This is a genomic window from Nonomuraea cavernae (genome assembly GCF_014646355.1).
GTDB lineage: Bacteria > Actinomycetota > Actinomycetes > Streptosporangiales > Streptosporangiaceae > Nonomuraea > Nonomuraea cavernae.
The window spans coordinates 1-115343 of sequence record NZ_BMNH01000022.1; the positions used below are offsets into that span (position 1 = coordinate 1).

The 115343-nt window shown below is 70.4% G+C and carries 92 protein-coding genes (1 of these 92 running past the window's edge); 46 read left to right on the plus strand and 46 right to left on the minus strand.

What is annotated here, in order from left to right; translation table 11 throughout:
* Positions 1-89: 89 nt before the first annotated feature.
* A complete protein-coding gene (locus tag IEY82_RS27855) occupies positions 90-1805 on the minus strand; it encodes a DUF6531 domain-containing protein (protein ID WP_189127206.1) in 1716 nt (571 codons plus the stop codon).
* A gap of 1166 nt (positions 1806-2971) precedes the next feature.
* Here IEY82_RS27855 and IEY82_RS27860 point away from each other — a divergent pair.
* Entirely contained in the window at positions 2972-3265 is a 294-nt protein-coding gene (locus IEY82_RS27860; RefSeq protein WP_189127207.1) for a transposase, read from the plus strand.
* Positions 3266-3273: 8 nt separating this feature from the next.
* On the plus strand, positions 3274-4137 hold the full coding sequence (locus IEY82_RS27865; protein WP_229697715.1) for an IS3 family transposase: 864 nt from the start codon (positions 3274-3276) through the stop codon (positions 4135-4137).
* An 84-nt stretch (positions 4138-4221) separates the two neighbouring features.
* On the opposite strand, the gene IEY82_RS27870 is transcribed toward IEY82_RS27865, so the two are convergent.
* Positions 4222-4908, minus strand: coding sequence for an NADPH-dependent F420 reductase (locus tag IEY82_RS27870; protein ID WP_225263923.1), 687 nt, complete (start codon positions 4906-4908; stop codon positions 4222-4224).
* Between the two features lie 56 nt (positions 4909-4964).
* On the opposite strand from IEY82_RS27870, the gene IEY82_RS39450 reads away from it, so the two are divergent.
* Together IEY82_RS39450 and IEY82_RS39455 are read left to right on the plus strand one after the other, a co-directional pair.
* The gene (locus IEY82_RS39450) at positions 4965-5153 is read left to right on the plus strand and encodes a hypothetical protein (RefSeq protein ID WP_225263925.1); all 189 of its coding nucleotides are present in this window, start codon (positions 4965-4967) and stop codon (positions 5151-5153) included.
* The gene (locus tag IEY82_RS39455) at positions 5150-5380 is read left to right on the plus strand and encodes a winged helix-turn-helix transcriptional regulator (RefSeq protein WP_229697710.1); all 231 of its coding nucleotides are present in this window, start codon (positions 5150-5152) and stop codon (positions 5378-5380) included. Before IEY82_RS39450 ends, IEY82_RS39455 begins: the two co-directional genes overlap by 4 nt.
* Before the next feature lie 480 nt (positions 5381-5860).
* Here the strand turns inward: IEY82_RS39455 and IEY82_RS27880 are convergent, their stop codons facing one another.
* On the minus strand, positions 5861-7927 hold the full coding sequence (locus tag IEY82_RS27880) for a DNA gyrase/topoisomerase IV subunit B (RefSeq protein WP_189127208.1): 2067 nt from the start codon (positions 7925-7927) through the stop codon (positions 5861-5863).
* A gap of 247 nt (positions 7928-8174) precedes the next feature.
* Here IEY82_RS27880 and IEY82_RS27885 point away from each other — a divergent pair, with 247 nt between their 5' ends.
* Positions 8175-8399, plus strand: a complete 225-nt coding sequence (locus IEY82_RS27885; protein ID WP_189127209.1) for a DUF7455 domain-containing protein — start codon at positions 8175-8177, stop codon at positions 8397-8399.
* A gap of 88 nt (positions 8400-8487) precedes the next feature.
* Here the strand turns inward: IEY82_RS27885 and IEY82_RS27890 are convergent, their stop codons facing one another.
* Positions 8488-9216 carry a GNAT family N-acetyltransferase gene (locus IEY82_RS27890; protein ID WP_189127210.1) on the minus strand — a complete coding sequence of 243 codons (729 nt, stop codon included), beginning with the start codon at positions 9214-9216 and terminating at the stop codon, positions 8488-8490.
* Between the two features lie 116 nt (positions 9217-9332).
* Between IEY82_RS27890 and IEY82_RS27895 the strand changes: the two genes are divergently transcribed.
* Positions 9333-10070: a YaaA family protein gene (locus tag IEY82_RS27895; protein ID WP_189127211.1), complete on the plus strand. Its 738-nt coding sequence runs from the start codon at positions 9333-9335 to the stop codon at positions 10068-10070.
* 57 nt (positions 10071-10127) lie between these two features.
* Here the strand turns inward: IEY82_RS27895 and IEY82_RS27900 are convergent, their stop codons facing one another.
* The 3 genes from IEY82_RS27900 to IEY82_RS27910 form a co-directional block, all read right to left on the minus strand.
* Positions 10128-11750, minus strand: coding sequence for an RNA polymerase sigma factor (locus IEY82_RS27900; protein ID WP_189127212.1), 1623 nt, complete (start codon positions 11748-11750; stop codon positions 10128-10130).
* 241 nt (positions 11751-11991) lie between these two features.
* On the minus strand, positions 11992-14085 hold the full coding sequence (locus IEY82_RS27905; RefSeq protein ID WP_189127213.1) for a SpoIIE family protein phosphatase: 2094 nt from the start codon (positions 14083-14085) through the stop codon (positions 11992-11994).
* 194 nt (positions 14086-14279) lie between these two features.
* A complete protein-coding gene (locus IEY82_RS27910; protein WP_189127214.1) occupies positions 14280-14849 on the minus strand; it encodes an HhH-GPD-type base excision DNA repair protein in 570 nt (189 codons plus the stop codon).
* 153 nt (positions 14850-15002) lie between these two features.
* Here IEY82_RS27910 and IEY82_RS27915 point away from each other — a divergent pair, with 153 nt between their 5' ends.
* From IEY82_RS27915 to IEY82_RS27940, 6 genes are all read left to right on the plus strand, one after another.
* Entirely contained in the window at positions 15003-15227 is a 225-nt protein-coding gene (locus tag IEY82_RS27915) for a hypothetical protein (protein WP_189127215.1), read from the plus strand.
* A 123-nt stretch (positions 15228-15350) separates the two neighbouring features.
* Positions 15351-16850, plus strand: a complete 1500-nt coding sequence (locus IEY82_RS27920; protein WP_189127299.1) for a hypothetical protein — start codon at positions 15351-15353, stop codon at positions 16848-16850.
* Between the two features lie 40 nt (positions 16851-16890).
* A complete protein-coding gene (locus IEY82_RS27925; protein WP_189127216.1) occupies positions 16891-17661 on the plus strand; it encodes a thioesterase family protein in 771 nt (256 codons plus the stop codon).
* Positions 17662-17682: 21 nt separating this feature from the next.
* Positions 17683-18438, plus strand: coding sequence for a LamB/YcsF family protein (locus IEY82_RS27930; RefSeq protein WP_189127217.1), 756 nt, complete (start codon positions 17683-17685; stop codon positions 18436-18438).
* 28 nt (positions 18439-18466) lie between these two features.
* Positions 18467-19090, plus strand: a complete 624-nt coding sequence (locus tag IEY82_RS27935; protein ID WP_189127218.1) for a 5-oxoprolinase subunit B family protein — start codon at positions 18467-18469, stop codon at positions 19088-19090.
* A complete protein-coding gene (locus tag IEY82_RS27940; protein ID WP_189127219.1) occupies positions 19087-19944 on the plus strand; it encodes a 5-oxoprolinase subunit C family protein in 858 nt (285 codons plus the stop codon). Before IEY82_RS27935 ends, IEY82_RS27940 begins: the two co-directional genes overlap by 4 nt.
* On the opposite strand, the gene IEY82_RS27945 is transcribed toward IEY82_RS27940, so the two are convergent.
* The 9 genes from IEY82_RS27945 to IEY82_RS27985 form a co-directional block, all read right to left on the minus strand.
* Complete coding sequence (locus IEY82_RS27945; protein ID WP_189127220.1) at positions 19922-20752, minus strand: PhzF family phenazine biosynthesis protein; 831 nt, start codon at positions 20750-20752, stop codon at positions 19922-19924. The genes IEY82_RS27940 and IEY82_RS27945 overlap by 23 nt on opposite strands.
* 59 nt (positions 20753-20811) lie before the next feature.
* Complete coding sequence (locus IEY82_RS27950) at positions 20812-21921, minus strand: winged helix DNA-binding domain-containing protein (RefSeq protein WP_225263928.1); 1110 nt, start codon at positions 21919-21921, stop codon at positions 20812-20814.
* A 51-nt stretch (positions 21922-21972) separates the two neighbouring features.
* The gene (locus IEY82_RS27955) at positions 21973-23673 is read right to left on the minus strand and encodes an ABC transporter family substrate-binding protein (protein WP_189127221.1); all 1701 of its coding nucleotides are present in this window, start codon (positions 23671-23673) and stop codon (positions 21973-21975) included.
* 17 nt (positions 23674-23690) lie between these two features.
* Positions 23691-25697 carry a dipeptide ABC transporter ATP-binding protein gene (locus IEY82_RS27960; RefSeq protein WP_189127222.1) on the minus strand — a complete coding sequence of 669 codons (2007 nt, stop codon included), beginning with the start codon at positions 25695-25697 and terminating at the stop codon, positions 23691-23693.
* Positions 25694-26602 carry an ABC transporter permease gene (locus tag IEY82_RS27965; protein ID WP_189127223.1) on the minus strand — a complete coding sequence of 303 codons (909 nt, stop codon included), beginning with the start codon at positions 26600-26602 and terminating at the stop codon, positions 25694-25696. Before IEY82_RS27965 ends, IEY82_RS27960 begins: the two co-directional genes overlap by 4 nt.
* The gene (locus tag IEY82_RS27970; protein ID WP_189127224.1) at positions 26599-27585 is read right to left on the minus strand and encodes an ABC transporter permease; all 987 of its coding nucleotides are present in this window, start codon (positions 27583-27585) and stop codon (positions 26599-26601) included. Before IEY82_RS27970 ends, IEY82_RS27965 begins: the two co-directional genes overlap by 4 nt.
* A 75-nt stretch (positions 27586-27660) precedes the next feature.
* Positions 27661-30009: an AAA family ATPase gene (locus IEY82_RS27975; RefSeq protein ID WP_189127225.1), complete on the minus strand. Its 2349-nt coding sequence runs from the start codon at positions 30007-30009 to the stop codon at positions 27661-27663.
* A gap of 64 nt (positions 30010-30073) precedes the next feature.
* Positions 30074-30967, minus strand: a complete 894-nt coding sequence (locus tag IEY82_RS27980) for a haloalkane dehalogenase (protein WP_189127226.1) — start codon at positions 30965-30967, stop codon at positions 30074-30076.
* A gap of 15 nt (positions 30968-30982) precedes the next feature.
* Complete coding sequence (locus IEY82_RS27985; protein WP_189127227.1) at positions 30983-32743, minus strand: tetratricopeptide repeat protein; 1761 nt, start codon at positions 32741-32743, stop codon at positions 30983-30985.
* Between the two features lie 258 nt (positions 32744-33001).
* On the opposite strand from IEY82_RS27985, the gene IEY82_RS27990 reads away from it, so the two are divergent.
* Together IEY82_RS27990 and IEY82_RS27995 are read left to right on the plus strand one after the other, a co-directional pair.
* The gene (locus tag IEY82_RS27990; RefSeq protein WP_189127228.1) at positions 33002-34531 is read left to right on the plus strand and encodes an MFS transporter; all 1530 of its coding nucleotides are present in this window, start codon (positions 33002-33004) and stop codon (positions 34529-34531) included.
* Positions 34532-34566: 35 nt separating this feature from the next.
* Entirely contained in the window at positions 34567-35355 is a 789-nt protein-coding gene (locus IEY82_RS27995; RefSeq protein WP_189127229.1) for a DoxX family protein, read from the plus strand.
* Positions 35356-35618: 263 nt separating this feature from the next.
* Here IEY82_RS27995 and IEY82_RS28000 read toward each other — a convergent pair whose 3' ends face one another.
* The 3 genes from IEY82_RS28000 to IEY82_RS28010 form a co-directional block, all read right to left on the minus strand.
* Positions 35619-36395 carry a methyltransferase domain-containing protein gene (locus IEY82_RS28000; RefSeq protein WP_189127230.1) on the minus strand — a complete coding sequence of 259 codons (777 nt, stop codon included), beginning with the start codon at positions 36393-36395 and terminating at the stop codon, positions 35619-35621.
* Between the two features lie 156 nt (positions 36396-36551).
* On the minus strand, positions 36552-37073 hold the full coding sequence (locus IEY82_RS28005) for an FAD-dependent oxidoreductase (protein ID WP_189127231.1): 522 nt from the start codon (positions 37071-37073) through the stop codon (positions 36552-36554).
* A gap of 88 nt (positions 37074-37161) precedes the next feature.
* Positions 37162-37413, minus strand: a complete 252-nt coding sequence (locus IEY82_RS28010; protein WP_189127232.1) for a metallothionein — start codon at positions 37411-37413, stop codon at positions 37162-37164.
* Between the two features lie 260 nt (positions 37414-37673).
* On the opposite strand from IEY82_RS28010, the gene IEY82_RS28015 reads away from it, so the two are divergent.
* Together IEY82_RS28015 and IEY82_RS28020 are read left to right on the plus strand one after the other, a co-directional pair.
* A complete protein-coding gene (locus IEY82_RS28015; RefSeq protein WP_189127233.1) occupies positions 37674-38117 on the plus strand; it encodes a carboxymuconolactone decarboxylase family protein in 444 nt (147 codons plus the stop codon).
* Between the two features lie 422 nt (positions 38118-38539).
* Entirely contained in the window at positions 38540-38710 is a 171-nt protein-coding gene (locus tag IEY82_RS28020) for a hypothetical protein (protein ID WP_189127307.1), read from the plus strand.
* Positions 38711-38740: 30 nt separating this feature from the next.
* Here IEY82_RS28020 and IEY82_RS28025 read toward each other — a convergent pair whose 3' ends face one another.
* Positions 38741-39361 (minus strand): pyridoxamine 5'-phosphate oxidase family protein, encoded by a 621-nt coding sequence (locus IEY82_RS28025; RefSeq protein ID WP_189127234.1) that lies wholly within the window; start codon positions 39359-39361, stop codon positions 38741-38743.
* A 57-nt stretch (positions 39362-39418) separates the two neighbouring features.
* Positions 39419-40516 (minus strand): PrsW family intramembrane metalloprotease, encoded by a 1098-nt coding sequence (locus IEY82_RS28030; RefSeq protein WP_189127235.1) that lies wholly within the window; start codon positions 40514-40516, stop codon positions 39419-39421.
* A 133-nt stretch (positions 40517-40649) separates the two neighbouring features.
* On the opposite strand from IEY82_RS28030, the gene IEY82_RS28035 reads away from it, so the two are divergent.
* From IEY82_RS28035 to IEY82_RS28065, 7 genes are all read left to right on the plus strand, one after another.
* Positions 40650-41048: an ester cyclase gene (locus tag IEY82_RS28035; RefSeq protein WP_189127236.1), complete on the plus strand. Its 399-nt coding sequence runs from the start codon at positions 40650-40652 to the stop codon at positions 41046-41048.
* Positions 41049-41088: 40 nt separating this feature from the next.
* Positions 41089-41565 (plus strand): TIGR03618 family F420-dependent PPOX class oxidoreductase, encoded by a 477-nt coding sequence (locus IEY82_RS28040; RefSeq protein WP_225263930.1) that lies wholly within the window; start codon positions 41089-41091, stop codon positions 41563-41565.
* A 168-nt stretch (positions 41566-41733) separates the two neighbouring features.
* A complete protein-coding gene (locus IEY82_RS28045) occupies positions 41734-42411 on the plus strand; it encodes a hypothetical protein (RefSeq protein ID WP_189127237.1) in 678 nt (225 codons plus the stop codon).
* Between the two features lie 393 nt (positions 42412-42804).
* A complete protein-coding gene (locus IEY82_RS28050) occupies positions 42805-43572 on the plus strand; it encodes an ABC transporter ATP-binding protein (protein WP_189127238.1) in 768 nt (255 codons plus the stop codon).
* The gene (locus IEY82_RS28055) at positions 43557-45365 is read left to right on the plus strand and encodes a hypothetical protein (protein ID WP_189127239.1); all 1809 of its coding nucleotides are present in this window, start codon (positions 43557-43559) and stop codon (positions 45363-45365) included. Before IEY82_RS28050 ends, IEY82_RS28055 begins: the two co-directional genes overlap by 16 nt.
* Positions 45362-46570 (plus strand): sensor histidine kinase, encoded by a 1209-nt coding sequence (locus tag IEY82_RS28060; RefSeq protein WP_189127240.1) that lies wholly within the window; start codon positions 45362-45364, stop codon positions 46568-46570. The genes IEY82_RS28055 and IEY82_RS28060 overlap by 4 nt, the downstream gene beginning before the upstream one ends.
* Positions 46567-47187 carry a response regulator gene (locus IEY82_RS28065; protein ID WP_189127241.1) on the plus strand — a complete coding sequence of 207 codons (621 nt, stop codon included), beginning with the start codon at positions 46567-46569 and terminating at the stop codon, positions 47185-47187. Before IEY82_RS28060 ends, IEY82_RS28065 begins: the two co-directional genes overlap by 4 nt.
* Before the next feature lie 117 nt (positions 47188-47304).
* Here the strand turns inward: IEY82_RS28065 and IEY82_RS28070 are convergent, their stop codons facing one another.
* From IEY82_RS28070 to IEY82_RS28080, 3 genes are all read right to left on the minus strand, one after another.
* Positions 47305-51333, minus strand: a complete 4029-nt coding sequence (locus IEY82_RS28070; RefSeq protein WP_372459753.1) for a vitamin B12-dependent ribonucleotide reductase — start codon at positions 51331-51333, stop codon at positions 47305-47307.
* A gap of 59 nt (positions 51334-51392) precedes the next feature.
* Complete coding sequence (gene nrdR / locus IEY82_RS28075) at positions 51393-51848, minus strand: transcriptional regulator NrdR (protein ID WP_189127243.1); 456 nt, start codon at positions 51846-51848, stop codon at positions 51393-51395.
* 353 nt (positions 51849-52201) lie between these two features.
* Positions 52202-52519, minus strand: coding sequence for a LysM peptidoglycan-binding domain-containing protein (locus IEY82_RS28080; protein WP_189127244.1), 318 nt, complete (start codon positions 52517-52519; stop codon positions 52202-52204).
* 2206 nt (positions 52520-54725) lie between these two features.
* Between IEY82_RS28080 and lexA the strand changes: the two genes are divergently transcribed.
* Positions 54726-55433, plus strand: a complete 708-nt coding sequence (gene lexA, locus IEY82_RS28085; protein ID WP_225263931.1) for a transcriptional repressor LexA — start codon at positions 54726-54728, stop codon at positions 55431-55433.
* A 180-nt stretch (positions 55434-55613) separates the two neighbouring features.
* Positions 55614-56723, plus strand: a complete 1110-nt coding sequence (locus IEY82_RS28090) for a MalY/PatB family protein (protein WP_189127245.1) — start codon at positions 55614-55616, stop codon at positions 56721-56723.
* Positions 56724-56754: 31 nt separating this feature from the next.
* Here the strand turns inward: IEY82_RS28090 and IEY82_RS28095 are convergent, their stop codons facing one another.
* Positions 56755-59919: a S41 family peptidase gene (locus IEY82_RS28095; protein ID WP_189127246.1), complete on the minus strand. Its 3165-nt coding sequence runs from the start codon at positions 59917-59919 to the stop codon at positions 56755-56757.
* 169 nt (positions 59920-60088) lie between these two features.
* Between IEY82_RS28095 and IEY82_RS28100 the strand changes: the two genes are divergently transcribed.
* Both IEY82_RS28100 and IEY82_RS28105 read left to right on the plus strand, forming a co-directional pair.
* Entirely contained in the window at positions 60089-60535 is a 447-nt protein-coding gene (locus IEY82_RS28100) for a hypothetical protein (protein WP_189127247.1), read from the plus strand.
* 35 nt (positions 60536-60570) lie between these two features.
* Positions 60571-61536: a TIGR03557 family F420-dependent LLM class oxidoreductase gene (locus tag IEY82_RS28105; RefSeq protein ID WP_189127248.1), complete on the plus strand. Its 966-nt coding sequence runs from the start codon at positions 60571-60573 to the stop codon at positions 61534-61536.
* Between the two features lie 4 nt (positions 61537-61540).
* On the opposite strand, the gene leuS is transcribed toward IEY82_RS28105, so the two are convergent.
* A complete protein-coding gene (gene leuS / locus IEY82_RS28110; protein ID WP_189127249.1) occupies positions 61541-63991 on the minus strand; it encodes a leucine--tRNA ligase in 2451 nt (816 codons plus the stop codon).
* A gap of 577 nt (positions 63992-64568) precedes the next feature.
* Here leuS and IEY82_RS28115 point away from each other — a divergent pair.
* Positions 64569-66119 carry a hypothetical protein gene (locus IEY82_RS28115; protein ID WP_189127250.1) on the plus strand — a complete coding sequence of 517 codons (1551 nt, stop codon included), beginning with the start codon at positions 64569-64571 and terminating at the stop codon, positions 66117-66119.
* Between the two features lie 48 nt (positions 66120-66167).
* On the opposite strand, the gene IEY82_RS28120 is transcribed toward IEY82_RS28115, so the two are convergent.
* On the minus strand, positions 66168-67358 hold the full coding sequence (locus tag IEY82_RS28120) for a cytochrome P450 (RefSeq protein ID WP_372459754.1): 1191 nt from the start codon (positions 67356-67358) through the stop codon (positions 66168-66170).
* Positions 67359-67634: 276 nt separating this feature from the next.
* Here IEY82_RS28120 and IEY82_RS28125 point away from each other — a divergent pair, with 276 nt between their 5' ends.
* A complete protein-coding gene (locus tag IEY82_RS28125; protein WP_225263932.1) occupies positions 67635-68768 on the plus strand; it encodes an RNA methyltransferase in 1134 nt (377 codons plus the stop codon).
* Between the two features lie 3 nt (positions 68769-68771).
* On the opposite strand, the gene IEY82_RS28130 is transcribed toward IEY82_RS28125, so the two are convergent.
* The 3 genes from IEY82_RS28130 to IEY82_RS28140 are packed head-to-tail and all read right to left on the minus strand — an operon-like array spanning position 68772 to position 72472.
* Entirely contained in the window at positions 68772-69614 is an 843-nt protein-coding gene (locus tag IEY82_RS28130; protein WP_189127252.1) for an alpha/beta fold hydrolase, read from the minus strand.
* A 22-nt stretch (positions 69615-69636) separates the two neighbouring features.
* On the minus strand, positions 69637-70890 hold the full coding sequence (locus IEY82_RS28135; protein ID WP_189127253.1) for a cytochrome P450: 1254 nt from the start codon (positions 70888-70890) through the stop codon (positions 69637-69639).
* A 28-nt stretch (positions 70891-70918) separates the two neighbouring features.
* Complete coding sequence (locus IEY82_RS28140; RefSeq protein WP_189127254.1) at positions 70919-72472, minus strand: GMC family oxidoreductase; 1554 nt, start codon at positions 72470-72472, stop codon at positions 70919-70921.
* A 138-nt stretch (positions 72473-72610) separates the two neighbouring features.
* Between IEY82_RS28140 and IEY82_RS28145 the strand changes: the two genes are divergently transcribed.
* Positions 72611-74146, plus strand: coding sequence for a long-chain-fatty-acid--CoA ligase (locus IEY82_RS28145; protein WP_189127255.1), 1536 nt, complete (start codon positions 72611-72613; stop codon positions 74144-74146).
* A 46-nt stretch (positions 74147-74192) separates the two neighbouring features.
* On the opposite strand, the gene IEY82_RS28150 is transcribed toward IEY82_RS28145, so the two are convergent.
* The 4 genes from IEY82_RS28150 to IEY82_RS39460 form a co-directional block, all read right to left on the minus strand.
* A complete protein-coding gene (locus tag IEY82_RS28150; RefSeq protein WP_189127256.1) occupies positions 74193-75452 on the minus strand; it encodes an SAM-dependent methyltransferase in 1260 nt (419 codons plus the stop codon).
* Positions 75453-75455: 3 nt separating this feature from the next.
* On the minus strand, positions 75456-76805 hold the full coding sequence (locus IEY82_RS28155) for an FAD-binding oxidoreductase (RefSeq protein ID WP_189127257.1): 1350 nt from the start codon (positions 76803-76805) through the stop codon (positions 75456-75458).
* Between the two features lie 130 nt (positions 76806-76935).
* A complete protein-coding gene (locus IEY82_RS28160; protein ID WP_189127258.1) occupies positions 76936-77919 on the minus strand; it encodes an NAD(P)-dependent oxidoreductase in 984 nt (327 codons plus the stop codon).
* Positions 77916-79460: a serine/threonine-protein kinase gene (locus tag IEY82_RS39460; protein WP_225263934.1), complete on the minus strand. Its 1545-nt coding sequence runs from the start codon at positions 79458-79460 to the stop codon at positions 77916-77918. The genes IEY82_RS28160 and IEY82_RS39460 overlap by 4 nt, the downstream gene beginning before the upstream one ends.
* 146 nt (positions 79461-79606) lie before the next feature.
* Here IEY82_RS39460 and IEY82_RS28170 point away from each other — a divergent pair, with 146 nt between their 5' ends.
* Positions 79607-80728, plus strand: a complete 1122-nt coding sequence (locus IEY82_RS28170) for a CaiB/BaiF CoA transferase family protein (protein WP_189127259.1) — start codon at positions 79607-79609, stop codon at positions 80726-80728.
* Between the two features lies 1 nt (position 80729).
* Positions 80730-81902, plus strand: coding sequence for a cytochrome P450 (locus tag IEY82_RS28175; protein ID WP_189127260.1), 1173 nt, complete (start codon positions 80730-80732; stop codon positions 81900-81902).
* Between the two features lie 348 nt (positions 81903-82250).
* Here the strand turns inward: IEY82_RS28175 and IEY82_RS28180 are convergent, their stop codons facing one another.
* Entirely contained in the window at positions 82251-82703 is a 453-nt protein-coding gene (locus IEY82_RS28180) for a GyrI-like domain-containing protein (protein ID WP_189127261.1), read from the minus strand.
* Between the two features lie 97 nt (positions 82704-82800).
* Between IEY82_RS28180 and IEY82_RS28185 the strand changes: the two genes are divergently transcribed.
* The 4 genes from IEY82_RS28185 to IEY82_RS28200 all read left to right on the plus strand — a co-directional run bounded on the left by IEY82_RS28185 (position 82801) and on the right by IEY82_RS28200 (position 87350).
* The gene (locus IEY82_RS28185) at positions 82801-84240 is read left to right on the plus strand and encodes a GuaB1 family IMP dehydrogenase-related protein (protein WP_189127262.1); all 1440 of its coding nucleotides are present in this window, start codon (positions 82801-82803) and stop codon (positions 84238-84240) included.
* Positions 84241-84393: 153 nt separating this feature from the next.
* Complete coding sequence (locus IEY82_RS28190) at positions 84394-84768, plus strand: FKBP-type peptidyl-prolyl cis-trans isomerase (RefSeq protein WP_189127263.1); 375 nt, start codon at positions 84394-84396, stop codon at positions 84766-84768.
* An 87-nt stretch (positions 84769-84855) separates the two neighbouring features.
* Positions 84856-86382 carry an ATP-dependent DNA ligase gene (locus IEY82_RS28195; protein WP_189127264.1) on the plus strand — a complete coding sequence of 509 codons (1527 nt, stop codon included), beginning with the start codon at positions 84856-84858 and terminating at the stop codon, positions 86380-86382.
* 221 nt (positions 86383-86603) lie between these two features.
* Positions 86604-87350, plus strand: a complete 747-nt coding sequence (locus IEY82_RS28200) for a septal ring lytic transglycosylase RlpA family protein (RefSeq protein ID WP_189127265.1) — start codon at positions 86604-86606, stop codon at positions 87348-87350.
* A 176-nt stretch (positions 87351-87526) separates the two neighbouring features.
* Here IEY82_RS28200 and IEY82_RS28205 read toward each other — a convergent pair whose 3' ends face one another.
* Complete coding sequence (locus IEY82_RS28205) at positions 87527-88123, minus strand: DUF1707 and DUF4870 domain-containing protein (protein ID WP_189127266.1); 597 nt, start codon at positions 88121-88123, stop codon at positions 87527-87529.
* 134 nt (positions 88124-88257) lie between these two features.
* Between IEY82_RS28205 and IEY82_RS28210 the strand changes: the two genes are divergently transcribed.
* Positions 88258-88602, plus strand: coding sequence for a hypothetical protein (locus IEY82_RS28210; protein WP_189127267.1), 345 nt, complete (start codon positions 88258-88260; stop codon positions 88600-88602).
* Here IEY82_RS28210 and IEY82_RS28215 read toward each other — a convergent pair.
* From IEY82_RS28215 to IEY82_RS28250, 8 genes are all read right to left on the minus strand, one after another.
* Positions 88563-89690: a DUF4192 domain-containing protein gene (locus tag IEY82_RS28215; protein WP_189127268.1), complete on the minus strand. Its 1128-nt coding sequence runs from the start codon at positions 89688-89690 to the stop codon at positions 88563-88565. The genes IEY82_RS28210 and IEY82_RS28215 overlap by 40 nt on opposite strands.
* Positions 89691-90016: 326 nt before the next feature.
* Positions 90017-90772 carry an EI24 domain-containing protein gene (locus IEY82_RS28220; protein ID WP_189127269.1) on the minus strand — a complete coding sequence of 252 codons (756 nt, stop codon included), beginning with the start codon at positions 90770-90772 and terminating at the stop codon, positions 90017-90019.
* A 10-nt stretch (positions 90773-90782) separates the two neighbouring features.
* On the minus strand, positions 90783-91364 hold the full coding sequence (locus IEY82_RS28225; protein WP_189127270.1) for a Maf family protein: 582 nt from the start codon (positions 91362-91364) through the stop codon (positions 90783-90785).
* 16 nt (positions 91365-91380) lie between these two features.
* On the minus strand, positions 91381-91932 hold the full coding sequence (locus IEY82_RS28230; protein WP_189127271.1) for a DUF937 domain-containing protein: 552 nt from the start codon (positions 91930-91932) through the stop codon (positions 91381-91383).
* An 83-nt stretch (positions 91933-92015) separates the two neighbouring features.
* Positions 92016-93938, minus strand: coding sequence for an ATP-dependent zinc metalloprotease FtsH (gene ftsH / locus IEY82_RS28235; protein WP_308425877.1), 1923 nt, complete (start codon positions 93936-93938; stop codon positions 92016-92018).
* Between the two features lie 36 nt (positions 93939-93974).
* Positions 93975-94775 (minus strand): hypothetical protein, encoded by an 801-nt coding sequence (locus IEY82_RS28240; RefSeq protein ID WP_189127272.1) that lies wholly within the window; start codon positions 94773-94775, stop codon positions 93975-93977.
* A gap of 271 nt (positions 94776-95046) precedes the next feature.
* Positions 95047-95808, minus strand: coding sequence for a peptidyl-tRNA hydrolase (locus IEY82_RS28245; RefSeq protein WP_225263937.1), 762 nt, complete (start codon positions 95806-95808; stop codon positions 95047-95049).
* On the minus strand, positions 95805-97067 hold the full coding sequence (locus tag IEY82_RS28250) for an MFS transporter (protein WP_189127273.1): 1263 nt from the start codon (positions 97065-97067) through the stop codon (positions 95805-95807). Before IEY82_RS28250 ends, IEY82_RS28245 begins: the two co-directional genes overlap by 4 nt.
* Before the next feature lie 72 nt (positions 97068-97139).
* Between IEY82_RS28250 and IEY82_RS28255 the strand changes: the two genes are divergently transcribed.
* Positions 97140-98096 carry a GlxA family transcriptional regulator gene (locus IEY82_RS28255; RefSeq protein ID WP_189127274.1) on the plus strand — a complete coding sequence of 319 codons (957 nt, stop codon included), beginning with the start codon at positions 97140-97142 and terminating at the stop codon, positions 98094-98096.
* Positions 98097-98100: 4 nt separating this feature from the next.
* Here the strand turns inward: IEY82_RS28255 and IEY82_RS28260 are convergent, their stop codons facing one another.
* The gene (locus IEY82_RS28260; protein WP_225263939.1) at positions 98101-98343 is read right to left on the minus strand and encodes a class II aldolase/adducin family protein; all 243 of its coding nucleotides are present in this window, start codon (positions 98341-98343) and stop codon (positions 98101-98103) included.
* A gap of 222 nt (positions 98344-98565) precedes the next feature.
* Between IEY82_RS28260 and IEY82_RS28265 the strand changes: the two genes are divergently transcribed.
* The 8 genes from IEY82_RS28265 (at position 98566) to IEY82_RS28300 (ending at position 115087) form a co-directional block, all read left to right on the plus strand.
* A complete protein-coding gene (locus IEY82_RS28265; RefSeq protein WP_189127275.1) occupies positions 98566-99456 on the plus strand; it encodes an SseB family protein in 891 nt (296 codons plus the stop codon).
* Positions 99453-99842, plus strand: a complete 390-nt coding sequence (locus IEY82_RS28270) for a UCP033725 family protein (RefSeq protein WP_189127276.1) — start codon at positions 99453-99455, stop codon at positions 99840-99842. The genes IEY82_RS28265 and IEY82_RS28270 overlap by 4 nt, the downstream gene beginning before the upstream one ends.
* A 66-nt stretch (positions 99843-99908) precedes the next feature.
* Positions 99909-100337: a YbaB/EbfC family nucleoid-associated protein gene (locus IEY82_RS28275; protein ID WP_189127277.1), complete on the plus strand. Its 429-nt coding sequence runs from the start codon at positions 99909-99911 to the stop codon at positions 100335-100337.
* Positions 100338-100346: 9 nt separating this feature from the next.
* Positions 100347-100682: a hypothetical protein gene (locus IEY82_RS28280; protein ID WP_189127278.1), complete on the plus strand. Its 336-nt coding sequence runs from the start codon at positions 100347-100349 to the stop codon at positions 100680-100682.
* A 65-nt stretch (positions 100683-100747) separates the two neighbouring features.
* The gene (locus tag IEY82_RS28285; RefSeq protein WP_189127279.1) at positions 100748-111886 is read left to right on the plus strand and encodes a WXG100-like domain-containing protein; all 11139 of its coding nucleotides are present in this window, start codon (positions 100748-100750) and stop codon (positions 111884-111886) included.
* A gap of 38 nt (positions 111887-111924) precedes the next feature.
* The gene (locus IEY82_RS28290; RefSeq protein ID WP_189127280.1) at positions 111925-112449 is read left to right on the plus strand and encodes a hypothetical protein; all 525 of its coding nucleotides are present in this window, start codon (positions 111925-111927) and stop codon (positions 112447-112449) included.
* Positions 112442-112969, plus strand: coding sequence for a hypothetical protein (locus IEY82_RS28295; protein WP_189127281.1), 528 nt, complete (start codon positions 112442-112444; stop codon positions 112967-112969). Before IEY82_RS28290 ends, IEY82_RS28295 begins: the two co-directional genes overlap by 8 nt.
* A 132-nt stretch (positions 112970-113101) precedes the next feature.
* Positions 113102-115087, plus strand: coding sequence for an elongation factor G (locus IEY82_RS28300; RefSeq protein WP_189127282.1), 1986 nt, complete (start codon positions 113102-113104; stop codon positions 115085-115087).
* A gap of 12 nt (positions 115088-115099) precedes the next feature.
* Here the strand turns inward: IEY82_RS28300 and IEY82_RS28305 are convergent, their stop codons facing one another.
* On the minus strand, positions 115100-115343 hold the 3' end of the coding sequence (locus IEY82_RS28305) for a hypothetical protein (protein WP_189127283.1). Its footprint extends 365 nt past the window's final position; the window shows 244 of its 609 coding nt (coding positions 366-609); its start codon lies beyond the right edge, outside the window; the stop codon is at positions 115100-115102.

Sequence of the window (115343 nt, forward strand, 5' to 3'; positions counted from 1 at the left end):
CCGCATGATCTTTGGTTGTCTTCACAAACTCCGAATGATCTCGCGGTGGCCGTCGCCATGTGACGCTTACGCCTCAAGATCGCGAAGTGTCACTGGAGTACTAGTTGACCTCGCAGGCGACCGTCAGTTCCGATGTAGAGGACCGGTTGTGTCGCGCCGTGCGCGTATCCGTACTGCGCAGCAGAAAAGATCATGCCTCGTTGGGTGGTCTTGAACCAGCCTTCGATCGACACCCGATCCCGCAGCCGGGCCAGGATGTAGGACGGCAGCATCACGTTCGACTGGGTGAAGCCAGCCGCTGTGTCCGTGCTGCCTTCCAAAGCGCCGGGCTGCCCGACGGTGACGGCGTTGTACTGCCCGCTGCGACCATCGCTGCCTTCGTTGGCCGGCGCCTCGTACTGCCCTTCGCCGAACCGGAAGTACCCCACCGGCTCCGAATCCAGCACGATACTGCGATACCGTGACCCGTCCGCGTAGGTGTGGTTCGTGCAATTGGGCGCGGCCACCGGAGCGCACACCGAAGTGAGATTGTCGCCCGTGTAGGTGTAGGTCCACGTCGCACTCTGACCGTTGACCGGGTCGGTGGACACCGACGCCACCCGAGAATCTGCCCAGGTGAAGTGCAGCGACCGGCCACCCACCGCGGTGACCGTGGTCAGCTTGCCGTCACCTCCATAGGTGAGAGTCTGGCTGCGGCCACGCCGGTCAGAAATCTTGGTCAGACGCCCTTGAGCGTTGAAGAAGTACGAAGTCGACGCCTTGTCCATCAACTGCCAGCCCGCTGCCACCTGCCCGTTGCATGAGATGCCCGGGGTACAGGGAGCCGGCTCAAACAACTGCTTCAGGGTCGCGTGCATGCCGGGCGGAGGCTGGAAGGTGAAGTCGCCTGTCGAGGCCCCTTTCATCGCGAACCGTGCCTGGCTCCCGCTTGGGGAGGTCAGCAGCACCGACCGCGGCACCAGCGGATAGCCGACGATCGTCGAGTCGTGCAGGTCTTCCGCGACGATCCGCATGTCCCACTGAGTCGACCATCCCGCGCCGAAGATGCCGTTCGTGCGCGCGTCCAAGCTGTTGTAGGTACGCACCACCGACAGCGGTGGCCCTGCCGCCGGGATCCGCGCGTCGACGAAACTGGTGGTGTAGTTACCCGCCACCGGCGAGAACTCCTGCCCCTCACCGCCCCGCTCACCCAGATGCGCACTGGTCAACGGCTGCCGCGCCCCCGTCGTCACCAGTTGCTTGTCGCTCTGATCCAACTCGGCGCTCTCCACATCGACGACGCGAACCCACCACTCGTACTGCTTGCCCCACTGAAGTGAGCCAGCCGGTACGCGCCAGGTCTGCTCTCCCACCTGCGCACCGGAGGTGAAACACTCCGGCGTCGGTGCCGGAAGGGGAGGAATGGTGGGCACCTCATCTTCGTCTTCCTCTAACTTCTCGCAGATCTTGAAGGTGAACTTCAAGTCGGCCGACGACCCGCCACCCAAACGAGTCGCTTCAGTGGTCAGCAGCGGCGTCACGGTCCCGATCAGCATGCCGTGCTCGGGATACACATCATCAATGATCGGAAACGTAGTGCTCGACATCGTCAGCCGGTCAATTTGCTCGGCTCGTTCAACACCCGCCGGAAGCTTTGATGTCGTCGTCGTCGCCGGTACGGAGGAACGCGATTCCAGGGCAAGAGCTTCCGGTGCTCGCTCAGCCTGCCCGGTATCGACCGTGTCACCCACCGCGCTCGTGAGCGACGTGTCCACCAGGCTCGGCAGGCGCCCCGCCGTACCCGCCATCTGCTTGGGTGTGACCACCTCTCGCTGGTCGACAGTCCCGCCCCCGACCATGGGCACTTGCGCTTCCGCCGGAAGCACAGAGAGTACAAGGAGGCCCGGCATTAACGCGGAGAATACGATCGCCACCGATTTCGGCGAACGAGCCCACGACAAGGACCGGCGCATACTCCGTCACACTCCGAACCACGTAGGGCGCCTGCTGACGCCAGACGAAGCTCCACCCGTCCCGAGACAAGGTTGCTGGCTTGTGCAGCTCGGAGCATGTTGCCAAACGGACGAAGCGTAACTTTTGCCCAAAAAGGCAACAAGATCCAATTTAGTTAGATAAAGATCACGGACGGTCACTTGCCGCATGATTCGCTTGCGGGCTGATTGCGGTCAGGCGCCCCTGGACGCGACAGGAGCTTCGCCATCGTTGGTTCATCAAGCGGATTGGATCGTCACCACATCTTCGATCCGTAAGACTTCGGCCTCATGGTCGCGGTAGCGAGTGGGCAGCACAGAGGGGCGGCGGGTGATCCAGGCGCACTTGAGAGGTGCGGAGCACGTGGAGCTCGTTCACCTCTGGCAGGTCTTGGCCGACCGCGATGTCGGAGACGACCACGGCGACGACGGGGATGCGTCGTCGCCGATGCTGATTGGGCTCACGCGGGCCACGGCGGCGGCCAGGACGGTCATGACTGGCTGCCGTGTCTGGGCACCAGCACATACACGCCCGAGCGGCAGGCCACCAGATATCCGGCCGCACACCACGCCTCGCCAGGCGTGGAAGTCATCGCCGACCAGTGGCGCCAGGACGCGCATCAGTCGCGGTTCCCTGACGGGGCGGGTCGTGCGCAGCGTGGTGGGTCAGCCGGATCAGCGTGGACAGTACAAAAGTGATCAGTGTGTAGATCGCCTATCCCACCGCCACCACCAGCATGAAGAGCGTTTCGCAACTGCTCGGAGCGGAGATTTAGGGCAACGGCCGTCAGCACTCCGCCCTGCCAGCCCCACAGCCAAACGGCGGACCGAACACGATCACTGCCGGCGCCGCGGCCGTGATCAGCACGAGCGCGCGCGGCGAGGATCTCGGCGACAGTGCTCCAGGTAGTGCTTCGCAGCCGCTTGATGCGCTGAGCTTCCCCCTGTTCTCCGGACACTTGACCTGAGGTCACCCTTGATCATCAGGAAGGATGTCCTTCATGCCCTCGCCTCACCCGCCAGAGTTCCGGCGCCGCGCGGTCGAGCTCGCGCGCCAAGGTGACAAACCACTCGCCCAGCTCGCCAAAGATCTGGGCGTCAGCCGGTCGTGCCTGCAGAACTGGATCAGCCAGGCCGCCGCCGACGACAATCGCGATGCCGGCGACCGGCTGACCAGCGCCGAAAAGAAGGAACTCACCGAACTGCGCCGCCGCAACAAGCAGCTGGAGATGGAAAACGACATTCTCAAGCGCGCGGCCGCCTATTTCGCCAGAGAGAGCGTCCTCCCAAAGTAATCTACTCGCTGGTCCGTGAACTCGCCGACGACTCCATCCCGGTCGCGGTGGCCTGCCGAGTACTCAAGGTATCGACCTCGGGATATTACGACTGGCTCGGCCGGCCCGAGCCGCCACGAGAACTTCGCAACAAAGAGCTCATCAAAATGATCCAGCACATTCATGCCGACTCGCGCGGCAGTTACGGCTCACCGCGTATCCATGCCGAACTGACGCTCGGGCTGGGCGAGAAGGTCAACCGCAAGCGCGTCGAGCGGCTCATGCGAGCGGCCGGCCTGCAGGGCGTCTACCGGCGCAGGGGCCGCCGTAACCTGGTCAACCAGGCCACCGAGGAGGACCTGGTGCAGCGCCGGTTCGACGTCAAGAAGTCCGACCGGCTGTGGCTGACCGACATCACCGAGCATCCCACCGGCGAGGGGAAGGTGTATTGCGCCGCGGTGATGGACGCCTATTCACGGCGCATCATCGGCTGGTCCATCGACGCCCGCCAGAATACCGATCTCGTGGTCAATGCGTTAGCGATGGCCGTGGCCCGCCGTAAGCCGGATGACCGGTCGACGATATTGCATTCCGATCATGGTACGCAATATACGTCATGGGCTTTCGGGAAGCGGCTGCGTGACGCCGGCCTGCTCGGCTCCATGGGAACCGTAGGCGATTGTTACGACAACGCGATGATGGAGTCGTTCTGGGGAACGATGCAACTCGAACTCCTCGACACCATAACCTGGGAAACTCGCGAAGAACTCGCCAACGCCATATTCGAATGGATTGAATGCTGGTACAATCCATACAGACGCCACTCCAGCATCGGAATGCACAGCCCCGTCACGTACGAGAGCCTCCACCGGCCCTCAGACACCGCCGAGTGACCTCACCTCAGGTGTCCGTGCTGCAGGGGGAACCTCACCGCATATCTGTAGCACAAGCCTCAAGCCCGTAGCGGAGGCCTCAAGTCAAGCAGCCGCTGATGAGAGGCGTGGGATGGCGGAGTTGGGGTCGGTGCCGGCGAAGGCCAGCCCGATGGTGAAACCCGCGACCTCCTCAAGTTGGCGGACACGATCCAGTGATCCCAGCACGGCCGGGGCCGCGCCGAGATCACGGACCAGCTCGCCGACGACGTGCAAGGCGCGCGGATCGTCACCGCACATCGCCACCGTGACAGGGGGTTTGCCACTGGCGCGAGACCGCGTCCAGTGATCGGAGGGGAACATGTGAAAGGCCTTCACGACGTGGGCTCCCGGACACAGCCGGGCGATCCGCTGCGCCATCGCCTCGCCTGGGCCGGTGAGCAGCACGCCCACGCCGTGCTCGACGGCGTTCGTCGGGTCGATCAACGCCGTTCCCGCCAGCGAGCCGTCGGCCGCGCCCGCGCTGCGCAGCATGTCCTCGGCGCCCTGCCAGGAGACCGCGAGCAGCACCGCGAGCAGCACGGCATCGCGATCTGCCACAGCCTGGCGCGGCGTGACAGCGCGCGCCCTGGGGCCGAGCCGATCAGCGAGCTCCTGCGCCCTGGCCGAGGTTCGCCCGGCGACCGCCAGCTCATGTCCGGCGAGCGCCCAGCCCTCGCCCAGCGCCGCCGCCAGCGTACCCGTGCCCAGAATCCCGATGCGCATCCGCATCCCCTCTCCAGTGATGATCATCTGGTGGCTACGGTAGAGAAGCCGTTGCGCACCGATCGGTGCGCGACAGGGAGGCGATGATGGTCGGCGAGAGGAGCGATCAGGACATGGATCGAGACAAGTTCGTGGCGGATTGCCGGGTGCGTTCGGCCACCGATCTGTTCGCCCACACGTGGGATCCTGTGGTCCTGCTGGCTCTTGCCCCTGGGCCGCGCCGGCGGCGCGAGCTGCGCGCCGCCATCGGCGGCGTCAGGACAAGGTGTTGACGGAGGCGTTGCATCGCCTGCTCGCCAACGGCCTGATCGACCGCCGCGCACATGCCGAAGCCCCGCCGCGTGTCGAATATGCCCTGACCGGCTTGGGGCAGAGCTTGGTCGACGGCCCGATGAACGCGCTCGGACGCTGGGCGGATGAGCACGGGGACGAGCTTCTCGACGCTCAGGAGCGGTCTGCGCGGAGCATCATCGACGCGCGTGTGATCACGACGGCGTAGCCCCTGGCCCAGCTTCACCAACAGTGACGCCGGAAAGGTACGCCGTCGCCTTCCCGGCAGACCATGTGGACTACCTTCCGGTCCGTCGATCGGGCTGACGTCGATTCGGTCGGAGAGCGAAGCAACCCGCTTGAGATGGGCGAAGGTCCCATCCGGGTGCGGTGGGCCTCGTCGAGGAAACGGTCGCGCATGCTCGGGACGCAATCGAGCGCGGGCACGTCTTCAGGATGCCGGCGAAAGTGCTCCGGCTTGAGCCGTTCGTGGCCGAGGCCCGCGACGTGCACGGCTGCTCCGCCCGGACCAGCCTGTGCACGGGAACCTTCTCGACGACGAGGCTGGCGTGCCGCAGAATCGCCACCTCAACCAGTGAGTACGGTCCAGGTTCCGTCCGCGCGCTTCGAGGAAGCGGTGTGCGACGTCGGCCCGGTGCGGGCGAACTCATTCTCGCCTTGGTAGGTGCCGGTCAGACCGAGATCGTGGTCAGGCGTCGATGTGGTCGCGGTCGACCTCTGCGGCGCTCTTGACGATGAACTCGCGGCGGGGCGCCACCTCACTGCCCATGAGGAGGCTGAAGATGCTCTCGGCCCCCTCGGCGTCCTCGATGCGGACGCGGCGCAGGATGCGGTGGCGAGGGTCCATGGTCGTCTCAGCCAGTTGGTCGGCGTCCATCTCGCCCAAACCCTTGTAGCGCTGCACGGGATCCTTCCAGCGCTTGCCGCGGCGCTCCAGGTCGCGCAGCACCTTGTGCAACTCCGCGTCGGAGTAGCAGTAGATGTATTTCTCCTTGCCCCGGCCCGGATTGGTGAGCTCGATCCGGTGCAGGGGCGGCACGGCCGCGAACACGCGGCCCGCCTCGACCATGGGACGCATGTAGCGGTGGAACAGCGTGAGCAGCAGGCAGCGGATGTGGGCGCCGTCGACATCGGCGTCGGCCATCAGGATGATCTTGCCATAGCGGGCCGCGTCGAGGTCGAAGGAACGGCCCGAGCCGGCGCCGACCACCTGGATGATCGCGGCGCACTCGGCGTTCTTGAGCATGTCGCTCACGGACGCCTTCTGGACATTGAGGATCTTGCCCCGGATGGGCAGCAGTGCCTGGAACTCCGAATCGCGGGCCAGCTTGGCCGTGCCCAGCGCCGAGTCGCCCTCGACGATGAACAGCTCACTGCGGTCGACGTCGTCACTGCGGCAGTCGACCAGCTTGGCGGGCAGGGCGGAGTTTTCGAGCGCGCTCTTGCGGCGCTGGTTGTCGCGGTGCTCGCGGGCCGCGATGCGCGCCTTGGCGGCGGCGACGATCTTCTCCAGTGCGGCCCGGAGCGGCTGCTTGAAACCGCGCGGCGGGTTGGCGAACAGCTCCTTGAGCTCGCGCGAGACGACGTGGGACACGATGCGGGTGGCCGCGGAGGTGCCGAGCACCTCCTTGGTCTGGCCCTCGAACTGCGGCTCCGGCACCCGGACGGTGACGACCCCGGTGAGGCCCTCAAGGATGTCCTCCTTGGTGACCGGGTCGTCGCCGTTCTTGAGCAGCCGGGTCTCGCGCAGTTGCTCGTTGATCGTACGGACGAGGCCGCGCTCGAAGCCGGTGAGGTGGGTGCCGCCCTTGGGGGTGGCGATCACGTTGACGAACGAGCGGACGGTCGACTCGTAGCCCTTGCCCCAGCGCACGGCCACGTCGACGGTGAGCTCGCGCTGCACCTCGGTCGGCGTCATGTGGCCCTGGTCGTCGAGGACCGGCACGGTCTCGTGGAAGTGGCCGACGCCCTGGAGGCGGAGCACGTCGCAGACGGCCTCGTCGCGCGCCAGGAACTCGGTGAACTCGGAGATGCCGCCGTCGAAGCGGAACTCCTCCTCGATGCGCTCCTCGTGCCTGCTGTCGATCACCACGAGGGTGAGGCCGGGCACCAGGAAGGCGGTCTGGCGGAGCCTGACGTGGATCTCGTCGAGCGACACCTCGGCGTCGGGCAGGAAGATCTGCTTGTCGGCCCAGAAACGGACCCGGGTGCCGGTGACCCTCTTCGGCAGCTTGCCGCCGTCGCGCAGGCCGGACTTCTTCTTGAACTTGGCGGTCGGCCCCTCGCCGTCGAACACGCCGGGCACGCCGCGCCGGAAGCTGATCTCGTGGACCCGCCCGTCACGGTCGACCTCGACGTCGAGGCGCGAGGACAGGGCGTTGACCACGGAGGCGCCCACGCCGTGGAGGCCGCCGGACGCACCGTAGGAGCCGCCGCCGAACTTGCCGCCCGCGTGCAGCTTGGTGTAGACGAGCTCGACGCCGGCCAGGCCGCTCTTGGGCTCGACGTCCACCGGAATGCCCCGGCCGTCGTCGCGGACCTCGATGGAGCCATCGGCGTGCAGCTCGACCTCGATGCGGCCGCAGTGGCCCGCGAGCGCCTCGTCGACGCCGTTGTCCACGATCTCCCAGAGGCAGTGCATCAACCCGCGACTGTCGGTGGACCCGATGTACATGCCCGGGCGCTTGCGGACCGCTTCGAGGCCCTCCAGCACCGACAGGTGACGAGCCGTGTAACCCGCCTCCACTAGCGTCACTCCGGCTCCTCTGGTCTAGGCATCGAACACCAGTGCGTAGCCTACCGTTCTTCCCCTACGCACGCGTACAAGCTTGCCACGTCGTGATGTTTGCCGTTACCAAGCGACTGATCATCATTACTTTCGGACACATTCTGCTCTCGGCGTATTGGTGCGGCGGTTGGGAACGTCCACGTCCGGTTAGATGTTGTCTCAAGTGACTGACGCCAGATCCTCGCTCCGGCGAGGGTGACCCGAAAGGCGATACGTGACTGGAGCTCTCGCCCCCGTTAAGCCGCTGACGGCCCTCGACCGATGCGACCGTTGCGGCGCCCAGGCATACATTCGTGCGACCCTGCCCGTGGGCGGGGAGCTGCTGTTCTGCGCCCACCACGGGCGTCAGCACATCGCGGCGCTGCGCGACAAGGGCGCCGACATCCTGGACGAGTCGGCTCGGCTCAGCGAACCTTCGATAATTGCCCCTAACGACTAGCGCTGATCTGCGCGGGTCGTGATGAGATAACCACATATTGCGTGAAGAAGGACGGCGATTCCGACATATCGGAGGTCGCCGTTCTGCTTCAGCGCACCCGGGAGTCATCGCCACCTCGCACCCGGTAGTGATAGCCACCCCGCACACCGAAGCCCTCGCCCCGATACAGAGCCTGGGCGGCCCTGTTGGCCTCCGTGACGACCAGGTAGGCCGAGGTCGCGCCGCCGCGCCCCATCAGGGCGCGCAGCACGCCGCGAGCCAGCCCCCGGCGACGCGCCCGCGGCAGCGTGGCCATGCAGTAGATCCCGAGCGTGTCGCCCTGCGGCACGCCTCGCCCGACGGCGACCGGCACGCCGTCCTCCTCGATCGCCGCATACCAGGCGGGCGTTCCTGCGCAGATGCGCTCCGCCGTGTCCATGCCCTCCCCGAAACGGCCGTCCACGGCCCACCACGTCTCCAGCCACCCCGGCCAGGGGGCGTCCTCGATCCGCACCTCGGGAGAGGCCTGAGAAGGGGCCGGCCCTGCGGTGCCCACCATGACCACGGTCGGGTCGACCAGCGCGTACCCCCTCGCGGCGAGCTCGGCGTCGAGCCCGGCGGTGGCGCCCTGCCCCATCGAGAAGACGCAGGGCAGTCCTCGTTCGGCGTAGTAGCTCTCGGCGGCGGCGATCGCGGCACCGAGGTCGGCGGGCACGCCCAGCGGCAGCACCGAGTTGGCTCGCTTGGTCACGCCCCCCGCGTGACGCAGGATCCAGCCGTCATGCACGTGCTGCTCCCAGGCAGGCCAGGCCTGGTGGACGAGAAGGTCGACGTTCATCTCGGGCAGCCTAGCCTCCGCCATGGGCCGCCCTGCCCCGTCCTCGCGCCGCCCCGCACTCGGCGGCCAGAGGGCGGCGACATAGGCGCTGGGCTGGGGCAATAGGCTGTGGGCTCGTGCTGATTCTGTTGCCGCCGTCCGAAGGCAAGGCGCTCGAAGGGAACGGGCCGCCGGTGGGCGAGCTGTCCTTTCCCACGCTCGACAAGCCTCGCAGACGGGTGCTCACCGCCTTGATCAAGGCGTCGAAACGGCGCGACGCCCTCGACGTGCTGGGCCTGACGCCCGGCCTGGCGGGCGAGCTGGTCAGAAACCAGGCGCTCAGGACGGCCGCCACCCTGCCGGCCGCCGACCTCTACACCGGCGTCCTCTACGACAACCTGAGCCTCGGCACGCTCGACGACGACGCCCGGCGGCGGGCCGAGGAGTCGGTGCTCATCTTCTCGGGCCTGTGGGGTGTGCTGAAGATCACGGACCAGGTGCCGCCCTACCGACTGTCGATGGGGGTCAACCTGCCGCCCCTGGGCGGCCTGGCGACGTTCTGGCGCCCTCTGCTGTCCAAGCAGCTCGACCGGGTGCCCGGTCTGGTCGTCGACCTGCGCTCGGCGACCTACACGGGCGCGTGGCAGCCGGGAGACCGCTCGGTGGCCGTGCGCGTCTTCAGGGACGGCAAGGTCGTCAGCCACATGGCCAAGGCGACACGGGGCGAGATCGCCCGCGCCCTTCTCGAAAGCGGGGCCGATCCCGCGACCCCGGCCGAGCTCGCCAAGATCGTTGACGCACTGGGCCACAGCTGCCGTCTCACCGAGCCGGCCCGGGCCGCCCGGCCCTGGACTCTGGACGTGGACACCGCCTGACGCACGCCGGGCCCCGCACCGAGAAACGGCGCGGGGCCCGGGGAGGCGCGAAGAACCTCAGTCGAGGTAGTCGCGGAGCACCTGGGACCGTGACGGGTGACGCAGCTTGGACATCGTCTTCGACTCGATCTGCCGGATGCGCTCACGCGTCACCCCGTAGACCTTGCCGATCTCGTCCAGGGTCTTCGGCTGCCCGTCGGTGAGGCCGAACCGCATCGACACGACGCCCGCCTCGCGCTCCGACAACGTGTCGAGAACGGAGTGCAGCTGCTCCTGCAGCAGCGTGAAGCTGACGGCGTCGGCCGGCACGATGGCCTCGGAGTCCTCGATGAGGTCACCGAACTCGCTGTCGCCCTCCTCACCCAGCGGGGTGTGCAGGGAGATCGGCTCGCGACCGTATTTCTGGACCTCGACCACCTTCTCGGGGGTCATGTCCAGCTCGCGGGCCAGCTCTTCCGGCGTCGGCTCGCGGCCGAGGTCCTGCAGCATCTGCCGCTGCACCCGGGCCAGCTTGTTGATCACTTCGACCATGTGGACCGGGATGCGGATGGTGCGCGCCTGGTCGGCCATGGCCCGGGTGATCGCCTGCCGGATCCACCACGTGGCGTAGGTGGAGAACTTGTAGCCCTTGGTGTAGTCGAACTTCTCGACCGCGCGGATCAGACCGAGGTTGCCCTCCTGGATCAGGTCCAGGAACAGCATGCCGCGACCGGTGTAGCGCTTGGCAAGGGAGACCACGAGACGGAGGTTGGCCTCCAGCAGGTGGTTCTTCGCCCGGCGACCGTCTTCGGCGATCCATTCGAGCTCGGCACGGACGTCGACCGGCAGGCTGTCGGTCTCGCCGCCGCCCAGCTGCTCCTCGGCGAACAGGCCGGCCTCGATGCGCTTGGCCAGCTCGACCTCCTGCTCGGCGTTGAGCAGGGGAACCTTGCCGATCTGCTTGAGGTAGTCCTTGACCGGGTCGGCGGTGGCGCCGGCGGCGGCGACCTGCGCGACCGGGGCGTCATCGTCGTCGTCGGACAGGATGAGGACTTCGTCCTCGCTCTTCTCGGTGGCGGCGGCCGCGGCGGCTGCCGCCTTGGGCTCGTCGTCGGTCTCGTCGTCGGTCTCGGCCTCGGCGACGATCTCGTCCTCCTCGACGACCACGATGTCCTCGAGGTCCTCCAGCTCCACGTCGGCGTCGAGCTCGATGTCCTCGTCGTCGGCCGCCTCGGGATCCTTCGGCTTGGTCTCGGCAGGCCCAGCACTGTCCGGCTTGGCCTTCTTGGCGGGCGGTGCCGCCTTCTTGGCCGCCGGGGCGGCCTTCTTGGCGGGAGCCGGCTTCTTGGGCGCGGGCTCGGCTTCGGCGGTGACGACCGCGGTCACGGTCTCAGGTTGCTGCTCTTTGGCGGCCGCTGCGGCCTTGGTCTTGACGGGGGCAGCGGTGCGGCGCTTTGCTGGACCACGAGACTTCTTCGGCGCTGCCGAATCCGCGGCGGTCACCACCACGGTCACGCCCTCTTTGCTGAGGTTCCGCAAGAACGCGGCGGCGTGCGACATGGGGATGTCCGCCTCCTCGAAGGCCTGGCGGACATCCTCAGACTCGAGGAAACCCTGCGAGCGCCCACGCTCGAGCAGTCGCTGAATGACGGGCTCGTTCAGCTCTTGTGGCTTCGAGCGAGTCGAACTTGCAGGCGACACGAACACCTCTCGAACGAACGCGTGGCGACAATGGACCCAGATGCCCGCTGGGGGGCTGTTGCCTCTCTGGAGATCGGTGAGGCCGTGCGAACCGCTACGGACCTGCCCTGCATTCTGGCACGACCATGCACTTCATACGGCCACCTCCCGGCGGTTGTCCTCCACCCTAGGCTGACCCGGACAGTAGTGCGTACGTAAGCGCGCCACCGATACCCGAAAGCAACCCTTATGACTGTTTCATTCAGTCACTCTTCGTGGCGGGCGGCACGTGGATGGCCAGGGCGGTAACGTCATCATCCTGTTCATATCCCGACAACATCCGATCAACCAGAAAGTCCAGCAACATATGTGGACTGCTGACGACCTCTGGTGGCGCTTCGGTCACAACACTGCAAATTTCCGCGAGTCCCGCGTCCAAGCCACGCTTCCGGTTCTCCACGAGCCCGTCGGAGTAGAGCACGGCGGTGTGTCCCGGAGGCACCACGAACCGGAACTGACGGCGGCTGGTCGGCCAGCCGAGCGGGGTGCCCGGCTGCGCCTCGCAGAGCATGGCCGTGCCCTGTGGCGAGACCAGGACGGGCGGCGGATGACCGGCGAGCGCGAGGGTGCCCTCACCCGTGACGGGCTCGACCACCATGTACGCCAGGGTCGTGACCTGCTCTTCTTCCTCGGTGGCGTCGAAGACCCGGTCGAGACCGGTCAGCACCGCGGCGGGCGGCGGGTTGGTCAGCGCCAGCGCGCGCATGGCGTTGCGGATGCGGCCCATCCCGGCCGCGGCCTTGACGCCCTTGCCCATGACGTCGCCCACGACCGCGGCGACCCTGCCGTCCTGCAGCACGAAGGCGTCGTACCAGTCGCCGCCCACCTGGACGTGACGGCTGCCGGAGCGGAAGCGCTGGGCCAGCTCGAGGCCCTTGACCACCGGCAGGCGATCGGGCAGCAGGCTGCGCTGGAGCGTCTCGGCGGTGCGGTGCTCACGCTCGAACAGCGTGGCCCGCTCCACCGCCAGCGCGCACTGCCCGGCCAGCGCCTCCAGGAAGACGCCGTCCTCCTGAGAGATCTTCTGCGGCCGGGTGAACGAGAAGCGCAGCGCTCCCAGCGCCCGGCCCGCCGCGAGCAGCGGCAGGCCGACCCAGGCCCGCTCATCGGTGTGGGTGAGGTAGTTGGCCAGCACCTGCTCGTCGCCGCCGGCGTCGAGCAGCTGGGACCGGAGGCTGTCGGGCGACTCGGCGAACACCGGCCGGCGGCTGTTGACGGCCATGGTCATCACGCTGGAGTGGGAGAGCGGAATCTCCTCGCCCGACGTGCCCGACGCCTCGGGCACGCCCTCGCCGTTGATCAGCTTGAGTGCCGCGCGGTCGGGGTCGAGGAGCGCGACAGCCGAACGGTCGGCCGCCAGGGCGGTGCGGCCCACGTCGATGATGACCTGCACCACCTGCTCGACCGTCAGCGCCTCGGCCAGTATGGCGGTGGCGCCCTGCAGCCGCGCCGTGCGCAGCGCGGCGGCGCCGAGCTGGTCGGTCAGCCTGCCGCGCATCTCCTCGGCCTCACGCTGCGGCGTCACGTCGGTGTTGGCGCCCACCCACTCGACCACCCGGCCATGCCGGATGATCGGGACGGCGCGTACCTCGAAGTGGCGGTAGCCGCTGGCGCGGGTGCGCACCCGGTAGTTCCACTCGAACATGGTGCGGCCGCGCAGCGCCTCCTTCCAGGCCTCCTCGGTCTGCTGGCGCTCCTCCGGGTGGACCACGTCCAGCCAGCCGTGCGCGAGGTACTCCTCGAGCCCCTGGCCGGTGATGGCGCGCCACTGCGGCGCGTCCTCGACCACGGCGCCGGTGGGCGAGGTGATCCAGACGAGCTGCGACTGCGCCTCCACCAGCGAGCGGTAGCGCTCCTCGCTGCGGCGCAGGTCTTCCTCGGTCTGCCTGCTCTCGGTCACGTCGAGCCCGACCAGCGCGATGGCCCGCAGCTCGCCCGCCTCGTCGTGGACCGGGGAGAACGACAGCGACCAGTGCCGGGTGTCGCCCTCGGCGGAGCGGACCCGGACGCGGCCCTCGGTGACGGGCGCGTCACTCTCGATGACGCCCTGCACGGCGTGGGTGATGAGCTGGCTGAGATCGGCCGCCAGGGACTCGATCGGCACCCGGCCCACGAGCCGCTCGGCCGGCACGCCGACCACGTCGGTGAACACGTCGTTGACCCGCTGCACGCGGCCATCGACGTCGAAGAAGGCGAAGGCGAACTCAGCCTCCGACAACATGCCCTTGAACAGGGCGGAGTCTGAGACGTCCACATCCGACTCCCGTGGACGGGGAACGGAGGTCTCGGCGCTCATGGTCGGCACCTCCGTCGCGTGCCAGGGTCTCCCACGCGGCACATCTCCATAACTGTGTATCGGCGTAGCGCAGCTCCGGGCGACCGGATCCTGCAGTACATCATCGGCGATGGGCAGGCGCGGACGGAAGCCCCGGCCGCCATACGGTCAACGCATCCTGTCAAAATCGCTCCACGTTGCGCAGCAAGATCAGGCTACTTGGCCCGCGCCGCTCGCTTCGACTCCTGCTTGGCGGCACGTACGCGACCCAGCGTCTCGGCGTCGACCACGTCGGCCACCGACCGCAGAGAACCCTCCTCGCCGTAGGGTCCGGCCGCCTCGCGCCATCCTGACGGCTGGAAGCCCAATTGCTTGCCGAGCAATGCCAAAAATATCTGGGCCTTCTGCTTGCCGTAGCCCGGAAGATCCAGCAGGCGCTTCAGCGCGTCTTTGCCGTCTGCGGCCTCCGTCCAGACGCGCTCGGCCTTGCCGTCGTAGTGCTCCACGAGGTAGGCGGCCAGCTGCTGGATCCGGGCCGCCATCGCCTTGGGATAGCGGTGAACGGCCGGTTTGGCGGCCAGCAGGGCGGTGAACGCCTCGGGGTCGAAGGAGGCGATCTCCTCCGCCGTGAGGTCGTGTCCGAGCCGCTCGGAGATGGTGTGGGGCCCCGTGAACGCCCATTCCATCGGGATCTGCTGGTCGAGCAGCATGCCGACGAGGAGGGCGAACGGACTGCGGCCGAGCAGGTCGTCGGCCTCGGCCCGCTGGGCGAGCTGGATGCGCATGGGAACAGCTTCGCACGAAAGGGCCTGCCGAGAAGCGAACACAACCGTTGTGGAGCCTTGACACCGGCCCGAGAAAAGATGGAATGAGAGCGCAAGTCGCCCTGCGTCCATTCCTGGGGGTTTGCCCCGGGCCTCCAGAGGAATCTCACATCTATGCTCGCTCTGGCCACACGCTTTCTCAGGGAGCCGGTCAGTCACAGGCTGGCTGAAGAGTTCCTGACCGTGCCCGTGGACACGATCGACCGCTGCGTCGCCGACGTGTGCGCGTGCGCGCAGCACCTTGGCATCACGGCGACACCGGAGATCGTGGAACGCATCGCGCGAGAGCACCTGCTCGCGATCGTCAACTCCGCACCGCCGCCCCGAACTCCCCGATAACATCGGGGTCACCAGGCCGCGTTCTACGCACCGTTTACGCCTGGAATGCGAGAGAGTGAGGGCGTGCGCCGACACCGACGAGATCCCCGGGAGAGCACCCCGCCAGACGACGTGTTCAAGGAGATGGTGCAGGCGGCTCGCGAGTTGCTCGCGGTGCGCAGCCCCCTGGACGCCGAGTTGATGGTCTCCGACATGGTCGGTGCGTGGTGGGGCCGGCGGGTCAGAGGTGGCGACGTGGAGCAGGTCCTCGGTGAGGGCCTGGTCGACTACGCGGCCAAGGCGGGCAGCCCGGCGTCGCTGACCCTGCTCATCTGCCTGGCCTATCTCGGCACGGCCCGCCAGGGCGCCAAGGCGGAGGGCGCGGCGCTCGCGCTCATGGAGTCCGGCGTGGCCAGGCCCGGCTGGGCCGACCGGGTCGGCGCGGTCAAGCCCACCGGCTGTTACGTCTCCCGCGACGCCTACGGCGACCAGGACACGGTGATCTGCACGTTCGCCTACCGGTGGGGCGAGGAGTCGCCCGCCGGGGCCGGCCACGAGCCCCACGCGCTGGTCATGGTCGTCGACCACAACATGTCCGGCATGGCGCGTGACGCCTGGGTCTCCTCCCAGGTCGACATGCTGATCGAGAAGGCGCGGGCCGAGGCGGCCGGCAACGCGATGCTGCTGTTCGAGGAGATCGAGCCGCAGCAGGCCAGGGCGCTGCTGGAGTCGGCCATGAAGGCCACCCGGGAGCCCAAGACGCCTCCCCCGGTCAGCGAGAGCTACAGCGCCTACCACGCGTTCGCCCGAGCCCGGCTCAAGGCGCTGCCGCCGGGGCGCAAGCGTCCGGCGCCGCTGCACATCGAGGCCCCCTACAGCCGCGAGCGGCGGGCGATGCTGGCCGCCGAGTTCCTCGCGTCCGACGCGGCCGAGCACCTGTCCGACCCGTCGGCCGCCTCGCGCTGCGCCGACCACATCATCGACTACGGCTGCGAGCAGGACTTCAGCCGGCCGCTGCGGGTCAGCCCCACCAAGTGCGAGACGTTCCTGCTCGACTGGCTGCCGCGCAAGGTGATGCTGAGCGTCGCCGAGCAGGAGGCCATGCCGCACGTGCTGGCCGCCTGGGTGCGCTTCGCGGCGCTGCGCACCGGGCTGCCCGAGCGGGGGCTGAAGGCCACGCTCGACGCGGTGTGGGAGGCGATCGGCAAGTTCCCCGAGGCCTACCGCGACCCGACGTCGTTCGGGCTCGACCGGCAACTGCTGGAGCGGCTGCTGCCCGACGGCGACCTGTCGGCGCTGGCCAGGCGGGTCTTCGCGTTCCCGTTCCTGCAGGGTGTGCACAACGGCGTCGACCTCGACCGGCTCAACCCGGCCGACGACGCCGACCGGCGGACCCTGCTGGAGATCGACCATGTCGGCACCGTCGACGAGGAGCATCTGGCCTGGCACGAGGAGATCGCCGGCCGGTTGTGGGTGGGTGATCCGCCGCAGCTGTGGGAGGCGGCGCAGCGTCTGCTCGACCTCGGCCACGATCGTCATGACGTGTTGCACGTGCTGATCGAGATCGCCGAGCGCATCGGCGGCGACCCGGAGGAGCTCGCCGCGGCCCTCGACGACATCGCCGACATCCCCGACGAGATCTAGGCGCGGCTCCGCTTTCCGTCCCGCCGTAGAATTTCGTTCTATGTCGATGTACACCCGGCTGGCGACCGGCCGCTACCTCGCCTCGGAGCACACCCAGGGGCCGTGGGATCCCGCCACGCAGCACATGGGCCCCGTCACCGCCCTGATCATCCACGAGCTCACCCAGACCGCCCCGAGGGCGGGCCTGGAGCTGTCGCGCCTGGTCGTGGACGTCTTCGGCCCGGTGCCGGTGGGCGAGCTGGAGTTGCGCACCGACGTGATCCGCGACGGCAAACGCGTGCAGTGCCTGACCGCGAGCGTCTGGTCCGGCGACCGCGAGCACTGCCGCGCCACCGCCTGGCGCATCCGGGAGTCCGGCACGCCCGCGACGCCGGTGGCCGCCCCGCCCGCGCCCGTCCCGCCGCGCTCCGAGGCCGACCGGAGCTCGTGGCTGGGCTCGGGATTCGGCTACGGCAGGGCGCTGGACTGGCGGTTCGTCACCGGCGGGCCGATGGTCACCGGACCCGCCACGGTCTGGGGCCGCGTCCTGGTGCCGCTGGTCGAGGGTGAGGAGATCTCCCCGCTGGAGCGGCTGGCGCTGTTCGCCGACAGCGGCAACGGCATCAGCCATGCGCTCGACTTCCAGACCCACCTGTTCGTGAACGTCGACCTGACGATCTCCCTCTTCCGCGCCCCCGCCGGGGAGTGGATCTGCATGGACGCCACCACCGTCATCGGTCCGGCGGGCCGCGGCCTGACCCGCTCCACGCTGTACGACGAGAGCGGCGAGGTCGGCACGGCGACTCAGACACTCTTCGTCGCGCCGAGGTGACCGTGCCGTCATGATGGATCCATGGTGATCGACCTCAACGCCGACCTGGGTGAAGGCTTCGGCATCTGGGAGCTCGGCGACGACCTCGCGCTGCTCGACATCGTCACAAGCGCCAACGTGGCCTGCGGCTTCCACGCCGGCGACCCGGTGACGATCAGGCGCACGTGCGCGGCGGCCGTCGACCGGGGCGTGTCGATCGGGGCCCAGGTGTCCTACCGCGACCTGGCCCACTTCGGGCGCAGGGAGATGGACCTGGAGCCGGAGGAGCTCTGCGCCGAGGTGCTCTACCAACTGGCCGCCGTCGACGGCATCGCCCGGGCGATGGGCGGCCGGGTCTCGTACGTCAAGCCGCACGGCGCGCTCTACAACCGGGTCTGCCGCGACGAGGGGCAGGCGGCGGCGCTCGTCGACGCGGTGGTCGACTACGACCCGTCCCTGCCGGTGCTCACGCTGCCCGGCTCGGCCGTGCACAGCGCGGCGGCGGCCGAGGGCGTGCCCACGATCGCCGAGGCGTTCGCCGACCGCGCCTACACCTCCGCCGGAGCCCTGGTGTCACGCCGGGAGCCGGGGGCGCTCGTCCACGATCCGGCCGCGGTGTCGGCCCGCGCGGTGCGGATGGCCGTGGAGGGCTCGGTGACCTCGATCGAGGGCACCCCGGTGCCGGTCTCGGCCCGCTCCATCTGCGTCCACGGCGACACGCCCGGCGCCGTACGGCTGGCGCAGGCCGTACGAGACGGGTTGCTCGAGGCGGGTGTGGTTCTGCAGGCGTTCGCGTGACCGTCGCGCCGGGACGCGGGGTGGCGGTGTGATCCGGACGGCCGGGGAGCACGCGCTGCTCGTGGAGACGGGGGCGCTGGAGGTGTCGCACCGGCTCGACGCCGTCCTGCGCGCCCGCGGTCTCGAAGGGGTGGTGGAGATCGTGCCCGGGCCGGAGACCGTGCTGGTCGTGGCCCCCGGAGCGGACCAGCCCCGGTTGCGGGCCCGGCTGGGTGAGCTGCTCGCCGAGGCGCGCGAGCCTGCGCCTGGCACGCCCTCGCGACCGGCGCCGAAGGACGTGGTGACGATTCCCGTCGTCTACGACGGCGCGGATCTCGATTCCGTGGCGGCGTTGGCGGGGCTGTCCGTGGCGGAGGTGATCGCCCGGCACACCGGGCGGGAGCTGGTGGTCGGGTGGCTGGGGTTCGCTCCTGGGTTCGCCTATCTGACCGGGCTGGATCCGGCGCTCCACCTGCCGCGGCTGGACACTCCGCGCACCTCGGTGCCCGCCGGGTCGGTGGCCGTCGCCGGGCCCTACTCCGCCGTCTACCCCAGCGCCTCGCCGGGCGGTTGGCGGCTGCTCGGCCGCACCTCGGTGCGGGTGTGGGACACCGGCGCCGACCCTCCGTCGCCGTTCCGGCCGGGGACCCGCGTGCGATTCGAGCCCGCATGATCGAGGTGCTCGCGCCCGGCCCGTACGCGACCGTCCAGGACCTGGGCCGCCGCGGCTACGCCCACCTGGGGGTGCCCGGTTCGGGCGCGGCCGACGCCGGCAGTCTGCGGCTGGCCAACCGCCTGGTCGGCAACCCCGAGGAGGCGGCCGGGATCGAGCTGACCTATGGCGGGGCCCGGCTGGTGTTCCGCTCGGGCGCGTGGGTCGCCGTCACGGGCGCGCCCTGCCCCCTGACGAGCCGCGGCGCCGCGTCCGGCATGCGGGTTCCGTTCTGGGTTCCGGCGGGGGGCGAGGTACGGTTCGGCGCGCCGCCTCGGGGGCTGCGTACCTATCTGGCCGTGCGGGGCGGCATCGCGGTCGAGCCGGTGCTCGGCAGCCGGTCCACCGACTCGCTGTCGGGGCTCGGGCCGGAGCCGCTGCGGGCGGGGACGGTGCTGCCGGTGGGCGCCGTCGGCGCGGCGGAGCCGATCTCCGTCGACCTGGCTCCGGCGCGCTCCCCGGGCCCGGCGGTGCTGCGGGTGCTGCCGGGGCCGCGCGACGACTGGTTCGCCCCGGGCGCGCTCGCCGACCTGTGCGCGCGGCCGTACGAGGTGAGCCAGGACAGCAACCGCGTGGGGGTACGGCTGCGCGGCCGGGAGCTGGCGCGGGCCAGGGAGGGCGAGCTGCCCAGCGAGGGCATGGTCACCGGAGCCGTCCAGGTGCCGCCGAGCGGGCAGCCGATCGTGTTCCTGGCCGACCATCCGCCGACGGGCGGCTATCCCGTGATCGGCGTGGTCGCGACGGCCGACCTCTCGATCGCGGCCCAGCTGTGCCCGGGCGACGAGGTGCGCTTCACAACTCGACCTGCCCGCTGACGCAGGTGACGGTGGAGCCACCGACCCAGACGGTCTGTCCGGCGTCGGCCGAGACGTGCACCCTGCCCGCCCGGCCGAGCACGGTGCCCTGACCGGCCACGTAGGGGGCGGTGGCCCGGCCGGTGCGCAGCAGCCACTGGGCGACGGAGGCGTTGAGGCTGCCGGTGACCGGATCCTCCACCGTGCCGCCCTCGGACGGACAGAACGCCCGCAGCTCGAAGGCGAGCGGCGATCCGGGCGGGTAGGGCCCCACGACGCCGAGGTCGAGGTCGACGCGGCCGGGGCGCAGCGCGAGGACCGCGTCGGCGTCGCGGAGCAGCACGGCCGCCCAGCCTGGGCCGTTGGCGGCCCATTCGGCGTCGACGATCTCGTCGCGGCCGATGCCCAGCAGCTCGGCGATGTGCTGGACCTGCGGCTCGTCGATCGGCCCCGACCGTCGCAGCGGCGGCGCGGCGAACGCGAGCCCGTCGTCGGTCCTGCGCACCCGCACCAGCCCGGCGCCGCACTCCTGCACGATCACGGCGTCGTCCTTGGGAGTGCCGCCGGACTCCAGCCAGGCATGGCAGGTGCCGAGTGTGGGATGACCGGCGAACGGCAGCTCGGACAAGGGGGTGAAGATCCGGACCCGGTAGTCGGCTTCCGGCACGGTCGGCGGCAGCACGAAGGTGGTCTCGGCCAGGTTGGTCCAGTGGGCGAAGCGCTGCATGCGCTCGGTGGTCAGGCCGTCTCCGTCGAGGACGACCGCGAGGGGGTTGCCGAAGTAGGGCGTGGCGGTGAAGACGTCGACTTGCGAAAAGGGGCGCGACATACGGCAAGCTTCGCAGAACTCCACCGCCTGCCGGGAGCTCCCGGTGCCCGGCCCCGCTGTCACGGCTCGTCGGCCACGGTGGCGAGGAGGGACTCGATCCGCGAGACGGCCCGGCCCAGGGCCCCCTCGGGCACCGGCGCGAAGAGGTCGAGGCCGATCTGCCCGCCCTTGCGCTCCCAGACGCCGGTCACCCTGCCCTCGTGGATCACCACAGGAGAGATCCACCCGGCCTGACGGCTGACCTTGGCCTTGACGGCCGCCGGGATGAGCGGCTCCAGGTCGCGAGGGGCCGCCAGGATGAACTGGTCGAACCCCGGCAGCAGGTGCGTCTCGCTGGACGGCCGGGTGGCGGCGAGGTCGTCGAGATGCTCGGTCAGGACGAGCAACCGGCGGCCGTCATCGGCCTCGACCTCGGTCAGCTCGGGCCCGAGGTCGCGGAACCAGGCCCTGAGCACGGCCTTCCTGGCGATGCCCCCGAAGAGCCACTTGTCGAACATCTCGGGCGTAGCCGGGCCGTGGGCGCCGAGGAAGGCACGGGCCAGACGCACGCCGGCCTCCTCCTGCGGCGGGAGCACCGGCGGCCAGCCCGGCAGCCAGTGGCGGGGCGCGGTGAACGTCACCCTGCCGTCGCGCGGCGGGCCGTAGCAGAGCTCGCCGAGGCGGCTGAGCGGCTTGAGCAGGGCGCCCCAGCCGGAGGTGAGCGCCTGCCTCAGGTGGGCGTCACCGGTGACGTCGACGACGGCGTCGACCAGCTCGTCGCGGGTCAGCGCCCGCTCTCCCAGCGCCTGGGGCACGGCCTCGATGACGGCCTCGATCTCGGCCGCGGTGACGCCGTGCCCGCGCTGCCAGGAGCCTTTCTCCCAGAACCGCAGCGTGGCGAGGGCCGCGCAGCAGCCGGCCAGCTCGTCGGACGGCAGGAGGTGCAGGGTGCCGCGCATGATCCAGGTCTTGACCAGGCTCCGGTCGGCCCACAACGCCCGGTCGACGGCGCCGGGGCCGGGCGTGGCGCTCCTGAGAGCCACGGCCAGCTGGGCCGAGGAGGCGACCTGGGTCTGGACACCGCACAGCCTGCGGACGACCGAGACCGCGTCGGGGCCGCCGGAGCCGCTCACGAACTGTCTCCGCAGCCGCCAGGAAAGGATCTGCGGCCAGGTCAGCTGAAGGGTCACCCGTCACTTCTATCGGACCCCGCCGACAGACCCCGCCGACAGATCGGGGCCTCAGGCGGTGAAGCCGATGTCCTGGTAGCGGAGGTCGTAGAAGCCGCGCGCGCCCACGTTGGCCAGCGACTGCCTGACCGCCACGAACTGCGGCCGCTGGTAGAGGGGCAGCACGTTGACCTCCTGCCAGATCAGCTTGTCGGCGGCGTTGGCGTCGGCCCGCGCCTGCGCGGGGTCGAGGTTCTGGCTCGCCTTGTTCATCGCCTGGTCGATGGCCGCGGAGCCGGTGCGGCCAAAATTGGCGTTCCAGGTCTTGCCGTCGGGTGAGTTCGCGTAGACGCCGTAGCTGCTCGACACGGGGAAGGGTGTCCCGATGTACGCGAAGGGCGTGATGTCGAAGTTGCCAGGGATCACGTACTTGGTGAAGAAGTCGTCGCTGGGCACCGCCTGGATGGACACCTTGACCCCGATCTGGCCGAGCATGCTCTGCGCCAGCTCGCCCTCGGACTTGCTGGTCTGTACGCCCGACGGCACCACGAACCGCAGGGCGAGGGGCTTGCCGTTCTTGGTCCGCACCTGGCCGGTGAGCTTCCAGCCCGCCTCGTCCAGCATCCGCTTGGCCCGCTCGGGGTTGTAGACGCCCAGGTCGCCGGCGTTGTCCTGGTAGCCCTCCTGGGTGTTCATGAAGAAGTGGTTGTTGAGCGGGGTGATCGGCCAGTCGAGGCCCGCCAGGTCGGACTGGGCGATGGCGTCGCGGTTGATGCCCAGCTGGATCGCCTGGCGGACGCGTACGTCCCTGAGCGGCTCGCTGGAGCCGTTGAAGGTGAAGTGGCGGAAGTCGGGGCCGGCCGCCTGCCGCACCTGGGCTCCCCTGGTGGACCTGGCGCGGGCGTAGTCGGGCGCCGACGGGCCGACGTCGGTGATGTCGAGCTCACCGTTGCCGAACGCGCCCATCAGGGAGTCCTGCTCCGAGGCACGGTAGATGATCTGGTCGAGTTTGGCCCGTTCGCCCCACCACTTGTCGTCGCGGACCAGCGTGATGGTCTTGGCCGTCTGGTCGAAGCCCTTGAAGGCGAACGGCCCGGCCGTCACCGGGATCTTGTTCAGCCAGGACTCGTTGAACGCCTCGGGCGTCCGGTTGGTGGCGGCGGGCAGCAGCGGCCCGAACAGCGACTGCCAGTCGCCGAACGGCCGGGCGAAGGTGACGATCACCGTGTAGTCGTCCTTGCCCCGCTCGACCCGTTCGATGTCCTGGTAGCCGGTCGCGGAGACGATGTGGAAGGCGGCGTCGCGACCGTTGAGCGCCTGCCACTGCGCCTGGTAGTCGGCCCAGGTGATGGGCTTGCCGTCGGACCATCTGGCCTTGGGGTTGAGCGTGTAGGTGACGACCTGCTTGGGCTCGCTGCCGGTGACCTCGGCCTTCAGCACGTAGTCGGGGTTGGGGGTGATCTCCGCCTTCTCGTTGGAGAGGAACGGCGTGGGCAGCAGCGCGTTGCTGATCAGGGCGGCCACCGCGAGGTTGCCGTCGACGTGGTTGCGGTTCCACTGGGCGGGGAACTCGTTGATGCCCCAGCGCAACGTGCCGCCCTCCTTGATCCGGTCGCGCGGCTGCGGATTGATGTCGTACGCCTTGAGCGTCCGCGCGTCACCTCCGCCGGCCGGCCCGCCGGAACCGCCCGCGCCGCCCGGGCCGCCTCCACAGCCCGTCAGCGACAGCGAACCGGCGACGGCCAGAGCGACGGCCAGACGTGATGCGTTCATCAAGGAATCCTCCTGGTCTAGACGACTTCGAGCTTCTCGGCGTAGTGGCAGGCCGCACCCTGGTCGACGCCGAGCGGCCGGATCTCGGGCTCGACGTCGACGCACAGGACCCGCTGCTCGCCGGTCAGCTCCGCCCGGAACTTGGGGCACCGGGTGCGGAACCGGCAGCCCGACGGCGGGTCGGCCGGGCTGGGCAGGTCGCCTTCGAGCAGGATCCGGCGGCGCGAGCGCTCGCGGGCGGGGTCGGGCAGCGGGATCGCCGACAGCAGCGCCTGCGTGTAGGGGTGCATCGGTGTGCCGTAGACCGCGTCCACGTCGCCGATCTCGGCGATCCTGCCGAGGTACATCACGGCCACCCGGTCGGCGATGTGACGGACCACGGCCAGGTCGTGCGCCACGAACAGGTAGGACAGACCGAGCCGGGCCCGCAGCGAGCCGAGCAGGTTGATCACCCCGGCCTGGATCGACACGTCGAGCGCCGAGACCGGCTCGTCGAGCACCAGCAGCCTGGGCTCCAGGGCGAGGGCGCGGGCGATGCCGATGCGCTGACGCTGCCCGCCCGAGAAGTCCTGCGGGTAGCGGGCGGCGTGGGAGGGATCGAGCCCGACCAGCGCGAGCAGCTCGCCGATCCGGCGGCCCGGGTCGCCCTTGGCGTGCGTGCGCAGCGGCTCGGCGAGCAGGTCGTAGACGGTCATGCGGGGGTCGAGCGAGGCCAGCGGGTCCTGGAAGACGACCTGCATGTCACGCCGGATCGCCATCCGCTCGGCCGCGCCCAGCCGGGCGGTGTCGTGACCGAGCACGACGATGCGGCCCCGCTGCGGTCTGGTCAGCTCCAGGATCTCCAGCAGGGTGGTGGTCTTGCCGCAGCCCGACTCGCCGACCAGCCCGAGCGTCTCGCCCTCGCGGATGTCGAAGCTGATGCCGGCCACCGCGTGGACCGTGCCGACGCGCCGCTTGAACACCGAGCCCCGCATCAGCGGGAACTCCTTGACCAGGTCGTCCACCCGCAGCACCGGCCCGCCGCGCGGTGGCCTCGGGGCGGGCGGCGGGTGCTCACCGAGGGTGGCGGGACGGACGTCCTCCCACCGGATGCACGCCGCCCGGTGGCCCTCGTCCACGTCGAACAGCGGTGGCTCACCGTGGACGCAGGCCTCGATCCGCATCGGGCAGCGCGGCGCGAACGGGCACCCCGGCGGCAGCGCCACGGGGGACGGAGGGGTGCCCTCGATCGGCACCAGCGGGCGGCCGCCCTGGTCGATCCGCGGGATCGAGCCGAGCAGCCCCGCGGTGTAGGGCATCCGCATCCGGTAGTAGATGTCGTCGACATCGCCCGCCTCGACGACCCGGCCCGCGTACATGACGAGCACCCGGTCGGCGAAGCCGGCCACCACCCCGAGATCGTGCGTGATCATCACGATCGCGGCGCCCGTCTCCCGCTGCGCCTTCTTCAGCACCTCCAGCACCTGCGCCTGGATGGTGACGTCGAGCGCGGTCGTGGGCTCGTCACAGATGATCACGTCGGGATCGTTGGCGATGGCCATCGCGATCATCGCCCGCTGCCGCATGCCGCCGGAGAACTCGTGCGGGAACGCCAGCGCCCGCTGTCCGGCGTTGGGGATGCCGACCAGGTCGAGCAGGTCGACGGCCCTGACCATGGCCTGCTCGCGGCTGACCGGCTGGTGCACCCGGATGGCCTCGGCGACCTGGTCGCCCACCCGGTAGACGGGGGTCAGCGCGGACAGCGGGTCCTGGAAGACCATGGACATGGTCCTGCCGCGCAGGGCGGTCAGGTCGCGCTCGCGGGCGCCGATCAGCTCCCTGCCGTGCAGCCGCACCGACCCGGTGACGGTGGCGCCGGGCGGCAGCAGGCCCATGATCGCGGCCGAGGTGACGGACTTGCCGGAGCCGGACTCCCCCACGATGCCGAGCACCTCGCCCCGGCGTACGGCGAAGCTCACTCCGCGTACGGCGGGCACCGGGCCGAAGGAGACGCCGAGGCCGGCGACTTCGAGGACCGGGGTCATCGCGGCCTCGTGGAGGTGGGGTCGAAGGCGTCGCGCAGGGAGTCGCCGATGAGGTTGACCGCCAGCACGGTGATCACCAGCAGCCCCGCGACGAACCAGAACGTCCACGGCGCGTAGACGGCGGTCCGGGAGCCGTCGGCGATGAGCGTGCCGAAGGAGACGTCGGGCGGCTGGATGCCGAAGCCGAAGTAGGACAGCGAGGTCTCGGTGAGGATGGCGGCGCTGACGTTGAGGGTGGCGTCGACGATCAGCAGGGACGACAGGTTGGGGATCACGTGCCGGAAGATGATCGTGACCGGCGGGACGCCCATGAACCGGGCCGCCTGGATGAACTCGCGCCGCTTCAGCGAGATGGTCATCCCCCTGACGATCTTGGACGTGACCATCCAGAGGAACAACGCCAGCATGATCACGAACAGCACCCACTTCCCGGCCCCGAACAGCGGCGACATGATCGCCAGGATGAGGAACGCGGGCAGCACGAGCAGCAGGTCGACGCCCCAGGACAGCACCCGGTCGGGCCAGCCCGGAAAGTAGCCGGCGAAGGCGCCGACCACGGCGGCCAGCGCGGTGGAGACCAGGGCGGCGAGCAGGCCGACGATGAGCGACTTCTGCATGCCGCGCAGCGTGACCGCGTAGACGTCGGCGCCCGTCTGCAGGGTGCCGAACCAGTGGCCGGCCGACGGCGGCTGCAGGAACGCGGTGAAGTCCTTGTCGGTGTAGGACCACGGGCTGAGCATCGGCCCGGCGAACGCCAGCAGGAACATCAGCACGAGTACGGCGAAGCCGACCCGCCCCTGCCGGGACCCGAAGAACCTCCTGGCGACGATCCGGACCCGGGACGGCGCCCTGGACTCGCGGGCCCCGATCAGCTCCTCGCCCAGCTCCTCCTCGGAGAGGGTCATCCCGCCCTCACCCGTGGGTCCAGGGCGGCGTGCAGGAGGTCGGCGGCCAGGGAGGCGCAGAGCACGGCGATCGCGGCGAGCAGGGAGATGGCGGCCACGGTGTTGACGTCGTTGGTGAAGATGGAGTTGATCAGCTGCTCGCCCAGGCCGTGCCAGCCGAAGATCTTCTCGGTGAAGGTGGCCCCGATCAGCAGGGTGCCGAAGGTGAACGCGAAGTAGGTCGCCACGGGGATCAGCGCGGTGCGCAGCGCGTGCCTGATGAGCGCCTGGCGCCTGCTCAGCCCCTTGGCCATGGCGGTGCGGACGTAGTCGGCGCCGAGCACGTCGAGCATCATGTTGCGCTGGTAGCGGCTGAAGACCGCGATCAGCCCGAGCGACAGCGAGACCGTGGGCAGGATCAGGTGCTGGGCCCGGTCGAGCACGCTCCCCCAGAACCCGGTGTCGAGCCCGGCGCTGTATTCGCCGCTGACCAGGAACACCTGCCGGCCGAAGACGTTCTCGTTGGCCCAGGTGCCGAACAGGATCAGCGTGTTGGCCAGCACGACGACGGGCACCGCCAGCACCACGAAGGACAGGCCGGCCGACAGCCGGTCGAACCATCCGTACTGCCTGACCGCGGCGTAGGCGCCGAGCAGCACCCCCGCGAGGCTGCCGCAGGCCAGCCCGAGCAGGACCAGCCGGGCCGTGACACCGGCGCGGCGGCCGAGGTCGTCGTTGACCGGCGTGCCCGTGACGCTCTTGCCGAAGTCGCCGTGCAGCACCCCGGCGGCCCAGGTGGCGTAACGCTGGATCAGCGGGGTGCGGTCGTTGAGGTTGAGCGCGGTGAGCTGGGCGTCGACCACGGCCGGCGGCGGCTTGGGGGTGCGGTCGGCGTAGTTGGAGCGCGGGTCGAGAGCGCTGGCCGCCAGCAGGTAGGCGAGGCTGGAGGCGACGACGACGAGCACCAGGTAGTTGAGCAGCCTGCGGGCCAGGAACCCGGCCATCGACCCCCCTCCCGCGCACGGTGCGTAGTCATATTGCTACACCATGACACGGGGACGGCGCACGGAAGCGTCGGGTCAGCGCCCGGAAAGTTCGTCGATCGCGGTGCGGACGTCGTCGCTGGTGATCGTGGTCAGCTCGGCGGAGGTGGTGGCGCCGCCCTTGCCGGCCAGGGCCGCCAGCCGCACGTCACGGCGCATGGCCGCGCGCTCGAACAGCGACCGGGCGAACCGGCCGTTGCCCAGCCCGTCGATCAGCCGCTCGTCGCAGACCCAGGCGAACACCTCGTCCAGGTCGCGCAGCGCGTCGTCGTCGAACCGGTCGCCCGACTTGTCGGCGAGCAGCACCGCGATCTCCGACAGCTCGGCCGGCGAGTAGCTGGGGAAGGCCACCCGCTGGTTGAACCGGCTGGCCAGCCCGGGGTTGGTGGACAGGAACGCGTCCATCTCGCTCTGGTAGCCGGCCAGCACGATGACGAGCCGGTCACGGTCGTCCTCGGCCCGCTTGAGCAGCGTCTGCACGGCCTCGGCGCCGAAGGCGTCGCCGCCGGAGTAGCCGGGGTTGGTCAGGCTGTAGGCCTCGTCGACGAACAGCACCCCGCCGAGCGCCCGGTCGACCAGCTCGTTGGTCTTGATCGCCGTCGCGCCGAGGTGCTGGCCGACCAGGTCGGCCCGCTGCGCCTCCACCACGTCGGGCCGGGCCAGCAGGCCGAGCGCCGCGAAGACCCGGCCGAGAACCCTGGCCACGGTGGTCTTGCCGGTGCCGGGCGGCCCGACGAACACGAAATGACGCATCTGCGGCGGTGTGGGCAGCCCGCGCTCCTGCCGCATCCGCGCCACCTGCAGCTGCGCGGCGATGGCGTGCACCTGACGCTTGACCGGCGCCAGGCCGGCCATCCGGTCGAGGTCGGCCAGCGCCTCCTCCAGCGTGGGCGTGGCCTCGTAGCCGCGGAAGCGCGCGGTGAGCTCGTTGAACGCCTTGGTCACGTCGGGCGTGGTGGTGGTCACCAGGTCCTCGGTGGTCGGCGTGCCGCCCGCGCCCACCACCCGCACGTCGCGGGCCTGCGCGGCGGCCTCGACCAGGCTGCGGACGAACCTGGCGTTGCCCAGCTCGTCGACCAGCCCGCGCCGCTGCACGTCCTCGAACAGGCCGAGCAGCGCCGTCCTGGCCTCGCCCGACATCGTGTCACCCCGCTGCCGCTGGAGCAGCACGGTGATCTCGGCCAGCTCGCCGGGCGAGTAGCTGGGAAAGCGCACCCGGGTGGCGAACCTGCTGGCCAGGCCCGGGTTGGAGCTGAGGAAGGAGGTCATCTCCTGCTCGTAGCCGGCCAGGATGATGATCAGCCGTTCGCGGTCGTCCTCGGCCCGTTTGAGCAGCGTCTGCACGGCCTCGGCGCCGAACCGGTCAGGCTGGCCGTCGGACGAGATGACCAGGCCGTAGGCCTCGTCGATGAACAGCACCCCGCCGAGCGCCCGGTCGACCAGCTCGTTGGTCTTGATCGCCGTCGCGCCGAGGAACTCGCCCACCAGGTCGGCCCGCTGCGCCTCCACCACGTCGGGCGTCTCCAGCAGGCCGAACGCGTAGAAGATCTTCGCGACCGTACGGGCCACGCTGGTCTTGCCGGTGCCGGGCGGGCCGACGAAGACGAAGTGCCGGGTGGGCGGGCCGGCCGTGTAGCCCGCCTCGGCGCGCAGCCGTGACGCCTCGATGGACGCCGCTATCGAACGCACCTGCTCCTTGACCGGGGCCAGGCCGATCATGCTCTCCAGCTCGCTGAGCGCCTCCTCGACCGAGATGCTGGGCGGCTGGGGCGACCTGTCGGCGGGCGCCCCCGGCATGCCCTCGCGCACCCGGATGCGCAGCTGCTCCTGCTCCTGGCCGGTCAGCTCGGCCCGGGCCCGGCGGGCGAGCAGGAACCGGTAGAGCAGGGCCGCGGCCGCCACGCCGTACGCCACCCAGACCGCGATCGTCTCGGAGACCAGGGACAGGGCGGCGGCGAGCAGACCGGCCGGCAGAAGGGCGAGCAGGGCCGTCAGCCATGGCGTCACCCACCGGATCAGGTGGGCGGCGGCGGCGACCGGCAGCGCCAGCAGGGCGAGCAGCAGCGCCGAGCCCGCCGGGAAGAGCAGCCCCGACATGCCGATGGTCAGCACGACCCAGGCGCCCACCACGAGGGTGGTCGCGGCGGCCCTCGGGAAGCGCAGGGTGAGCGCGACGAAGGCGAGCGCCACCAGCGCGACGACGAAGGTCTGGGGCAGGTCCCAGCTGAGGGCCGCGCCGAGCCCGACCGCGCCGATCAGCGCGGAGACGTACATCACCCGCCTGACGGCCGGTGGAAGGCGGAAATAGCGCAGCCTCACCCGCTCGAACAGATCCCGGGCCGCGGCCCGCCCCGCGGCCTGGGCCGCCCTGTCGGACTCACGCATCACGCCTCCCCGGTCCGCCCCTGGTTATATCGCACCGGACCAACGATTGGGCGGACCTGACACGCTAGGTGACACTGACGAACGCGGCTACGTGGCGGCCGAGTTCGGCGCCCGCGTCCTCCTGGAGGAAGTGGCCCGCGCCGGCGATCACCGGGTGCTCGCGCCCGGCCGCGCCCGCCATCGTCCGCTTCATGATCGGGGCCATGCCGCCCGTGATCGGGTCCGAGTCGGAGAAGGCCACCAGGAAAGGGCGGTCGAGGGTGGTGAGCACCTGCCATCCCGCGCGGTTGGCGGCCGCCGCCGGATCGTCCGGGCTGATCGGCACGAGGCCGGGCAGAGCCTTGGGCCCCGCCTTGTACGACTCGTCGGGGAACGGCGCGTCGTAGGCCGCGAGCACCTCGGGTGAGAGCCTGGTCCTGCAGCCCGACTGCACGAACCTGGCGATGTCCAGGGCGGGCGAGTCGACCACCGTGTCCTTGAACCGGTGCCACACCTCCGGCATGGGGATGTCACCGGTCGGCAGGCCCGTGTTCGCGGCGACGATCCTGGCGATGCGCTCCGGGTGCTCGGCGGCGATCCTGAGCCCGATCAGGCCGCCCCAGTCCTGGCCCACCATGGTGACGCCGGTCAGCTTCAGGGCGTCGAACAGCAGCGCCCGCGTCCACTCCACCTGCCGGGCGTAGGTGTGCTCGCCCACCTCGGCCGGCTTGTCGGAGCGGCCGAACCCGACCAGGTCGACCGCGATGGCGCGCAGCCCGGCCGCCGCCAGCTCCGGCATGACGTGCCGGTAGAGGAACGACCAGCTCGGTTCGCCGTGCAGCAGGACCACGGGCTCGCCATCGGACGGCCCGTCCTCCACCCAGGCCATGCGCAGCCCGTCGACCTCGGCGTATCGCGGCTCGTAGGGGAAGTCGGGCAGATCGGCGAAACGTTCGTCGGGAGTGCGGAGGATTCGCATAGAACATGACTCTAGCTAGCGGCGCTGATGCCGCCCAGGGAACTCACCCATGAGCACCTGCTTGGGCGTGACACGCAGCAGGTCGCCGTCGGCCAGCGCGATGCCGCGCACCTCCACCCAGAACCGGCGTTGCAGCGGGTCCGCCGCGAACACCGCCACCCGTGGGTCGGTCTCGATCGCCTCCCATGCCTCGGTCTCGGCGATCAGCCTGAGCTCGCCGGACGGCCCGACCGTCGCCACCGCGCCGACCACCCGGGGTCCCAGGGAGTCGCCATAGGTCAGCACGACGTTCCTGGCGTACGCGAACGCCTGGCGTATCTCGGAGGTCAGCTCCACGGACGGTTCGGCGCCGACGGGCAGATCGCACATGATCAGGGACGCGCGCCAGGGGCCGGGCGCGCCCCGCCACCACGCGCGCACGGCTCGCAGCGCGAACACGATCGCCACCGCGCCCAGCGCGCCCAGGCCCGCCCGCCAGCTCCACGCGGAGCCCAGCGTCCCGCCCGCCGCGCAGGCCGCCGCCGCGAGCGCGACCAGGGCCGTCGCCGCCGCCAGCCACTTGTCCTCCCGATATCCGGCCCGGCGGTAGGAACCGACCAGCGGGTACGGCACCGCCACGGCGAGCAGCGCCGCCCGCGGCTCCACGGCCAGCGCGCCGAGCACCAGCGGCACCAGCACCGACCAGGTGCGACCGAGCACGATCCACAGCGCCACCCCGGCGTTCCGCCTGGCCGTCCGCTCGCCCGCGGCGCGGATGAACTCTGTCAGGGCCTGGACCGGCCGGCCGCGCCAGGTCTCGGCCAGCGCGCGCAGGGCGGCGAGCATCGGCCAGCCCAGCACGGCGATGGCCGCCAGCCCGGCCCATACCGGGTCGAACGACGACGGCACCCCCGGCACCGTGGCCAGGCCCAGCCAGGCGGCGAACGCGACCACGGACACCGCCGCCGACACCACGGCGGTGCCCAGCCAGGGGTCACGGCCGAGCATGCCCGGCACGTACGGCCAGACCCTGATCCGGCGGGCCTGCCCGAGCGTGAGCGGGACCAGCAGCACCAGCACCGCGAACCCGGCCAGTTTGGCCTCGGTTCCACGGTCGAACCCGAGGGCGGCCACCGCGACCGTGAGCGTGGCCAGCGCCACCAGGAGGCGGGCCTGACGCGACCACACCTCCAGCGCGCGTCTGGCCCGGCCCGTCTCGCGCGGCTCGATCGGCCAGGCGGGATCGTGATGGGCGCGGGGGCGGTCCCAGCGCAGCAGGGTGAGGCCCAGGTTGACGCGGGCCTGCGGGTGTCCGGGGTCGAGGTCGAGTGCGGCCCGGTAGGCGGCCGCGGCGCGGGAGTGCTCGGCGCGCAGCAGGGCCAGATCGCCGTCCAGGACGTACGGGCCGGGCCGCTCGGGGGCGAAGCGGCGGGCCAGGGCCACCTGGTCGAGGGCCTCGTCCCAGTGGCCCGGCAGCCGGCGCAGAACCGCCGCCAGCCGTACCCGGGCCGGCCAGGAGCCGAGGGCCAGGCGCACCGCCTCCCGGGCGGGCGGGAGCGCGTCGGCGTCGCGGCCGAGTCGTTCGAAGGCGAGGCTGCTCAGGCGGTGGGCCCATTCGCTGAACGGGTCGAGATCGGCCGCCCGGTGGGCGGCGGTCAGGGCGTCTTCGGGGCGTCCCGCGTCGAGGCGGGTGACGGCCTCGCGGCACCAGTCACGCGAGGATCCGCCGAAGTTGTCGTCGCCTTTGTCGTCGTCGCTGTGGTCAGGGCGGTACTGATCGCCTGGGCCGGTACCCACTCTGTCCATGATCGGCTGGTCAGCGAAGGTTGGATAGGTGCCGACATATGGCTGTATCTCTCTAGAGAGGTGCCGGTGGGCCGCTCGATGCGTCCATACCGCTATACCAAGGGCATGGCATGGCTTAAGCTGCCACGCAGGCCGGAGCGGAGGAGCTCGGGAGGAGGGAGCCGGTCGCCCGCCCACGAGTTCCGACGCGGGCCGTGACCACCAGCACGTGCGGGCCCGTAGTGACCGGATCGGCCTGCGAGGAGGCCCATGACCGTCACACAGGCCGCGCCCGTCGCACGGCGCGCGGTTCAGCGACAGCACGACAATCGCTGGTCCATCCTCCTGGTCCTCTGTCTGAGCCTGCTCCTGATCACGGTCGACGCCACCGTGCTGCACATCGCGGTGCCCGCGCTGACCGCGGCGCTGGAGCCGTCGGCGGTGCAGCTGCTCTGGATCATCGACGTCTACTCGCTGGTCGTGGCGCCGTTGCTGATCATGTTCGGCGCCCTCGGTGACCGTTACGGGCGTAAGCGGCTGGTGCTGGCGGGGTTCGTGCTGTTCGGCGTCGCCTCGGCCGCCGCCGCCTTCTCCCCCACGCCGCTGGCGCTGATCGTGTTCAGGGCGCTGCTCGGCGTCGGCGGCGCGATGATCATGCCGGCCACGCTCTCCCTGATCCGCCAGGTCTTCACCGACCGGCGCGAGCGGGCCATCGCGCTGGGCGTCTGGAGCGCGGTCGCCGCCGCCGGCGCCGCGATCGGGCCGCTGGTCGGCGGGCTGCTCGTGGGCATCTGGTGGGGCGCCGTCTTCCTGGTCAACGTGCCCATCCTGCTCGTGCTGCTGCCCGTCGCCGCCCGGCTGCTGCCCGAGTCACGCAAGCGGGCCGACCGGCCGTGGGACGGCCTGAGCGCGGCGCTGTCGGTGTTCGGCATCCTGGCGCTGGCGTTCGGGCTCAAGGAGGCCGGGTCGGGCAGCCTGATGCCGTTCGGCGCCGCCTTCTCGATCTTCCTGGGCGGCGTGGCGCTGCTCGTGTGGTTCGTCCGGCGGCAGACCCGGCTGGCCTCGCCGCTGCTGGAGGTCCGCCTGTTCCGCGACCGAGAGTTCAGCACCGGCGTGACCGGGGTGCTGCTGGGTGTGTTCGCCCTGGTGGGGCTGCAGCTGATGCTGGCGCAGTATCTCCAGCTCGTGCTCGGCGACAGCCCCGTGCGCGCCGCGCTCAGGATGCTGCCGCTGGTCGTCTCGGCCGTCGTCGGCGGCCTGGCCGCCGCCCACTTCCTGCCCAGGATCGGCCTGCGGGCCACCATGAGCGGCGGGCTCGGGCTCGTCGCGGTCGCGCTGACCCCGACGCTGACCTGGGGCGTCGAGGGCCATCCGGTGATGCTCGCGGTCTGCTTCGTGGGCATCGGCTTCGGCGTGCAGGTCTCCCTCCTTGCCGCCTCCGACACGATCATGTCCGCGGTGCCCGAGTCCCACGCGGGAGGCGCGGCCGCCATCGAGGAGACCGCCTACGAGCTGGGCGCCGGCCTGGGCGTCGCGGTGCTCGGCACCATCACCACCATCGCGTACGCGCCCGCGCTCACCGCCGTGCCCGGCGTGCCCGCCGGTGGCATGGACCAGGCCAGGCAGTCACTCGCCGGAGCCGCCCACGTGGCGCACGAGATCGGTGGCAGCGCGGGCGACGCGCTGCTCCACACCGCCCGATGGGCCTTCGTCAACGCCCTGCACACGACCGTCGTCGTGAGCGTCGTCCTCCTCAGCCTGACCGCCATCGCCGTGGCCATGCTGCTCCGCCGTGATTGAGGTGTGTGATGTCCCGATTAGGGCAGGCATCAACCGTGAGACAAGCCCTCCGTGATCTTGCCGCGTTAGTCGCCCGCATAGGTGTGGGCGGCATCTTCTTCGCCAACGGCTGGAACAAGCTGGAAATCGGCCTGAAGGCCACCGGAGAGGAGTTCGCGCGACAAGGAGCGCCCGCGCCGGGCGCCTGGGCCACCGTGACCATGCTCACCGAGCTGATCGGCGGCGCCCTGCTGATCGCCGGGCTGGCCGTGTCGGTCGTCGGACTGACCCTGTTCGCCGAGGCGCTGGCGGTGTTCCTGATCGCTCCGCCACTCAATCCGATCACGCTGAACGAGATCATCCTGCTGGGCGCGGCCGCGCTGCTGCTCGCCGTGGTGGGCGCCGGGCGGATCTCGGTCGACCACATGGTGGTGATCCGGCGCAGGGAGTCGGCCGCGGCCAGCGAGTTCGCCGCCGATTCGGAGGCCGACCAGGTCATCGCCTCGCTCCGCGAGCCGGATGGCCCCCCGCCCCCGACGGCGACCAAGCCGGCACGACCGCCGGGTGGCACCTCGTCCGGGAGCAAACCGACCGGGAGCAGGCCGTCCGGTGGCAAGGCGTCCACCGTCTCGTCGAAGCCCGACGCCGCCGACGGCACCACCGCCGAGACCGCCAAGACCGAGGGCGCCAAGCTGGAGGACACGGCGCCGCATCCCCGGCCGCGCCGTACGGGTGACGCCGCACCGTCCGAGGAGCCCACCGCCTCGGCGTCGCCGGGCGACACGCTGGTGGCGGGCCGCAAGAAGCCACCGGCCCGCGGTCGCCGCACCCCCGCCGACGACTGACCCCCGGCTTTCTGAGCCATCCCCCGGTCGCTCTCCACCGTCCGGGGGATCGTGGCGGCCGCTTCCCTGGACTACGGACCGAACCAGGAACTCGCCGTCAGCGCCTGGCCAGAAGCTCACCACGGACGACTTCGTCCGCGTCGCCTGGGCCTCACCGGCTTTCGCGTGACCCCGGCCGTCGCGGCTGGACCGCGCGCGTGCGCCGGCTCACGCACCGGACCACACTCACCACGGCCGGCAGAAGCAGTCGGACAAATCCCCCATCACCCGCGAATCTCAGCCGCCACCAGGAACAACAGAGCCGAGGCCAGGAACGGCCGAGAGCCGGCGTCCTCGATCCACCTTTCGGCATCGGAATCGAGATAGCCGGCGTCGATGGCCCGGCCCACATTGCGACGCAGCCCGAACATGTGATCAGCCGTCGTGAAGTCGCGAAACACCGGCGCCACCGTCACCACAGTCCGGACCACGAGGCCCGCCTCCTCGCACAGCCGGGCCAGGCCGCGGCCGATGGTCGCGTTGCGGATCATCTCGGCGACCATGAATCGGCTCAGTCCCCGGCTCATGGCCGGCTGAGGGGAGTCGATCAACAGTCCCTCCCAGTCGGGTTCGGCCATGACGATCCGCCCTCCGGGACGAGCCACCCGGCGAAACTCCGCCAGCACCCGCGCCGGATCGGCCACATGCTGGAGCACGCGGTCGGTACGAGCTCGATCGACGGTGTCCTCCTCCAGCGGCAGCGCATGGACATCACCGGAGCGAATCTCGATCAGGGGCTGTCCCACGGAACGGGCACGAGCCTCCGCGATCATCACCGGATCCCGGTCGACTCCGATGACCCGACCGGCCGGCGCGACGGCGGTCGCCATCGCCGCCAGGTCGGTCCCCGGACCGCAGCCGAGATCGAGCGCGGTCTGGCCTGGCTGGAGATCGAGCAGTTCGAGCACCTGCCGCTTGTAGCCCCGGCCTACCGCGCTCGCGGCCACCTGGTCGAGATAGGCGATCGGGTCAGGCCGAGACAGTGAGTCGCTGTTGATCATGCATATAGCCAAGCAGACGCAGATGCGGCTCCCGAGCAGAAAATGTCGAGATCTCGTGCACCCCGCGCACCCAGCGGTCGCGGGCGACGGTGATGGGCGCACGGCCCTCACCCGTACCGGCACGACAGGCCCGGTGTGACGGGTGCCCGGCCCGGGTCAGAGTTCGAAGCGGGCGACGCGCCGGAGTTTGTTCATCGCGTCCAGGGCCGCCACCTTGTACGACTCGGCCCGCGCCGGCCGGGTCCCCGTCGCCACAATGATCTTGTCCGCTGTGACCTTGACCCCGCGCCCCGCCTCGTCGACCACGTCCAGCGTGTGCGCGTCGACGAACCGGGCCGACCCCATGAGCACCGTCACATGGTTACGGGCCAGTTGGGAGCGGATCACGTCGATCTCACGGCCGATCACGTGCTGGGTCCGGATCCCCAGATCACCCACCGTGATCTCGTCCTTGACCCGGTAGCTCTGGCCGTACATCTCGCGCTGGTTGAGGCCCGTCAGGTAGAGGACGGCCTCGCGCAGGGTCTTGGAGGGGATGGTGCCCGTGTTGATGCACACGCCGCCGATCATGTTGCGGCGCTCGACGACGGCGACCCGCTTCTCCAGCTTGGCCGCCGCTATGGCCGCCTTCTGTCCGCCGGGCCCGGAACCTATGACAACCACCTCGAAGTCGGCCACGTCCTCCAGTCTGGGCACTGCGCACGATCAGGAGAAGCCCTCCGTGCCCATCGCTTCGGTGCGGCGGGCGGATCCGGACGAGGAGTCTCTAGGCGGACGTCCCCGCCATGACCCGGTCGACGATCCCGGCGCTGCCCTCCTGGCGGGCGCAGTGGGCGCCGCAGTACCAGTGATCGCCGGACTGGGCGCCGTGGCCGATGACCCGGGTGCCGCAGTGCTCGCAGATCGGCGCCATGGTCTGGATGGCACACTGGAAGGAGTCGAAGACGTGCACCGCTCCCTGGGCGTGCACTTCGAAGGACATGTCGTAGTCGTTGCCACATGCCTCGCAGATGGCCATGATGATCCCCTTTGTCCGGTCGCTTCGCCGACCAGATACCCGGTTTCCGGGTGCGCTTTCCTCAAGGGACCTCAAGGGACGTCCATAATCGGGCCGGGTTCGCCCGATCCGACGCGACCGGCCGGCCAGTGGTCGCCGAGCCGCCACAGGTCTCCGTCGATCAATGCCATGACCGGCCGGCTTCGACGCACGGACAAAGTGTCACATTCACCGGTCCCATCCCGTCTTGTCCCTGTAACCACGACACGATGGAGGTAGTCATGTCCCAGCGGATCAACGTGGCCGAGCTGGCGCCCGAGGCGTACCGGTCGTTCGTCGACGTCGAGGGCTTCCTGCTGCGCAGCGGTCTCCCGCACAGCACGATCGAGCTGGTCAAGCTGCGCGTCAGCCAGATCAACGGCTGCGGCTTCTGCGTCGACATGCACAGCCGTGACCTGAAGAAGGCCGGTGAGAGCGACGAGCGGCTCTGGTCGGTGGCCGCCTGGCGGGAGGCGCCCTACTACACCCCGGCCGAGCGGGCGGCGCTCGCGCTGGCCGAGGAGGCCACCCGGCTGGCCGACCGCGAGGCCGTGCCCGACGAGGTCTGGCGGCAGGCGGCCGAGCACTACGACGAGACGGGGCTCGCGACGCTGGTCGTGGCGATCGCCATGATCAACGCCTGGAACCGGATCGGCGTCGCCACCCGCCTCGCGCCCGCCGGCTGAGCCGGGCCGGGCCGTAACGGGCGCGCGCCCGTTACGGCCCGGGGAGCGCGGGTCGTGATTCGGACGGCTCCCGGGCGGGAACGGCTGATGATTCGGGACGGCACCGGACGCGTACGGCGAGACCGTAGAAATGCGTGGAGCCGCGTCCCGGACCCGGACTAGGTTGGGCTGCAAGCACTCACCAACTCCCCGGCAACCGGCGGGGCGCACAGTGAGCCCAGGCCGAGACACCGAGAGGGGGCAGACCATGAGACGCGTGAGGATCGTCAAGCCGACGGCGAAGCGGCGTCCGGACCGCGACACGGGCCTGGACCTGCGGTCCCCATCGGGCCGACGGCTTCCCTACTGAATCACTCCTTACACAGAACTTACCCGGGTATCTGTAGATAACATAGGTAACAAGAACATCACGGGGGGCTCACATGAAGAGGCTCGTGGCAGTGCCGCCACACGTGTCCAGGCACAAGGTCCGCGACATCCGCACCGACGACCGCCACAAGCCGGTTCCCCCCGATCCCAAGATCGTTGACCTGCGCGCCTACAGCAGCCGCAACGTGATCCGCTTCCCCGACGGCCCGCCTCCCGCGGCCTGACCTCCGAGCCCCGGCTGTGACGGCCGGGGCTCAGCCGTACAACCGCTTGGCGTAGGTCTCGCCGTAGTAGTCCTCGAGCTCTTCGAGGGTTTCGTCCACCTTCTGCACGTCCTTGACCAGTTGCGCGTGCGAGGGCAGCCGGTCGGGCTCCCAGCGGTCGGGCTTCCAGAGCGACGAACGCAGAAACGCCTTGGCACAGTGGAAGAAGATCTGCTCGATCTCCACGACGATCGCCAGGTCCGGGCGGTGTCCCTTGGCGATCAGCTCGTCGAAGAACGGCGCCTCCCGGACGAGCCGGGCACGGCCGTTGACGCGGAGGGTCTCGTTGCGGCCGGGGATCAGGAAGATCAGGCCGATGTGCGGGTTGCGCAGGATGTTGCGGAATCCGTCGGCCCTGCGGTTGCCCGGGCGGTCGGGGATGGCGATCGTGGTGTCGTCGATGACGTGGGCGAACCCTGCCGGGTCGCCCTTCGGCGAGACGTCGCAGTTGCCCTCCGCGTCGGAGGTGGCGATCAGGCAGAACGGCGAGGCGGCCAGCCACTGCCTGTCGCGCTCGTGCAGGCGGACGCGCTCCTTGGTCGCCGAGCGCGCCTTCACCTCTCCCAGCAGATCCCGCAGTTCGGCCTCGGACCCGATCTCCACCCAGCTCATGCGCGCTCCTTTCGGGGGTTCGCTCGATCTTGTCAGAATCGGGTGGACCGTCCGACATCACCATTGGCGGGAATTCGCCATGACCCCCAGCAGCGCGTTGCGTTCGGCCGCGAACGTGTCCAGGTCCATGCCCTCCCGGTCGGCCCGCAGGTGCAGCATGGTCAGCTCGGTCGCCGCCTGCTGGTAGTCGGACATCTCCTTGCCCAGCCCCTTGCCCCTGGCCCACTTGCGGGCGAGTCTGCGTCCCGGAAGGGAGCTCAGCATGGCGATGTCGGCCGGCGTGACCAGCCCCGTCTGCTGGTACGCCGGCAGGTGGACGCCCATCGTGGCGACCAGGTGCCTGCGCTCCCGTACGGTCACCATGATGAGGAAGACCAGCGCACCCATGATCACCAGGTAGGCGAGGCCGATCCAGGACAACGACTCCGTCGTGGCGCTACCGTTCCAGAGCCCGTGCAGAAGGACCGCCGCGAGGTAGCCGAGCGGGATCACGGCGTACCGGGCCGGCCCCCGCCGGGTCAGCGCGTACGCCACGGCCACACCGATCATGGAGGTGTAGACGGGGTGGCCGAGCGGGTCGATCAGCCCTCTGATCACGAACAGCTGGATGGTCGCGCCCACACCGCCCTGGGTGAAGCTCAGCAGGTAGTAGCCGACGTTCTCCACGGCCGCGAAGCCCAGCCCGGCCATGGAGGCGTAGATGATGCCGTCGGTGAGCCCGTCGATCTCCCGCCGCCTGCGCAGGAGCAGCAGGAGCGCCGCACCCTTCAGCGCCTCCTCGACCACCGGGGCCAGGAAGACGGTGCCCACGGTGCTGACGACCTGCGAGCCGTAGCCCGCCTTGGCGAACAGCGCCTGGCCGGCGACGGTGAGCCCGATCCCCAGCACGATCGCCACCCCCGCGCCCCAGGCGAAGGAGAAGGCCAGGTGCAGCTTCGGCTCCGGCTCCAGCCGGTCGAGTGAGAGCACGGCCGCGAGCAGCAGGGGCAGCGGCGCCAGGGCCAGCCCCATCGACAGGCCGAACCCGACGGGACCACCGTTCAGCAGCAGTACGACCAGCACGACCACGGCCAGCAGGCTGGACACCACGAGGCCGATCAGCAGCGCCTTGCTGGGGTGACCGGTGAGGGCGGGGGGCCGTAAGGGGACTGTCATCGTGGCGCCTCTCGTCGATTCGAACCCCCACTATGGATCTGCCCCATCGACGCTCGCTTAACGGTCACTTGCCGGTCGCGATCTTTGTCCCCCTCACAGGTGAGAGCGCGCGTCTCGTGGGTACGGGCGGCGGATGATCGCGACACTGTACGAGCGCTGGCTGCTCGAGATGTGGAACGGCGACTTCGAGCTCGCCCACGACCTCGTCACCCCCGGGTTCGTCGGTCACTGGCCGGACAAGGAGGTGACGGGCCCCGGCGAGCTGATCGAGATGCTCCGCCAGGGCCACGCGCCGTTCGGCGACGTCTCCGTCACCCTCGACGTGGGGCCGATCATCGACGGCGATCGGGTGGCGGCCCGCTGGACGTTCGGCGGCTCCTACCGCGGCGGCCTGCCGGGCGCGACGGCTCCGGCGGGGACCAGGGTCACCTTCAGCGGCCACGACATCCTGCGGGTCGAGGGCGAGAGGTTCGCCGAGTACTGGGTGATCTCCGACGGACAGGCTCTCGCGCGCCGGCTGGGCATGGACTGAGCTCCGGTAGGGTTCCTGTGACGAAAAGGGGAGTCCGCCGATGTCACAGGAGACCCAGGGGTCGGCCATGGGCTCGCCTGGCGGCTTCCTGTCCGAGGCGCAGGTGTCCCGGTTGCTGGGTGAGCAGCGCTTCGGCACGCTCGCCACGGTCCAGAGCAGCGGCCGTCCCGAGATGTCCACCGTCCGCTACGCGTGGGACCCCGAGCAGCGGGTCGTCCGCATCTCGACGATCGCCGACCGGCCGAAGGTGCGCCAGTTGCACAAGGATCCGCGCGGCGCCCTCTACGTGGCCGGCGAAGGCTTCCGCTCCTACGGGGTGGCCGAGGGTGAGGCCGAGCTGTCACCGGTGACCGTCGAGCCCGGCGACGAGGTCGGCCATGAGCTGCTGGCCATGCGGTCGGGTTTCGCCGCCCCGGGTGACGAGGCCGCGTTCCTGCGCCGGATGGTCGACGACCGGCGCATGGTGATCAGGCTCAGCGTGTCTCGGCTGTACGGGATGAGCCTGCGCGCCGAGTGACCTGCCCCCAGGCCGTACGGCGGTGGCTCGCGGGCTGCTCCAATGTCCGGCGAGGCGCCGAGCCCTGGCTGACGGAGGGTGTCTACCGGAGCACAGACAGCATTTACGTCCGTTTTAGACCGATTCGTGCACACTTGTCCTATTCCACAGCTCGGGAGGACAAGAAAGATGACCCCAGGATCGGACAGCACCACCACGTCCCAGGCCGGCAAGCCGGCCAGGCGCCGCGTTTCCCGCTCCTTGCTGCTCATGGCCACCACCGCGCTCGTGGTGGCGACCGGCGGTGGCGTGGCCACCGCCGCCGCCCTCACCTCCCCGACAGCGCCGGCCGCCACGTCGAGCGACACACCGTCGGCCACCCCCTCCGGGGCCCCTTCCGACAAGAAGTCGGGCAAGGACCGGGGACACAAGTGGGGCTTCCACAAGCTCCCCATCCACGGCGAGTTCGTCGTCCCCAACGATGAGGGCGGGTACGCGACCTTCACCGGCCAGCAAGGCGAGGTCACAGCCGTCGGCCAAGGCTCGGTCACCGTCAAGAGCGCGGACGGCTACACCAAGGAGTACACGGTCAACGACGACACCCGGATCAACCGCCGCGGCGAGGGCATCGACACCGTGAAGGCCGGGCAGAAGGTCGCGATCATGGCGAAGGTGGAGGGCGACACCGCCACCGCCGTCGTGATCCGCGACATGAGCGCCCGCGACGGAAAGGGGCCCGAAGGCAGGGGCTACGAGGGCATGGACCGCGAGGGCCAGGAAGACCGGAGGCACGGCAAGGACGACCGCTCGCAGCGCGACGACCAGCAGGACGAGTCGTCGAGCCCGTCCACCGAGGGGTCGTACTGACCGCTGTCGTAAAGGTACGGAAAGGTCGTACTCACCGCTGTCATGGAGGAAGCGAGAGATCGTACTGACCGCTGTCGTGGAGGTGGCGCGGGCCGCGTGACACCACGTCCCGACATCAGCGCCCCACGGTCAGCGCCTGTCCGGATCTGACCGGCGCACCTGGCAGCGACCCGAGCGCCTGGCCTTCCCAAGGCCAGGCGCTCGTCGCCGTCAGCCCCCTCCCTCCGAGCAGGCCGATCGATCGCGCGAGCGCGCCGCGGCCGGCGGTCGAAGGCTCGGCGCTCCGAGCAGCCGCCCCTCTCCGCATCAACCGATCGGTTGATGCCGGAATCCACCACTCCGCTCCCCACTCGGCCGATCCGCCACCCCACACCCCCGCGCGATCCTCGAAGCATGTCAACACATCCGGAGCCCGCCCTCCAGACCACGGGACTCCGCAAAGCCTTCGGCGACCACGTCGCCGTCGACGACGTCGACCTCACCGTCCCCGCCGGATCCTTCTACGGGCTGGTCGGCCCCAACGGCGCCGGAAAGACCACCACTCTGGCCATGGCCGTGGGCCTGCTGCGGCCCGACGCCGGCAGCGCCCGGATCTTCGGCGTCGACGTCTGGCACGACACCGTCCAGGCCAAGGCGCTCGTCGGCGTGCTGCCCGACGGCAACGCCATGCCCGAACGGCTCACCGGGCGCGAGGTTCTCACCTACCTCGGTCTCCTGCGCGGCCTGCCGGCCGGCGTCGTCGCCGAACGCACCGACGAGCTCCTTCAGGTTTTCGAACTCGACGCCGCGGAGCGGACTCTGGTCATCGAATACTCCACCGGCATGCGCAAGAAGATCGGCCTGGCCGTCGCCCTCCTGCACGCCCCCCGCCTCCTCGTCCTGGACGAGCCGTTCGAGGCCGTCGACCCCGTCTCCGCGGCCACCATCAGGGCCATCCTGAGCAAGTTCGTCGACAGCGGCGGCTCCGTCATCATCTCCAGCCACGTCATGGCCCTGGTCGAGCAGCTCTGTGACCACGTGGGCGTCATGTCCGACGGGCGCGTCGTGGCCGCCGGCCCTCTGGCCGACGTACGCGGCACCGCCACCCTCGAGGACGCCTTCGTCGGCCTCGTCGGCGCCCAGAGCCGTGGAACGGAGGGACTGGCATGGCTCACAGCATGACCCCCGGCCAGGCCGACCTGGCGCACATCCTGATCCGGATGCGGCTCGCCCTGCTGCGCAACTCCCTGCGCGGTGACCGCGCCACCAACCTGTACTTCGGCGTCCTGCTCGGCCTCGCCCTGGCCGCCGGAACGATCGTGGTCGCCGTCCTGTGGCCCGCCTACCTCCCCCTGGCCCTGGCCGTCTGGCTCATCGGCTGGATCTTCGGCCCCATCTTCACCGGTGGCGGCGACGAGACCCTCCGCCCCGAATACTTCGCCATGCTCCCCGCCACGCCCCGCCGTATCGCGGCAGGACTGCTCGCCGGAGCCTTCGCCGGCCCCGCACCACTCGTCACCCTCATCGCCCTGCTGTCCCTGCCGGTGTACGGCTGGCGCCACGGCCCCGCCGGCGTCCTCATCGGGCTGGCCGCCGCCCTGGCCACGCTCACCACGATGGTGGTGATCTCCCGGGTCGTCGTCGCCGTCATCGGGCTGTTCGTCCGATCCCGCGTCACCGCCGCCACCGCCGGCATCGTCACCGGAACCGCCCTGGCCCTCAGCGGCAACGGCTGGGCCCCCGCCGTGGCCCTCGGCACCACCGACACCCTCGCCTGGACCCAGACCCTCGTCCGTGTCCTGCCCTCCGGCTGGGGCGTGGCCGCCATCGAAGCATCCTGGCCCCTCGCCCTGCTCATCCTCGCCGCCAACGGCGCCGCCATCGCCCTGCTCCTGCTCGCCTGGGCCGGCCTGCTCGCCCGGCGCGTCGTCTCGGCAGCCCGGGGCGGCGTACCCGCCCGCCGCGGCACACCCCGCCCCTTCCCCGCCGCCGGCGGCGCCCGCATCGCCGCCGCCAAGGAACTGCGCACCTGGTGGCGCGACCTGGTCCGCATCCAGCTCCTCGGCACCGCCTTCTCCTACGCCCTGGTCTTCCCCCTGCTCCTCGTCACCATCGACTCATGGATCATGGTCCCGTTCACCGGGCTCATCGCCATCGTCATGGCCGCCGGAGTCTCCGCCAACCTCTACGGCGTAGACGGAACCGCCCTGTGGCTCACCCTCATGACCCCAGGCGCCGAACGCGCCGACGTCCGCGGCCGCCAGCTCGCCTGGCTGCTCGTCGTCGGCCCGGCCGCCACCGTCCTCACCCTCGCCGGCACCGCCGTCAGCGGCCAGACCTGGGCCTGGCCCTGGGTCCTCGGCCTGCTCCCCGCCCTCCTCGGCGGCGCCGCCGGCCTCATCGTCTGCATCGCCGTCACCTCCCTCGTCCCCGGCACCGACCCCCACAAGCGCGGCGGCAACCCGCTCAACACCGGCGCCGACGAAGGTGCCGAATCCGGCCTGGCCTGGCTCATGCTCGTCGCCGTCCCCACGATCGCGCTCCCCACCGCCGCCGCCATCCTCCTGCAACCCTGGGCCGGCATCCCCGTCGGCCTGCTCACCGGCGCCCTCAGCTTCTGGGGCCTCGGCAGGATCGCCCACCGCAGGCTCGAAAGCCATGGGACCGAGCTGCTCAGCCTCATGAAGCACGGCCCCGCCCCCCAGCCCACCGGCAAGGGCACCGCCGCCGACCTGCCCCTCAAGCACCGCGTCGCCGTCACCCTCTGCTACTGCGTGGCCTGGCTGCCCACCTTCCCCCAGGGCATCGTCCCCATGATCTTCAAAATCGTCGGCATCCAGGACCCCGTCTGGTTCCTCGCCCTGCACCTGCCACCCCTCTGGCAGTGGCCCACCATCATCTTCATGATCACCCTCGGGCTGCTCATGTACGGCTACGCGATCCTCATCCCCATGCGCATAAGCTCAGCGCCATGAACGACCCCTTCCCACCCTCCACCTGGGAACGACGTTTCGGGATCTTCGTCGAGGTCGTTCCCTACCTCACCCTGGCCACCGCCCTGGCCATCAGCGTCACCTCACCCGAGCAGCCCGCGGGCGGGATCCCCCGCACCCTCGCGCTCACCGCCCTGGCCCTGGCCTGGATCCTCGGCGCCCACACCCTCCTGCCCGCCGACCTCCGCAACCGCCGCGCCACCACCATCACCTACTTCTGCGGCGTCCTGGCCACCTCCGCGCTCCTGTCCTTCCACCACCCGATCTTCCTCATCTACTGCATCTCCGGCTTCTTCCTCGCCAGCTCCTTCGCCCCCTCCAAGTGGACCTTCGCCGCCGTCGCCGCCACCTCCACCGTCCTGTACGGAACCTCACTCGACTGGTCCCAGGTCAACGCCCAGATCGTCCTCCTGCACATCGCGATCATCGCCGTCCAGACCCTCACCATCGGCGGCGGCCACATCTTCGGCATCAGGATCGAAGAACGGCAGCGCAGGTACCGCCAAGCACTCACCGACCTTCAAACAGCCCTGGAAGAGAACGCCGACCTCCACGCCCACCTCCTCAGTCAAGCCCGCGAAGCCGGCATCCTCGACGAACGCCAGCGCATGGCCCGCGAAATCCACGACACCCTCGCCCAGGGCCTCGCCGGCATCATCACCCAGCTTCGCGCCGCCCAACGCGTCCAGGACCGCGACACCCACATCGACCGCGCCCTCACCCTGGCCCAGGACAGCCTCGCCGAAGCCCGCCGCTCGGTCGACGCCCTCCGTCCCCACCAGCTCGAAAACGCCCACCTTCCCGAAGCCTTGACCACCCTCGCCCGCACCTGGACCCAGACCGCCGGCGTCGACCTCCACGTCGAAGTCACCGGCGACCGCATCCCCCTCAGCCCCGCCATCGAGGTCACCCTCTTCCGCGTCGCCCAGGAAGCCCTCACCAACGTCGCCAAACACGCCAACGCCACCCGCGCCGGCCTCACCCTCTCCTACACCGGCACCGTCGTCCTCCTCGACATCCGCGACGACGGCAAAGGCATCGACGGCACCAACGGCCAAGGATTCGGGCTCAGCAGCATGAGACAACGCGTGCGCGGCGTCGGCGGCGACTTCGAGATCGAAAGCGCCCCCGGCGAAGGCACCGCCGTCAGCGCCACCGTCCCCGCCCTCCAGATAGGCCCCCAGTGATCCGCCTTCTTCTCGTCGACGACCACCCCATCGTCCGCGACGGCCTGCGCGCCGTCTTCGAAGCCGAACCCGACATCGATGTCGCCAGCGAGGCCGCCAACGGCCGCGAAGGGCTCGAACGCGCCGCCGAACTCGACGTCGACGTCGTCCTCATGGACCTGCGCATGCCCGAGATGGACGGCGTCGCCGCCATCACCGCCCTCCGCCGGGCCCACCCTCACGTCAAGGTCCTCGTCCTGACCACCTTCGACGGCGACTCCGACGTCCTGCCCGCCATCGAGGCCGGCGCCACCGGCTACCTGCTCAAAGACGCTCCCACCGACGAACTGCTGCGTGCCGTCCGCGCCGCCGCCGCCGGCGAGCCGGTCCTGTCGCCCTCGGTCGCCGGCCGCCTGATGGGCCAGGTGCGCCGACCGGTCAAGGCCGCCCTCACCGACCGCGAGCTACAGGTCCTCGCCCTTGTCGCCGACGGCGCCTCCAACCGCCAGGCCGCCGCCAAACTCTTCATCAGCGAGGCCAGCATCAAGACCCACCTGCTGCACATCTACGACAAACTCGGCGTCCGCGACCGGGCTGCCGCCGTCGGCGAGGGTTATCGCCGCGGCCTGCTCAGTTAACCGGCCCTTCTTCACCAAAAGGGAGAAGGGGAGCCGGGCCGATGCCCGGACTCCCCTCCTTGACCTGCGACCACGCCCTCAGTCGATCAGATCGACTGGCACGTCATCCGCGATCGCCTAGCTGCAGCCGCTGGTCGAGCCGCAGCCCTCGCAGACGTAGCAGCTGCCCGCGGGCCGCATCTTGGTGCCGCACGTCATGCAGAGCGGCGCGTCGGCGGTGATGCGCCGGTGGCTCTCCAGCGTGAGCTCCTTGGCCGGCTCCACCTCCGGCTTCTCCTCGATCGGCGCCGACTGCGCGAGCGCCTCGCGGTCGACCGACTCCTGCAGCACCGCCGGGTCCTCACCGCGCTGCTGCGCGGCGCGCTCGGCCGCCGAGAAGATGCCCAGCGCCGCCCGCTCGTCATAGGGCAGGTGGTCGAGCGCCAGACGCCGGAAGATGTAGTCCATCACCGAGGTCGCCATCCGGATGTCCGGGTCGTCGGTCATCCCGGCCGGCTCGAACCGCATGTTGACGAACTTGCTCATGTACGTCTCCAGCGGCACGCCGTACTGGAGCCCTATCGAGATCGCCACCGAGAAGGCGTCCATGACGCCCGCCAGCGTCGAGCCCTGCTTGGACATCTTGAGGAAGACCTCGCCGAGCCCGTCGTCAGGGTAGGACGAGGCGGTCATGTAGCCCTTGGCCCCGCCCACCGTGAAGCGGGTGGTCGTGCTGGGCCGCTGGTTGGGCATCCGCCGCCTGGTCGGGCGGTTGATCTCGACGACCTTGACCTCGGGCTGCGCCTCGGTCTTGGCCTCCTCCTTCTTGCCGCCGGCCGACAGCGGCTGGCCGACCTTGCAGTTGTCGCGGTAGACGGCCAGCGCCTTGAGGCCGAGCTTCCAGCCCTCCATGTAGACCTGCTCGATGTCGTCGATGGTCGCCGACTCGGGCAGGTTGACCGTCTTGGAGATGGCGCCCGACAGGAACGGCTGGGCGGCGGCCATCATGCGCACGTGGCCCATCGGGGCGATCGCGCGCTCGCCCATCGCGCAGTCGAACACCTCGTAGTGCTCCCCGCGCAGCCCGGGAGCGTCGACGACGTGACCGTGCTCGGCGATGTACTCGACGATCGCCTCGGTCTGCTCCTGCTGGTAGCCGAGCTGCCGGAGGGCCCGCGGGATGGTCTGGTTGACGATCTGCATGGAGCCGCCGCCCACCAGCTTCTTGAACTTGACCAGCGCCAGGTCGGGCTCGATGCCGGTCGTGTCACAGTCCATCATCAAGCCGATGGTGTTGTGGCTGACCATGCCGTTGGCCACGTAGGTGACGTTCTCCGGCACCGAAAGGTCGTAGGTCGGCTGCACGCCGCCGTCCTCGTTGGCCGCGACGACCTCGAAGGCATGGCCCAGGGCGTGTGCCAGCCGCTCGTCGTGCGTCTCCGCGAACAGCAGCCTGGCCGCCATCCGCGGCACCCCACCGACGTTGCGAAGCGACTGGAGGATCGCGTCGCGGGACCTGTGGCCCTTGGGCGCAAGCTCCTCCCACGCCTCGCGCGGCAGGTAGACGTGGTCTCGCCTGGCCGACCCGTCAGGCTCCGCGAACGCCAGCGCCCGCGCCTTACGTTCGCCGAGGAAGCCGATCACCTCGTCGTAGACCAGCGCGTGGTCGATGTTGCGCAGGCGCACTTGGTAGAGATCGCTTCCGAAACCGCTGACCGTCGTCCTGGTGGTCGTGATCATGCCGAGGGCGAGCAGAAGCGTGCGGATCTCACCCGCGAAGGACTTCGACGCGGTGCTGAGGCTGGGGACACCCTCAGCGACGGTGCCGTCGGCCTCGAACAGACCACGCAGGAACGCCGCGTACACAACAGCGTCGTTGGACTCGAGAATCGCCGAGGGAACCCGCGGAGACCAGCCCTTGCCCGAATGGTCGACGCCGGGAAGCTCCTTGGCGAAGCCGGATCCCTCCCACCAGCGAGCCAGCCGGACGGACTGCAGAACCACCTCGTGGTAGCCCTCCTTCGCCGTGACGACGGGCTCCAGGTCGAACAGCGACTTTGAGATGATCCGCAGTCGCTCCACCACATCGAGATCGGCGTCCGCCACGCACAGCCTGATGCCCTTGCTGTGCAGGCTGCCATCACCCATGAAGTAACCCACCAACTCGGCGAGCTCCTCGGAGACGGCATCGGGAACCCGAATGTTCCGGTCGCCCGCATAGTAGGCCTGGTCCAGAACGGGCAGCGCGACCTTGCGAGGGGTCCCCACCAAGGTCCTCAGCTGCATCGGCAGGATGTCGCCCGCGCCCACGTCCGCCATGCGCTTCCAGATCCACTCGCCATTCGCCTGGTCCACCACCTTCACACGGTGGGTGAGGGTGCCCTGGATCTGGTAGCCCCCGGCGGTCCTGAGCAGCCGGGTGGGCTCCTCGCCATTGACGAAGAACTTCGTAGCCCGGCGTGGTCCCTCATCTGTCGAGACCGTCATGTCCAGATCCTGCCAGCGGTCGCCGTAGACGTCGCCGATCTCCGAGAGCCGGACCAGACCACGGTCGGTGGTGATCAGCGTGTCGCCGGTGAGGCAACCGGTCGGCGCGAGCAGGCTGGCCTGGGCGTTGCGGTAGCCGTTCTTCTCGCCGATGCGCAGGCACTCCGACCACTGCCGGGACGCCTCGGCGTGGATCTTGCCGTCCATCGAGCCGATCGTGCGCAGGTTGTCGTTGGCGGCGGCGTGCTTGCGCATGACCCGCTTGTGCGGCTCGGCGTTGCGGGCGTAGCCGTCGTACGGGCCGACGGCGCCGGCCAGCTCCGCGCTGCGGCGGTAGGACGTGCCGGTCATCAGCGAGGTGATCGCCCCGGCCACGGCGCGACCGCCGTCGGAGTCGTAGGCGTGGCCGGTCGCCATGAGCAGCGCGCCCAGGTTGGCGTAGCCGATGCCGAGCTGACGGTAGGCGCGGGTCGTCTCGCCGATCTTCTCGGTCGGGAAGTCGGCGAACGTGATCGACACGTCCATGGCGGTGATGATGAGCTCGGTCAGCTTGACGAAGCCCTGGATGTCGAAGGAGTTGTCGTCCTTCAGGAACTTCAGCAGGTTGATGCTGGCCAGGTTGCAGGACGAGTTGTCCAGATGCACATATTCCGAGCAGGGGTTGCTTGCAGTGATTCGCCCGGTTTCGGGAGTGGTGTGCCAGTCGTTGATCGTGTCGTCGTACTGGATGCCCGGATCGGCGCACTCCCAGGCGGCCTTGGCCATCTTGCGGAACAGGTCGCGGGAGTCGACGGTCTCGATCACCTCGCCGGTAAGACGGGCCCGCAGGCCGAACCCGTCGCCCTGCTCCACGGCCCGCATGAACTCGTCGGAGACGCGGACCGAGTTGTTGGCGTTCTGGTACTGGACCGAGACGATGTCCTTGCCGCCCAGGTCCATGTCGAACCCGGCGTCGCGCAGCGCGCGGACCTTGTCCTCCTCACGCGCCTTGGTCTCGATGAACTCCTCGATGTCGGGGTGGTCGACGTCGAGCACGACCATCTTGGCGGCCCTGCGGGTGGCGCCGCCCGACTTGATGGTGCCCGCGCTCGCGTCGGCGCCGCGCATGAACGACACCGGACCGCTGGCCGTGCCACCGCTGGAGAGCAACTCCTTGGAGGAACGGATGCGCGAGAGGTTGACCCCCGAGCCAGACCCCCCCTTGAAGATCACGCCCTCTTCCTTGTACCACTCCAGGATCGACTCCATCTGGTCGTCCACGGACAGAATGAAACACGCCGAGACCTGCTGGGGCGACTGGGTGCCCACGTTGAACCAGACCGGCGAGTTGAACGCGAAGATCTGGTGGACGAGGGCGTACTTCAGCTCGTGATCGAAGATCTCGGCGTCCTCGTCGCCGGCGAAGTAGCCGTGCTCGACCGCCGTCCTGGTGTAGACGCCGACGACCCGGTCCACGAGCTGCTTGAGGCTCCACTCGCGCTGCGGCGTGCCCACGGCGCCACGGAAGTACTTGGTCGTCACGATGTTGGCCGCGTTGACCGACCAGGACTCCGGAAACTCGACACCCCGCTGCTCGAAGTTGATCGAGCCGTCGCGCCAGTTGGTCATAACGACGTCACGGCGCTCCCACGCGATGTCGTCGTACGGGTGCACGCCCGGCTTGGTGAAGATCCGCTTCATCTTCAAGCCCTTGCGAGGACGCTTACCCCCGCGTGTGACTGAACCGCTGACCGTCTCCGTCATGACTCCCCCTTCTCCGCCTTCAACTGTTCGATCTCGGCTTCGAAGTCCGCCAGGCTCTCGAAACCGCGATATACCGATGCGAACCGCAAGTAGGCCACCTCGTCCAACTCCCGTAACGGGCCGAGGATCGCCAGCCCCACCTCGTTGGAGGGGATCTCCGCCGCGCCTTTGGCCCTGATGGCCTCCTCCACCCGCTGGCCGAGCTGGGCCAGCGAGTCTTCGCTCACCGGTCTGCCCTGACAGGCCCGCCGCACGCCCGCGACGACCTTGTCCCGCCAGAACGGCTCCGTCACCCCGCTGCGCTTGCTCACCATGAGGAGTACGGTCTCCTGCGTGGTGAACCTGCGACCGCATTCGGGACAGGTCCGGCGACGCCGGATGGCGGCTCCGTCGTCCGTGGAACGACTGTCGATGACCCTGGTGTCAGGATGACGACAGAACGGACAATGCACGCTTTCGCCTCCTAGACCCGCGGTCACCACCGGCGTAAAGCACGTGCGACGGAACGCTCGCGCACGCCCCATAGCGTGCCATGGTGCGGTCGCTGAAACACAAGGTGTGGTGAACTACATCGGTGTAACTACTAGATGTTGTGGTCCAACGGTAGAAGCGCGCGACCATGAACGCAAGTTGAGCAGACCTATCCAACCGAACTCGCTGATCAGCAGAGCCTCATCTCGCTGCCCCGGGCGTGTCGGTTCATGCGTCACTTCGCTTGGCTCGCATCACGTCCGTGAACTTCTCTCACACCGCGATCCGGTTGCACACCGTTCAGCCAGCCCACAGCGGGCGCTCGTGCCCGCTCTCAGCCCTCGACACCGGGCGGGAGGTAGACGCGGGCGCCCGGCCGGACTAACAGGTCGGGCAGGCGGTTGAGCCGCCTGATCTCCTCGGCGAACACGCCGGGGTCACCGAACTGGGGCGTCACCGCCTCGGCGATCTTCCACAGCGTGTCGCCCCTGCGCACGTCCTCCCACGGCAGGCCCACCTGCCAGGAGTGCCCCGTCACCGCGGGCGTCGAGGCCGCGTGACTCGCCGTCCTGGTGCCGAGCCAGAATCCGCCCAGCGACAGCAGTGCCATGCCCACCACCAGGACCGCGCGGCCTCGTCGCGTCAGACGCACGGGCGGTGCCTGACGCTTCGCCGGACGCGTCACGCCCTCGCCCCCGCCCCCGCCGCCGCGCCGCCTCCCACGCGTGCGCCGGCTCAGCTCCTGAGGCCGCCGGCCATTACGCGCTCGTTTGCGCGATCGCTTGGGCGCTTGCTCGTGCTTGTGCGGCCCCTTCTGCTCACTCTCCGGCCGGCTCGCCATCAGGTCCGCGCCGGTCGGCACGAGCTTCAACCGCCGCCCGCCCTTCTCGGCCGCGCCCGCACGCCCCCGCCCACCACTCTCAAACCCGCCCGTACGCCCCGGCCCACCATTGCCGACCACGGCCGCACGCCCCTGCCGGCTACTTTTGGCCCCGGACGCACGACCCAGCCCGCCACTCTTAGCCCCGGACGCTCGACCCAGCCCGCCACTCTTAGCCCCGGACGCACGACTCCGCCCGCCACTCACGGCTGCGGCCGCCCGACCCGACCGGTCTCGCCAAAGGGGGCCAACCACGCGCCCCGATTGGCCTTGACGCCGGATGCCCTTCGCCGGCTCCGCTCGACGCTCGCCGCCCCTCGACCCTTCCGCCTCGGATCGCCGGCGAGAGTCGGCCGCGCGAGCCGCCTCCTCTCGCGAGCCGGATCCACGTCCACGCTCTCGCGAGCCGGATGCACGTCCGCGCCCCGGCTTTCCTCGGAGCCAGAACCAACCGTCCGCGCGGCTTGCCGTGCCGTCTCGGGCAGGCTCTCCCGGACGGGCCTTTCCGTACTGACCGACCGGCTCACCTTGGCCGGCGGTCTCCTGCCCAAGGGCTCGCCGTTCCGATCGGCGTGGTGGCGCAGGTGGCGATCCTTTCGGCCGCTGCCCACTCGGGCGCACCGGATCGTCCCCGACGTCTCTCAGGGAAAGGTCACCCATGAGGATCTGCCCGGGCTCGCCGCGGCGGGCCGGGCCCCGCTTGGTCCGCATCAGCGCGTCCGCTGCACGCCCCCCGCTACGTCCCGCCCTGCGACCTTTCTGGGATCGCACCGGCGCCGCGCCCGTCACTTCCCGCTTGGCGGGCTGTCGCCCCTCCCTGCGTGCCGAGCCGGTGTCGTCAGGCCCCCTCGCTCCACGGGCCCCGCCTCCAGGATTCGCTCCTTCCCCCGCGTGGGGCGCGATGTCCTCATCCCTTGGCTCCGTACGCGGCGGAGGCACCAGCCACAGCTGCGGCCTCCCCGGCCCCGTCGACCTGCGCCCCGCCCTTCGCCCATCATGCGAAACCACGCTTCCCCTCCCTTCTCGCCCCGCACTCCAGCTCGATCCGCTCCGGCTCCGGCATCACCCCTCAGTTCCGCATCCCCGCTCGACCGGGACTAACGACCTCACCCGAGCGACCACGGCCAGCGACCCCACCGCCACCACCGCCAACGTCGCCGCCACCGCCACTGTCGCCACCGCCCCCGTCGTCGTCCCCGTCGCCGCCACCATCACCATCACTGTCGCTATCGCCACCACTGCCAACGTCGCCGTCACCGGAAGGTCAGCCCTGTCGGCGCCCCCGGCACGGCGACCTTCGGCGTCACCCAGCGACGCGGCCCCGCCGAACGATCCCGGGATGCCAGGGCGACTTGAGACGGCCATGGGAGTGAGCGACCGCGCAATGTCGATCGGCTCATGGCGTGTCGCAAGTGATTTCCCAGGGGCATGGTCCAGGGCCGAAGGTTTCGCGAAGACACGGTCCGACGCCGGATCTTTCGCGAGGCGGTCCAGGACCGGAGCTTTCGCGAGGACGCGGTCCAGGGCCGAAGGTTTCGCGAAGACACGGTCCGCCGCCGGATCTTTCGCGGGACGGTCCAGGGCCGGAGGTTTCGCGAGGACGCGGTCCAGGACCGGAGGTTTCGTGGGGCGTGGTCCGGGGCCTGTGCGGCCGTGACGGCCCCGAGTGGCGCCGGCGCCGGCGGCCGGTTGCTTGACGTGGTCTCGGGTCGGGTCTGTGATCCTGGTGGTTCGCACGGATGGACCTCCCACACCGTCGCGGCCCCGGGAAATGGCCAAATAAAGATCGGCGAATCGAACACGGTGTCGATCGAACTCCCGTACGATGTTGTACACCACGCTGCCGACATTTTCGAGGAAGACTCGAACAATTGTTTGAAGATGATCTTCAACAGCGATACGGTCGCTGTGAGCGACATGGAGACCACGGACCGGAGGGTTCGCCGGTGAGGCGGGCGACCGGGCGAGGAGGAAGAGCATGAGCGAGCGGGATGACGCTAACGGGGTCACTGACCTCGCGGTGCGGCGGCGTGACTCCTTGGGGCTGACCCCGAGGCAGCGCAAAATCCTCGAAGTGATTCGCGACTCGGTGCAACAGCGCGGATATCCGCCGTCCATGCGTGAGATCGGCGAGGCCGTGCAGCTGACGAGCACGTCCAGCGTGTCGCACCAGTTGACGGCATTGCAGCGCAAGGGCTACTTGAGGCGCGACCCCCACCGGCCACGTGCGCTGGAGGTGCGACTGCCCGGTGAGCCCGCGCTCTGGGTCGACCCCGACGCCGGCAGCGAGGAGTCCCCGGTCAGCCGCCCCACGGCCGCCTACGTGCCGCTGGTCGGCCGGATCGCCGCCGGTGGTCCGATCCTCGCCGAGGAGAGTGTCGAAGACGTCTTCGCCCTCCCCAAGCAGTTGGTCGGCGAGGGCACCCTGTTCCTCCTGCAGGTCGCCGGTGACTCCATGATCGATGCCGCCATCGCCGACGGCGACTGGGTCGTCGTACGCCAGCAGCCGGTCGCGGAGAGCGGCGACATCGTGGCCGCCATGATCGACGGTGAGGCCACGGTCAAGACGTTCAAGCGCAAGGACGGCCACGTCTGGCTGGTGCCCCACAACTCCAACTACGACCCCATCCCCGGTGACGAGGCCAGCGTCCTGGGCAAGGTCGTCGCGGTGCTGCGCCGCCTCTGACGGTCCACCGTTCCCCGCGGCGCGCGGCGTCTCATCGCCCGCGCCGCACCGGTGTGTCCCTTCAGGCGGCCGGTTCAGCCGGTCGCATCCAGCTGAGGTCAGCCTTGAGCTGCTCATGGAGGTCGTGGCGCACGCAGGCGAACACTCAGACGGTTCGCCCAGGAGATCTAGACTGAGCACGTGAGCGACGAAATCCATCTCTACGACCTCAAGTCACAGCATGATGGGTTGAAGTGGGCCGAAGCCGGACCAGGAGTCATCCCCGCCTGGGTGGCCGACATGGACTTGCCCACCGCCCCCGAAGTCATCCAAGCGCTACAGCGCCGGGCCGAAGGTGATCTTGGCTACCCGGCCTGGCTGCTGAGCCAGCAATGCGGCCCGCTGGCCGAGGCGTTCGCCGAGCGCATGGCGACCAGGTATGGCTGGGAAGCCGACCCCGTGCACGTGCGCAGCTACAACGATCTCAACCAGGCGCTCCAGGTGCTGCTGCACGTCTGGACCCGGCCCGGTGACGGCGTGGCCGTCCACACCCCTGCCTACCACCCGTTCCTCGACACCCTGGCCATCATGGAGCGCCCGCTCCACGCCATCCAGATGCGGCCCGAGGGCGAGTCCTGGTGGTTCGAGGTGCCCGACCTGTCGGGCTGCCGGGTGCTGCTGCTGGTCAACCCGCACAATCCCACCGGCCGTGTCTTCACCCGCGAAGAGCTGGAACGGCTGGCCGAGCACGCCGAGCGCCACGACCTGCTGGTCATCTCCGACGAGATCCACGCCGACCTGGTGTACGACCCGTACGAGCACATCCCGTTCGCCACCATCCTGCCGGACCGGACCGTCACCCTGACCTCGGCCACCAAGGCGTTCAACCTCGGCGGGATCCGCTGCTCGGTGGCCCACATCGGCTCACCGGAGATGCGCGAGGCCCTCGACGGTCAACCGCCCTTCGTCTACGGGTCGGCCAACCTGTTCGGGGTGGAGGCGACGGTCGCCGCGTGGCGGCACGGCGACGCCTGGCTCCGGGAGACCCTCGCCCTGCTCGACCGTAACCGCTGGGCCATCGCCGAACGCCTGCCCCCGACGGTCGGCTACCGCGTCCCGGAGGCCACCTACCTGGCCTGGCTCGACTACGGGCGGCCCGGCATGGCGGAGGTGCTGAAACAGGAGGCCAAGGTCCTGCTGAGCGACGGCGCCCTGTTCGGCCCCGGCGGCGACACCCACGTCCGGCTGAACTTCGCCACCACCGAGCCCATCCTCACCGAGATCCTCAACCGGCTGAACCGGGCCGGATAAGCACCGGCCCGGCCCGATCCGGTCGCGAAGCTCAGGATCGGGAGGACCAGGTGGGGGGCGGCAGATCGGGAGGCGTCGCGGCGGGGTGCTCGTCGAGGGCCGCCAGGGCCAGTTCGACCGCCTTCTCCAGCTGCGGGTCCCGCCCGCCGACCCGGTCCTGCGGCGTCATGACCACCTCGACGTCGGGATCCACGCCGTAGTTCTCCACGCCCCAGCCCTCGCCTTCGAGCCAGTACGAGTAGCGAGGCTGGGTCACGACGGTCCCGTCGGCGAGCGAGTAGCGCGAGTCGATGCCGATCACGCCGCCCCACGTCCGGGTGCCGACCAGCGGGCCGATGCCCCGGTTCTTGATGCCGGCGCTCACGATGTCGCCGTCGGATCCCGCGAACTCGTCGGTGACGGCCACGATGGGGCCGCGTGGCGAGTCCTCGGGGTAACGCGTGGGCTCGTAGCCTCGGGCGTGCGCCCAGCCGGTGACGCGGCGGGACAGCTTCTCCAGGACGAGCTCCGAGGTGTGTCCGCCGCCGTTCTCCCGAACGTCCACGACGAGCCCTTCGCGGGCCATCTCGGTGCGCAGGTCTCGGTGGAACTGGGCCCATCCGGAGGCCACCATGTCGGGCACGTGCAGGTAGCCGAGGCGACCGCCGGAGGCCCGTCTGACGAAGGCCCGCCGCCCCTCCACCCAGTCGTGGTAGCGCAGCTGGGTCTCGTCGCTGATCGGGGTGACGACGACTCTGCGCAGGTCGCCGCCGGACGCGGGCCGTACGGTGATCTCGATGGGCTGGTCGGCGGTGCCGGACAGGCACTCGAGCGGGCCGCGGACGGGGTCGACCTGGCGGCCGCCCACCGCGACGATCTCGTCACCCTCGCGGACGGCGACGCCGGGTGCGAGCAGCGGCGAGCGCGCGTCGTGGTCGGACGACTCTCCGGGCAGGATCCGCGCGACGCGCCACGCGCCCTCGTCGTCCCTGAGCAGGTCGGCGCCGAGCAGGCCCTGGCGGCGGCGCGGGTCGACGGCGGAGCCGCTGGGCCGGGCGTAGGCGTGGGAGGTGCCGAGCTCGCCCTGCACCTCCCAGAGCAGATCGATGAGCTCCGAGTAGGCGCCGATCCGTTCGACGAGCGGGGCGTAGCGGTCGAGCACGGCCTGCCAGTCGACGCCGTTCATGTCCGCGCGCCAGAAGTGGTCGCGCATGAGCCGGCCGGCTTCGAGGTAGCCCTGCCGCCACTCGGCGACCGGGTCGAGCTGGAGCGCGATCCGGTCGAGGTCGATGGTGACGACCTCGTCTCCCTCTGTGGCGGCGCGGGTCTGCAGCCCGTTCTTGCCGGTGAGGACGAGGCGGGTGCCGTCGCCGCTCACCTCGAACGCCCGCAGTTCCCTGCCCAGCTCGCACCTGACCCGCTTCTTCAGGTCATAGCGTTCCAGGACGACCTCGCGGACCGGCTCGGTGCCGTCGCCGAGTTGGCCGGCGAGCGGGTAACGCAGCCAGAGCAGGGCGTCCTTGGCGGTGCGCAGGTTGCCGTACCGTCCGGCGGGGACGGGCACCGGCACCACGCGCGAGGCGAGCCCCTCCGGGTCGACCTCGGTGCGCGGCGGGGTGTCGTCCTTCCTCTTCTCGTCGGACGCGGGCTTGTCGTCCTCGCCGTTGAACCCGCGTCCCCGCAGGCAGGGGTCGAACGGCGAGGGCGTCGTGGCCCGCAGCGGCACCATGTACGGCCGGCAGCCCGCGGGGAAGGACAGGTCGAACACGTGCGCGTCGTAGACCGGGTCGAACGTCCGTACCGACAGGAATGCCAGGTGCTTGCCGTCCAGGGTGAACATCGGGTCGAAGTCGGCGAAACGCACCGGAGTCACGTCGATGATGGATGAGCCGTCGACGCGGCCCATCTTGATCTGCGACAGCGGGTCCTGGTGCGGGTGCACCCAGGCCAGCCAGGCCGAGTCGGGTGAGAAGGTGAGCCCGCTGATGTCACCCTGGGTGGTCCGGTCAAGCTCTCTGACCTGGCCGGAGTCGAGGTCGACGACCAGCAGCCGTCCGTCGTGGGTGGCCGCCGCGACGTGCTTGCCGTCGGGTGAGGCGTCGAGGTCGAGCACCCGGCCGAGCTGTCCGGCGGCCAGCGTGCGGATCTCGCCGCCGGGGGTGCCGACCTCCAGTCCGTCTTCGCCGGTGATGTCGGAGATCCAGACGGTCCGGCCGTCGGCGTCGAGGGCGCGCGGCAGCCGTACCCGGACTCCGGGTTGCGCGCGCAGCATGCCGGTGGGGCCGTCGCGGTGGGTCACCCAGTGGGCGGTGCCGCGGATCTCGACGGCGCTGGCCCGCCCGGTGGGATCGGGCGAGAAGGAGCCGACGCGGGTCGGCGCCGGGCGCTTCGCGCGCGCCGGGCGCGGCCCGCCGAGCTTGATGTCCAGCTTGTACGGCTCGGAGTCCAGGTCCTCCAGCAGCCACAGGTCGCCGGCGTGGCTGTAGATCACCCGCCGCCCGTCGGTGGCGGCGTGACGGGCGTAGAACTTCTCGTGTGGTGTGTGCCTGCGCGGGTCGGAGCCGTCGGCGAGGCAGGAGTGCAGGTTGCCGTTGTCGTCCACGTCGGACAGGAAGGCCAGGCGGTCGCCGACCCACAGGGCCGACCAGTACTGGGCCGTGCTGTCGGCGAACAACCGGGTGAACTCACCGTCGCCCTCGACGTCGACCCAGATCTTGCCCGCGGTTCCGCCGCGGTAGCGCTTCCACTGTGAGGGCTCGCGCCACATCGGCGACACGGTCGCCACTCGATCTCCGCTGACCGCGACGTCGCTCACCCACCCGTAGGGCAGGCGGATCGGCTCTCCGCCGTCGAGCGGGACCGCGTACGCCCAGGTCCTGATGCGGCCTCCCTCTCCGGCCGCGGTGACGGCGAGCACGTCCCCGGCGGGGGTCCAGCCGCGCGATCCGGTCGTCGCGTTGCCCCAGTGGGTGAGGCGGTCTCCCTCGGGCCCGTCGAGCTCGGCGGCGAACACCTCGGGCGTTCCCTCACGGTTGCTGGTCCACGCGATGCGGGTGCCGTCGGGCGAGAATCTGGGGTGGGAGACGGGAGTGCGGTCGGCGGTGAACCGCCAGGCCCTGCCGCCCGTCACGGGGGCCAGCCAAACGTCGTCATCGGCGACGAAGGTGACCAGGTCACCGTGCAGATGCGGATATCTCAGGTATGCGCCAGTTGTCACACGTGCACACTAGTGCCGTCCACCGAGAGCCTGAGCTGTCTCGGTCGCCCGCGAGGAGGCGAAGCGGCACTAGAAACTATGAAATTCCTGGTCAAGTCCGGGCTCAGACCGGGATGCGGTGGAATGTCGCGGGCAGGAGTGCGAGACCACATCTCACCTGCGAGGAATCATGATGTTCTGCACTCACGCGTACCACCTTCCGCCCCGGATCGCGGCCGGTGTGTTCATCCTGAACTCAGGTCTCTCCAAGGCCAAGGCCGACCGGGAGACCGCGGTACGGGTGCACGGCATGGCCGCCGGCACCTATCCCGCCCTTCGCGGGAAGGATCCGGAGGAGTTCGTCAAGATGCTGTCGAGGACGGAGATGGCCCTCGGCGCGGCGCTGCTGGTCCCGCTGGTCCCCTCGCTGCTGGCCGGGGCCGCCCTCACCGCGTTCGCCGGCGGCCTGCTCGGGATGTATCTCAAGACGCCGGGCATGCGCCGGGAGGGCAGCCTGCGCCCCTCCCCCAACGGTCTCGCGCTGGCCAAGGACGTCTGGCTGTTGGGCATGGGGCTCGGCCTGGTCCTCGACGAGCTCAGCGAGCCACGCACCATCATTGATCTCCGGTGCTCTTGACCTAAAATCCATCAATTCCGGGCAGAAAGCACTGCATGGTGCAAATCGGATACACCCTGATGTGCGAGCAGACGCCCGCCCGGCAGCTCGTGGACGACGCGGTCACGGCTGAGCGGATCGGCTTCGACTACGCGGTGATCTCCGACCATTACTTTCCCTGGGTGGAGGAACAGGGGCACTCCCCCTACGCCTGGTCCGTGCTGGGCGCGACCGCCCAGGCGACCGAGGATCTGCCCCTCATGACGTACGTGACCTGCCCGACGATGCGTTATCACCCGGCCGTGGTCGCGCAGAAGGCCGCCACCATGGGCGTGCTCACCCACGGCCGCTTCACCCTCGGCCTGGGCTCCGGCGAGAACCTCAACGAACACGTCATCGGCGAGGGCTGGCCACCGGCCGACACCCGGCACCGGATGTTCCGTGAGGCCATCGAGATCATCCGGGAGCTGTTCGACGGCGACTACGTCACCTACCAGGGTGAGTTCTACGACATCGACTCGGCCAAGCTCTACGACCTGCCGGACGCCCCGGTGCCGATCGGCGTCGCCGCCTCCGGCCGGACGTCCGCCTCGATCGCGGCTGACTTCGCCGACGCGCTGATCATCAACGAGGTCCTGCCGGACGTGGTCGACCAGTTCGCCGCGGCGGGAGGCGTGGGCAAGCCGGTGTACGGGCAGCTGGCCGTGTCGTACGACACCGACGCGCAGGCCGCCAAGGAACGCGCCCACCGGTTGTGGCGCTGGTCGGCGGCCGGATGGAAGGTCATGGCCGAACTGCCGGCACCGGTGAACATCGCCGCCTACGCCGAGTACGTACGTCCCGACGACATCGCCGCGAGCGTGCCGTGCGGCGCCGACGTGGACGCCGTGGTGGCGGCCGTCAGGAAGTACGTCGACGCCGGCTACTCGCACGTCGCCCTGGTGCAGATCGGGCACGACCAGCAGCAGCCCTTCTTCGGCTGGGCCGAGAGGGAGCTGCTGCCGGCGCTGCGCGCCCTGTGAGGCGTCAGGGAACGATGTTGACCAGCTTGGGCGCCCGCACGATCACCTTGCGCGGCTCGCCCGACAGGTAGCTCCGAACCTTCTCCGAGCCCAGGGCGAGGGCCCGCAGGTCGTCCTCGGAGATGGCGGGCGAGACCTCCAGGCGCTCGCGCACCTTGCCGGCCACCTGGACGACGCAGGTCACGGAGTCCTGGACGAGCAGCTCCGGCTCGGCGACCGGCCAGCCCGCCAGCGCGACCGAGCCCTGGTGACCCAGCCGCTCCCAGCCCTCCTCGGCGGTGTAGGGCGCCACCAGCGACAGCATGACGGCCAGCGTCTCCGCGGCCTCGCGCACGGCGGGGTCGGCGGCGCCCGGCCCCGAGTCGATGGCCTTGCGGGCCGCCGAGGTCAGCTCCATCAACCGGGCCACCGCCACGTTGAAGCGGTGGGACTCGATCAGCTTGGTGACCTCGTCGATGGTGCGGTGGGTGACCTTGCGCAGCTCCAGGTCGCCGCCCTCGAAGGCGACGCCCGGGTCGGCGGCCGTCTCGTCCATCACCCGCAGGGCGCGGGCCAGGAACTTCTGCGACGCGGCCGGCGACACATCGGCCCAGTCGATGTCGTCCTCGGGCGGCCCGGCGAACACCATGGTCAGGCGGACCGCGTCGACTCCGTAGGCGTCGATCTGCTGGCCCAGGTCGACGCCGTTGCCCAGCGACTTGGACATCGCCTTGCCGCCGTTGATCACCTGGCCCTGGTTGAGCAGCCGCAGGAACGGCTCGGTGAAGTCGAGCATGCCCATGTCGTGCAGGACCTTGGTGAAGAACCGCGAATAGAGCAGGTGCAGCACGGCGTGCTCGACGCCGCCGACGTACTGGTCGATGGGGCCCCACTTGCGGACCTGCTCGACGTCGAACGGGCCGTCGGTGTAGCCGGGCGAGCAGTAACGCAGGAAGTACCACGACGAGTCGACGAAGGTGTCCATCGTGTCGGTGTCGCGCCTGGCCGGACCGCCGCACTTGGGGCACTCGACGTTGACCCACTCACTGGCGCCGGCCAGCGGGGCGACGCCCTTGGGGGCCAGCGCCTCGCCGCGCAGGTCGGGCAGCGTGACGGGCAGCTGGTCGTCGGGGACGGGCACCTCGCCGCAGTCGACGCAGTGGATGATCGGGATCGGCGTGCCCCAGAACCGCTGGCGGGACAGCAGCCAGTCGCGCAGCCGGAAGTTGACCGCGCCCGTGCCCCGGCCCTCGACCTCCAGAATGTCGATGATCTTGGCGATGGCCTCGGTCTTGGTTAGGCCGTCGAGCGGGCCGGAGTTGACCAGTTTGCCCTCGCCGGGGGTGGCCACGCCGGTCTCACCCGGATCGGCCAGGCCGGTGTGCACGACGACCTTCACCGGCAGCCCGAACTTCATCGCGAAGTCGAGGTCGCGCTGGTCGTGGGCGGGCACGGCCATGATGGCGCCGTGGCCGTAGTCGGACAGCACGTAGTCGGCCGCCCAGACGGGGATGCGCTCGCCGTTGACCGGGTTGATCGCGTAGCGGCCCAGGAAGACGCCGGTCTTGTCCTTGTCGGTGGACAGCCGCTCGATGTCGCTCAGCTTGGCGACCTCGGCGCGGTAGGCCTCGAACGCCTCGCGGTGCTCGTCGGTGACGATCTCGTCGGCCAGCGCCGCGTCCACGGCGACCACGAAGAACGTCGCGCCGAACAGGGTGTCGGGCCGGGTGGTGTAGACGTGGACCGGCTCCTCGCGGCCCTCGATCTCGAACAGCACGTCGGCGCCCTCGGAGCGGCCGATCCAGTTGCGCTGCATGGTCAGCACGCGCTCGGGCCAGCCGCCCTCCAGCTGGGCCATGTCGTCCAGCAGTCGCTCGGCGTAGTCAGTGATCTTGAAGTACCACTGCGTCAGCTCGCGGCGGATGACGTCGGCGCCGCAGCGCTCGCACTTGCCGGCCACCACCTGCTCGTTGGCCAGCACGGTCTGGTCGTTGGGGCACCAGTTGACCAGGCCGCCCTTGCGGTAGGCCAGGCCGCGCTCGAAGAAGCGCAGGAACAGCCACTGGTTCCAGCGGTAGTAGTCGGGGTCGCTGGTGTGCAGGCGCCGCGACCAGTCGAAGGAGATCGCGTAGCGCCTGAAGGAGTTGGCCTGGGTCTCGATGTTGGCGTAGGTCCACTCGGCCGGGTGCGCGTTACGCTTGATCGCGGCGTTCTCGGCCGGCAGGCCGAAGGAGTCCCAGCCGATCGGGTGCAGGACGTTGTAGCCCTTCTGGAACCAGTAACGCGCGAAGACGTCACCGATCGCGAACACCTCGCCGTGGCCCATGTGAAGGTCACCGGAGGGGTAGGAGAACATGTCGAGCATGTAGCGCCGCTCCCGGGTGTCGGCGGCGTCCTCGCTCGCCCGGAACGGGTCCAGCTGCTCCCACCGCTGCTGCCACTTGGCCTGCAGCGCCTGCGGATCGTACTCACTCACGGCGGTTGTCCTTCTGGTTTGACTTCGGACCCATAAGAAAACCCCTCGCGCGCGTGACGAGGGGCAGCCGCGACGGCGAGCTCTCTCAGAGCCGTCGCGGCCCGCTAAGAAGCAGGGTCGCGGAACGCATAGGTCAAGCCTAGCGCACCTCTTCAATGGAATGCCGATACTCGACCGTGGTAGCCGGGCACAATGGGCACTTCAGGTCTGGTGAGACCTGATGGTGATGTATCCGTTGTGACCTCATATGTCCCTTTAGAATACTCTCGTCGCCGTGGTGTACCCAGCTGAGCCCGAACGATCGATGGACGGCCTGCCGATGCAGGACCCGCCCACCGATCCGCACGGCTTCGCCCGTTTCCCTGCGGAACTCGCTGGGTCTCCTGGAAAATCCCATGAGATCACGCCCGATGCGTCAAATGCGGACATAACACCACCAGGAGGTATGGCAGCAATGGCAACGGAGAATTCCGGAGCACCACACCTGCCACAGTCCTGGCCCGAAGTGCCGCCGCAGGAGGCTCCTCAGCGCGACGTGCCCCCCTCGTGGCCGGCCGGCGGCCACGCGGACGTCCCCATGTCCTGGCCCGACGCCACCTCCCCGGCGCAGCGAGCCGACGCCTCCCGCCAGCCCTCCTGGCCCGACACCGCTCCGCCGTCACAGCCGTCCTGGCCGGACGCCACGCCGCCCCCGCGGCAACCGTCGTGGCCCGACGCCACCCGGCCCGGACAACCGGCCCAGCGACCGGGCGCCGCACCGGCACAGCAGCCGTCCTGGCCCGACGCCACCTCCCCGTCCCAGCCGTCCTGGCCCGACAGCCAGCGCTACGAGCAGCCGTCCTGGCCGGACGCGACGGCGCCGTCGCAGCAGCCGGCCCGGCCGGAGCCGAGCCGGCAGGATCCGGTCCCCGCCTGGCAGGAGGCGCCTCCCGCCGCGACCGGCTGGGCCAACCTCAGCTCCCCCGCTCCCTGGCCGCAGGCCGACCAGGCCCGCCAGGCCGCACCCTCCGGACCGGAGACCCGGGCGCCGCAGGGCGGGCAGGTCGGCGCTGCGCCGTTCGACGAGCGCACCATGCAACAGCCCGCCTTCGACGAGCGCACCATGCAGCAATCCGCCTTCGACGGACGCGCCGCGCAGCAGGCCCCCTACGGCGGGGGGACGCCGCTGGACGAGCGGGCGATGCCGCAGGGACCGCCGCAGCCCGCGGGCGAGCGGCCGGGCGGCGAGCAGCAGGCGCGGCACGGCAGGCCGGGCGCCAACCTGAGCCGCGACCCCTCCGACCCCGACCGGCCGTTCGTGACGGCCGGCCAGATCAGCGGCTCGCGCACCCCTCCGCCGGAGCGCCAGCAGCAGCTCTGGGACACCGTCTTCGGCGACGACTACCAGTCCATGGACGAGCCGGATTCGCTGGACGACACGGGCAAGCCCATCTGGATCTACGCTCTGGCCGGATCGGTGGGGGTGGCCCTCGTCGGCGCCCTGCTCTGGGCGTTCCTGGCGGGCCCCCTGGCGGGTGACGGCGCGGACGACCCGGTGGCCCAGCCGAGCGCGTCGGCCAGCGCCACCGCCCCCAAGAAGACGTCCAACTCGATCGGCCGCCTGCGCACCTACGCCGGCACCGCCGCCCCGGTCGTCGGCGTCGTGCAGAGCCCCACGGCGGGCGTCTCGGTGCCGCGGCTCGGCGGCACCTGGCAGCTCGACCAGCGCGCCACGGTCCAGGCCACGTACGGCTTCGAGACCCGCCAGCACGCCAGGGTCGGCGACACCCAGGCCGAGCTGCTCACGGGCCCGCTGCCGCAGCGGATGGCGTCGGCCTACACCTCCGGCGACGATCTCGAACCGGTGATCAAGGCGGTCGTGGTGAACGCCCGTAAGCGGTTCTTCCCGCCCGGCAACCAGGTCCGCAAGATCGCTCAGCAGCCGATCAAGGTGGGCGACGCCACCGGCCGCCTGATCGCCTACTCGCTGACGTCGGACACGCAGAAGGCGACGATCGTCACCATCGCCGTCAACAGCGGCAACGACCTGCCGGCGATCGTGTACATGTCGGTGCCGTCCACCGGCAAGCAGTTGCTGCCCGACATCAACACCGTGGTCAAGCAGTTGAAGGTCACCGCGCAGTCGTAGCCCGGCCGCGCGGTGGCCGCCGCGCTAGCCGTCGCGCTAGCCGTCGCGCTAGAAGGTGCACTCCATGTGCTTGATGCCGTTGATGAAGCTGCTGTGGAGCCGGTCGGGCTTGCCGCCCTCGATCTGCGGGACGCGGCGCAGCAGCTCGCGGAACATGAGCGTGATCTCGCGCCGGGCCAGGTGCGCCCCGAGGCAGAAGTGCGGCCCGGGCCCGCCGAAGCCCACGTGCGGGTTGGGGCTGCGGGTGATGTCGAAGGCGTACGGCGAGTCGAACACTTCGGGGTCGCGGTTGGCCGCCCAGTAGTAGAGGACGACCTTCTCGCCCTTGCGGTAGAGGTGACCGTTCATCTCGTGGTCCCTGGTCACCTTGCGGCGCATGAAGTTGACCGGCGAGGCGAGCCGGACGATCTCCTCGACCGCGCCGGGCGCGCGGCCGTCGATGTCCTCCAGCCACAGCGCCCGCTGGTCGGGGTTCTGGGTGAGCAGCCGGAGTCCGTACGAGATCGCGTTGCGGGTGGTCTCGTTGCCCGCCACCACCAGCAGGATGAAGAACGACCCCAGCTCCTGCATGGTCAGCCGCTCGCCGTCGATGTTGGCGTTGACCAGGGACGACGTCAGGTCGTTCGTGGGGTTCTCGGCGCGGTGGGCGGCCAGGTCATGCACCAGTTGCTGGAGTTCCATGCCCGCCGTGAGCAGCCGCTCGGCGATCTTGCTGACGTCGTCGCCGGCGTATTCGGGGTCGAACCCGCCCAGGATGATGTTGGAGCGGTCGAAGACGAACCGGTAGTCCTGCTCGGCGATGCCCATCATGTCGCAGATGATCTTCAGCGGGAGCCGCGCGGCCACGTCGGTCACGAAGTCGCCGCCGGGGCCCTTGTCCAGCAGGTCGTCGACGATGCCCGACGCGGCGGTCTCCACGTCGGCCTCGAACTGCTTGATCATCTTGGGCGTGAAGGCCCGGGAGACGATCCGGCGGAGGCGGGCGTGACGGGGGTCGTCCATGTTGATCATGGAGCCGAAGTACTCGGCGAACTCGGCGGGCATGTCGGGGATGTTCGTCGCTCCCCCGTCGCCCGAGCAGAAGACCTCGGCGTTGCGGCTGGCTTCGACGACGTCGGCGTGCTTGGCCAACGCGTAGTATCCGGGCCCCTTCGGAATGAGGCCGATCTCCATCTCCTCGAAGAAGGCCGGCGTCTCAAGCGCGCGTAGCCGGTCGAACGCCTCCTCCCTCTCGGACATGGGCCGAGCCCAGAATCGTTGGTCGGAGAGGTCGAAGTCCACGCTCATGAGGCAATCATTCAAAGCGACGACACTCACGTCAATGCTTTCGACGTACACCGTACGTCCATCTCTCGGAAAATCTGTCGCGCCCAAGATCCCAAAGCTTTAGGGTGGTGGCGTGTTCTTCTTCTTCCACCTGCGTTAGCGATCCGCCGGCGGGTCCGTGGACGACCCACCGCCGGCGATGCGGGACGGCCGACCGCCGCCCCGGGTCGCGACGTGGGAGAAGGACACGTGCGTACATATGCCGTGGCCAGGGCGGTGCGTGGCATCGAGCCCCTGGTGGCCGCGGAGATCAGCGGGCTGGGACGGGTGCGCGCGACGCGCCACCGTGAGGTGTGGTTCGAGACGGCGGAGCCGGGGCCCGGGCTCCTGGGCCTGCGGACGGCCGACGACGTGCTGCTGGTGGCGGCTGTTGTTGACGGCGTCGGGCGCGACCGGAGCGCCCTGGAGCGCCTCGGCAGGGCGGCCCGCGAGATCGACGCCCCGGGCCTGTTGCGGCTCAGACGGCGCATCACCGGGGCCGCTCGCCGGGCGGACGGAGAGGCACGGGAGCAGGGCGGCCCGTCTCCCCTGACGGGCGTGGAGGTGTCGGCCTCCTTCGTCGGACGCCGCAACTACACCCGTTTCGACCTCGAGGACAGCGTCGGCGCGGCGCTCGCCCGGCCGCTCGGGCTGCCCTATCACCCGCGCCGCGACGGCGGGGTGCCGCCCGGCGGGTCGCTGGCCTGGCGGGTCACGGTCGAGGACGACCAGGCGGTCATCGCGCTGCGGGTGGCCGACCGGCCGCTGCACCGCAGGCCGTACAAACTGGGCACGGTCGCCGGGACCCTGCACCCGCCGATGGCCGCCGCGATGGCGCGGCTGGCCGGGATCGGCGGAGCCGGCACGGTGCTGGACCCGTGCTGCGGCGCGGGCACCACGCTCATCGAGGCGCACGCGCTCGCCCCGGGCGCGTGCCTGCTCGGCGTCGACCGCGACCCACTCGCGCTGCGCACGGCCGCCGCCAACGCCGCCCGGGCATCGTCCGGGCGGAGCGCCTTCGGGTGGGCGCTGGGGGACGCCGGTCGGCTGCCGGTGCCGGACGGCGGTGTGGAGCGGGTGCTGGTGAACCCGCCCTGGGGGCGGCAGGTGGCGCCGTCGGGGGCGCTGGCACGCGACGCCGGGCTGCTCTGGCGGGAGCTGTGGCGCGTGCTGGCGGGCGACGGGGTCGCGGTCGCGCTCCTGCACGAGGGCGCGCCGGGCGCGACCGGTGTGCCGCCCGGCTTCGAGGTGGAGCGGACGCTGGAGGTGAGCCTGGCGGGGCGCCACCCGGTGATCGCGGTGCTCAGGAAACGCCCCCGTCCCCGGCGCCGGCGAGACCGCTGACGTTCAGGAGGGGGCGGGGCCGAGCCAGTCGAGGATGAGGCGGTTGACCTCGTCGGGGCGTTCGAGGTGGAGGAAGTGGCCCGCCTCGGCGACCAGCTCGGCCCTCGACCCCTCGGGCAGGTGGTCGAAGGCGCCCTTGGCCACCTCGGGCCCGAGGCAGCCGTCCTGGGCGCCGTGCAGGTAGAGGACCGGCCCGGTGGGGGTCGGAGAGGGCTCCGGGTAGCGGCCGGACGGCGGCGTCGTGCCCAGCTCGGCACGGTAGTAGCCGAGGGCCGCCGCCAGGTTGGCGGGTTCGCCGATGCTGCGCCGGACGAACTCCACGTCCCGGCCGGCGTCGTAGCCGGGCGACCAGTCGGCCCAGAGCTTCTCCAGGAAGCCCGGCATCGCGACGGCGGTCTCGGCCAGGCCGGTCTGGAAGAGGAAGACGTAGAACGACCGCTTGAGCTGGTCGTACTCCAGGAACGCGGGGAACAGCGTGCCCGAGGGAGGCACCGCCATGGCGACGGCCCGGCGGAAGCGGCCGGCCGTGGCGTAGACGGGGAACGCGCCCCAGTCGTGGCCGATGACGACGGCCCGCTCGTCCCCGCCGAGCGCCTCGCGCAGAGCGGCGACGTCGGCGGCGAGCGCCGCTCCCTCGTAGGCGCCGTCGGCGGGCACCTCGGTGGGGGCGTAGCCGCGCATGAACGGCGCCACCGCCCGGTAGCCGCGCTCGGCCAGGGCGGGCATCAGGTGCCGCCAGGTGTGCGCGGTGTCGGGGAAGCCGTGCAGGCACAGCGCCAGCGGTCCTTCCCCGACGGCCAGATACGCGAACTCCACCCCATTGGCGTGGATAGTTCTGATCTCCATGACTGCGAAACCTAGCATTCGGTCAGTAGGTGTAGCGCAGGTGTTTGATGCCGTTGATGAAGTTGGACAGCAGGAAGTCGGGCTCCGCGGTGGCTCTGATGTCCGGCAGCCGGGTGAACAGCTCGCGGAACATCACGGTCATCTCCCTGCGCGCGAGGTGGGCGCCCAGGCAGTAGTGCGGACCGGGGCCGCCGAAGCCGACATGCGGGTTGGGGTCGCGGGTGATGTCGAACGCGTCGGGGTCGGCGAAAACTGATTCGTCGCGGTTGGCGGAGTTGTAGAAGAGCAGCACCTTGTCGCCCTTCCGGTAGTTCACGCCGTTCATCTCGTGGTCGCGGGTGAGGGTGCGGCGGAACTGGATCACCGGGGTGGCGTAGCGGACGATCTCGTCGCAGGCCTTGCCGATGCGGCCGTCGAAGTCCGCCAGCAGCAGCTCGCGCTGGTCCGGGTGGTCGGTGAGGAGCTTGAGCCCGTACGCGATCGCGTTGCGGGTCGTCTCGCTGCCGGCCACCACGAGGAGGATGAAGAACGAGCCCAGCTCCTGCGAGGTGAGCCGTTCCTCGCCGTTGACCAGCAGGCTCACCAGGTCGCCCGTGGGGCGTTCGCGCCGCTCGTCGCCCAGGCGGGCGGCCAGGCGGTTCAGCGAGAAGCCGGCGTGCAGCAGCTTGACCAGGCCGCGGGCCACGTTGACCCGGCTGAAGTCGGGGGACAGGCCGGTGTACTCGGGGTCGGCGTTGCCGAGGATCACGTTGGTCCGGCGTAACACCATGTCATGAAATTTCGCCGGAATCCCCATCATGTCGCAGATGACACGTACGGGAAGCTTCGCGGCGATTTGGGGGACGAAGTCCCCGGGCCCTTCCTCGATCGCCTGGTCCACGATCTCGGCGGCGGCCCTGGCCAGGTCCTCCTCCATCTTGGACAGGATGCGCGGGGTGAACGCCCGGGAGACGATCCGGCGCAGCCGCGCGTGCCTCGGGTCGTCCATGTTGATCATCGAGCCGAAGTACACGGCCAGCCAGCGGGGCATGTCGGGGATGCTGTTGGAGCAGGGCTCACTGCTGAAGACGGCGGCGTTGCGGCTGGCCTCGGTCACGTCCGCGTGGCGCACCAGCGCGTAGTAGCCGGGGCCGCCCCCGATGAACGGCACCTGCTGCTCGGGCACGAACACGGGCCTGTCGAGCGCGCGCAGCCGCCGGAAGGCGGCCATCCGCTCAGCCTGGGGCAACGCCCAGAACGGGATCTGCGACAGGTCCGTGTCCAAGGAGAGCGTCATACTCCACGACCTTCACGCAAGTGTTCACTTACGTCAAGGCCTGCTCCGGCAGGATGAGATCCGCCGCCTTCTCACCGATCATGACGGCCGGCGCGTGGGTGTGGCCGCGGTTGACCGTCGGCATGATCGACACGTCCACGACCCGGAGCCCCTCGACGCCGCGCACCCTCAGCGAGGGGTCGACGACCGACTCGGCGTCGGCGCCCATCCGGCAGGTGCCGACCGGGTGGTAGAGCGTCTCCCCTCTGTCGCGGATCCACTGCACGAACTCCTCGTCGCTCTCGGGGAACGTGTAGGGCGGCAGCGGACCGTCGGCGAAGGGCTTCATCGCGTCCGTGGCGAAGACCTGCTTGGCCGTCTTCAGCCCGGCGACCAGCCGCCGGACGTCGGCCTCCTCGGTCAGGTAGCCGGGGTCGATCACCACGTCGCGCCCGCTCAGCCCGACCCGGCCGCGGCTCTCCGGCTGCAGCAGCACGACGCCCACGGTCATCCCGTGGTCGGTGGGCGGCGTGAGCCCGTGGTCGATGAACGGTCCCGGCGCGAAGACCAGCTCGATGTCCGGCGCCGGCTCCTCCGGTGAGGTCCTGATGAACGCGACCGCCTCGCCGACGTTCGTGGTGAGCATGCCGGAACGCGCCACGACGTAGCGCAGCAGGTTGCCCAGCGACTCGGCCTTGGTCAGCGTCACCGGCTGCTTGCACCGCACGAGCACCCCGCTGGTGAGATGGTCCTGCAGGTTGCGGCCGACCGCCGGCAGCTCGTGCACGACCGGGACGCTCGCCTCGCGCAGCTCCTCGGCCGAGCCCACGCCCGAACGCAGCAGCAGGTACGGCGAGCCGATCGCGCCCGCCGACAGGATGACCTCGCGCCTGGCCCTGACCTTGGCACCTCCGTCGTGTTCGACGCCCGTGGCGCGCCGGCCGTCGAACAGCACCCGGTCGACGGTCGCGCCGGTGATCACCGTCAGGTTGGGCCGCTTCAGCGCGGGCCGCAGGTAGGCGTCGGCGGCGCTCCACCGGCGGCCGCGCCGCTGGGTGACGGGCGTGGGGCTGAAGCCCTCGTTGGACCGGCCGTTGAGCTCGGCCAGCCGTTGCATGCCCATCTCCTCGCAGGCCCTGAGGAAGGCGGCGGTGGTGACGTTGGGGCTGCGCAGCTCGGAGATGTACAGCGGCCCGGTGGAGCCGTACACGTCGCCTCGGTTGCTGCCGACCCGGCGCTCGGCCTTGTTGAAGTACGGCAGGACCTCGTCGTAGGACCAGCCGGGCACGTCCCACTGGTCGTAGTCGCGCTGGCAGCCGCGCACCCACATCTGGGCGTTGAGCGAGGACGAGCCGCCGATCACCTTGCCGCGCGGCCAGTAGAGCTCCCTGTCCCCCATCTCGGCCTGCTTGGCGGTCGTGTAGTCCCAGTCGGCGTCGGTCTTGAACAGCTTGGCGAACCCGGCGGGCATCCGGATCTCCAGCTTGTCGTCCTGGCCGCCCGCCTCCACCAGCGCCACGGACACCCCTGGATCGGCCGACAGCCTGTTGGCCAGCACGCATCCGGCCGACCCCGCCCCGACGATCACGTAGTCGTACTCCATGGCCCCTCCCAGGGGTAAGTAACTTGGTACTTGCTTACTCCACGTGGTGGGCCGCGTCCATATCTCGTTGTGGCTGGCGTCACCTACCGGCCGGTATGTTCATACTGCGAGGATTGCCACGGAAAGGGAGAACGCACCATGCTCAACCTGTCGATCGTCCTGGAGGACAGCGCCCGCAAGGCCCCCGACAGGACCGCGGTCGTCTTCGGCGACCTGCGCCTGCCGTACTCCATGATCGACACTGTGGCGCGGCAGGTCGCCGCCCTGCTGGTCTCGCGCGGCGTCGGCAAGGGCGACAAGGTGGCGCTGGCCTGTCCCAATGTGCCGTACTTCCCGTTCGTCTACTTCGGCATCCTGAAGGCCGGGGCGACCGTGGTGCCGCTGAACGTGCTGTTGCAGGGCCGTGAGATCGCCTACCACCTGGACGACAGCGACGCCAAGGCGCTCTTCTGCTTCGAGGGCACGCCCGAGCTGCCGCTCGGCGAGCGCGGCAGGGCCGGCTTCGAGGCCGCCGAGGGCTGCGAGCACTTCTTCGTGCTGCCGGCCACCCCGCTGGCCACCGAGTCCGAGTACGGCGAGTCGTTCTGGGCGGCGATCGACGGGATGCCGGCGGAGTTCGAGACCGTGCAGACCGACCCCGACGACACCGCGGTGATCCTCTACACCTCCGGCACCACCGGCCAGCCCAAGGGCGCCGAGCTGAGCCACCAGAACATGCTGATGAACGCCGTGGTCTCGGACGAGATGTTCCCCAGGGCCGAGGGCGGCGACGTGTCGCTGGCGGTGCTGCCGCTGTTCCACTCCTTCGGGCAGACCACCGTCATGAACAGCGGCTTCCGCCGGTGCTCCACCCTGGTGCTGATGCCGCGCTTCGAGCCGGGCGAGGCTCTGGAGCTGATGCGCAAGGAGGGCGTCACCCTGTTCGCCGGGGTGCCGACGATGTACTGGGCCATGCTGACGAAGATCCACGCGGAGGGCGCGGAGGTGCCGCGCTCCCTGCGGGTCGCGGTCGCGGGCGGCGCCTCGTCGCCGGTCGAGGTGCTGCGGGACTTCGAGGAGACGTTCGGCATCGGCATCCTCGAGGGCTACGGCCTGTCGGAGACCTCTCCCGTGGCCAGCTTCAACCAGCTCGGCCGGCCCACCAAGCCCGGCACGATCGGCACCCCCATCTGGGGCGTGGAGATGAAGCTGATCGACAGTGACTGGAAGACGATCGACGGCGAGGGGCCCGGCGAGATCGCGGTCCGCGGCCACAACGTCATGAAGGGCTACTACGGGCGGCCGGAGGCCACGGCCGAGGTCATGCGCGACGGCTGGTTCCGCACCGGCGACATCGCCACCCGCGACGAGGACGGCTACTACGCGATCGTCGACCGGGCCAAGGACATGATCATTCGCGGCGGGTTCAACGTGTACCCGCGGGAGATCGAGGAGGTGCTGATGACGCACGAGGCGGTCTCGCTCGCCGCGGTCGTCGGCGTGTCGCACGACTCCCACGGCGAGGAGATCAAGGCGTACGTCATCCGCACGCCGGGCGCGACGCTCACCGAGCAGGAGCTGATCGGCTGGGCCCGGGAGAACATGGCGGCCTACAAGTATCCGCGCGTCGTGGAGTTCCGCGACGCCCTGCCCATGACCGCCACGGGCAAGATCCTCAAGCGCGAGCTTCGCTGACCCGCCGTCACGGGTGAGGGGCCGCGAGACCCCTCACCCGTGACCGTCAGGGCCAGTCGCGCGACGGGCGCAGCGGGACACCCGAGTGGCCCGCGTCGTCCAGCTTGACGCCGAGGACCTGGTGCAGCTGCACCTTGTTGCGCTCGAAGCCGACGATGCAGCCCGCCATGTACAGCGCCCACACCCGGGCGGTGCCCATGCCGACCTCCTGCACCGCGTCCTCCCAGGTGGCGTCGAGGTTGGCGCACCAGTGGCGGAGCGTCTCGGCGTAGTGCTCGCGGAGGTTCTCCTCGTGGCGGATCTCGAAGCCGAGGTCCTCCATCTGCCTGATCAGGTGGCCCACCGACTCCAGCTCCCCGTCGGGGAAGACGTAGCGGTTGATGAAACCGCCCTTGTTGAACGTCTTCTCCGTGCCGGTCGGCCGGGTGATGCAGTGGTTGAGCAGCCGGCCGCCCGGCTTGAGCTTGCCGTACAGGAACGCGAAGTAGGACGACAGGTTGGCCGCGCCGATGTGCTCGGTCAGGCCGATGGAGCTCACCGCGTCGAAACCGGTCTCGGTGACGTCGCGGTAGTCCATGAACCGGACCTCGGCGAGGTCCTGCAGCCCCGCCTCGGCGATGGCCTTCTGCGCCCACTCGGCCTGCTGCCTGCTGAGCGTGACCCCGAGGACCTGGACGCCGTAGTGCTCGGCCGCGTGCAGCGCCATGCCGCCCCAGCCGCAGCCCACGTCGAGCAGCCGCATCCCCGGTTTCAGGCCCAGCTTGCGGGCCACCAGGTCGAACTTGGCGAACTGGGCCTCCTCAAGGGAGGCGTCCTCGGACGGGAAGACCGCGCAGGTGTAGGCCATGGACGGGCCGAGCACCCACGCGTAGAAGCGGTTGGACACGTCGTAGTGGTGGTGGATGACCTCGGCGTCACGCTGCTTGGCGTGCCGCGAGCCCATCCGGGCCAGCATGCTCTGCCGCATCTCCTGCGGAGGCGGCGGCACCCGCATGAGCAGTGGCTTCATCCCGAGCGAGCGGACCGCGGCGAGTTTCTCGGCCGTGGAGAGGTCGTTGGTGGTGATGTTCCACATGCGGTCGAGCAGGGTGTACATGTCGCCGTGGATGTCGATGTGACCCGACACGTAGGCCCTGGCGAGACCGAGCTCACCGGGCGCCTGCGCGAGATAGGCCACCGCGATCGGAGACTTCACTTCCAGGCAGACGTCCGCCCCGTCGGGACCTGCCTTGCTGCCGTCGTATGCCATGAACGCGATGTTCGCCTCAGGGCCGACGATCTTCTCAAAGATGGATGCCAGTGCCATCTGTCACCTTCCCCGCACACACTTGTCGTACAGGTCCAGCAGGCGACCGCTCGGGTCGTATTCCCGCTTGACCGGCCAGTAGGCATCGCCGTTGTAGAGCCGCCAGAACTGCTCACGGGCGTAGAAGGAGGTCGAGTAGAGGGACTTGTGCCCGTCGAGCGCGTGCACAGAGTTCTCGATGAGCCGGTTGTAGTAGCCGTCGAACTGTCCCCGTGGCAACGGCACCATGCCCCAGAAGCCGAAGTTCACGTACAGCTTGCCCGGTTCCAGTGGATAGAGCGGCCAGCGCGAGGAGGACCGCAGCGGGCACATCCACACCGGCGTCATGCCGACCTTGTCATGGAAGAATTCGAGGAACTCGGCCCCTCTCTCGACCGGCGTCTCGACGTCCTGGATGACCGACTCCTGCACGGGCTGACCGCGCCACCGGTCGATCCGGGCGGTCAGGCCGTACTTACGGTCGAGCGAGACGAGCTTGCGGTAGACGTCGGACCGCATCCAGCGGCGCGGCATCAGCGAACGCACCACCGGCTGCTGCACGCCGAAGGCGCGCGAGCACCAGAACCAGTCGGTGTCCCAGCGCCACAGGTAGTCGCGGACCGTCAGCCAGTCGCGGTTGCGCTGGGTGATCGACTGGTAGTAGATCCGCATGCCGGTGTAGTCGGAGACGTAGGGAGCGCGCTCGGCGAAACGGCCGACCGTGATGTACATCTCCTGCGGGCCGAAGTAGACGCCGTCGACGAAGTCGACCGGCTCGCCGTCGTGCTCCATGCCGTCGCAGATCTCCTGCATGGCCAGCATGCACTTGTCGGCGTCGGTGAACTTCACGTGGGTGAGCCGGACGTACGGCTGGACCTGTCTGAGCTTGATCCTGATGCGCAGCGCGTAGCCGAGCGTGCCGTAGGAGTTGGGGAACGCCCGGAACAGGTCGCGGTGCTCGTTGTCGTCGCGGGCCACGATGACGCGGCCGTCGCCGGTGAGGATCTCGAGCTCCTCGACCGACTCGTGCGGCAGGCCGTCGCGGAAGCTGGTCGACTCGATGCCGAGCCCGGTCACGGCCCCGCCCAGCGTGATGGTCTTGAGCTGTGGGACGACGTACGGCATGAGCCCGTGCGGCAGGGTGGCGTCCACCAGGTGCTCGTAGGTGGTCATCCCCTGGACCTCGGCGGTCATGGCGACGGGGTCGACGCTGATCACCTCGGCGAGGTCGCGCGCCGACAGCTTGGCCGTCTTGCCCTGGTCACGGAACCTGAAGAGGTTGGACGTGGCCTTGGCCAGCCGAGGCGCGGCATCGCCGGGGATCTCCGCGTAGGACCGCCGGATCTCCTCTACTGCCCGTCGGTGTGTCGACATCGTCGTCGTCACCTGCGGCACCCCCTTTGAGCTGGTAGAGATCGTCCGTAGAAACGTATCTCCCGGGGCTGACATCGAACAGAGCGGGGTCGTTAAAGACACGAAAACTTCGCGGTTCGCGGTGGGACCGTTACGAAGGAGCCGAATCGGCGGGTTTCCGGCGCACGACGGGTGAGACGGAGTTCAGCACGTTGGCCACCTCACGACCGTCCAGAGCGGCGCCGAGGTTGTCCAGCGTGGCCGCCAGCAGGCGTCCGGTGGACTCCGGCGTCACCCCGGCGGCGTGCGGCGACAGCAGCACCCCGGCCACCTCGCGCAACGGGTCGCCGGCCGGCAGCGGCTCGGTCTCGAACACGTCGAGCGCCGCGCCGCCGAGCCGGCCCGCACGCAGCGCGGCGACCAGCGCGGCCTGGTCCACCACGCCGCCCCGCGCGGCGTTGACCAGCAGCGCGCCCGGCTTCATCCGGGCCGGGTCGATCAGACCGCGCGTCTCGTCGCTCAGCGCGATCACCACGACCAGCACGTCGGAGGTCGCCACGAGCGTCTCCAGATCGGTGTGGCCGGGCTCGTCGCGGGGGGTGCGCGTCCAGTAGGACACCTGGCAGCCGAACGCGCGGAACAGCCGGGCGCAGGAGACGCCGATCGGCCCGAACCCGACGATGCCCACCCGCTGCCCGTGCAGCTCGCGCGGCTGGAGCCCCTGCTGCGGCCACTCCCCCGCGCGGACCGCGGCGTCGGCGGCGGCGAGCCGGCGGGTCAGCGACAGCGCGGCGGCCACGCACCACTCCGACACCGCGACGGCGCTGACGCCCGCGGTGTTGGCCAGCGGGACCCCGGCGGCGGTCAGCGCGGTCAGGTCGTGGCCGTCGACACCGACCGACGGCTGCTGGACGAAGGCCAGCCGGGGCGCGGCCGCGACCGCCTCGGCGTCGAGCGCGAGCAGGCCCGTCCAGTCGCCCAGCACGATCTCCGCGTCGGGCAGGGCGTCGAGCAGCGCGGCCCGCTCGCGGGCGGCGGGCACCCGCACGTCCACCCGGTCGCCCAGCGGGGCGAGCAGGCTGCGCAGCACCTCCTCGGGAAGGGGCGGGAGGGCAAGGAGGTTCCAGGGTGTCATCCGCCCACCGTAAAGCTGCCGATCACCTGCCGCATCAGCCGGGTCTCGCGGTTCCAGTGGGCCTCGGCGACCGTCCAGCTGAGCATGTACGCCGTGTCGCCGGCCACGAGGGCGCGCCGTACCTCGCGGTAGCGCGCGCCCGGGGTGGCCCACGGCGCGCTCCCCTGCGCGCCGGCCGTGTAGGCGAACTCCCATTCCACCGCCCGCGTGCCACGGTGGGCGACCACCCTGCGGCCCAGGACCTCCAGGTCGGTGGTGTTCTCCCGGAGCACCTCCTCGGCGTCCCTGATGATCTGGTAGGCGTCGACGTTGGCGTAGATGGCCTCGACGCCCAGGTGCGCGGTCCCGTTGCGGCGCGTCCACTCGGTGTAGGCCTCCGCGCGTGCGCCCCGCCAGCCGGTGGGGCGCACGATCGACCAGCCGTCGGGCGAGTTCCAGGCACGCACGGCCGGCACGAACCTGGACGGCGTCGGTGTCGGCGTCGCGCTGGGCGTGGGCGTCGCGGTGGGGGTGGGCGTGGTGGTCCGCGGGGTGGCGGGCAGCGGGCTGGTCGCGGCGCGCCCGGCGAGGCGCGGGGTGCCCTCGGCGGGCGTGGCGGTCTGGAGGTAGACGACGGCGCCGCCGGCGACCAGGAGCACGGCCGTCAGCGCGACCGCGAGGAGGGCCCGGCCGGCCCGCCGCGGGCCGGCCTCCTCCACATCGCGGTCGGCGCCGGCGGGCCTGCTGGCGGCGATCTCGGCGAGCAGCCGGTCGGCCTCCTCGGCGCTCACCCGGTCCTCCGGCTCCTTGCGCAGCAGGCCCTTCAGGATCGGGTGCATGATCGGGGGGATCCGACGGTAGTCGGGCTCGTCGTTGAGCAGCGCGTTGAGGGTGGCCATGGGCTCGCCTCGTTCGAAGGGCGAGCGGCCCACGAGGGTGGCGTAGAGCGTGGCGCCCAGCGACCACAGGTCGGAGGCCGGGCCCGCCTCGGCGGCGCGGACCCGTTCGGGGGCCAGGAAGCTCGGCGACCCGGTGACCATGCCGGTCTGGGTGAGCGAGGCGTCGCCCTCGGCCGTGGCGATGCCGAAGTCGGTGAGCACGGCCCTGCCGTCGTCGGCGAGCAGGATGTTGCTCGGCTTGACGTCGCGGTGCAGGATGCCGGCCTCGTGGGCGGCGCACAGCGCGGACAGCACCTGCCTGCCCACGTCGGCCGCCTGCCGTACGGGCAGGGCTCCGCTCGTGGCGACGACCTCCTCGACAGAGGGGTGGCGGACCAGCTCCATGATGATCCAGGGGCGGCCGTCCTCCTCCACGACGTCGTAGATCGCGACGACCGACGGGTGGTTCAGCCGGGCCGCCGTCCGGGCCTCGCGGGCCGTACGGAGCAGCTGGCGCTCCTGGTCGGCGCGCGGCAGCCCCTCCGGGAGGAGCACCTCCTTGACCGCGATCTGCCGGTTGAGCAGCGTGTCGCGGCCTTCCCAGACCACCCCCATGCCGCCGCGGCCCAGCTCGCGCAGTAACTGGTAGCGCCTGGCGATCAGCGGCGTACTATCCGAAACCATGTCCTACCCCTGTAGACCACCCGATCAGTGGGCAAGTTTCCCATACCTCTCCCCGCTTCGCGGGAAGGTCGGAGACGCTGCTTGCCACAGCTCACCGAATGTTGTTCTACTGAGGCTGGTTGAACGTCCGAGTCGAGGAGTCACAGATGTCTGAAGCCCGCCAGGGGCCGCTGGCCGGAGTGCGCGTTCTGGAGCTCGCCGGGCTGGCCCCCGGCCCGTTCGCCGGGATGATGCTGGCCGACCACGGCGCCGAGGTGCTGCGGGTCGATCGCGTGTCCGCCGTCACCGACCGGCCGCGTACGGACGTCATGGACCGCGGCAAGCGCACGATCGGGCTAGACCTGAAGTCACCCGAGGGCGTGGCGGCCTTCAAGGACCTGGTGGCGAACGCTGACGTGGTGATCGAGGTCTTCCGCCCCGGCGTCGCCGAACGGCTCGGCATCGGGCCCGAGGACCTGCACGCGGTGAACGAGCGGCTCGTCTACGGCCGGATGACCGGATGGGGACAGGACGGCCCGCTGGCCCCGACCGCCGGGCACGACATCGACTACATCGCCATCTCGGGTGTGCTGTCGATGCTCGGCCGCGAGGACGAGAAGCCCACCCCGCCGATCAACATCATCGGCGACTTCGCCGGCGGCGGTCTCATGCTCGCCTACGGCGTGCTGCTCGCCCTGCTGGAGCGCGAGCGCACCGGCAAGGGCCGGGTCATCGACGCCGCCATGGTCGACGGGGCCGCGCTGCTGTTCTCGATGTTCTACCACGGCGTGCAGTCCGGCTACTGGGGCCCGCGCGGCACCAACCTGCTCGACACCGGCGCCCCCATGTACGACACGTACGAGACCGCCGACGGGGGGTTCCTCGCCGTCGGCTCGCTGGAGCCGCAGTTCTGGAACACGATGGTGACGCTGATGGGCCTGACGGACCTGCCGGACCGTGACGACCGGAGCCAGTGGCCCGCCCTGAAGGCCCGCCTGGCCGAGGAGTTCAGGTCCAGGACACGGGCCGAGTGGGAGGCCGTGTTCGAGGGCTCCGACGCGTGCGTCTCGCCCGTGCTGTCGATGCCGGAGGCGACCACCCACCCGCACAACGTGGCCCGCGGCGCCTTCACCGAGGTCGGCGGCCTCACCCAGCCGATGCCCGCGCCGCGACTGCTCGGCACGCCCGACCCCGACCTGTCCCCCGCGACCCGGCTCGACGACCTGTCGGCCTGGGGCCTGCCGGCCGACGTGGCCGCGAAACTCCGATCCCAAGGGGTGCTCGCCTGACATGGACCTCGACTTACTCGACCTGCTCGACGGCGACCTCTACGCCGGTGACCCGGACCCCGTCTACGCCCGGCTCCGGGAGCACTCGCCCGTTCACTTCGACGCGGCCAACGGGCTGTGGGGCATCTCCCGCCACGCCGACATCACGGCCATCGAGCGGGACGCGAAGCTGTGGACCAGCACCGGCGGCTACCGCCCCCAACTGCCCTCCGACCCGTCGATGATCGGCGTGGACGACCCCGAGCACGCCGAGCGCCGGCGGCTGGTCTACCGCCGGTTCACGCCGCGCCACGTGCACGAGCGCTACGCCGGCCGGATCCGGGAGGTGGTGGTCGAGCTGATCGAGCGGGCCCTGGCGGCGGGCACCGTGGACGTGGTGCCCGCGCTGGCCGCGCCGCTGCCCGCGCGCATGATCGGGTGGCTGCTCGGCTTCGCCGACGAGGACTGGCCGAGGCTCGTGCACTGGTCGGAGACGACGATCCCGGCGGGCGGCGGCCTGCGGTACGTCACCCACGACGCCGCCGTGGCCGCCGGCGAGTACGGCGAGGCCGTGCTGGCCTTGGCCGCCGAGCGCCGCTCCTGCCCGCGCGACGACCTCGTGTCGCTCTGGTCGGCCGACCCCGGCTACGACGACGAACGCCTGGCCGGCGACGCGCTGCTGCTGCTCGACGGCGGCGCCGAGACCACCCGCACGGTCATCGCCACCACGATCGCCGCGCTGATCCGCCACCCCGGCCAGTGGGACCTGCTGCGCCGCGACCCGTCGCTGATCGAGAACGCCGTGGAGGAGTTCATCCGCTGGACCACGCCGGTCCTGAACATGTGCCGGGCCGCCACCCGCGACACCGAGCTGCACGGACGGCACATCCGCCAGGGGCAGCAGGTCCTGCTCATGTACGGCTCCGCGAACCGGGACCCGGAGGTGTTCGACGACCCAGGCCGCTTCGACGTGACGCGAAGGCCCGGCGGTCACATCGCCTTCGGCTTCGGCACCCACTTCTGCCTGGGCGCCGCGCTGGCCCGGCTGGAGCTGCGGATCTTCTTCGAGGAGTGGGTGGCCCGCGTGGGCTCCGCCGCCTGGGCGGACCCGGCCGGCCCGCGCATGCTGCCCAACGCGTTCGTGCGGGGAATCACGTCGTTCCCGATCGAGCTGCGAGCCAACCGCCCGGAATGAGCGGCGGGTCTGGCGACTGATCCTTTCGTGGGCGGAGTAGTTCTTGACCACGATCGAGTCGTGCAATCTCGCGTCGCCGCCCAGCTTGCTCGCGGCCCGGGTGAGCGAGGGAGGTAGGTGACCGATCAGGCGCAGGGTCCCCGTCACCGTCCACAGGTCGAGGCGGCTGCGAGGCACCAGGCGCCTGGCCGCTTTGACGGCGAAGACGCGGCTGCGCCGTACATAGTCGCCGATTTCGGTCTCATAAGCAGGAAAGGCCCGCTCGTGGTCGCCGCCGGCCGCGGCGAGCTCGCCCGCCAGGACGTGCGCGACGTTCCTAGACCGCGACGTTCCTGAACCGCGACGTTCCTAGACCGCGACGTAGAGGTCGGCGCCGCCCGGGTGGTGCACCTCCAGGTCGGTGGTGAACACCCGCGACGGCGTGCCCCCGGCCTCGGTGTGCTTCCACACCTGCTGCCACGCCTCCATGACCGCCTGCGGCATCGGCCCGCGCGCCTCGATCCGCAGCGTCCTGGCCGCCGGCACCCGCACCGCGACCATGCCCTCGGGCAGCCTGGGCACCGTGCGCACGCCGATGCCCACGACCTGCGTGTAGGCGCCGTGATGGTCGCTCTCGTAGTCGGTGAGCACGGCGTACAGCCGCTCATCGATCCGGCCGGGCACGTGCGCGAAGGCCCCCGGCGCTCCCGCCCGCTGCCAGAGCACCGGCAGCCTCGCCCGCGTGGGATCCATCTCCTCGGCGTTGGTGGTGCGCACGGCGAAGCCCACCACCGTCAGCTCCTCGCGGTCTGTGATGTCCACAGCCCCTCCATCCCCCATGAGTATCCCGGCCGATCATAAGCCCCCGGGAATCAGGGCAAACCATTGTTGACGCAGTCACTGCATAGGATGGACGAACGTGAAGTTTCTTAACGACCTCGAGCCGCGCCACGATCTGACCTACAGCGACGTCTTCATGGTGCCGTCGCGTTCCTCGGTCGGTTCCCGGCTGGCGGTCGACCTCTCGACGCACGACGGCACCGGCACCACCATCCCGATCGTCGTGGCCAACATGACGGCCGTCGCGGGCCGCCGGATGGCGGAGACCATCGCCCGGCGCGGCGGCATCGCGGTGATCCCGCAGGACATCCCCATCGACGTCGTGACCGACGTCGTCGACTGGGTGAAGAAACGTGACCTCGTCCATGACACGCCGCTCACGCTGACCCCGCACGACACCGTCGGCGAGGCGCTGCAACTGCTGCCCAAGCGCGCCCACGGCGCGGTCATCGTGGTCGACTGGGACAACCGGCCGGTCGGCGTGGTGACCGAGGCCGACTGCCAGGGCATCGACATGTACACCCAGCTCTCGCAGGTGATGTCCAGCGAGCTGCTGACGCTGCCGGCCGGGCTGGAGCCGCGCGCCGCGTTCGACCGGCTGCACGACGGCCGCCACCGCCTGGCGCCGATCGTCGACGCGGACGGCCGCCTGGTGGGCATCCTGACCCGTACGGGCGCGCTGCGCGCCACGCTCTACCAGCCCGCCCTCGACGACGCGGGCCGACTGCGGGTCGCCGCCGCCGTGGGCGTCAACGGCGACGTCGCGGCCAAGGCCAAGGAGCTGCTCGACGCCGGCATCGACTGCCTGGTCGTGGACACCGCGCACGGGCACCAGGAGAAGATGATCTCCGCGCTGAAGGCCGTGCGCGCGCTCGACCCCGGCGTGCCGGTCGCCGCCGGCAACGTGGTGACGGCCTCGGGAGTGCGCGACCTGGTCGAGGCCGGGGCCGACATCCTCAAGGTGGGCGTCGGGCCGGGCGCCATGTGCACCACGCGGATGATGACCGGTGTCGGGCGGCCGCAGTTCTCGGCGGTGCTCGAGTGCGCGGCCGAGGCCCGGCGGCTCGGCCGGCACGTGTGGGCCGACGGCGGCGTGCGCCACCCGCGCGACGTGGCCCTCGCCCTGGCGGCCGGCGCCGCCAACGTGATGATCGGCTCCTGGTTCGCGGGCACCTACGAATCGCCCGGCGACACGCGCACGGACGCCAACGGGCGCAAGTACAAGGAGAACTTCGGCATGGCGTCGGCGCGCGCCGTCCGGCTGCGCACGGCCGACGACAGCGCCTTCGACCGGGCCAGGAAGGCGCTGTTCGAGGAGGGCATCTCGACGTCGCGCATGTACCTCGACCCGCTGCGGCCCAGCGTCGAGGACCAGATCGACGCGATCGTGGCCGGGCTCCGCTCCTCGTGCACCTACGCCGGGGCCACCACCCTGGAGGAGTTCCACGAGCGCGCCGTGGTGGGCGTCCAGAGCGCGTCGGGCTATACGGAGGGCATGCCCCTGCACCAGAGCTGGTGACCCCCTCAGCCCGTCCGGACACGGCTCCCGGACGGGCCGGCGCGGCTCTACGCGCGATCGATCCCATCGGGGAAACGGCCACGCCATGGACGTCGGCGATATCCCGACGGCATAGAGTCGTCGGGTCCATTCACTCGTCATCAGGAGCACTTCGTGGCACTGGAGAAGCCGGAAATCGACTTCCCGGAGGGCAACCCGCCCACCGACCTGGAGATCGTCGACGTCGTCGAGGGCGACGGCCCGGAGGCCAAGCCCGGCCAGAGCGTCAAGGTCCACTACGTGGGCGTGGCGTTCTCGTCCGGAGAGGAGTTCGACGCGTCGTGGAACCGCGGCGAGGCGTTCGAGTTCCCGCTGGGCGGCGGGCGCGTCATCGCGGGCTGGGACCAGGGGGTCGCGGGCATGAAGGTGGGCGGCCGGCGCAAGCTCGTCATCCCGCCGCATCTCGGCTACGGCAGCCGCGGCGCCGGCGCCAGCATCAAGCCCAACGAGACCCTGATCTTCGTGGTCGACCTGCTGGGGGTTCGCTGACGTTCGGGTGGGCCCGCGGGCCCACCCGTTCAGCACGCTGACCGCGCGCGGTGGGAAGTGTCGGCGCGGTGCGGCACGATAGGGCTTGTGCTACTGATCGACGTGGTCCGGGTCTCCGAGGCGGTGACGCGGACTTCCGCGCGCCTGGGCAAGATCGGTCATCTGGCGGAGCTGCTCGGCCGGGTCGGGGCCGGCGAGGCGGAGATCGCCATCGCCTACCTGTCCGGCGAGCTGCCGCAGCGCCAGATCGGCGTCGGCTGGCGCAGCCTTCAGGACCTCCCCCAGCCCAAGCTGGCCGCGACCGCCACGCTCACCGAGGTCGACGAGCTGCTGAGCACGATCAAGGCGGTCTCCGGGCAGGGCTCGCAGGCGGCCCGCAAGGCGCTCGTGAGCCGGCTGTTCGCCGGGCTGACCCGCCAGGAGCAGGCGTTCATGCTGCGGCTGCTCGGCGGCGAGCTGCGGCAGGGCGCGCTCGACGGGGTGATGATCGAGGCGGTCGCCAAGGCGTCGGGAGCGCCGTCCGCCGACGTGCGGCGGGCGCTGACACTGCGCGGCTGGCTGCCCGCGGTCGGCGCGGCGGCGCTGACGGGCGGGGTGCCGGCGTTGCGGGCGTTCCGGCTGGAGGTCGGGCGGGCGGTGTCGCCGATGCTCGCCGGCAGCGCGCCCAACGTCGTGACCGCCCTGGCCAAGGCGGGCGCGCCGGCGTCGCTGGAGTGGAAACTCGACGGCATCCGGGTCCAGGTCCATCGCAGCGGCGGCGAGGTCAAGGTGTTCACCCGCACCCTCGACGACATCACGGGCCGGTTGCCCGAGCTGGTCGAGGCCGTTCTCGAGCTGCCGTCCGACGATCTCGTGCTCGACGGCGAGGTGATCGCGCTGCGTCCCGACGGGCGCCCGCACCCGTTCCAGGTGACGGCGAGCCGCGCCTCCAGCAAGGTCGACGTGGCACGGCTGCGCGAGCAGACGCCGCTGAGCGTGTTCTTCTTCGACCTGCTGCGGGTCGACGGCGCCGACCTGCTCGACCTGCCCTACTCCGATCGGCAGGAGGCGCTCGGCCGTGCGGTCCCGCCGGGCCTGCTCACGCCACGGCTGGTCACGGACGAGGTGGCGCAGGCGGAGAAGTTCTTCACCGACGTGGTCAGGGCCGGGCACGAGGGCCTGGTGGTCAAGTCGCTCTCCTCTCCCTACGCGGCCGGGCGCAGGGGCGCCGGCTGGGTGAAGGTGAAGCCCCGGCACACCCTCGATCTCGTCGTGCTGGCCGCCGAGTGGGGGCACGGGCGTCGCCAGGGCAAGCTGTCCAACCTGCATCTCGGCGCTCGCGACCCGGAGGGCGGCGGGTTCGTGATGCTCGGCAAGACGTTCAAGGGCCTGACCGACGAGCTGCTGGCCTGGCAGACCGAGCGCTTCCTGGAGTTGGCCGAGGGGCCGGCCGACGAGCTGACCGTGAGGGTGCGGCCGGAGCTGGTGGTCGAGATCGCCTTCGACGGGGTGCAGCGCTCACCGCGCTATCCGGGGGGCATGGCCCTGCGGTTCGCCCGCGTCCTGCGCTATCGGCCTGACAAGCGGGCCGAGGACGCCGACACGATGGAGACCGTACGATCTCTGATGCTCTGATGTGTGGATATTGATCCAATATCTAGATGACCTTGTAACCAAAGTGAGATATGTCACTGGTTAAGGCATTAACTTGCCTTTACCCACTCTTTGTCGCATATGTTCGTCCAGGTCCGCGGGGAACCCCACCCCGCACACGGGATCGGCCGGCGTGCGCCCCCCCTCACCTTCCCGGTCTGGCCTTTCCCGGTTCTTTCCCCTAGCTAGGACTGTGGTTTACCTTGGGCCAGCATTCGCACAAGCCGTCCCTCCCCAACCCGCCGAGGCGTACGACCTCTCCGGCCAGGCGCCGCTGGGTCACCGTCGCGGCCGGAGCAGCCGTCGTCGCAGCCGCCTCCACCACCGCGTGGGCCGCCGTCGCCAACGACGACCCGAGAGCCTCGGCCCTGTCCCCCGAGCCGAGCCCCTCCCCGTCGGGGTCGTCCGCCGGATCACCCGGCGCGTCACCGGCGCTTTCGCCGACCGTTTCGCCCACCGGGCCGGTCGGAGGACCGGCCACCGGCGAGACCTCCGCCCCGGCCGGCGCCAAGGCCACGCCGAACACACCCGCGCCGTCCGGCACGCCGGTCACCGTCAAGTCGCCTTCCACCAAGTCGCCTTCCGCCAAGCCGGTCGCCACCTCCCAGCCGAAGACCGACAAGAAGCCCGCTGCCAAGACGAAGACGAAGCCCTCCCGCGTGCTCGCCAGCGGTAGGTGCGGCGCGTCCTTCTACGCCGAGGGCCAGATGACGGCCAACGGCGAACGCTTCAATCCGTCGGCGATGACCGCGGCGCACAAGACCCTCCCGTTCGGCAGCAGGGTCCGCGTCACCAACCCGGCCAACGGCAAGTCGGTGACGGTCCGCATCAACGACCGCGGCCCGTTCATCGGCGGCCGCTGCCTCGACCTGTCCCGGGCCGCCTTCGCCGCCATCGGCAACACGGGCGCGGGCGTGATGAGCGTCAAGTACGCGGTCCTGTCGCGCTGACCGCCCTCCCAGCCGAGCATGGTCGTGGCCCGCGCCCGGCCGACGGCGTCAGAGACGGCACCCCTCAGCGGGGCATCGGCATTACAAACGGCAACCCGCAGCGGGACATCCGCGTCACAGACGGCAACCCGCAGCGGGACGTCGGCCTCCTTGGTCATCGACCGGCGAGAAGGGGCTTATTTGACCAGGCGAATCGTCAGCGGGTAGTCGAACCACCGCTTCTCCGAGAGTGCCGAGATGCCGCCGATCACGGACAGGACGAAGCCACCCATCCAGAGCACCGGGACGACCACGAGGCCGATGATCGTCAGCGACAGCAGGATCGTCGCGCCGAGCACGGTGAGCTGGAAGTTGAGCGCCTCGACCGCGTGCCGCCGGATGTAGGGCGAGGTCTTGCCGCCCGTGAGCATGAGAATCAACGGGCCGGCGATCGGGATGCCGACGAGCATCAGCAGATGGGCCGCCGAGGCGACGAGGAGCTCGTTGCTGTTCGGGACCGTCTGGGGACGGATCGGCGCGGGCATCGGGCGGTGCGGGGGAACCGGATGGGTGCCGTAGAGCTCGGTCATGATGGGCATCAGGTCACCGTGGGTACGGGCCGTCATCGCTCGATCGAGCCGATCGTCGAACTCGAGCTTGTCGAAGCGCCCCTCGGCGTAGGCGGCTTTGACATGCTCCACCACGTGCTCGCGGTCCTGGTCGGTGACGCGCAGGTGGGCCGGCGGCACCTGTCCCGGGCCCGGGGATGTGGGTACCCCAGCCATCACAGCCATGCCTCTCCTCAGATCGAAAACAGTCATTTCCATACTGCATCCTGGCGAGACGGCGTGGCCATCGGGAGGATCCCGGATGTGTCCCTTAGATCTCCCCCGACGCGCGCGGCACTTTGGCGGTATAAAAAGGACTCATGAGATGGCGAGACCGCTACGGTATCCGGCGTCTGCGCGGCCCCAAGATCGCGAAGTTCGACAGGGAGGCGACGGACGCCGACATTGAAGCGCTCATCGCCTTCGCCCGGTCACGGCGTGGCGTGGAGTTCTACGTCGAGCCCGAGACGTTCGCCACCGACACCACCGCCGTCGCCGTGGCCGACGACGGCGAATGGACCCGGCGAAGGGTCGGGTCCCCCGCAGTGATCCACAAAGTAGCCCGTGACCTGGCATTACCGGTGTACGACGTCCAGCTCACCGGCTATCCGCAGCGGATGCGCGCCTACAACGAGCGCCGCCGCCGCGAGGACGGCGGGCTCTGACCAGCCTCGGCCGTCAGCGCGGACGCCGCCTGCTCCTCGCCGTCGAGCACGTCGAGCAAGGGGAAGAGCCAGCTCGCGCGGGCCGCCCCCATGGCGGTGTCGAGGTCGGCCGGAGTGGGCATCCGACCGCGGAGCATGCCCGGCGACAGCAGGTTGCGCAGGGCGTGCATGAGCAGGTTGGCCATGGAGTAGCCCGGATGGGTGGCCAGCACGCGTTCGAGGGCGATGGTGGCGAGGACGCAGTCACCCGACCGCCAGGAGCCCATGGCGAACAGTGACGCGGCGGGCGGCACGAACCCGGGCTCCAGTCTGCGCATGACGTCTTTCCACAGACCGACGTGACCGTCTTCCATCAGGGTCCAGGCTTCGTCTCGCACTCTGACCACGGCCAGGTCAAGGCCCAGCCGGGCCGCCTCTGCGTCGTCGACGCGCCCGCCGGCGGCGTGGACGGCCAGCGCCGCGCGGACTCGCACGAGCCCGCGGGCGACGAACTCCCGGGCGAACGCGTCGGGGTCGGCGGCGGCGGCGAACCCGGCGCGAAATCCGGCGACCGCCTCGGCGGTCGCCCGGCGCATCGCCATCCGCACCGGGCCGGTGACGGGGGCGATCGTGTCTTCGAGAGTCCGCCGGTCGGGCAGGGCGACCATGCCGTGCACCGTCGCCTCGGCCGCGATCGGGCTGGCGACGGGGTCGAACGGCGTGCCGCCCGGCGGGCAGCAGTGGGCGACGTCGCAGACATAGGACCAGTAGCGCCCGTCGTGGGCCCGGAGCGCCTCATCGACCTGCACCCCGGCCTTGGCGGCGAACGCCCTGGCCTCGTCGACGGCCGAGGTCACCCGCTCTCCCGGGCCGTAACCGACCACGATGATCCGCGTGATGCCCTCGCGCTCGCACAGCTGGGGGAGCGGCGCCAGCGTGCCGGGCGGGAACGGAAGGCCCCACCTGGCGGCCACCTTGACCTGGCCGCGGGCGAGCCCGATCACGATGAGGCTGTCGGCGGGGTGGAAGCCCACCAGGTAGGGGACCGCGGCCAGGATGTCGGCCGGACCGGCCAGGGTGAGGCTGGGCGCGGAGGTGTTGGTCGTCATGAGGCATGAGGGTGCCGGACCGCCGAAGTCTCCGAGCTGCCGAAACTCGTTCTGTGGATGACCGGCGAGGTCCGCCCTCCGCCTGTGGACGACCACCCGCGGGCGTCAGACTTCGAACGCGAGCAGGCCACGATCGGGATCGCCCCGCGAGCGTCAGACTTTGAACGTGAGCAGGCCGCGAACGGGATCGCCCCCGGAACGTCAGGCCCGACGGGCAGCGTCTCGCCGAACGTGCATGCCCAACAGGCAGAGCCCTACGGAGCGTCAGGCCCAAGAGCGGCGTCTCGCCCAAGGCCGGATCCCGACGGGCGGAGCCTCATGGAAGGTCAGGTGTGGACCCGGGGAGCCTCGGCGCCCGGGGCCAGCCGGGTGCGGACGAGCAGGGCGGCGCCCGCCACCGCGGCGGGCATCGCCAGGACCGCCACGAAGGGCACCAGGAACAGCACGAACACCGCGACGCCGAACCCCAGCGCGGCCGGCTTGCTGCCTCTCAACAGGGCGAACCGCTGCTTGCGGGCCATCCCGCGCCGCTCCAGCGCCAGCGTGGTCAGCTCCACCGTGAGGAAGAACCCGGAGATGGCCGCGCCCAGCACCGGCACCACCGTCTGCCCCACCACCGGGATGAACCCGAGGAAGAACAGCGGGACGGTGAACATCAGCACGAAGCCCAGCGTCACCAGACTGTCCTTGATCGACCGCGGCAGGGTGCGCCACCAGGGCTGCTCCTCATCCCCGTCGACCGGGTCGACGGTGCCGGACAGCTTCTCGTAGAACGGCTCGCCGATGGCCAGGGTCAGCGCCGTGAAGGTCAGCACCGCCAGTGCCAGGCCGCCCAGGAAGAGCGCGACGCCCACCATCGCCCGGAAGGTGTCACGCCACCCCCACGTGTCGGCGAACGGGGTCAGGAACTCGGCCAAATCGGTGGCGTTGGTGCCGAGGAAGACGAGCGCCACCACGTAGACGGCGAACGCGATCAGCGCGGGGATCAGCCCGAACAGCCACCATCGCCCATTGCGGGCGACCCAGCCGACACCTTGGAAGAAGAACCCCACGCCGGCCAGGAAATCGCGCACAGATCGCATGCCCGGCAGGCTAGCGCCAGAACGACGTCACCGTGTAGCCCAGCTCCTCGAACAGCCGCCGGGTGAGGGGCAGTGAGATGCCGAGCACATTGCCGTGGTCACCGTCGATGCCGTCGACGAACCATCCGCCGCGCCCCTCGATGCTGAACGCGCCGGCCAGGCCGAGCGGCTCACCGGTGGCGGTGTAGGCGGCGATCTCGTCATCGGACGGCTGGCCGAAGTGGATCACGGTGGTGGCCACCTCGGCCGCCTGCCGGCCCGCGGCCACGTCGATGACGCAGTGACCGGTGACCAGGCGGCCCGTCCGGCCGCGCAGGACGCGCCAGCGCTCCGCGGCCTCCTCGTTGGTGGCCGGCTTGCCGTAGGGGCGGCCGTCGAGCTCCAGGATGGAGTCACAACCGATGACCAGCCCCTCGTCCAGCCCGCCCGCCACCGCGGACGCCTTGGCCTTGGCGAGGTCGAGGCTGAGCGCCGCGGGCGAGTAGGCGGAGAAGGACTCCTCGTCGACCCCGCTCACGATCACCTTGGGGTCGAGACCGGCACCGCGCAGCAGGGCGAGACGGGCGGGAGAAGCCGAGGCGAGAACGATCACCGCTCCAGCTTACCGGTCACCAATCCCCCTGCGTGCGGGCCTGCTGGGGCACCGTCTCGCCGAAGATCCCGGCCAGCATTCCGGCGAGCACCTCGCCGAGCTCGCCGGGCAGGGTCGACTGCTCGCGGACGAGTTCCGCGGCGACGGCGGCGGCGTCCAGGTCCCGCTCGCTCGCGCGGTCGGCCAGCAGCGACATGATCATGGGGGCGATCAGGGGCAGCAGCTTCGTGAGGATGCCCGTGTCGACGTCGGCGAGACGGGCGAGCCCGGCCGCGGCCTGCTCGGTGCCTTGGCCGCCGAGCACATGGCCGAGGATGCTCTGCCCGTCGCGCGTCAGGGAGGCGATGTCGCCGTTGAACGGATCGGCGTCGATGTGCTCGTCCAACGCGCCTCGCAGGGCCTCGGCACCGTCGGGGTCCTCGACGTTGCGGACCAGGCCGCCGACGATGGTGCCCGACACCGCCTGGAGAACGGTCCGCGCGGTCGCCACGTCGGTGCCCAGCATCCCGGCGATCTGCTCCAGGCCGGGATCTCCCAGCCCGGCGAGAAGCTCGTCGTTCAGAGTCATGGCAGTCCCCCGTCCATCCTTCCGGGAGACTTTCCCCACGCTAAACCCAGCTATATCCCGACTTGCCCTAAGTCTCGGGAAAGCTAAGCCTGCGCGACCCTGAGCTCACTGAGACCCGCCGCCGTGTACGCGCCGATCTCGTCGAGCGTCTCGTGCTCCAGCAGGGCCTCCACGATCGCGTCGAGCTTGACGCGATTGCGGGTCAGCACGTCGATGGCGCGCTCGTAGCACTCGTCCACGATCCGGCGGGCCTCCTCGTCGACCATCGCAAGGGTCGCGGGCGAGGCCTGGGGCTGCTGGCCGTCGGAGGGCAGGATGGTCAGGGGGCCGATCTTCTGCGACATCCCCCATCGGCCCACCATGCCGCGGGCGATCATCGACACCTGCTCCAGGTCGCTCTCGGAGCCGGTGGTGACCACGCCGAACACGACCTGCTCGGCGGCCATCCCGCCGAGCGCGCCGGCGATGCGCCCGCGGAGGTACTCCTCGTCGTAGGCGTAGCGGTCGGTGTCGGGGGTGGAGAGCGTGACACCGAGCGCGCGTCCGCGCGGAATGATCGAGATCTTCCGCACCGGGTCGGCGCCGGGCTGCAGCATGCCGAGCAGCGCGTGGCCCGCCTCGTGGTAGGCGGTCCTGTTGCGCTCCTCCTCCGGCATCACGATGCTGCGCGCCGCGCCGAGTTGCAGCTTCTCCAGGGCGTCGGCGAAGTCGAGGTCGGTGACCTTCTCCTTGCCCCGCTTGGCGGCCAGCAGTGCCGCCTCGTTGACCAGGTTGGCCAGGTCGGCGCCGGTCATACCAGGCGTGATCTTGGCGAGCCCGCCGAGGCTGACGCTCCCGTCGAGCGGGACCCCCCTGGTGTGCACCTCGAGGATCGCGGCGCGGCCCGCGGCGTCGGGCAGCCCCACCTGGACCGTACGGTCGAAGCGGCCGGGCCTGAGCAGAGCCGGGTCGAGGATCTCGGGGCGGTTGGTGGCGCCGATGACGATGACGCCCTCGGCGCCGGAGAAACCGTCCATCTCGGTGAGGATCTGGTTCAGGGTCTGCTCGCGCTCGTCGTGGCCGCCGATGCCGCCGGCGCCGCCGCGGGCCCGGCCGATGGCGTCGATCTCGTCGATGAACACGATCGAGGGCGCCACCTTGCGCGCCTCCTCGAACAGGTCGCGTACCCGGGACGCGCCGACTCCGACGATCATCTCGATGAACTCGGACGCGCTCGCCGAGAAGTACGGCACGCCGGCCTCGCCGGCCACGGCCCGGGCCAGCAGCGTCTTGCCGGTGCCGGGAGGTCCGGCGAGCAGCACGCCCTTGGGCAGCTTGGCGCCGAGCTTGCGGTACTTGCCGGGGTCCTTGAGGTAGTCGACGATCTCGACGAGCTCGTTCTCCACCTCGTCGATGCCGGCCACGTCGTCGAAGGTGACGCGTACCTGGCCGGCCTCGACCGGCTTGGCCGCCTTGGACTTGCCGAGGCCGCCCAGGCCGCCGCCGCCCATCATGCCGGCGCCGCGGCGCATGACCCAGATCCAGAGCCCGGCCAGCAGCGCCACGGGCAGCAACGAGAGCAGCAGATTGACGACGAAGCCGCGGCCGCCGATCGGCTCGGCCTTGATCTCCACGCCGGCCGTGTCGAGCCGCTGCGAGAGCTGCTCGGTGTTGGCGAAGGCGGGGATCTCGGTGCGGAACTGCGTGTAGTCCTTGTTGCCGCTGTCGGGGTCCTTGGCGGCGTTGCGCAGGTCACCCTCGACCGACAGGCCGGTGGCGTAGATCTCCTTGACGTTCTTCGCGTTGACCTGCGAGGTGAACTCGGTGTAGGAGATCGTCTCGACCTGGCGGCTGTCGAAGAACGACGACACCAGGAAGAACGCCGCGTAGACGACGAGCAGGGTGGCGGCGAACCGCCACCAGTTCATCTTGCGTCGGCCACCGGGAGTGCCCGGCAGTCCTTCGGAGCGCCAGGGCGGCTTGGACCGATCCTGGTCCGGGGCCTGTGGCGATCCAGTGCGTTCCACGGCGTTCTTCCCCCACATCACCGCATGAGCAAGCCTCTACTTGAGGACACGCACTCCCGAGGCCGCGCGGGTGACGTCGGCCCATCGACTGCGTTGCGTGTCCGGCACCGAAGCAAACGCCAAACCAGGTTTCGCCATTCCCCCGTCAACTACGGCGACCGCCGAGCGCGCGCTGCGCTTGCCGTACTTGACCTGGTAAACCAGCATCCAACCGCCCTTTACCGGCTGCGAGGCGATCCAGCTGATCTTGGCGCCCTTGGGGTGGTGGTTGAGGGTCCAGCGGGCGGCGAGCAACGCGGTGTCGCGCGGCTCGGCCTGCTCCTCGATGGGCAGCGGGCAGGTGACGAAGACACCGCGCCGGGTCGAGCCGCGCTTGATCGGCAGCACCTGCTTGGTGGTGAACGGCGCCGCTCCGTGCCTCTTCCACTGCCCGCCCAGCCTGGGCACGGCGAGCCCCGACCGGGTGTCCTCGATCACACGCTTGCCGGGCGCCCGGAGCGCGAGGCGTTTGGGCCTGGCCGGCAGCCTGGGCACCCGGATGTCGGCGTACAGGGCTTCCATGGCCGTGTAGCCCGGGGCCAGCGAGGTACCCGGCGTCGGCGTCGGCCGGGGAGTGGCCGCGGCGAGCGACTCGGTCGGCGAGGGAGACGGGGACGCGGAGGGCGAGGCCGGCGGGCTGGGCGAGGGCGCGGGACCGGACGAGGCCGGCACGGCAGATGGCGCGGCGATCTGCCCTGCGACGACCTCGTCCGACCGCGACGGGAGCACGAACACGAGCCCCACGGCGGCGACCGCCACCGCGGCGACCACGGCGCACCCGCGGTAAATCACCCGCATCGGCAGATCGCCGATGCGGGAGCGCCTTGGCGAAGAGGCGGGGAGTCCCGATCTGTCTGCCGTCTTCACATCGGAACCCACGGTCCCGTCATCCCCATCGAGCACGACGGGAGCGTACGACAAATCCCGCCATTCCGCTCATGAAGCAGCCGAAGTGTCATCAGGCCTGTACCGAACAGGTGGAGCTCCGGATCCGCCGCCACCGGTGGGCGCGCCCGATGGCCCCGTAGCGGGACTCACCGGCGGACGCCCAGTGACTCCGATCAGCGGTTCATCGGCGGACGCGCCCGTACAGCCAGGGGGCCTCCGCGACGAACGTGCACGAGCCCGGCTCGATCTCGGTGAACCCGGCGTCGCGCACCACGGGCAGGCCCGCCGCGACCTTCGCCGCGAAGTCGGCCGGCGCGGCGGTGCGCACCGACACCGGCAGGCCGGCCTCCCGCCAGGCGTCGCGTTCGGAGCGGTCGCTGGCCCACCAGGCGAGCTGCGCGGCGTGCCCGGCCTGGGCCATCGCCTTGCCCGCCGACATGGCGAGGCCCGGATTGGCCCACAGGATCGGCTCCCGCGCCGGCGGCAGGTCGCGCGTGTCGGTCAGCTCGGTGCCGGACACCTGCAGCCGCGCGAGGTCGCGCGGCCAGTCGTCGAGCGGCACGGGCGGGTGCACGCGCACCTCGGCGGTGCGGTGCCCGATCGTACGGCCGGGCAGCGCGACCGCCCGGCGCCACTCGGCGCCCCGGGCCCTGCGGACCACCTTGCGGATCTTGCCGGTGGACTGCCAGGCCGCCAGCTCGGCGGCCCACTCGCCCGGGTCGTCGAGGAGGCTCAGCACGGCCTTGGCCGCCGCTTCGAGCGCGTCGGCGCGTTCGGGGGGCTCGGCCCTCTCGATCCTGACGACCAGGGGCAGGACCATCAGCTCGGCGTCGTTCGCGTAAGAGTCGTGTGGGTGGGAGTCGTGTGGGTGGGAGTCGTGTGGGTGGGAGTCGTGTGGGTGGGAGTCGTGTGGGTGGGAGTCGTTCGGCTGGGAGTCGTTCATCGCCGTCCAGCATGCCTGATCGCCAGGGACATGCCGGTGGCCAGGAGGCAGAGCAGGCCGGAGCCATACCACGCGAGGTCGTAGGCACCCAGATGGTCACGGGTGAGCCCGGCGCCGAAGGCCGCGATCGCGGCGCCCACCTGGTGCGAGCCGAACACCCAGCCGAACACCACGGCCCCGTCGGCGCCGTAGATCCGCCGGCACAGCGCCACCGTCGGGGGCACGGTCGCCACCCAGTCGAGCCCGTAGAACACGATGAAGATCAGCATGCTGGGCTCGGCGGTGGCCGCGAACAGGCTGGGCAGGATCATCAGCGACACCCCGCGCAGCCCGTAGTAGACGGCGAGCAACACCCTGGGGTCGATCCGGTCGCTGAGCCACCCGGAGGCGATCGTGCCGGCGATGTCGAAGATCCCGATGATCGCGAGCAGTCCGGCCGCCATCGGCTCCGCCATGCCGTGGTCGTGCGCGGCCGGGATGAAGTGGGTGCCGACCAGGCCGTTGGTGCTGGCGCCGCAGATGGCGAAGCCGCCCACGAGATACCAGAACGGGCGGGTTCGCGCCGCCGACCTGAGCACCGTGACCGCCCTGACGGCCGCGTTGGCGGTGCTGGGTTCGGGACGGCTCGCGCCAGGCTCGGCTCCGAGCGCGGTGGTGCCCACGTCCTCGGGACGGTCGCGCAGCAGCCACCACACGAACGGCGCCACGGCCAGCGCGGCCGCCGCCACGGTCAGCGAGGCGACCCGCCAGCCGGGGCCCTCGGCCAGCCAGGCCAGCACGGGCAGGAAGATGAGCTGGCCGGTGGCGCCGGCCGCGGTCAGCACGCCGGTGACGAGCCCGCGGTGCCGTACGAACCAGCGGTCGGTGACCGTGGCCACGAACACCAGCGCCATCGAGCCGGTGCCGAGCCCGACCAGCACGCCCCAGAGCAGCAGCAGGTGCCAGCTCGCGGTCATGAGCACGGTCAGCCCGCTGCCCGCGGCCACCAGCAGCAGCGCCAGCGTGACGACGCGGCGCATGCCGAAGCGGTCCATCAGAGCGGCGGCGAAGGGGGCGGTCAGCCCGTAGAGCACCAGGTTGATCGACACGGCCAGCGAGATCGTGCCCGTGCTCCAGCCGAACTCCGCGTGGAGCGGGTTGATCAGCACGCCCGGGGTGGCGCGGAAGCCGGCCGCGCCCAGGATGGCCACGAAGGCGACGGCCGCGACGAACCAGGCTCGGTGCAGGCGCACGCGGCGGCGGGTGGCGCTCAAGGTCATGGGGACCATCGTGAGGCTCCACCGGGTGCGCGGGCGAGTGACCGGGTAGCCAACATCTGAAAGAATCCGGCCATGGCCCATCGGATCGCGGTCGTCGTCCTCGACCACTTCGCCCCGCTCGACCTGGGCGTGCCGGGGCAGGTGTTCTGGGCGGCGGAGTCGGCCGCGGGCGAGAAGCTCTACGAGGTGGTGACCTGCTCACCCGGCCGCGCGCCCGTACGCTGCTCGGCGGGCTACACCGTGCTGCCCGACCACGACCTCGACGTGCTCGACACCGCCGACACCGTGCTGGTGCCGGGCATCCACGCGGGGCGCGCGCTGCTGAACGGCACGATCAACGACACCCTGGCCGCCGCGCTCCAGGGCCGCCCGCGGGTGATGTCGATCTGCACCGGCGCGTACGTGCTGGCCGCCGCCGGCCTGCTCGACGGCCGCCCGGCCACCACCCACTGGCGCGACGCCGACCACTTCAGGAGGTTGTTCCCCAAGGTCAGGCTCGATCCCGACGTCCTGTTCGTCGACGACGGCGACGTTCTCACCTCGGCGGGCGTGGCGGCCGGCCTCGACCTGTGCTTCCACGTGGTCAGGCGCGACCACGGCAGCGAGGTGGCCAACCGGGCGGCGCGCCGCTGCGTCATGCCCCCGTGGCGGGAGGGCGGTCAGGCCCAGTACATCGAGCGCCCGCTCCCTCCGTCCACCGACACCGGCACGGCCGCCACCCGCGACTGGATGCTGGCCAACCTCGACGCCCCGCTGGACCTGGCGGCCCTGGCCGAGCACGCCAACATGAGCGTGCGCACCTTCACCAGGCGCTTCCGCGAGGAGACCGGCCTGAGCCCGGCCCGCTGGCTCATCCGGCAGCGGGTCGAGCGCGCCCGCCATCTGCTGGAGACGACCGACCTGCCGGTGGACCAGGTGGCCCGCCGCGCGGGCTTCGGCACCGCGGTCTCCCTGCGCCAGCACCTGCACTCGGCCGTGGGCGTGTCGCCGCTCGCCTACCGCCACACCTTCCGCCGGCCCGTGGGCTGACCGGTCACTCGAAGAGGTCGGGTTGTTCGCGGGTGATCTGGTCGTGCAGGGGCTGGTAGTTGATCCAGCCGACCAGGTCGTTGCCGATCTGCCGGTGGGTGAGGGCGGCGTTGGCCGGTTCGATCGGGATGACCTGGCCCGCCGCCTTGGCCACGAGCTGCACCTGGGCCGAGCGCTCCATGGTGATGAACCACCAGGCCGCCGCGTCCACCGAGTCGCCGACCGTCAGGAGGCCGTGGTTGCGCACTCGTTGACGGGGTGGCGGCCCTCGACGACCTTGCCGCCGTGGTCGACGAGGATGAGGTCGGAGACCCGGATGTGCTTGAACGACATGCTCCCCAGCGGTCTAGAATGGCGTTCTAGCCACCCTAGCGCCGTACAGGTGCCTCGAACCACCTCGCGCTCCCGCGCGAGTCTTGCCGACCCCCTCCGAGATCACGTCCTCAGCGGGCGGTCGTAGGGTGCACGCATGGAGGGGTGGGGGGCGAGAAGTCCGTTCGAGGAAGAGCTGGAAGCCGCGCACGCGGCCGGAGACCTGGCCCGCTGTCTGTCCCTGTTACGCGAGGCCGACTTCGCGCTGCCGATCAGCGCCGAAGCGGCGGCCGGGCTGGAGCGGCCCGCGTGGGCGACCGTGACCGATGACGAGCGCACCTGGGTGGCGGCCTTCACCTCGGTCGAGGCGATGCGGGCTGTCACCGGCGTCACCACGTACCGGGTCACCTCGCTCGCGGAGCTCGCCGCCGGCTGGCCGGATCCGCACTGGGGCCTGGCGGTCAACCCTGGGCTCCCGGTCGCCTTCCCGCTCGAATCGGGGACGGTCGCCAGGCTCGCGGTCCCGTCCATGGCGCAGGATCTCGTCCTCGACCCCGGATCGGGGCTGCCGGTCGTCCAGAAACTGCTGCGGCCGTCCGCCATCCACGCTCTCCTGGTGGACGGCGAGGCGCGGGTGTCCGGCTACTGCCACCACGCGCTGGACGTCGCGCACATCGCCACCCCCTCCGTGCTGGCCGAAGCCCTGGGTGAGCCCGACGTGGTGACGGACGACGGATCGGTCAACATCCTGCGCTGGCATGCCGCCGGGCCCGCCCTCTATCGCACGCCGTACGGCGGGGTGGACGAGGACACCATGGCGGCGGTGGCCGGCTGGGTGGTGGAGGAGCCGCCCTTCATCGGCCTGGGGCTCGTGCCGAACGTCAACCAGGTGATCCGCGAATACAAGATCGACGGAGTGGGGCTGACGCACGGCGCCGTGATCGTCGAGCTCACGCCGGAGGGGGTCGAGCGGCGGCGCGCCGTCTATGACGGCGATGCCGGACGATGGCTGCTGGTGCATGTCGTGCCTCGCGAGGATGTCGTATGACCTGGTACGGCTACCGGGCCCGCTGGCAGGGCGTGGAGTACGCGGCCAACCCTGACCCGCGTCCCGACGGTCTGTGGATGCGACTGCGCAGCCCGGTGCCCGCCGAGGGGTTCGAAGAGGTGGAACCAGGGTGTTTCGTACGGCCCGTCCGGGCCGACGCGTGCGAGGAGGCCGTCTTCGTCACTACGGTCTGCGTGTGGCGTGGTGAGCCGTTCCAGGTGGTGGGCGGGATCGACGACGAGTTGCTGCTCGAATACATCGGCGGACGGGTCACGGTCGCCAGGCGGCTGGAGCTGGAGCGGGTCGAGCGGGGTGTCCACCGTTGCCGGGTCTCGCTCGCCGAGGTCGTCGACCTACATGAGCACGTGGAATCTCTTCTGTGCTAGAAGTTCTTTCTGTTCACCTCTTGTGCCCAATGTGAAATTTATGGAAAATCTTGCTCAAAGTGGGCGATGTTACCTGTGCGTATCGGGGTGAACGTGGAGTTCGGGTCGGCTGAGGCCGCGGGCATGCAAGCCTACGCGGAGGAGCTGCGCACCACGTTCATGCGGATGCAGGACGAGGCGCTGGAGCTGCACGCGCAGGCGCGCGCCGTACGCGTGACGGAGACGTCGGCCGATGCCCTGGTCTCGGCCACCGTGGGCGCGCGCGGAGAGCTGATCCGGCTGGACCTCGACCCTCGCATCTACCGCCGCCCCGACTCCCGGCAACTGGCCGACACGATCACCGAGACCGTCGGCCGCGCCGCCGCCAAGGCGCGTGAACGCGTCGTGGAGATCTTCGCCCCCCTGATCCCGCCCGACCAGATGGAAGCCCATATCGAAGGCGACGTCGAGACCGCGATGCGGCAGCTGGCAGACCGGATGACCGGGAAGGGATGACGTGATCTCATGCACAACGGGGTGCGCTTCAGCGAACGGACCGTGGCCGCGGGCATCGGCGTCTGGAAAGACATGGCCGGCGTCCTGAAGAAGGAATGGGACTCGGCAGCCTCCGAGATCGAGGACCACATGTCGGCCGCTCCCTGGGGACAGGGAATGGAGGGCTTGCAGTTCCAGGCGGCGCTCATGCGGAGCGGCGGCCCCCTGCAGATGGTCAGATCCGGACGCGAGATCATCGACCAGATCGTCCAGGCGGGCTCGACCCTGCACCTCACCATCAGCAACTCGGTCGCCACCGACCAGGCAGAGGCGGCGCGCATCAACAGGTTGCTCACCGAGATCTGACACCTGCCGGACCGCCCATCGGGCGGCGAGCGGAAACCGGCAGGTGACAAGAACCCGGGGGGGACATGGCCGGCGGGCCCGTAGACGTCAACACCAGCACCTCTGGCGGCCTGCCGTCCGCTGGAGAAGGTGGGACGTCGTCCACCGACATCCGGCCCGTCTGGGAGACCGAGTCCTTCCCTGACTGGGTCAACTACGTCCTGATCCCCCTGCTGGCCTCCGGGCAGTCCTGGCCGAAGGCCAGTGAGAGCGGCCTGTGGGCGATGGCCAAGCCCCACGAGCGGACGATGAACGCCATGGTCACCGCCTTCGATCCGACGGCGCAGTCGGTCAAGCTGGTCCTCTCCGGCTGGCAGGCGCCCGCGACACCCGGCTACCTCAGGCAGGTCACCCAGCTGTTCGGGGAGAACACGGGAGCCGGCGCGCTGGCGAAACAGTCCGACGGCTACTACCGGCAGATCGACGCCTTCGCCCGGGAGACTCAATACTCGAAGATCTCGATCAATGTGGCCTTCTACATCGCCCTCATCGCCGCGTTCATCGCGCTGCTGGCCGCCTTCTTCTCAGCGGGCTCCACCGCCTGGCTGGTGGGCCCGTACGCCGCCGCGGCTCGCAGGGCCGTCGCCCGCATCCTGGAACTGCTCGCCATCAACGCCGGACGAGGCTTCGTCGCGTCATCGGTGGGCCGGGTGACCGCCCTGGCCGGCCTCTCCCGGTTGGTCGCCTCGCCGATAGCCCGCGAACGGGTCGAAGAGGTCGGCGAAGAGGTCTACATCGACTACAAATCCCAGGAAGAGCAGCGGAAGATGGGCACTCGGGAGGGGACGGACTGGAGGAAAATGGCGGCCGCGGCCGTCGGCGCGCTCTTCGGCGCGGACGTCGGCATGAGGCTCGCCAACCGGACCTCCAGACTCGCCGACTCGATCCCGGGCATCTCACAGCTGAACCGGATGGCCGGTGACTCGCCCGGCTTCAGCAACGCCCTTCTCCGCTTCCCCGGCCGGGCCATGAGCACCGGTCTCAACAACACGATCGCCTCACCGGTCGGCAGCCTGGCGGCCAACGCGCTGGTGTACGGGCAGGTGGCGATGCCGGGCACGGACGCGTTCGTCGGCGGGTTCATGGGCGGTGTCGGCCGTACCGGGACGATCAGCCCGTTCAACCCCGACGTGGCCCTGGCCCTGTCCAACCCGAGCGCGGCGCTCGCCCAGGCCACCGACGCGGCGAACCGCACCGACGTGGCCAGGGCGGTCGACCAGGCCATGGCCAACCGTCCCGCCCCAGCCACCGGCCCCACCCCCTCCACGCCGTCGCCGGCGGGTGTGACGCCTGTGGGGGTGACCCCGGCCGGCCTTCCGGTCCCGTCCGCCTCGCCGACCCCCGCCCCGGCCGCCCCTCAGGCGCCCGGCTCGGTGCCCCGCCAGACCGGACCGCAACTCCAGCCCGGCCAGCAGCCGGACGCGGCGGCCACGCAGGCCGCTCCCACCGCGCGCACTCCGGCCCAGCCGGCGACGCCGAGTGTTCAGTCGGGCCCGCAGCCGGCACCCGACCCGGCCACGCAGCCGGACCCGGCCAAGCCCGCCCCCAGCGCCCGGCCGGCGCAGACCGCGCAACCGGATCAGACCGCGCGTCAGGATCAGCAGGTCTGGCCGCCTCGCGGCACGGAGAACGCCCCGCTCGTCCAGCCCACGGAGAACCCTCGGCCCGTCCAGCTCACCGAGAACCTCCAGCCAGGCCAGGACGGACAGACCACAGCCAACCCCCACACCACGGAGAGCCCCCAGACCGCACCGAGCATCCCGCCGGACCAAGCCACCGCCCAGCCTTCCCCCTGGGCACCGCCCGATCCGGGTATGGCGCCGCAGGCCCCGGTCAACGCGGCGCCCGACCCGGCCGCCCAGCCCACGACCTCCGCCGGCAGTACCACGACGGCCGGCGGCACCACGGCGCCGACGGCGCCCAACACGCTGTCGGCCGTGATGGCCCAGGCAGCCGTCACGGAGGCGCAGCGCCTGGCCTTTCCCCATGCGATCCCGCTGCAGGACGGCGGCGTCTTCCTCACCGATGCCAGGGGACGGTCGGTCAGTCTGTCACCGGAGGCGCTGCGACGTACCGAGGAGCGGCTGACGTCGCGAGCCGCGAACGGCGCGACCGCGAAGCAGCTGGTGGCGGAGGCGGCGGCCGCCCTGGGCGCCGAGATCGCGATCGCGGGCGGCAGGCCGGCGACCGAGGGCGCCCTTGAGGGCCTCGATCAGCTCGCCGACGCCGATCCGGGCACCGCGCCCGACGCCGCCGACCACAGCCGCGCCTGGAACGACGACGTGGAGCACGCGGAGCAGGTCGCCAGCCGGTTGTCTGCCAGGGCTCTCGGTCCCGACGCCGCCGTCCGCGCGGGCTTCTACGACATCGCGGCCCAGGAGATCATGGACCGGCTGGCGGCTCTCGGCACGCAGCAGGCCACCTCCCCCTCCCCCGCCCCCGAGACCGGCGGCCCGCGGACCGTGCCCGCGCAGCAGATCGAGAACTCGCTGTTCCAGCCTCAGCGCCGGCGTCCCGCGCACCACGGCGCGGTGACGGACACGGAGATCCGGGCGGCGATCACGACGGATCTCGACCTGACGGACTTCGGCGGCGAGGTGCTGAGCCTGACCTGGGCGGACCCGTCCTCCACCACGATGCTGGTCGAGACCCGCACGCACGGCACCCTGCACTACCGGATCAGGATCGGCGGCGTCAGCGGCGACAACGTGGCCGAGTCGGAGATCCGCACGGGCTCGGTCACCGACCCGATCGTCATCAAGATCGCGCCGCGCGCGTCGAACGAGTCCCTGTACCGGGCGGTGGTGCACGAGATCTCACACGGCGGCCAGACGCGAGCGGCCGCGGCGACGCGGTCGGAGCAGGGCACGGTGCGGCGCTGGCTGTCGAGGACACGTCCCGTCGAGGGCGTCGACGAGTGCGTCGCGCCGCGGCTCAACGAATTCCGCTTCCTGACCAGGAAGTGGCGCGCGGCCGGCTCCATGGACGAGAAGCAGCGCTGGGCGCACGAGATCGACCAGTTGCTCGCCGACCTGCGTGACCGCGGCCAGTCGCCGCCCCTGCCGCCGTGGTCGAGCGGCAGCGCCGCCGCGCCGCCCCCTGTGACCACACCGCACGCCGACCTGGTCGCGTACGTCCGCCGAACCGTCGATTCGCTCACCGAGACCATCGCCGGATTGGAGGCACGGTACAACGCCAAGGAGGCGAGCCAGGCAGCGGCCAAGGCGGCGGCCAAGGTGGCGGCGGAACAGGCCCACACAGCCGATGGGCAGAAGGATCATGGCGCGCCGGAACGCGCACGGAAGGCGAGAGTCAACGAGGCCAACGAACGCATCATGCTCGAACGGCACCGGCGCATCGCGGAGGCGTACGACACGGCAGGCGAGTACGCGGACTACGCGCGGAAGGCGTACGAGCTGTTGCTGGCCGAGCTCGAACGGGGCGCCTCGGCCGCCCAGGCCGCCCCGCTGGCAGTGCAGGCCAAGAGCTGGCTGGACGACTTCCAGCTGGCACTGACCGCGGCGCTGCCCTCGCTGGCGGCCCTGCCCAGCTTCGTCCCGGCGGGCCGGCTGCCGCATCTGAACAGGCTCACCGAGACGGTCAACGACCTGCTCCAGGAGCGCGGCATCGACGAGATCTTCACCCCCGCCGAGCTGGGCCGCAGGTTGTCCACGGAGTTCAGCCGGGTCCTGTCGGCCGACGGCGCGTTGATCCGGGTGGGGCGCGACGTGCCCGGCGAGATCCTGATCAAGCTGTCGGTCACCGACCTCGTGGAGGTGCTCGACCCCGGCAAGATCGCCTCCGAGATCATGCAAGGCGTGCTTCCGCAGGGCGGCCAGACCATCGGCGCCACGGCCAACGCCAACCGCGGCGCCAATGCGGGTCTCAGGCTGGACCCGTTGATCGCGGCGCTGCCCGACAGCCAGCTCAAGAAGTTCCTTGAGCATCTGGAAATGAGCGCCACGTACAACACAGGCTTCACGAGCTCGGTGACCGGCAACGCCACCGATTTCGCGCTGGACGGCGCGGTCGAGGACAACCGGGGCGAGTCGGTCCAGTATGACGGCAGGGCCCGATGGAGTGTCCAGGCCCGCACCTCGTCCAGGGACGGCTGGTCGCCCGAGGCCGTCGTAGACCACGGCTACCACGACGACGTCGGCAGCCTGCGAGCTTACGTGTCGCACGCGTACATGGACAGCCCGCCGATGAACCCGTTGCGGCTGCCCGCGGACCAGCGCCGGCAGGAGTTCCCCGAACACGTCGTCCTCGGCCTGACCGGGATGCTCAAGCTCGCCGAGGACACGATGAAGGCTCTGGGCGAGAAGAACTTCCCGCCGGGCAGCGTCGCCCGCCAGCAGGTCCTGACCGCCTTCGTCGACGACTTCTACAGCCGCATGGAACACGCGGTGAACGATCCACAGGGTGTCCCCCGGATCATCCACGTGAACGGCCGCCCGTTCGCCCAGTTGTCGTTCCGGGCCGTGCCCCGGGTGGACACGGCAGAGCCCGTCGGCGCGCCCAGCCGCTCGCACTGGCAGGAGCGGCTGCGCGTCGGGGTCACCAGTGCCACGGGCAACCAGTCGTTCAGCCGATCCGGGGGCGTGGGCGGCTCGCTCGGCCTCAGGGTGGTGCCGGAGCTCGACGCCGTTCGCGGCGACGACGAGTACACGGTCGCGTCGGGGCCGAACTTCCGGGGCTCCGCCGGCGCCTCCGCCGCCGACGGGCTGAGCGTGAACGGCGTCACCTACCACCCGAGCGTCCAGCGGTACACCGGTTACACCCAGGGTGTGGCGCTGGAGTTCGACTACGAGGTCACGGCTCACCTGATCGATGCCGACAAGCAGCTCGGCCCGATCAGAGGCGAAGGCGGCGGACTGTTCCGATTCGCGGAGTCGGACGCCTACTGGTACGGCCTGCCCGTCGCCCAGAAGGCCGTTGAGGTCCGCGAGGACGGCACGGTGGTGCATCGCGACGACCCTGATCCCAAGCCTCCGAAGGGCCGCAAGGGCGAGCTGCCGAGCTTCTACGGCAACGAACCCGGCAAGCTGCGCGGCGCGGGCCCCGCGCTCGTCCGGGGCATCGACGACGCCGACCGGCTCCGGAAGGAGACCGAGGACAAGCTGCGCGCCATGGGCGTGCTGGCCCCGCTCGATCCCGAGACCGGAGAGCCGATCTACTCCTCCGATCTGCTGGAACGGTGGAGCCAGATGGTCAACGAGCGCGAGATCGCCGATCAGCTGGTCAAGCACCGCCTGCAGAGCGGCTACGACCAGGCCGCGCAGGACGGCATCATGATCGACCTGATAACCCTGCGCAGTGGGCGGGCGCCACGGCACCTCACGCTCCGTGTCACACTCAACCAGCACTTCACCGACGAGCATGGCAGGCCGAGATCCAAGTTCGGGGGCATCACCACGGCATACGCCGACGTCAACCTGGACATCGGCTCCGACACCAACGTGTGGTCGCACGCACGCAGTGAGAACGTGTCAGGCGGCCTGGGTTACGGCGCCAACCATCAAGTGCCCAAGGGGCAGGAGGGAGTCAGCCCCAACGCCGGCGTGGGCGGCGGCCGTGACTATTCGCGCACCCTCTCCCACACCATCGGTCTCACGATCAACGGGGTGCAGCTCAACGAGGCCACCGTCCCCCTGGCGATCTTCGACATCCCGCACACCGCCCGGGTCGAGTTGCTCCATGCCAACGGCGACGTGGAGCAGCTGGCAAGCGTGGACGGGAGTGCCCGGCTGCTGATCTCCAGTGACTCCCTTCCCGAGGACGGCACGGAACGGCCCCTGCCTCCGCCGTCCGCGCCGACGCCGACCCCCGACGAGATAATGCGGTACGCGACGATCCAGCACATGGACGTGCCAAACCTCCTGGACGTGGCCCGGGAGCTGCTTCCGCGAGCAGCACGTCCGGACTCACCCGCCTTCCATCATCTCGCCGAGTTTCTCAACGTCCGCAGCCTCATCGCCCACCCGGAGATGCTTCGCACCCCATATGGCACGGAGCTTGTGATCAGACCCCAGGGCGCCGCGCCGACCAAGGCGTCGATCTCCGTACAGGTCAGAGTGGGGAAGATGGTGTTCCTGGGTGCGAACAACAACGTCAAAGGCGACATCAACCTCACGCTGTACAGCATGGGCGTCACGGCCGGCCGATCGTCCGGCGGAAAGGTCGAAGGCTCGGCGGGTGCGAATCTCCAGGACGCCGACGGCTCCGGGGAAGGCGGCAAGGTCGGCGCCGGCCACTCCGGCGGGGAGTCACGATCGCAGTACGACCTGTCCATCTACGGCATGGAACGGCTCGGGATCGGGCTGGGCAAGCAGTACGAGTTCCTGACCGATATCGAACTGGACCTCACCGGAGTGGAGGGGGACGGAACGCAGGTCACCAGGACGGTCGACGGGACCATGCTCTACACGGTGCCGGAGCGTGTCGCCCTGCGCATGTACGCCAAGGGGAGCCTCGATCTGCCTCTGTACCAGGTGGCGGACGTGGTCGAACGGTTCCTCGACCGCACCTTGCGGCTTGACCGTAGCGTGGCCGTACCACTCGTCAAGCGCTACCTGTCCGAGTTGTCACAGTCCACGGACTGGATCCCGCTGGCGGCCAGGCATACGCCGGCCGTGCTGATCGGCGGGCTGAAGACGGTCGTGAACGCCGGATCCACGCTGACGAAGGTGGACGACTTCCTGACCAGGGCCACCGAACTGATCGCTATCCCGCGTGAGGTGGAAATCCCTCGGTGGTTGATGAAATCGATAGGAATCACCCTCATCGAGGACATCCGCCTGGCACGCGAAGGCACGGACATCGAGCTGCTCAACGCCGTCCGCGACGCCATCGAGGCGGTCGCTCCGGACGTCCTCCAGGACCGGGTGATAGCGGACAGCCTCCGCAAGATCTTTGGGGGGACGCGCTGGTGGGGGCCGATCGACAACATCTTCAGCGCGGACGGCCTGCCGCCGCTGCGCTACTACACCCCCTACGACGAGCTCGGCCGACGAGACAAGGTCGTGGTGACGGTCCGGGCCGAGTTCACCGGCAGGGCCGAGCTCACCGACAGGGCCGAGCTCGACACGTCGGCGGAACTGCTCGAGACCACGGACGAAGTCGGCAACATCATCCAGGCCTACACCTACAAGGAGCAGGGCAGGTCGGAGACTCGCTGGGCGTCCAACTCGGTGCACGCCGGCATCGACGTCTCCGGCGAGGGGCACGGCCACAGCCCCGGCGGCAATACCGATCGCAGCCTCTCCAGCAGCGGTTCTTTCAGCGAGCAGGACACCGGGCTCCAGGGCTACGCCGTTTTCAACGGCATGGACCTGGTCCAGCAACGGATGAAGCTCGTGATCGAGGTTGAGCGGACCCGTCAGCAGGCACGCGCGGTCGGGCTCACCCCGCTGGAGGAGCCTGCGGGGAAGGTCACCGTCGAGCTCACCGGCCACATGGACCGGTGGATCCAGACCGGGCTGACCAGGCCCGTGGGGACTCAGCCCGCGGAGCCGGGCAGGACCTTCGACCCCCGGCAGGTGCCTACGATCCACAGCTTCATGGCCAACTCGGTCAAGACTGACCTGTACCAGAGGATCAGCGAAGCGCTCAGGAACCCGCGGCTGTTCGGTGAGGCGGTCGAGGTGCTCGACGTGGAGCTGCGCAACCAGCTGTCGGAGATGGCGACCACCGCTCTGTTCGAGCGGATGACCGGCGAGCGCGGCCACCCGATCCGGCTTCCCGTGATCGGACTGCGCAATCGCGAGGTGGACGTCTGGGTCAAGGCGGTGCAGTCCAACCTCCAGGTCCTGGCCCGCGGCCTGCAAGGAGTGGAGATCAGGCAGGTCTATCGTTTCCAGCGGTTGACCGGCTCGTCGTCCAGCGGCGGTATGGCGTTCCCGGTCGGCGGGAGTTTTGGTCTCTCCGACCCCTCCGGCCTGAACGGCGGCGTCTCCGTCGGTGAGCAGTCCTCGGTCAGCAGGGCGAACGCCGGGGGCAACCGCAGGGAGATGAGCCGCTTCGAGAGGGACAACGCGGTCATCGTCCAGCTCACCACGGACTATGACCTGACCTTCACCAGGCAGGCGCTCACCCCTGAAGGGACGAAGTACGAGGCGATGCCCATCCACCTGCCCCGCGCCGCCACGGGCGAGGTGGTCGCCATCATGTCCGAAACCGACTACGAGGCGCTGGTAGCGGCCATGGAGGCCGGAGCTCCCCTCGGTCCCGAATGGGAACTCATCCCGGAACCCGCGGTCTCCTGGGGGCCACAGACCAGCACGGCGCCGCCGGAGCAGGCGGACCCGGCCAGGCCGTGGGGCTCGCTGATGGACGCCCGGATCAAGGCCAGCCGCTCGGGCACGGACATCAGCATCGACGTCACCGGACCGGACGGCCGCACGTACACCTACCACATCTCCCCCGACGGGTCGCTGCGCAGCGAGGACGCCAACCGCGCCTTCGCGGAGGCGTTCGCCACCCTGTCGCCCGCGTTGGTGGAGCTCGCCGACCGAGCGGGCCTCGACCTGCGCGACCTCTTCGACAACCCCCGAACCCAGGCCACCTTCGCCGACCGGATCCGCACCGAACTGGCCGCCCGGGGCGTGGACCTGGCCACGCTGGAGGCGCCCACGGTCTGGCCGTCGCGGCCCGTCCTGGTCGGCGAGACCGCGAGCGGCGGCCGCTCCATGGGCTCGACGGGCGGGGTGGGCGCGCCGGAGGTCGCCGGCTCCGCGTTCATCGCCGACGGCAGAGCGCCGCACCTGCCGGACGCGACGCTCGACGAGCTCAAGGAGGCGACGGCACGCGATCTGAGGATCTCCGACTTCGGCGGGAAGCTGCTCGGTCTCTCCTGGTCTGGATCGACGCTGACGGTGGAGACCCAGGCGTGGGGGACACTCACCTTCCAGGTCGAGGTCGGCGAGGTACCGCCGGGCCGGGTGGCCATGACGGACCCCAAGACGGGCCGCATGGTGGTGTCCGCCCGGACCGCGAACGACCAGCTCGCCCGCGCGGTGCTGCACGAGATCTCACACGCCGGGCAGGCCATGGCCGCCAGGGCGCAGCCGAGCGTGGTGCGCCGCCTGATCTCCCGCGCGAAGTCGATCGTGGGCCACGACCATTGCGTGTCGGCCCACTTCGACGAGTTCCGCCACCTGGCGCGCAGGTGGGCCGCCGCGAAGGCGGCCCACGACCTGGACCCCACCCCCGAGAGGGAGGACGAGGCACGCAAGTGGCGGCACGAGCTGCAGGCCCTGGACGCCCGGCTCCGCACTCTGGGTCACACACCTCCGTCGTTCCCGTGGACGACCGGCCGGTCGGCGACCCCCGGCTTCCACACCGGCGCCGTCGCCGCCCTGCCCACGACGGCGGCGGGTCTCGGCACGCTCGCGGACCTGTCCGGAGTCGGGGCCATCGCGCCCACCGGCTCCCCGAGGACCGCGACCACACCTGCCGGGCAGCCGAGCACGTTCACCGTCACCTCGCCCGCCGGACAGCTCACCCTGGAGGTCTCCGAGGCCGACCTGCCCCCCGGCACGGTGGAGGTGCGGGCGTCGAGCCCGGGGGCGCTCTCCGTCGCCGTGTCCCCCTCCGACGGCGGGAGCGTCCGGATGCGGCTCGCCGAGCTGATCGCGCAGGCCGTCGCCGACCAGATGGGCATGGAAGCCGGGCATGCGCTGCGCCCCGGGCCGCTGAGCTCCGTCCCCGACCTGCGGCGCGGCGACGCCGCGACGCTCGTCCGCGTCAGGGCGCTGATCGAGGCCCGCGCCGCGGCCTCACCCTTTGAGCGCGGCGCCATCGAGGACCGGCTCCGTGCCGAACTGAGAGACGCGGGGCTGACGCCCGGCACCGAGGGCGCGACGGCCAGGCAGGTGAGCGCCGCCCGCGCGGGCCTGCTGCCGGCCGCGCACCTGGACCTCATCAACGAGCTGTCCGGCCGGACCGTGCACCCCACCGCCACGGCCATCGTCGCCGCCATCACCCGCACCGCCGCCCTCCTCGGGGCCACGACCAGCAGGTACGGTTCCACGCTGGTCGACGTCACGCTGCCCGATGGGACGTCGATACCGGTGGAGGTGCGGGCGGATTCCACCTCCACGGGCCAGTCGCTCGAGCTCACCACCGACCAGGGGGTGCACACGTTGACCGTGGACCTCGGCTGGCCTGTGCCGGCGCTCGAGCGCAGCGTGGCCGGCAGCATGGTGAGCGCGATCCTCACCGCGTCGGGCGTGCCCGAGGACCAGCCCGTGCCGGTCCCCAGCGCTCCGGGCGGCACCCTTACCAGGAGGGAGGTCTATCTGGCCATCGAGCTCCAGGAACTGCTCAACCAGGTGCGGACCGCGACCCCTCAGCAGCGTCCCGGCCGATTCGCCCTGCTCGTCCACATGGCAGAGCTCAGGGGGCTCGGCAAGCGTTCCCCCGACCGCGACGCCAATCGGGCCCTCCTGCCGTACCCCATCGGCGCGGAGCTCACCGAGATGCTGGACCACAGCATCGAGGGCGAGTCCCCGCGCGCGTTCTGGGAGCGAATGCGCAAGATCGCCAACGGCACCGGCTGGTACCCCCCGGAGGAGTACGAGGAACGCCGCCCCGTCCCGGAGCAGTCGGACGACAACCAGGAGCGGGGGACCTGGGACCAGGAGGGCCGGGAGCGGGAGGATCGGGAGCGGGAGAGCCGGAAGTCCGCTGAACCCACCCCCACATCCGCCGCACCGCATGCCACCTACACCGCACCTCCCAACCCTGGTGCTGTTTACACCGCACCTCCCAACCCCAGTGCCGTGTACCCCGCACCTCCCGACCCGGGTACCGGGGACACCGAGACCACCCCTGCGTCCCCCAGCCCCACACCGACCACCCCTGCGTCCCCCAGCCCCACACCGACCAACCCTGCCCCCACGCCCAGCCAGCCCACGCCCAGCACCCCCGCACCCTCAAACCCGGCACCCACACCGACCCCAACCCCAACCCCAACACCCACACCGACACCAAGCGGCCCCGATCCGACACCCACCCCATCCAGCCCCGAAACCACCGATCCGACACCCACACCTAGCAATTCGACACCTGCGCCTTCGAGCACACCGACATCACGGCCCACCCCCAGCTCCACCCCCACTCCGGAACAATCCGCGGACGAACCCGGGGTTGAGGTCCCGGCATGATGGTCAGCGGAACCAGCGACGTAGGAAGGGAGCACGCGATGCCATTCGCCATAGCACGCACGAGGGACGAGGCGCATCTGTACCTCGACCTGCACCCGTGCGCCTGCGGTTCGGTCGAGACGACCTGGGACACCGCGCTGGTGACCGCCGGCGGTGAGCTGACCTCACGCTATTCGGGCGCCTGCGATGACTGCGGCACGGAGCGGGAGTTCCTGTTCGGCCTGCCCGAGCGCGAGACGATGACCGGTGACTTTCCCAACTTCGGCGGCGGCGAGCCCTCCCAACTGCTCGACGCCGGCGAATGGCTCTGGGTGGCCGACCTGACGGCGGGCAACGTCCCGACCGACGACGAGGCCGCCGCCCGTCAGGCGCTGACGATCGCCACGGCGGCGGTCGAGGAGGTGGTCAAGTTCATCCCGGCGGGCCAGGACAGGGTGCCCGACCATGCCTTCTGGTCGGCCCAGGGCCGCGACACGCGCGACGCCGAGCCGGGCAGGTTCTCCCTCGACCGGCTGCTCATCGTCCGCGACACCTACCGCGAGCTGGCGGCCGCCCATGCCTGAGGCCAGGACGATCGCCGAGGCGTACGTGCACATCGGCCTCACCGTCCAGGGCGAAGAGCTGGGGCGCAACCCCGACTACAGCCGCTGGAGCACCCTCACGGAGGGCGGCGACTCCTGGACGCTGGTCTTCGACCACGCCGGCCACCACATCGTGCTCCGCGTCCCCTACCAGACGGAGTACGACGCCAGGCGCGACGGTCTCCACTTCGGCACCGGCACCTCGACCCTGGTCGATGCGGGCCAGTGGGTCCTGGTCTCCGCCGCCTACGCCCGGATGGCCGTGGAGGACGACATCCTGTCCTCCCCTGACGCCGCCGACGGCTGGGAGCTGGCCAGGGACGCCGCGGTGGAGGCGGTCAAGTTCATCCCCGAGGGCGACGAGGAGCCGCCACCGGGCGCGTTCTGGACCGCCCTCGGCACGCAGGCCCGCGCGCAGGAGCCCGAGCGCTTCACTCTGCGGCGGCTGCGCGACGACATCGACTTCTACCAGGAGAGCCTCGACCGCCTGCGGCCCGGATAACCGGTTGCCCGGCCGGACGGCCACCTGCTGCACTACGGGGTGACAGCCGCCGGCCAAGGAGCGAGAACATGCGAGGAACGTTCATGTCCACCCGGGAAAGGATCATCAGCCTCACAAAGGACATGACGCTTCGTGCGAACGCTCAACTTGGGGATCCTGGCGCATGTAGACGCCGGTAAGACGAGCCTGACCGAGCGGCTGCTGCACGCCGCCGGTGTCATCGACGAGATCGGCAGCGTCGACGACGGCAGCACCCAGACCGACTCCCTGGCGCTGGAACGACGGCGGGGCATCACGATCAAGTCCGCCGTGGTGTCGTTCGTGGTCGGCGACGTCGCGGTCAACCTGATCGACACCCCTGGTCACCCTGACTTCATCGCCGAGGTCGAACGCGTGCTCAACGTGCTCGACGGCGCGGTGCTGGTCGTGTCGGCGGTGGAGGGGGTGCAGCCGCAGACCCGCGTGCTGATGCGCGCGCTGCGACGGCTGCGCATCCCGACGCTCGTCTTCGTGAACAAGATCGACCGTCGCGGCGCGCGTGACGCCGGCCTGCTGCGGAGCATGTCCGAGAAGCTGTCCCCGTCGATCGTCGCTATGGGTTCGGCCCGCGCCCTGGGCACCGCTCGCGCCGCCTTCACGCCGCACGCTCCGGACGACCCCTGCCTCGCCGCCGCGCTGGCCGATCTGCTCACCGGCCACGACGACACGCTGCTGGCGGCGTACCTCGACGACGAGCGGGCCCTCACCCATGAGCGGCTGCGCCGCGAGCTCGCGGCGCAGACCGGGCGGGCGCTGGTGCACCCGGTGTTCTTCGGCTCGGCGATCACGGGCGCGGGCGTGCACGCGCTGATCGCCGGCGTCCGCGAGCTGCTGCCCGCTGCCGGGGGCGACGCCGCCGGACCGGTCTCGGGCACCGTCTTCAAGGTCGAACGCGGCCCGTCGGGCGAGAAGATCGCCTACGTCCGACTCTTCTCGGGCACGGTACGCCTGCGGGACCGGCTGCCGTTCGGTCACCACGGCGAGGGGAAGGTCACCGCGATCAGCGTCTTCGACCACGGCTCGGACGTCCGCAGCGCGTCGGTGTCGGCGGGACGGATCGGCAGGATCTGGGGGCTCGACGACATCCGCATCGGTGACCGGGTCGGCGAGCCCCGCGCCACGTCCGATGACCACCACTTCGCCCCGCCGACGCTGGAGACCGTCGTCGTGCCCCTCGACCCGGCCGGCAGGGGCGCGCTGCACGCCGCGCTCGCCCGGCTCGCCGAGCAGGACCCGCTGATCGACCTACGGCAGGACGACGTCCGGCAGGAGCTCTCCGTCTCCCTGTACGGCGAGGTGCAGAAGGAGGTCATCCAGGCGACGCTGGCGGAGGAGTTCGGCGTCGACGTCACCTTCCGCGAGACGACGACCATCTGCGTCGAACGCCCGGCCGGCACCGGCGAGGCCGTCGAGGTGATCGCCAAGGAGCCCAACCCGTTCCTGGCGACCGTCGGGCTCCGCGTCGACCCGGCCCCCGTCGGCTCGGGCGTGCGCTTCGTGCTGGAGATCGAGCTCGGCTCGCTGCCGTCGGCGTTCCTCAGGGCGATCGAGGAGACCGTGCGCGAGACGCTGCGCCAGGGCCTGCGCGGCTGGCAGGTCACCGACTGTGCGGTCACGCTGACCCGGTCGGGCTACTGGGCGCGGCAGAGCCACTCGGGCGGGGTGTTCGACGCGAGCATGTCGAGCACCGCCGGAGACTTCCGGCACCTGACGCCGCTGATCCTGATGAGCGCGCTCAGCCGGGCGGGCACCCGGGTGTACGAGCCCATGCACCGCTTCCACCTCGATGTCCCGGCCGAGTCGGTAGGGGTGGTCATGCCCGTCCTGGCGGGCCTGCGCGCCGTGCCCCGCGACTCGGTGGCGCGCGGCTCCTCGTACGTGCTGGAGGGCGACCTTCCGGCGGCCCACGTGCACGCGCTGCAGCGGCGGCTGCCGTCGCTGACCGGCGGCGAGGGCATCCTGGACTGCGCCTTCGACCACTACCAGGAGGTGACCGGCACTCCCCCGGCCCGGCCGCGCACCGACCACAACCCGCTCGACCGCAAGGAGTATCTGCTGCACGTCATGCGCTCCGTCTAGCAGCGGGAGTCTTCACACCGGCAGCGCGGTCGAGGACATCAGCAGGAGCGCGACTCCCAGGCCGACGTCGAGCACGAAGCACGCTTCGGTGAGCGAGCGGCTGACGACCTTGTCGCGGACGAAGTGGATCACGTCCCAGATCGCGTGTCCGATTGCGGCGACGGCCGCCAGGAATACGGCCAACGCCGGACTGGACATCATGGCCGTCAGGGCGATGGCGCTGAAGCCCACGAATCCCAGCACTTGCACTCCGACT

Excerpts from the sequence above, each read along its gene's own strand:
- IEY82_RS27860 (WP_189127207.1), top strand. The coding sequence starts at position 2,972 with ATGCCCTCGCCTCACCCGCCAGAGTTCCGGCGCCGCGCGGTCGAGCTC.
- IEY82_RS27870 (WP_225263923.1), bottom strand. The coding sequence starts at position 4,908 with ATGATCATCACTGGAGAGGGGATGCGGATGCGCATCGGGATTCTGGGC.
- IEY82_RS39450 (WP_225263925.1), top strand. The coding sequence starts at position 4,965 with ATGATGGTCGGCGAGAGGAGCGATCAGGACATGGATCGAGACAAGTTC.
- IEY82_RS27890 (WP_189127210.1), bottom strand. The coding sequence starts at position 9,216 with ATGAACGTCGACCTTCTCGTCCACCAGGCCTGGCCTGCCTGGGAGCAG.
- IEY82_RS27905 (WP_189127213.1), bottom strand. The coding sequence starts at position 14,085 with ATGAGCGCCGAGACCTCCGTTCCCCGTCCACGGGAGTCGGATGTGGAC.
- IEY82_RS27910 (WP_189127214.1), bottom strand. The coding sequence starts at position 14,849 with ATGCGCATCCAGCTCGCCCAGCGGGCCGAGGCCGACGACCTGCTCGGC.
- IEY82_RS27915 (WP_189127215.1), top strand. The coding sequence starts at position 15,003 with ATGCTCGCTCTGGCCACACGCTTTCTCAGGGAGCCGGTCAGTCACAGG.
- IEY82_RS27920 (WP_189127299.1), top strand. The coding sequence starts at position 15,351 with ATGGTGCAGGCGGCTCGCGAGTTGCTCGCGGTGCGCAGCCCCCTGGAC.
- IEY82_RS27925 (WP_189127216.1), top strand. The coding sequence starts at position 16,891 with ATGTCGATGTACACCCGGCTGGCGACCGGCCGCTACCTCGCCTCGGAG.
- IEY82_RS27930 (WP_189127217.1), top strand. The coding sequence starts at position 17,683 with ATGGTGATCGACCTCAACGCCGACCTGGGTGAAGGCTTCGGCATCTGG.
- IEY82_RS27940 (WP_189127219.1), top strand. The coding sequence starts at position 19,087 with ATGATCGAGGTGCTCGCGCCCGGCCCGTACGCGACCGTCCAGGACCTG.
- IEY82_RS27945 (WP_189127220.1), bottom strand. The coding sequence starts at position 20,752 with ATGTCGCGCCCCTTTTCGCAAGTCGACGTCTTCACCGCCACGCCCTAC.
- IEY82_RS27955 (WP_189127221.1), bottom strand. The coding sequence starts at position 23,673 with ATGAACGCATCACGTCTGGCCGTCGCTCTGGCCGTCGCCGGTTCGCTG.
- IEY82_RS27960 (WP_189127222.1), bottom strand. The coding sequence starts at position 25,697 with ATGACCCCGGTCCTCGAAGTCGCCGGCCTCGGCGTCTCCTTCGGCCCG.
- IEY82_RS27965 (WP_189127223.1), bottom strand. The coding sequence starts at position 26,602 with ATGACCCTCTCCGAGGAGGAGCTGGGCGAGGAGCTGATCGGGGCCCGC.
- IEY82_RS27970 (WP_189127224.1), bottom strand. The coding sequence starts at position 27,585 with ATGGCCGGGTTCCTGGCCCGCAGGCTGCTCAACTACCTGGTGCTCGTC.
- IEY82_RS27975 (WP_189127225.1), bottom strand. The coding sequence starts at position 30,009 with ATGCGTGAGTCCGACAGGGCGGCCCAGGCCGCGGGGCGGGCCGCGGCC.
- IEY82_RS27980 (WP_189127226.1), bottom strand. The coding sequence starts at position 30,967 with ATGCGAATCCTCCGCACTCCCGACGAACGTTTCGCCGATCTGCCCGAC.
- IEY82_RS27990 (WP_189127228.1), top strand. The coding sequence starts at position 33,002 with ATGACCGTCACACAGGCCGCGCCCGTCGCACGGCGCGCGGTTCAGCGA.
- IEY82_RS28000 (WP_189127230.1), bottom strand. The coding sequence starts at position 36,395 with ATGATCAACAGCGACTCACTGTCTCGGCCTGACCCGATCGCCTATCTC.
- IEY82_RS28010 (WP_189127232.1), bottom strand. The coding sequence starts at position 37,413 with ATGGCCATCTGCGAGGCATGTGGCAACGACTACGACATGTCCTTCGAA.
- IEY82_RS28015 (WP_189127233.1), top strand. The coding sequence starts at position 37,674 with ATGTCCCAGCGGATCAACGTGGCCGAGCTGGCGCCCGAGGCGTACCGG.
- IEY82_RS28020 (WP_189127307.1), top strand. The coding sequence starts at position 38,540 with ATGAAGAGGCTCGTGGCAGTGCCGCCACACGTGTCCAGGCACAAGGTC.
- IEY82_RS28025 (WP_189127234.1), bottom strand. The coding sequence starts at position 39,361 with ATGAGCTGGGTGGAGATCGGGTCCGAGGCCGAACTGCGGGATCTGCTG.
- IEY82_RS28030 (WP_189127235.1), bottom strand. The coding sequence starts at position 40,516 with ATGACAGTCCCCTTACGGCCCCCCGCCCTCACCGGTCACCCCAGCAAG.
- IEY82_RS28035 (WP_189127236.1), top strand. The coding sequence starts at position 40,650 with ATGATCGCGACACTGTACGAGCGCTGGCTGCTCGAGATGTGGAACGGC.
- IEY82_RS28040 (WP_225263930.1), top strand. The coding sequence starts at position 41,089 with ATGTCACAGGAGACCCAGGGGTCGGCCATGGGCTCGCCTGGCGGCTTC.
- IEY82_RS28045 (WP_189127237.1), top strand. The coding sequence starts at position 41,734 with ATGACCCCAGGATCGGACAGCACCACCACGTCCCAGGCCGGCAAGCCG.
- IEY82_RS28050 (WP_189127238.1), top strand. The coding sequence starts at position 42,805 with ATGTCAACACATCCGGAGCCCGCCCTCCAGACCACGGGACTCCGCAAA.
- IEY82_RS28055 (WP_189127239.1), top strand. The coding sequence starts at position 43,557 with ATGGCTCACAGCATGACCCCCGGCCAGGCCGACCTGGCGCACATCCTG.
- IEY82_RS28060 (WP_189127240.1), top strand. The coding sequence starts at position 45,362 with ATGAACGACCCCTTCCCACCCTCCACCTGGGAACGACGTTTCGGGATC.
- IEY82_RS28070 (WP_372459753.1), bottom strand. The coding sequence starts at position 51,333 with ATGAAGCGGATCTTCACCAAGCCGGGCGTGCACCCGTACGACGACATC.
- lexA (WP_225263931.1), top strand. The coding sequence starts at position 54,726 with ATGAGCGAGCGGGATGACGCTAACGGGGTCACTGACCTCGCGGTGCGG.
- IEY82_RS28100 (WP_189127247.1), top strand. The coding sequence starts at position 60,089 with ATGATGTTCTGCACTCACGCGTACCACCTTCCGCCCCGGATCGCGGCC.
- IEY82_RS28105 (WP_189127248.1), top strand. The coding sequence starts at position 60,571 with ATGGTGCAAATCGGATACACCCTGATGTGCGAGCAGACGCCCGCCCGG.
- IEY82_RS28115 (WP_189127250.1), top strand. The coding sequence starts at position 64,569 with ATGTCCTGGCCCGACGCCACCTCCCCGGCGCAGCGAGCCGACGCCTCC.
- IEY82_RS28120 (WP_372459754.1), bottom strand. The coding sequence starts at position 67,358 with ATGTCCGAGAGGGAGGAGGCGTTCGACCGGCTACGCGCGCTTGAGACG.
- IEY82_RS28130 (WP_189127252.1), bottom strand. The coding sequence starts at position 69,614 with ATGGAGATCAGAACTATCCACGCCAATGGGGTGGAGTTCGCGTATCTG.
- IEY82_RS28135 (WP_189127253.1), bottom strand. The coding sequence starts at position 70,890 with ATGACGCTCTCCTTGGACACGGACCTGTCGCAGATCCCGTTCTGGGCG.
- IEY82_RS28140 (WP_189127254.1), bottom strand. The coding sequence starts at position 72,472 with ATGGAGTACGACTACGTGATCGTCGGGGCGGGGTCGGCCGGATGCGTG.
- IEY82_RS28145 (WP_189127255.1), top strand. The coding sequence starts at position 72,611 with ATGCTCAACCTGTCGATCGTCCTGGAGGACAGCGCCCGCAAGGCCCCC.
- IEY82_RS28150 (WP_189127256.1), bottom strand. The coding sequence starts at position 75,452 with ATGGCACTGGCATCCATCTTTGAGAAGATCGTCGGCCCTGAGGCGAAC.
- IEY82_RS28155 (WP_189127257.1), bottom strand. The coding sequence starts at position 76,805 with ATGTCGACACACCGACGGGCAGTAGAGGAGATCCGGCGGTCCTACGCG.
- IEY82_RS28160 (WP_189127258.1), bottom strand. The coding sequence starts at position 77,919 with ATGACACCCTGGAACCTCCTTGCCCTCCCGCCCCTTCCCGAGGAGGTG.
- IEY82_RS39460 (WP_225263934.1), bottom strand. The coding sequence starts at position 79,460 with ATGGTTTCGGATAGTACGCCGCTGATCGCCAGGCGCTACCAGTTACTG.
- IEY82_RS28170 (WP_189127259.1), top strand. The coding sequence starts at position 79,607 with ATGTCTGAAGCCCGCCAGGGGCCGCTGGCCGGAGTGCGCGTTCTGGAG.
- IEY82_RS28175 (WP_189127260.1), top strand. The coding sequence starts at position 80,730 with ATGGACCTCGACTTACTCGACCTGCTCGACGGCGACCTCTACGCCGGT.
- IEY82_RS28205 (WP_189127266.1), bottom strand. The coding sequence starts at position 88,123 with ATGGCTGTGATGGCTGGGGTACCCACATCCCCGGGCCCGGGACAGGTG.
- IEY82_RS28210 (WP_189127267.1), top strand. The coding sequence starts at position 88,258 with ATGAGATGGCGAGACCGCTACGGTATCCGGCGTCTGCGCGGCCCCAAG.
- IEY82_RS28215 (WP_189127268.1), bottom strand. The coding sequence starts at position 89,690 with ATGACGACCAACACCTCCGCGCCCAGCCTCACCCTGGCCGGTCCGGCC.
- IEY82_RS28220 (WP_189127269.1), bottom strand. The coding sequence starts at position 90,772 with ATGCGATCTGTGCGCGATTTCCTGGCCGGCGTGGGGTTCTTCTTCCAA.
- IEY82_RS28230 (WP_189127271.1), bottom strand. The coding sequence starts at position 91,932 with ATGACTCTGAACGACGAGCTTCTCGCCGGGCTGGGAGATCCCGGCCTG.
- IEY82_RS28240 (WP_189127272.1), bottom strand. The coding sequence starts at position 94,775 with ATGCGGGTGATTTACCGCGGGTGCGCCGTGGTCGCCGCGGTGGCGGTC.
- IEY82_RS28245 (WP_225263937.1), bottom strand. The coding sequence starts at position 95,808 with ATGAACGACTCCCAGCCGAACGACTCCCACCCACACGACTCCCACCCA.
- IEY82_RS28250 (WP_189127273.1), bottom strand. The coding sequence starts at position 97,067 with ATGACCTTGAGCGCCACCCGCCGCCGCGTGCGCCTGCACCGAGCCTGG.
- IEY82_RS28255 (WP_189127274.1), top strand. The coding sequence starts at position 97,140 with ATGGCCCATCGGATCGCGGTCGTCGTCCTCGACCACTTCGCCCCGCTC.
- IEY82_RS28265 (WP_189127275.1), top strand. The coding sequence starts at position 98,566 with ATGGAGGGGTGGGGGGCGAGAAGTCCGTTCGAGGAAGAGCTGGAAGCC.
- IEY82_RS28270 (WP_189127276.1), top strand. The coding sequence starts at position 99,453 with ATGACCTGGTACGGCTACCGGGCCCGCTGGCAGGGCGTGGAGTACGCG.
- IEY82_RS28275 (WP_189127277.1), top strand. The coding sequence starts at position 99,909 with ATGTTACCTGTGCGTATCGGGGTGAACGTGGAGTTCGGGTCGGCTGAG.
- IEY82_RS28280 (WP_189127278.1), top strand. The coding sequence starts at position 100,347 with ATGCACAACGGGGTGCGCTTCAGCGAACGGACCGTGGCCGCGGGCATC.
- IEY82_RS28285 (WP_189127279.1), top strand. The coding sequence starts at position 100,748 with ATGGCCGGCGGGCCCGTAGACGTCAACACCAGCACCTCTGGCGGCCTG.
- IEY82_RS28290 (WP_189127280.1), top strand. The coding sequence starts at position 111,925 with ATGCCATTCGCCATAGCACGCACGAGGGACGAGGCGCATCTGTACCTC.
- IEY82_RS28295 (WP_189127281.1), top strand. The coding sequence starts at position 112,442 with ATGCCTGAGGCCAGGACGATCGCCGAGGCGTACGTGCACATCGGCCTC.